The sequence below is a fragment of the Dyella koreensis genome (assembly GCF_044904565.1).
GTDB classification, from domain to species: Bacteria; Pseudomonadota; Gammaproteobacteria; order Xanthomonadales; family Rhodanobacteraceae; genus Dyella_D; species Dyella_D koreensis.
Window position 1 is genome coordinate 283,391 of sequence record NZ_JADIKD010000006.1, and the last position, 90,038, is coordinate 373,428.

Consider the following 90,038-nt stretch of genomic DNA (forward strand, 5'->3'; position numbering starts at 1 on the left):
TCACCACCCGGGCCCATTCCCATGAACAGCTTCCTCCCGACCGAACAGCGACTGGCGATCACCTGCCGGCAATACCCGGCCTTTCCGCGCGATCCGGCGGTGCTGGTGCGCCTGGTCAAGCACATCTACAAGCGCGTGCACGACGACGCCAACGCCATGCTCAAGCCCTGGGGCATCAACCACCCCGAGTACAACATTCTGATGATGCTGTACGGCACCGAGGGCTACACCCTCAACCCGTCGCAGCTGGCCGACGCGGCCGGCGAGAAGTCGGCCAACATCACGCGGCTTACTAATGAGCTATGCGATAAGCGCCTGATCGAGCGCACGGCCAGCGACGAAGATCGCCGCAAGGTCACGCTCACGCTGACGGCGGAGGGGTTGGCGATGATCGAAGGCTTCCTGCCCGATGTCTGCGCCCTGCTGGAGCGACAGGCCGGCGGCCTGCAGCCGCGCGAATCGGCGCAGCTCGAAAAACTGCTCAAGAAATTCCTCGATCACCTCGACCAGGCCTGAGTCGCATGTCCGCCGTGACGCAAGCATCTCCGGCATCCGCACCGCGCTGGCCATGGCTGGCGCCGTTCGTAGCGGAAGAGCGTGTCGCGTGGATCTTCGTCGCCAAGACCGTGCTGGCGATGTACGTCACGTGCTGGCTGGCGATGCTGTTCCAGCTCGAGCAGCCGGCCACAGCCATGATTACCGTCTCCATCGTCATGCATCCGCAGAGCGGCATGGTGCTGGCGAAGAGCTTCTATCGCGCCCTGGGCACGCTGGCCGGCAGCCTGTTCGGGCTGACGCTGATGAGCCTATTTCCGCAACAGCGCGAACTGTTCCTGCTCAGCCTGTCGCTGTGGGTGGCGCTGTGCGCCGGCGGCGCCACGCTGTATCGCAACTTTGCCGCGTATGGCTTCGTTCTCGCAGGCTATACGGCCGCCATCGTCACGCTGCCGGCGGTGAGCAATCCGCTGGCGGTGTTCGACTCGGCCGTGATGCGCGTGAGCGAAGTGCTGCTCGGCATCATCGTCTCCGGTGTGATCAGTGACGTCGTGCTGCCCGAACGGCTGCGCCTGTTACTGCGGCGGAGCGCGCGCGAACATTTCGCGCATTTCATCGACTTCGCCCGCGGCAGCACCGGCGGCAGCATTCCCCGTCGCGAGATGGAGCAGGCGCACATGCGCTTCGTGCGCGCCGCCGTACAGCTGGAAGACCTGCGTGCATCGGTGATCTTCGAAGATCCGGAAGCGCGCGCCCGCAGCAGTCGCATGCGCCTGCTCAACCAGCGCTATATGGCGGCGTCGACCAGCTTCCAGTCCGTGCATCACCTGATCAACCGCCTGCAGCGCGGGGGGCACGACAACGTAGCCGCCGCGTTGATCGCGCTCTACGCGCCCATCGGCGAAGCGCTCTCGCCGGAACCGGCGCTGCAACAGGACCCCGCCGCGCTTGCGCCGCGCTTGCAAGCTTGCGAAGAAGTGCTGCCCTCACTGGCGGCGAATCTGCGTGCGAATCTGCCGCAAAACACTTGGCTGGAATTCGACACTGGCGCCAACCTGTTGCGCCGCTTTGCCAGCGAAATGCGTGATTTCACCTCGCTCGAAGGCTCGCTGCGCGCTGGCAATCTGAGTGGCAGCGTGGAGACGGTGCATTTCCGTCGCGGCAACGACTATCTGGGCGCCGGCGTCAGCGTCCTGCGCACCTTCCTCACCATGGCCGCGCTAAGCGTGTTCTGGCTGATGAGCGGCTGGCCATTCGGCTCCAGCGCGATGCTGCTGGCGACCATCTTCAGCGGCCTGTTCGGCGCGTCGGCGCATCCGATGACAGGCATCGTCAACACCTTGATCGGCTATGCCTCCGGCATGCTCGCGGGTTACGTCGTCACCTTCTGGCTGCTGCCCGGCGGCGACGGCTTCGTCATGCTGATCATCGCCACGCTGCCGTTCTTGCTGATCGGCCCTTATCTCACCACGCGCAACACGCTGCCGGGCGTGGGGGCGGGTTACACGCTGGGTTACGTGTACATCCTCGCCTTGAAGAACCCGATGGTGTACGACCCCACCCATTTCCTCAATGACGCGATTGCGCAGGTCGTGGGTCTCGGCCTGACCGCCGTGGCGTTTGTGTTCGTGCCGGCGGTGACTGGCTCCGGCTGGCAGCGCCGCCGTCAGCTGGTGCAATTGCGCCGGCAGGTGGTGCAGGCCGCCACCGCGCCGCTGGAAGGTTTGCTCTATCGCTTCGAGAGCGTCAATCGTGACATCTTCCAGCAGGTGGTCGCCTATACCCGCCCGGACAGCGACGAGTCGCGCAGTCTGCTGGCATGGGCTCTCTCGGTGCACGAATGCGGTCGCGCGGTCATCGAGCTGCGCCAGGATATGGCCCACACGAATCTGCCAGCGGCCGTTGGCCTGGCGGTGGGCGACGCCGTACAGGCCATTGCGCGGCTGTATCAGCAGCCCGGTGCGGAAGCCTGGCAGCGCGCCGATGCCGCGGTTGATCGCGCCATCGCCAGCACGACACAACACCTCGAACAGGCGCGCGGCAGTTGCCAGTCGACGCTGGCGCATCTGCACCTGCTGCGCAGCGCGCTGCGCGATGACGAATCGGCCATGGCGCCTTACATCCAGCCCATTGCGGAGCCCATCCATGCCTCGTGAAATCGCCCTTGCTGACGCCCTGGTGCCTGGCCTGCTGCTGGTGTTCGCGGCCTGTCTGCTGCTGCTGTGGGTGGTGGATACCGTTGTCGGCCGCTTCGGCCTCTATCGCTTCGTATGGCATCCGCCGCTGTTCCGGCTTGCCTTGTTTGTCTGCATGTTCGGCGCCGCCGGACTATGGCTGTTCCATTGAATTACGCCCCACTGAGCCGCGCTCACTGAGTCACGATCATGAAGATCCAATCACTGCTCCGTTTTATCGTCACCGCCGTTGTCGTCGTAGCTGCGCTGTTGCTCGGCCACGCGCTATGGCGTCACTACATGTACTCGCCGTGGACCCGCGACGGCCGCGTGCGCGCCGAAGTCGTGCGCATTGCGCCGGATGTATCCGGCCTGGTTACCCGCGTCGCGGTGGTCGATAACCAGCTGGTCAAGAAGGGCGATCTGCTGTTCGCCATCGACCAGGAACGTTTCCAGAACGCCGTCGCCCAGGCGGAGGCCAATCTCTCTGCCTCCGAGGCGAGTGCGCGTGCCGCCGGCGCCAACATCAATGCCGCGCTGGCCAGCGCCGCAGCGCGCAAGGCCGACTACGACATGCTCGCCCAGCAGGCACAGCGCCGCCAGAAACTCGGCGACGTGGTGTCGATGGAAGTGCGCACCGATGCGATGTCCTCGGCCAATGCCGCTCGCGCCACCTGGCAGCAGGCCCAGGCCGGCGGCAATCAGGCCAGTGCCTCGAAGCAGCAGGCCGAAGCCGCAGTGGAACAGGCGCAGGTTGCGCTCGATCGCGCCAAGCTTGATCTGCAACGCACGGAAGTGCGTGCGCCGGTCGACGGCTACGTCACCAATCTCGATGTGCGCGTGGGCGACTACGCCGCCACCGGCAGCCCGCGTCTCGCGCTGATCGACAGCCACAGCTACTACATCTACGGCTACTTCGAAGAGACCAAGCTGCCGCACCTGCGCGTGGGCGATCCGGTAACGATCCGCCTGATGGCGGGTGGCGTACACCTCAAAGGCCAGATCACCGGCGTCGCACGCGGCATTACCGACCGCGACAACCCCACCGGCAGCGACCTGCTCGCCGACGTCAATCCCACCTTCAATTGGGTGCGTTTGGCGCAGCGCGTACCGGTGCGTATAGCCATCGATACGTCCGATCTGCCGGCCGACGTCGTGCTGGCGGCCGGCATGACGGCGTCGATCGAAGTGCAGCCGCGCGACGACGGCCGCAAACAAGTGAATTGATGCACTGGTAGGAGCGCACCCTGTGCGCGAAGCGACCCGTCAGGGTCGCGGTTCTCCAATGGCGGCCCTGCTAACGCAGGGCTTTCGCGCACAGGGTGCGCTCCTACAGGTTTGTGCTACAGCGCGCGATCAGTCCGACTGTCGCAACGCGCCGAGGCGCTCCAGGCGCATCCCCAGCCAGCGCGATACATCCGGCCACTCCCCGGCAAGGATGCTGTAGCACACCGTGTCACGCAGCGTGCCATCGGGGCGGCGCTTGTGGGCGCGCAATACGCCGTCCTTGATCGCGCCGAGGCGCTCGATGGCGCGCTGCGAATCCTGATTGCGGCCGTCGGTGTGGAACTCCACCGCCACGCAATCCAGTGCCTCGAAGGCGTGCCCGAGCAGCAGGCGCTTGCAGGCGGTATTGAGATGGCTCTTCTGCCAACGCCTGGCGTACCAGGTGTAGCCGATGGCGATGCGCGGCAGCTCCGGCGCGAAGTCGTAATAGCGCGTAGTGCCGACGATCTCGCCACTGGATTTCTCGCGCACCGCGAATGGCAGCATCGCGCCTTTGGCCTGGCCCTCCAGCGCCGCCTCGATATAGGCGGCGGCCTTGCCGGGCGCCGGGGCGCTGGTGAACCACAGGTTCCATAGCTCGCCGTCGGCGGCCGCCGCTTCCAGGGCGAGAGCGTGCTCGGGGCGCAGGGGTTCCAGGGAGACGTAGCCGTCTTCCAGGCGGGTCGGAGCAAGAGCGGGCATGGGGAGTCCGGGGCGGGGACGCGTCAGGCGTCCAGATCGGGGATCAACCTGCTTTCGAGGCGCGCGATGGCGTCCTTAAGCAGCAATTTGCGTTTCTTCATGCGGGTGAGCTGCAGCTCATCGCGGCCCATGGCATGGGCCAGATGTTCGATGGCCACGTCCAGGTCGCGGTGCTCGACGCGCAGTTCGGACAGCAGATGGGCAATCTCGGCGGGATCCTGGACCTGCATGGGCGACGGCGACTGAGGGGGACAGGCCATGAGTGTAACTCCGCCGGCCCCGGGGATGCTCTGAACGGCCGGCCCGTTACAATGGATGGCCTTTCAGCACGATTCATGCCCCCATGTCCGCCCAGCCCGACCCCGCCCGCAAGCAGCAGTACGAAGCCGGCAAGCTGGCCAAACGCCTGCGTCACCAGGTGGGCCAGGCCATCGCCGACTTCAACATGATCGAGGACGGCGACAAGGTGATGGTGTGCCTGTCCGGCGGCAAGGATTCCTACACCTTGCTGGACATGCTGCTCTCGCTGCAGGCCAAGGCGCCGGTGCGCTTCGAGCTGATCGCGGTGAATCTGGACCAGAAGCAGCCGGGCTTTCCCGAGCATGTGCTGCCCGAATACCTGACCGCGCGCGGCGTGCCGTTCCACATCATCGAGCAGGATACGTACAGCACCGTCACCCGGGTCATCCCCGAGGGCAAGACCATGTGCAGCCTGTGCTCGCGCCTGCGGCGCGGTGCGCTGTATCAGTGGGCGGCGGAAAACGGCGTCATCAAGATCGCGCTGGGGCATCACCGCGAGGACATCCTCGGCACCTTTTTTCTCAACCTGTTCTATCAGGCGCAACTCAAGGCGATGCCGCCCAAGCTGCGTTCGGACGATGGCCGCCATGTAGTGATTCGTCCGTTGGCGTATTGCAAGGAAAGCGATATAGCCGTCTATGCCGAGCAGCGCCAATTTCCCATCATTCCCTGCAACCTGTGCGGCTCGCAGGAAAACCTGCAGCGCAAGGCGGTCAAGCGCATGCTGGAGGATTGGGAGAAACAGCAGCCGGGCCGCAGTGAAAATATCTTCCGCGCGCTCGGATCTGTGGCACCCTCACAGCTCGCCGATCGCAAACTGTTCGACTTCGTTTCGCTCGGCGCGCGCGAAGGCGCCACTCGCGCCGACGCACACGACTGGCTCGCTGGCGCGCCGGACGAATCGTAACCACTCACTTGCTACTCCACCTTCCACTAACCCCAACGAGTAACGCCGTGTCTCACTTTGCATCCGTTGAAATGACCCCGGGCGATCCGATCCTGGGACTCACCGAGGCCTATCTGGCCGATACGCGTCCGGGCAAGGTCAACCTGGGCGTGGGCATCTACTACGACGAACAGGGCCGCATCCCGCTGTTGCGCGCTGTGCGCGAAGTGGAGCAGGCGCTGGCACTGGAAGCCAAACCGCGCGGCTATCTGCCGATCGACGGCCTGCCGGCTTACACCCAGGCCACCCAGAAGCTGGTGTTCGGCGCCGACTCGCCGCTGCTCGCGGCCGGCCGCGTCGCCACCTCGCAGACCATCGGCGGCAGCGGTGCGCTGCGCATCGGCGCCGACCTGCTGAAGAAAGTGCTGCCCAAGGCCAAGATCGCCATCAGCAACCCGAGCTGGGAAAACCATCGCGTGGTGTTCAGTGCGGCCGGTTTCGACGTGGTCGATTACGCCTACTACGACGCCGCCACGCACGGTCTGGATTTCGCCGGCATGCTCGCCGACCTTGGCAAGCTGGAGCCGGGCACCGTGGTGCTGCTGCATGCCTGCTGCCATAACCCGACCGGCGTGGATCTCACCGCTGAGCAGTGGAAGCAGGTGGTCGCACTGGTGAAGGACCACAACCTGCTGCCCTTCGTCGACATGGCCTATCAGGGCTTTGACAAGGGCATCGACACGGACGCGACGGCGGTGCGCCTGTTCGCCGAATCGGGCATCGAGTCGTTCGTGGTGGCCAACTCCTACTCCAAGTCGTTCTCGCTGTATGGCGAGCGCGTGGGCGCACTGTCCGTAGTGGGTGCCAGCCGTGAGGAAGCGCTGCGCGTGCAGTCGCTGGTCAAGCGCACCATCCGCTCCAACTACTCCAGCCCTTCCACGCACGGCGGTGCGCTGGTGGCCGGTGTGCTCAACAGTGTCGAGCTGCGCGCCATGTGGGAGCAGGAGCTCACCGAGATGCGCGAACGCATCCATGCGATGCGCGCCGGCATGGTGCAGAAGCTGGCCGCGAGCGGATCGCCGCAGTTCGGTTTTATCCAGCAGCAGGCGGGCATGTTCTCGTATTCGGGTCTGAGCAAGGCGCAGGTGGACAAGCTGCGCGAGGACTATGCGATCTACGCCATCGGCACCGGCCGCATCTGCGTAGCCGCGCTGAATCACGCCAACCTCGATACGGTGGTCTCTGCCGTAGCGGCGGTCAGCAAAGCCTGATCGGTTGCGATAAGCGTCAAGAAAAAGGGCGGCCATGGGCCGCCCTTTTTTATTTTGACAGGTAGCCACAAGGGCTTACCCCTCCCCAACCCTCCCCTGCAAGCAGGGGAGGGGGCACGGTATAGCAAGCTCTTAGCTCCTCCCCCTGCTTGCAGGGGGAGGTTGGGAGGGGGTGAGCCCTTGAGACACGCTCTCCCAATCGTAGATCTCAGTAGTCGTAACTCACACTCAAGCGCACATACCGCGGCAGCTGCCGCGACGTCGGCGTTCCATACAGCGGATTAGCCTTGTTCGGCGACGACTCCGCGTTCGGGAAAATCCCGATCACGCGCTGCTCGTTGAGCACGTTGAACACGTTCGCGTTGATAGCCAATCGGCTCGCGGCGAATGCCGGGCGATAGCTCACACCCAGGTCGACCTGCCGGACCCACGGCAGGCGGCCGTGGCTGCCGGGCGGCGACGGTTCGCCAAGGCAGTAGTGATAGCTGTTGCCGTAGCCGGCTGGGTCGGCGTGAGTGGGACCGTAGTAGCCCAGGCAGGGTTTGGGGGCGCCGGAGATCAGGCTGAGGTTGGCCGAGGCCAGCCACTCGGGTGTGATCTGGTAGTAACCGAACAACTTAATCTGATGTTTGTGGTCGTTGTTCTGCACACCATTGGTGTATTCCATGATGTACGAGTTGTCCCAGTCCTGCGTGGTCGACACCGCGGTCTGGCCGGTGCCGCGCGACTCGCGATACAGGTCCGAACGCAGCTGGCCTTCGGTGTTGCCGTAACTGCGCGAGAACACGTAGGTGAGCTTGCCGTACCAGCGGCCATCGAACGGGTGCTCGATGAAGCTCTCCAGGCTGTAGTAACGGCGCTTCAGCTGCTCGAAGCCGAATTCCTTGTTGTTGAGCGGCACGTTGACGTAGTGCCCCGAGGTATCCACCAGCGTGAAGGTGTTGGCCTTGCCGGGGTTGAACAGCCAGCAACTCACTGGATTGCTGTCGGTGGTGACGTTGTAGCCAAGCGCTTTTGACTTCGCCAGCACCAGATCGATGTCGCAGTAATCGTCGATCGCATTGCGCAGGATGCGCTGGGTCAGCTTGGCGCCGTAGACCCAGTTCGGACCAGCGGTCTTGGTAAAGCCGAGGATGAACTCGTCCTGGTACTCGGATTTGAGATTCTGCGCCGACACGGTTTTCGGATCAGGCAGGACACCGAAGGCATTGTTGGCCGAGACCGGCCCGGACATCTGGCTGAGTCCGGTCGGCGTGCCGTCTGCCGCGATGCCGCTATAGGTGTAGTACTGCGAGGTGCTGACATAGGCGCCCGCGGCGTTGAGCGACGGGTTCAGCGGCAGGCCCAGGTAGTAGCGGCCAGCATTGCCATACACCTTGAAGCTGGAGTCGCCGTTCACGTCCCACGCAAAGCCCAGGCGCGGCGCCCACTGCGGCTTGTGCTGGGTGATGTAAGCCTTGCCATCGCTGTTGAAATTCTTGAACTGGTCGTTGCGCAGACCGATCGAGACCAGCCAGCGATCGCTCACCTGCCACTTGTCCTCGATGTACTGCGCGCGCTGGCTGGAGCGCACGGTGGCCAGACTGGTGGCGACGTTCTTCACCACGTAGTAGCCCTGCGCGCCGTTCGGGAAGCCGATGGTCGCCGGCACGCCCAGGCCCGTGGAGATCGGCGTGTTCGGATCACCCTGGCCGTAGCTCCAGGAATAACCCGGACCCGACGTAGCCGAACCCTGGTTGATCGCCTTCGTCATCTGGTTGTCGATACCCGCGCTGAGCGTGTGGTTGCCCAGCTTGTAGGTCAGATCGATGCGGGTGCTGTTGGTGCGGTTACTGCGCCCCGGATCGAACAGCGACACGATGGTCTGGCTGTTGCCGCGACCCACGCCGCCGTTGAGCGCGGGGTTCTGGTTGGTCAGCCCGTCCACGTAGGTGAGGCTGGGGTCGTAGCCACCAGGTACGTCGTAAGCGGAGGTCTTCATCTTGCCGTACTGCGCGGTCAGGGTCAGCGCGTCGGTGAGATAGCCGGTGTACTTCGCGGAGTAGGCGTCGCCACCGTTCTTGACGTTGTCATCGGCTCCGATGAATGCGCCTTGCGTGCGATGTGCGTAGTTGTAGCGATAGATCGAACCCGACGTCTTGGCTTTGTCGGAAAGCCCGGTCAGTTCGAGGATGTGATTGTCCGTGATGTTCCAATCCAGCTTGCTGTACCAGCGCGGATCGTTCTGGCGATACTGCACGTAAGGCTTGCCGGAGAGGAAGCCGCTCACCGGATTGACGGTGTTGCCTTCCTGGCGCTCGTACTCGCCGGCGACGAAGAAGAACAACTTGTCCTTGATCAGCGGGCCGCCCGCATAAGCGCTGACTGTCGTGGTCCATTGGCGATCCGCGCTGTCCGGCGCATACAGGTTGCCCGCGGTGGGCGTGGCGGGCAGGCCGTTGGCATAGATGCGGTCGCGTTGGCGCGCGCGGGCGAAGGCTGGCTCCCACAACACCTGCGTGCCGAAGTGCCATTCATTGGTACCGCGCTTGCCAACGACGTTGATCACGCCGCCATCGGAGCGGCCATACATAGCGCTATAGCCGCCGGTGTAGACCTCCTGCTGATCGATCGCACCGTAGGGCAGGCTGAGGCCGCCGAAACCGCGCAACGGATCGGTCGTGTTGAAGCCGTTGACGTAATACGCGTTCTCGCTCGCCGACGAGCCGCCGAAACTCACCAGCGAATTGCCGGTGGGGCCGGTGAAGCTGCCGCCGTTGTTGACCACGCCGGGTGCGAGCAGCGCGATGGCTTCTGAGCTGCGGCCCAGCGGCACCTTAGCCAGCTGGTCGGCGGTAATCACGGTGCGCGAATCCACGCTGGACACGTCGATCGCCGGCAACGCATTGGCGGTGACACTGACACCGGTGAGGTTCTTTGCCGCCTCCGCACTCAGGAAGGACACCTCGGTGCCCGCGCCCAGCTTGATGCTGATGTTGTCGCGCGTTTCCACCGGCTGGCCGCCGCGTTGCAGGCTGACGGTGTAAGTGCCTAGCGGCAATTGCGCGATGCTGTAGCGGCCTTTGTCGTCGAGCGGCACTTCGCGGCTGAGGCCGGTGCTGCTCTTGATCAACACGCTGTCGCCCTGGCCGGAAGCGACCTGGCCGAAGATGCTGCCGGTAGTGGACTGTGCCAGCGCCGTACTCCCCAGGCTCAGCGCGACAGCGAATGCCAGGCTATGCCTGACCCATGTGCTGCGGTTCTTCATGTGATCTTGTTCTCCCCGTGATGGCTCGCCGAAGGGGCTGACGCGGACAGTGACGCACCGCGGCATATCCTGCGGTTTGCGCAAGTGCCTATAAGAGTCGTCAGATGCTTCGTGGAGTCGTCGGAGCGCTACCGTAGGGCCTTTAATGGCACGGTGCGCTCGCAGGAGCATGTCACCGCAACTCGCTCCCTGCGATGCTGCAATGCGGCATGCAAGTCCGTTATAGCGAAATCTTTTTTGGATGTATAGATGTCCAAAACAGTTTCTTGCGAAACGCTTGGATCGCCCGGCACGCCTCCATGCCGGGCGGACGGGGCGGCAATAGCGCGCCCAGGGCATCGCCACTCGCGGTCCGGGGAGGGGCGGGGCATCCGGTATGATGGTCGTTCCGCCGTGCCCGCCCTGCGGACATGGATCGACGTGGACCCGGATAAAAACCATCTATGTTTTTTCGCAATTTGACGCTGTTCCGCTTTTCCCCTGCCGTTGCCGAAGATCTGAACCGTCTCGATGAAGCCCTGGGCGAACACCGCCTGCGGCCGTGCGGCCCGTTGGAGATGGGCACCAAGGGTTTCGTGCCCCCGGTGGGTCGCGGCGAAGAGGCCGCGCTGACGCACGCCGTCAAGGCATGCACCCTGGTCACCGTGGGCAGCGAGGACAAGCTGCTGCCCGCCGCCGTGGTCAACGACGAGCTGCAGCGCAAGGTGCAGAAGATCGCCGAGGAAGAAGGCCGCAAGGTCGGCGGTCGTGAGCGCAAGCGCATCAAGGAAGACCTGCTCACCGAACTGCTGCCACGCGCCTTTGTGCGCAGCTCGCGCCTGTCAGGCTACGTGGACAAGCGCCACGGCTGGCTGGTGCTGGACAGCTCCAGCCGCAAGTCGGCCGAAAACGCCCTGACCCAGATGCGCGAAGCCCTGGGCAGCTTCCCCGCCGTGCCGCTGGCGCCGGAGGAAGGTCCGCGCGTGCTGATGACCGACTGGCTCGCCACCGGCAACCTGCCGGCCGGCCTGGCCCTGGGCGACGAGTGCGAACTGCGCGATCCCGCTACGGCCACCGGCGCCATCGCCCGTTGCCGCCGGCAGGAGCTGGATAGCGAGGAGGTCAAGGAACACTTGCGCAATGGCAAGCAGGTGTTCCAGTTGGGCCTCACCTTCGACGACCGCATGAGCTTCGTGCTGGGCGAGGATCTGGTGGTGCGCAAGCTCAAGTTCCTCGACGTGGTGCTGGACGAAATGGGCGACAGCCACCAGGACGCCGCCGCCGAAATGGACGCCCGCTTCGCCCTGCTGACGCTGGAACTGGAGCGCCTGCTGGGCAAGCTGGAAGAGTGGTTCGGTCTGCCGCGCCCCGCCGACGCCTGATCCGCACCCTGTAGGAGCCCACCCCCGGATCAAGTCCGGGGCAGGCTCTGTGGGCGACCCGGCTCGAGATAGTGCCGGGCTTTGTCCCCGGGCTCGCGCACAGGGTGCGCTCCTACCGGTACCCGGGTGTAATTACCCTTGAGCCGCCTGAACGACACCTCGAAAACGTCGAGGTGTCGCCCGCCAGCCCCCGTCGCTGCTGGTGTGCCGTCCCGCAGCCCGCGCCGCGCCTGATCCGGCCGCGCCAAAGCCAGTCCGCAGGCGGCCTGCCGCGGAAATCCCTATTTTTAAGGCCTTTGGCGATCGCCGCGTCACCGGAAAGTCTTGCTAAGCCTGCATGCTCTCCCCACATTGGCAGGGGGAGAATGGCTGCAGGAAGCACGGGCAGAACCGGCGGACAGCACACGGAAGCACACGGAAGCACACGGATAAGAGCAGGCAGGCAGACAAGCAGTAGCAGTAGGGCGGAATCATGGCGCAGCACCTCGAAGGCGATTGGCTGGAATTGGCGACAGCGAGCGGTAGCACTATTCGTGTGCTGAAGTCCGCGCATCCGCGTGCGCGCCGCTTGCGACTCACCGTGACGCCGAAAGGTGCGCGCGTGTCGTATCCGCATGGCACGCATCCCGCGCAAGTCAGTGCATTCCTGCGCAGTCATGTGGATTGGCTAGAGAAGAAGCTCGACGAACTCAACCTCATCAGCAAACCGCTGCCGCCGTTGCGCGTGGGCTTCGCCACCGAGTTTCCCTTGCGCGGCGAAATCACTTTGCTCGACTGGGCCGAAGGTCCGTATCCCAAAGTCGAGCACTACGACGGCGGTATCACTCTGGTGATCCCGCGTCCGCACACGCGCGCCTTGCCGGTAGCGCGTGGTTTGCTCGCATCGCATTTCGAATCGCTGATGCGTCGCGATGTCTCGCGCTGGATGGCGACCTACGTGCCGCAACTCGGTCTTGCGCCCACCGCGCTCAAGATCCGTCCCATGAAAAGTCTGTGGGGCAGTCTCGATACGCGTGACCGTATCAATCTCGATCTCGCCCTTGCCCTCGCACCACCCGCTGCGCTGCGTTACGTACTGGCGCACGAGCTGTGTCATCTGCGCGTGCGCAGTCATGCGCCGCGTTTCTGGGCGCAAGTCGAAATGCTATTTCCCGATTGGCGCGAGCAGCGCGACTGGTTGCGACAGAACGGCGCGATCTTGAAAGCGGAGCTCGATCGGCTGGTGGCTGACGTCGCGGATTGATCATCGCGCGTCGTTCTTTCGGCGATTGAGACAGCTGGTTCAGGGTGGCAGGGCCAAAAGCAGTCATACTGCCCTGTGAATAGCCTCCCCGATCCCTACGCCGAGCGCGTAGACCCTTCCGTCCATTGCGATCGTTGCGAGGCAGTTTGCTGTCGTCTCACTGTCGTGCTGATGCCCGACGACAACGTCCCCGACTGGTTGATCGACCGCCACACCCACGGCATGGAAACGCTCGCCAAAGGTGACGATGGCTGGTGTGTCGCCGTCGACCGCAACACCTTCCGCTGCACCATCTACGATCAGCGTCCCGCCATCTGCCGCAAGTTCACCATGGGCAGCCCCGGTTGCCGGCACGAGCGCGAGCAATGGTTCGACCGCCCCGCGCCGGCTCTCAAAAGAACATAGCGGGCAACCGCACCCAGGCATCGTCTGTATCTTTTCTCCCTTTGACGAAGTCGGCGCGACACGCATACTCGCCCGACTTCATCCAAGGAGAATTCGATGCGTCCTGTTCTGCTCGCCGTCTTGATCGCCCTCGCGCTGCCCGTCGTTGCGAATGCCCAGACTTCAAAGCCCACGGCATCCAGTGCGATCGCCACCGCCTTGAACGATCCGGCCCGCAAAGCCGATGCCGCCAACGACGAGCGACGCAAGGCAGCCGACATCATCGCCTTCACCGAGATCAAGGCGGGAAGCCGCGTGCTGGATCTGATTCCCGGCGGCGGCTACTTCAGTCGCGCCTTCAGTGCGGTGGTGGGTCCGCAAGGTCACGTCTATGCGGTCTTCCCCGAGGCCTACGAGAAAGCGGAACCGGGCTTTGCCGACAAACTGCGCGAAGTCGCCAAGCAGCCGCACTACGCAAACATCGAAGTCCTGCTGCAGCCCGCCAACCGACTCTCGGTGCCCGCACCGGTCGACATGGTCTTCACCTCGCAGAACTACCACGACTACCCGGACAAGTTCATGGGCAACGTGGATCCGGCCGTGCTCAACAAGCAGGTGTTCGATGCGTTGCGTCCGGGCGGCCTGTTCGTGATCATCGATCACGCTGCCGAGGCAGGTTCGGGCATGCGCGATACCGACACGCTGCATCGCATCGATCCGGCCATCGTCAAAAAGCAGGTTGAAGCGGCCGGGTTCGTGTTCGACGGCGAGTCCAACGTGCTGCGCCATCCTGCCGATACCCGCACGAAGACGGTCTTCGACAAATCCATCCGCGGCCAGACCGACCAGTTCATCTATCGCTTCCGCAAGCCAGCAGCCTGACCGTGCTCCCGTAGACCATCGGCATCGCGCATCCCCAAGGCCGCGCGATGCTTTTTTGTAGGAGCCCACCCTGTGGGCGACCAAACATCAGAACCGCCGTTTTTGCACAGCGAAGCTGCTCCACGGCGAAGGCCGCGGATGGTCCGAATGAAACGGCCCGCAAGAGCCGCCTCAGCGCGAGCCTACGGACGCCCGCCATCCTTGCCCGATCGTCGGGCACAGGATGCGCTCCTACGGGTATCTGCGCAGGCGTAGGATCAAGCAAATCCATGTTGTCCAAATCCCGGGCGCTCGCGCGTCATTGGATTGGCGGCGCATCATGCCCGCCGAAACTCTATGGAGGAGAAGGCACATGCAATACCTATTGATGACCTACGTGAATGAGGGCGGTTGGGCCAAGCTCACACCCGCCGAGCAGGAGCAGGGTGTCGCGTCTTACCGGGCGTATTCCGATGCGCTGGTCGAGGCAAAAGTGCTGGTCGGCGCCAATCGTCTGCAACGCACCTCTTCGGCGACGACGGTCCGCGCGGCGAACGGCAAGGCGCAGGTGCTGGATGGCCCGTATGCGGATTCCAAGGAACAGCTGGGCGGCTACTTTCTGATCGATGTGCCCGACCTCGATGCGGCGATCTCGTGGGCGGCGCGCTGCCCGGCCACACACCATGGCGTTGTCGAAGTGCGCCCCATCTGGGAAAACTGTGACCCGTCCAGGACGTGACGGCGTAAGACCATGAGGAGTCCGCGCGAAAACGACGCGCAGCGGACAGCGGACGCGGTAGCGCGGCGCAGCTATGGCAAGCTCGTCGCCTACCTCGCCGCGCGCACCCGCGACGTCACCGCTGCCGAGGACGCGCTCTCGGAAGCGTTTGCCTCGGCGCTTGCCGTGTGGCCACGGAGTGGATGTCCGGCGAATCCGGAAGCGTGGCTGATGACGGTGGCGCGCCGGAAGCTGATCGATGTCGCCCGGCATCAGCGCAGCGGCGAAGCGGTGGCCACGCAGCTGCGGATTCTGGTCGAAGCGCCGGAGGGGCCGGTCGATACGGCGATCCCCGACATGCGCCTGGCCTTGATGTTTGCCTGCGCGCATCCGGCGATCGAGGAAGGCATCCACGCGCCGCTGATTTTGCAGGCGGTACTCGGGCTCGATGCCAAGGCCATTGCCTCGGCTTTCCTCACCTCTCCGGCCGCGATGAGCAAGCGCCTGGTCCGGGCCAAGGACAAGATCCGCCAGGCCGGCATACCTTTCGCCATCCCGGAGCGCGAAGAGCTGCCCGCGCGTCTCGCCAGCGTGCTCGACGCCATCTACGCCGCGTTCGCCGAAGGCTGGAGCGATCCCGGAGGCATGGATGCGACACGCAGGGATCTCAGCGAAGAAGTGCTGTTTCTTGCCAGGCTCGTCGCCGAGCTCTTGCCCGAGGAAGCGGAAGCCCTGGGCCTGCTCGCACTCATGCTGCACGCCGAAGCACGCCGTCGCGCCAGGCGCTCGGCATCGGGCGCCTACATATCGTTCGCCGTGCAGGATCTGGCGCTATGGGATGCGGCGATGATTGAAGAAGCCGAATCGCTGCTCCGGCGCGCGAGTACGTTGCGTGCCATCGGTCGTTATCAACTGGAAGCCGCCTTGCAGTCGGCGCACGTCCACCGCCGCCGCACGGGTCACGGCAATTGGGAAGACGTGGTGCGGCTATACGATGCCCTGCTGACCCTTGCGCCGTCGCCCGTCGTCGCCGTCAATCGCGCATTGGCCATCGCGGAACTGCACGGCGTGAAAGCCGGGCTCGATGCGCTTGACGCCATCGCGGCGGACGCGCGTCTCGCCGAGTACCAGCCTTATTGGGCGACACGCGCGGAACTCATGGCGAGGAACGGCGCCTACAGCGAGGCGCGCCATGCCTATGAAATGGCAGTGGGACTCGAGCGCGATCCCGCCGTCCGTCAATTCTTGTTGCAACGTTGCGCAGCGCTGCCAGCCTGACCGAACAACAAGCCGTTCGATATCAGGCCATGGCGGCCATGCGCCTGGCCTTGCGGCGGCGCAGGAAACGGCGCAGGCCATAGATCACGCCACCAACGATCGCGACCGCAGCCGCCAGCAAGGTAAGCAGTACGCGGTTCTGGTTCATCATCACGAACATGCCATGCGTGCTGTAGAAGCCGTTGAAGTCCGCGACGGTGTCGGGCAGGTCGAGCAGATCCTGCTTGCTCATGGGCAAGGCGCGTTCATCGGGATGGTAGGACGTGCCCAGGCCGCTCAGCGCACCGTTCTTGTCGAGTTCGATATGGCCACCCAGCACATAACTCACCGGGCGATCCTTGAAGAAGTCCGCGACGCGACGGGCGCTGGCGAGGTCCGCTGTGCGATCTTCGATCAGCAGACGACCTGGCAATAGAAAGTCGCCGGAGAAAACCAGCCCGGTCATGCGGTCGTAGTAGAGAACGTGCGACGCGTAGTGGCCCGGTGTGGGCAGCACATCGATCACGCGGCCGCCGAGGTCCAGCTGAGCGACGCCGTTGGGCCAGTCAGTAAAGCCGAAGAATGACTTGACGTGATCGAGATCGGTGCCCACGACTTGAGTGTTGGGCCGCTGCGCGAACTGGCTGTCGCCGGTGCGATGATCCAGATGCCCATGGGTGTGCACCACGATCAGGGGCAGCGTTGAACCGTTTGTCTGCGGCAACAGCGACATCACGGTGCTACCCAATGGCACCCGGTTCGGTTCGGCCACATCACCGGTGTCGATCAGCAAGGCCTTGTCCGTGCCGACCAGCAGATACATGAAGGGCGCTTCGACGGTTTCGCACAGGCTTTCGCGCAGTACGAAGGTTGTGGCGTTGTATCGGTGCACCTGGATCGGTGGCGGCGCCTTGGCTTCGCAATGCGCGTTGGCCGTGCTCCATTGGACGTCCATCGAGCCTGGCGCAAGCTGAGCGCGGGCCGGCAACATGAAACACAGCGTGCTGATAGCCAGCCAGGCGCAAAGCAGTGGCTTCATACGGAGCTCTCCCGATCGGTAGGTGATGTCGCGCATTCGGATGCGCGGATCATGGAGAGGGTATAGCGTTCCGGCGAAGTGCAAGTAGTACTGGATCAAGGCGCCAACACATCGGCGTAGAACGCCGCCGATGTGCGATGCCGGCAAGTTCTTGCGCGCAAGGGGAAGTGATGCCTTCCCCGATAATCAATGCGACAGCGCGAAACTCATCAGGATGCGCGCGGTTTCTTCCGGCTTCTCCACGATCGGCATGTGATTGCAGCCGTTGAGGACGGTGGAGCTGATCGCGCTGGCGTGAGCCAGGCCATTGCGCAGGCTATCGAGTGCAGAGACGTCGATGATCTTGTCGTCGTGGCACCACATGCCCATCACCGGCATGTCGAGCTTGTCGAGGCGATTCTGCAGCGAGAGATACTGCGAGGGATCGCGCAGCTCGTTGAAGGTGCCGTTGATGAAGGCGCGGTCCTTCTGATTCTTCTTCACCAGCACGTCGATAAAACGCCCCGGAATCGGCGGAACCTTTTCGAAAGCCAGTGCGGTGGCGCGGGCGAAACCGGCGCGATCGTCGAAGGTGAAGGGATTCTTGCCAGCCAGTGCGCTACGCGCAAAGTCGTTTTCGTTGGCCTTGAGGCCGAAGGAGTCGATCAGCACCAGCTCGGCTACGTGCTCCGGATGCTCCGCGGCGTAGACGCCGGCGATGGCACCGCCCATGGAGTGACCGATCAGCACCACGCGCTGCAGGCGCAGCGCGGCGATGAAACCCTGCAGGCGAGCCACTTGGGCATCAATGTTGTAGCTGGCGCCTTCCACGCGGGTGGAGTCGCCCCAGCCCGGCAGATCGGGCGCGATCACGTGGAACTGCGGCGTCAGCAGCTTGGCCTGCTCCAGCCACACGTTCTTGTCGGCGGCGAAGCCGTGCAGCAGCAACAGCGTGGGGCCCTGGCCACCTTCGTAGTACGACCAGGTGGTGTCGCCAACCGTCACCGAATGCTTTTCCACGTGCGCGCTCATCGCCTGCCGCGCGATTTCCGCATGCAGAAGCCATTGCGGCGCGAACAAGTAGCTGCCGCCCAGCGCTCCGCCGATGACCGCCGCGACGATGGCGAGGAACTTGAGGCGTCGGATCAGCAGGCGCTGCCACAACGGGCGGGCGTTCGGGGCGGTAGGTGTAGCCATCGGGAGGATTCGCTCTGAAATGAGTTGAGCATGTCGGGTCGGCCGCGGCTCCGATCAAGGTCGGAGCCGCGGCCGTACGCGCTTACTTCTTAGCTTTCTTGGCCTTGGCAAAGATGCCCTCAACGGCATCCTGGGTCATCGGGTGGTAACCCGATTTGGCCTTGGCATAGACCTGCTCGGCGTAGGCCAGGCCTTCCGGCGTCTTGGCGAAGGCCTTGTACAGTGGCGTGGTGAGGTAGAGGCGGCCGATGCGCGTCATGTGCTCGGCGGCGGCGCTCCACACGTCTTTATCGCCAGCGGCGATGGCGTGGCTGTACCAGCGCATGCCAATTTCGGCGTTCGGCGTACCGGTGAGATGCCAGGCCGCATCGAGCTGCTTGAGTTTGTCGAGCGGCGCCACGTCCGGCATGCCGTCCAGGAAGTACATCCATTCCTGCGTGTTCCAGCCCTTGGCATCGAGCTTGTCGCCGGCCAGTGTGCCGCCGAGGAACGCGGTGCGCTCCTTGTCGATGGCGTCGAAGCGCGGAGAATCCGGCAGCGGGGCATCCTTCGGCACGCCGGGCTGGTACACCCAGGCTTTCACTTCGTCCCAGTTCATCTTGCCGGGGTTCTTGTCGAACAGATTGGCTTTCAGATAGTCGAGCATCTGCTCGGTGGTGATGCTCTGGAAAGCGAAATGGGCAAAGTAGCCTTTGAGATACGCATCGAAGGTTTCGCGGCCGAAGCGCTGTTCCAGCGTGCGCAGGAACCACGAGCCCTTGTCGTAGGCGACGCTGGACAGCGCATCGTCGGCGTCGATGCCGCGCGGTTCCGGCGCGAGACGCTGCGCGTTGGGCGACATGGTGCCGATCTCTTTCTGCAGCGCACGCGCGGAAAGCAGCGCTTCTTCGTCAGCCAGCGCCTTGCCGTACACAGCTTCAGTGATGCGGCCCTGCACGTAGGTGGTGAAGCCTTCGTTGAGCCAGATGTCGCGCCACGCCGCGCTGGTCACCAGGTTGCCCGACCACGAATGCGCCAGCTCATGCGACACCAGCGAGACGAGACTCTTGTCGCCCACCAGCACCGTCGGCGTGGCGAAGGTCATGTTGGGATTTTCCATGCCGCCGAACGGGAACGACGGCGGCAGTACCAGCAGGTCGTAGCGATCCCATGCATACGGGCCGTACAACTTCTCGGTCGCCTCGATCAGCTTCTCGGTGTCCTCAAACTCATGCGCGGCTTTGCCGGCCACGCTGGGTTCGGCATAGACGGCCGAACGCGGGCCGGTTTCCTTCACCGCCAGATCGCCGGCGGCGATGGCGAGCAGATACGACGGAATCGGATGCGGCTGGTTGAAGCTGAAGTCGCCATCCAGCGGATGCTTGGCGTCGTTGATGGCGCTCATCGTCACGCGCACATCCTTCGGCGCTGTGACGTGTGCGTTGTAGGTGAAGCGGATCGCCGGCGAATCCTGCAGTGGCACCCAGGAGCGGGCGTGGATGGATTCGGACTGCGAGAACATGAAGGGCAGTTTCTTGTCCGCCGTCTGCTCCGGCGTCAGCCACTGCAGGCCGGAAGCGGTCGGCGCGGTGGTGTAGACGATGCGCACCTGCGCCGGGTGTTGCGGCGTGGCGATGGTGAGCTTGCTGCCGAGCTGCTTGTCGCGCGGCGCCAGCGCGTATTTCAGTGCAGACGCTTTGCCGTTTGCGTCGAGCGCTTCGACCTTGGCGATTTTCAGGTCGCGCGTATCCAGCACCAGCGACTGCGCCTTGGGGTTTTTCCAGTCCAGCTTCAGCGTGGCCTGGCCATCGAGCTGCTTGTGCGGGAAATCGACCTTCAGATCCAGATCAAGATGCGTCACGCGCACCTGGTCGGGCTGGGCGTAGGAATGCGGGTCGGCGGCGAACGCGGTCAGCGGCAGCGTGAACGCGCCGAGGGCAAGGGCGGAGAGCAGGCGCATGAGGAAGCGACTCCAGAAACGGGAACGCCGAGTATGCCATCGGCATTGCCGGGGAGGCTTGTGGCGGTGGTCACTGGGGCGCTTGCTGCGAGCTGCCTCCGTGAGAGGCTGCGCTACTGGATTCCGGCCTACGCCGGAATGACGGGCCAAAGCGCTAGTTGCCCCTACCTATCGTCATTCCGGCGCAGGCCGGAATCCAGTAGCGAAAGCCTGCACTTGTGTGAGGTGCTTCAGCGCAGTTCCTTGCTCGCATACGGATCGATCGAGTACGCATACATGGTTGCCAGAAACCCCGGCTGCCCCTCCACCCGCGCGATCCACGCACGAAACTGCGGATAGGGCTCCAGCGCAAAGCCAGCTTCCTCCGCGCGACTGGCATAGGCGAACATGGCGATGTCCGCGATGGTGTAGCTGTCGCCGGCCAGGAACGGCCGTGTCGCCAGCTCGGATTCCAGGATGCCCAGCGCACGCTGCCCCTGCCGGCGTTTCAGGTCGATCAACGCCTGCGGCCGGTTCGGTAGCTTGCCGGTGAGGGTCCAGAAGCGCAGCGAGCCAATCACCGACTCCACCCGTTCCTGCTCAAAACATAACCACTGCAGGACCTTGGCGCGTCCGAACGCATCGGCGGGCAGGTAGGGTGTGCCTTCGGCCAGGTAGGCAAGGATCGCGTTGGACTCGCCCAGCACGCGGCCATCCTCCAGCCGGATTGCGGGCACGGTGCCGGTGGGGTTGATGCGCAGATAGTCCGCGGTCTGCCCCTCGCCCTCGAAGATGCTGATTTGCACACTGTGGTAGGGCGTGCCGAGGTGCTGCAGCAACTGGCGCACCTTCCAGCCGTTCTGTGAGGGCAGATAGTCATACAGGGTCAGCATCGCGGGCTCCGCTTGAAGGAATGCGACGAGTTTGACGAAGACGCATGCCTTCCGCTCTCCGTTTCTTGCGACCTGGTGTCAACCGGATCGTGCGCGGCGCGTCATCTTCTAGACATCCGTTTGCACGACACCTCCATGCCGCCACGCTCTGTCGCTATTCTGAAATCCTGCCTCGGCCTGGCCGTGTTCCTGATGCTGCTCGGCGCGTGGCTGGCTTCCACCGCGCATGCGCAAACGGCGCCGGCGGCCGACTACAGCGGTGCCTGGCGTCTGGATGACCGCAACAGCGATAGCGCCGATGCCGTCACCAGCCTGATGCGCGATGCAGCACGCAAGGAGGCGCCGCCGTCGACGGACACGCCGTCGGCCGATCACCCGCAGGGCGGCCACCGCGGCGGCGGTGCCGGCATGGGCCATGGCGGGATGGGCGGCGGTGGCCATGGCATGCGCGGCGGCAAGGGTGGGAAATCCGCGTCGACGGACGACAGCAGCGGTGAAAGCTTTCACAAGGACTATCCGCTGCCGCCGCTGCTGAAGACCGATTCGGTGCTACTGGTGCAGCAGGACGCCAAAGCCATCCAGCTGCGCCTCAATGATGGCCAGATGCTGGATGTGAAGCTGGACGGCCAGGCGCGCCAGGCTTTGAACGGCAACGCCATGGTCAGCGGCCGCCGCGAGGGCGGCCAGTTGCAGATTTCGTTCCGTTTCGCGGACGGCTCGCAACTCAACCAGCGTTGGGTCATGTCGCCGGACGGCAAGCAGCTCACCGTGTCCGCCGAGTGGCGCGTGCCGGATCTGCAGCCGGTGAACTTCAAGCGCAGCTACGTCGTGTTGCGCTGAGCTCGTCTTGTAGGAGCGCACCCTGTGCGCGAAAGCCCTGCGTAGCAGGGCCGCTTTTCTCTCCTCATATGGCAAAAGCAGCCCTGCTACGCAGGGCTTTCGCGCACAGGGTGCGCTCCTACCGTCATTGCTTCAGCTATAGCGGTCCGCCAGCCGGTCGGTTGCCTGCACTAGCACATCGACGATAGCCGGCTCCGATGCCGCATGCCCGGCCAGCACCACATGGAAATCCGCCTCCGGCCACACTTCCGCAAGGTCGTAGGCATTTTTTACCGGGCAGATCAGGTCGTAGCGCCCATGCACGATGGTGGCGGGGATGTGGCGCAGCTTCGCCGCGTCGCGCAGCAACTGATCCGGTTCGAGGAAAGCGCCATGGCGGAAGTAGTGCACTTCGGCGCGCGCTTTGCTGATCGCTGATGCCTGCGTATCGGGCTCTGCGGTGTCGTAAGGCGTGTCTTCCAGCGCAATGCAACTGCTCTCCCACGCATCCCAGGCCAGGGCGGCGGCGAGGCGTACCTGCACGTCCTTGCTATCGAGGCGCCGCCAATAAGCCTCCACCATGTCGCCGCGTTCTGCTTCGGGGATGTGCGCTACATAGCGCTGCCATTCGGCCGGCCGGATTTGCGCGGCGCCGGCCCCGAGCTCGTTGAACCACAGGGTTTCTTCCGGGCGCGCCAGATAGATGCCGCGCAACACCAGACCCAGCACGCGCTCCGGATGCGCCTGCGCGTAAGCCAGCGCCAGCGTGGATCCCCACGACCCGCCGAACACAACCCAGCGCTCGATGCCCAGCGCTTCGCGGATGGTTTCGATATCGGCCACCAGGTGCCAGGTGGTGTTGTCGCGCAGTTCGGCGAACGGTGTGGAGCGGCCCGCGCCGCGCTGATCGAACAGCACGATGCGATAGCGCTGCGGGTCGAAGAAACGGCGGTGATAGGTGGAGATGCCCGCACCAGGGCCGCCATGCAGGAAGATCACGGGGAGGCCGTGCGGATTGCCGCATTCCTCCACGTGCAAGGTATGCAATGCATCGACGGCGATGCGTTGAGTGCGGTAAGGCTCGATCTCGGGATATAGCTCGCGCATGCTCGAACTCCATAGGGCATGCGTGAGCATAGCAACGCATGGTGCGATCAGGCGCCGGGCGACACGCGATGCCACACCGAGATCGCCGTGTCGGGATTGCCCGGTGTCGGCGGTACCTGGTAGCTGAGATCGTCGCCGTTGATGGTGTAAGGCCGCGTCTGCACCGTGCCGTTCCAGTTCGGTGTGTAGTTGCCGCTCTCGTTCCAGTGTGGCGAGTACGCCGCATCGATGCTGAAGGTGAGCAGGTGCTTTTGCGTATCCAGCGAGATGCGGCCGTAGTGCGCGCTGACCAGCTGCGCGGCCTTGAACACCTTCGCCGGCTGTTCCTTGTCGGCAGGTTCGGCGCTACCACGATAGATCTGCAGGGTGTAGCGACCCTGCGCGTCCACGATCAGCCGTCCCTCAGCATTCGGGCCGAAGGCGGGCACCTGCTTGCCGTCACTGGTGATCGACCCGGCGGCGGTGAGTGTCCAGGTGCCTTGCAGTGGGGATGCTTCCGCCGCGAGTGCGGGATGTGCAGTAACAAAGCTCAAGAGCAGGGCGGACGCGGTGACTGACAGACGCATGGGGGAGTTCCTCGGTGGCGTGGGGACCGGGAACATCTAGCCAGGATTGAGCACGCGTCGACAGGCCGCGGATCGAATATCAGTGATGACAAAAAGCCATCATGCGCGGGCGATGGGCAGGGCTATCGCCCCGCCACCGCCGCATTCCGCATCGCCAGTGTCAGCGGCCGGTTCTCGTGCGAGGTCTGCAACACGATCAGGGTCGTGGTGCTGATGCTTGAGTGGATCTTGAGCAGGCGGTCGAGCACCGTTTCCAGATGCGGAATGGACATCGCCACCACGCGCAGCAGGGCCGAGTCCTCGCCAGCCAGGCGGCGGCAATCCAGCACTTCGGGCACGTCCGCCACCAGCGCGCCGACGCGGGCGCAGGTGCCGCCGTCGCAGCGCAGGCGGATCATCGCCTCGATCTCGTAGCCGAGCCGGCGCGGATCGATAGCGGCGCGGTAGCCGGTGATCACGCCGGCTTCTTCCAGGCGCTTGACCCGCTCGGCCACGGCCGGCGCGGAGAGGCGCACTTTGCGGCCCAGCTCGGCGTAACCCTGGCGGGCGTCCTGCTGCAGGGCCTCCAGCAGCTGCCAGTCCTTATTGTCCCAGATGGGTTTCGATTCAAAGGTCAGGGCGTTCATTTCATCCTTCGATCGTTAGCGAAACATGCCCATCCTACGCTGATTCAATATTCCTGCGTACGCCGGCCAGGGCTACGATTTCGCTCGTTTCCTCCCTATGGAATCCGTCCCCATGCAGACCCCGGAACGCCTCGACGGGCGTGCCCTTGCCTATATCGGCATCGCCCTGCTTACCTGGTCGTCGGCCTATGCCGCGATCGCCTACTCGTTGGCCTCGTTCACCCCGGGCGAGGTGGCGCTGGCGCGCCTTTCCATCGGCACGCTGTGCTTCGCCATCCTGCTGACCGTGAAGCGGGTGTCGCTGCCGGCCCGGCGTGATTGGCCGCAGCTGATCGTGCTCGGTGTGATTGGCCTGACCACCTACCACCTGTGCCTCAACATCGCCGAAACCCGCGTGGCCAGCGGCACGGCGGCCATCCTGATTTCGCTGGTGCCGGCGGCTACCGCGGCGGTGTCGGCGATCTGGGTGCGCGAGCGTCTTTCTGCGCGCACCCTCACCGGCCTGGGCGTGGCACTGGTGGGCGTGGTGATGGTAGTGCTGGCCAGCGGCAAGGACGTGAAGTTCGAGCCGATGGCGGCGCTGGTGCTGGTGAGCGTGATGGCCTCGGCGATCTTCTTTGTCGGCCAGAAGCCGCTGTTTGCGCGCAACAGCATGCTGGGTGTTACCGGCTTCACCTTCCTTGCCGGCACGCTGGGTGCGCTGCCGTTCGGGCTGGGCCTGCCGCATGCGCTGATGGCGGCGCCGGCCTCGCATATCGGTGCGTTGCTGTGGCTGGGCATCGCGCCCACCTTTATCGGTTACATCGCATGGAACGCCGCGCTGCAGCGCGCTACCGCCTCGCAGGTGAGCAGCTTCATCTACTTCTCGCCGCCGATCGCGGTGCTGATCGGCTGGGTGTGGCTGGGCGAGCGGCCGACCGTGTTGACTCTGATCGGTGGCGCGATCACCGTGGGTGGCGTGGTGCTGGCCAATGCGCGCCGTCGTCCTTCGGCGCCGGCCGCAACCGTGGTCGCTACGCCCGTCAAGCAAAGCTGAGTCATGGCGTTGATCCGTTTGGGCGAAGCGGCGGCGGCGCTGCCGCAAGCCTGGTCATCCAGCGTGCTGGCGCAGTTCGGCGAGGGGCGCCTCAAGCTGCTGCGCATGGACGCGCAGGCCTACCCGGAGGAGTGCCACGACTACGCCGAGGGCTTGCTGGTGCTGGACGGCGAGATGGTGCTGGAGATCGAGGGTCGCACCCTGCGTGTCGGTGCCGGCGAGATCTATCTGGTACCGGCTGGCGTATCGCACAGCGTGGGTGAGGGCAGCTACGGTACGGTGTTGATCCTCGACACCTGACCGTGGCGGAGCCCGCCGATGTACACGCTCTACATCGCCAACAAAAACTACTCGTCGTGGTCCATGCGGCCCTGGGTGCTGATGAGCGAATTGGGCATTCCGTTCGAGGAACGCCTGGTGCCGTTCGGGCAGGGCGGCAACTGGGAAAGCTTTCGCGCGTTCTCGCCCAACGGCAAAGTGCCGTGCCTGCATGACGGCGACACGGTGGTATGGGATTCCCTCGCCATCACCGAGTATCTCGCTGAGCGTCATCCCGGTGTCTGGCCGGCCGATGCGGCCGCACGCGCCTGGGCGCGTTGCGCGGCAGCGGAAATGCATTCGGGTTTCGGTGCATTGCGCCAGCATGCGTCGATGAACTGCGGCGTGCGCGTGCGTTTGCATCACCTCGACGAAGCCTTCCGCACGGAACTGGCGCGCCTCGGTGAGCTATGGAGTGAAGGCTTGCAGCGGTTCGGCGGCCCTTATCTTGCCGGTGCTGCGTTCACCGCCGTCGATGCGTTCTACGTGCCGGTGGCGTACCGCATCCAGACCTATGGCTTGCCGGTATCGCCGTTTGCCGCCGAGTTCGCGCAACACTTGCGTGATCTGTCATCCGCGCGCCGCTGGTACGCCGACGCCCTGCGCGAAACCTGGCGCGACTGCGCACACGAAGACGAAGCCCATCTCGCCGGCGAATGGCTGGAAGACCTGCGCAAATCGTAGGAGCGCACCCTGTGCGCGAAACGGCCCGATAGGGCCGCATGGCGCACACTCGAAAGCACGGCCCTATCGGGCCGTTTCGCGCACAGGGTGCGCTCCTACTTGGTCACCCGTGCCAGCGTGGCCATCGCCTGCACTGGTGCATCCGGCGATACGGCGGTAGTCAACGTAAACACCAGCTTGGTGCTGTCGCCCGGACGCGCCCACGCATAGCTCAGCGTATGGATGGGGCCGGTCGGCGCCATGCCGTGATCATCCTGCTCGCGTGATGATGTGAGTGGCGCAGGACTGGTAGCGACAAGCGCAGTGAATTGCTGCTCCACATTGATGGTGTCGGCGTACTGCGCGAACACCGCGCAGACGCCATCGTCGCGCAGCGACACCACGAACTTGCCCTCACCCGGCCCGCGTTGCGGCCAGGCCTTGCCGGGCATGCCGCCGAGGAAAGCGCGCGCGGTGTCGTCCGGCAAGGTGGGTGTCTTCGCCGCCGTGAATTCCGCGCTCAGCGCTTCCGGCTTGGCGTAGTGCTTCATGCAGGTGGTGGTGTAGAGCTTCATGAAAAACGCGGAGGCTTCCGCGTCCTGGGCCCCGGCGTTGACCGACGCCAGGAGCAGAGCGACAACAGGCAGCAGCAAATGGACACGCATGGCGATTTCCGTGAGTGGCGATGGCCGCGCTGCATTTTGCCGCAAGCCCATGACGAGGCGCTTCTAGTCGGGCGATTCAGGCGGGCTGCGCGACGACCCGCCGCGCCTGCCAGCGACCCAGGCCCACCAGCACCAGCGCCACCGCGATAAAGAACAGCAACACCATCAAGGCGTCGCCCACCACGCTGACATAGCCTAGTGCGGTCACGTCGAGAAACGGGTAGGGATACCAGCCGTTGAGCGCACCGCGCACCAGCACATAAGCGAAATAGCCCGCCGGATACGCCTGCCATACCAGCACCTGCGACCAGCGCAGCGATTGCTTGGGCACCGCCAGCCACCAGTACAACAAGAAGATCAGAGGCATCGCATCATGCAGCGTCATGTCGGCGAACAGCTGCCAACCTTCCGGATGCCACAGCTTGCGCAGCAGCACGTTATAGATAACGCCTACTACAGCGATGCTCATCGCAATGGCCGTGTTGACGCCGGGCCGGCCAAAGAAGCGCGTAATCGTTCCGCGCGGCCCGATGGCGCCCGCCGTGAGCGCCAGAGCGACCAGGATGTTGGTGAGCACCGTATAGAAGCCGAAATAAGTCCACACCCCGGCCAGCGCGCCTTGGCCATTGGATTGGGTCAGCTGGATCGACAACAGCAACTGCAGTGCGAGCGCAAACCAGCCTAGCGCGGCGGTACAGGTGGCGAACCAGCGATAACGCGTAGGCATATCAGCTCCGGGGCATTCCGGCGTTGCCGCGCGCCACCTGCAAACGCAGCGCATGACGCCGGCCCGCCGCAGCATACAGCCGCACCATCACCGGAATACCGAGAAACAGGAAATCGCTGAAGCCCGGCGCGAACCACGCCGCAATCAGAGCGAGCGCCGCCGTGGTCGGCATGCCCCAGGCACGACAGCGCGTAGCCGCGATTTCTTCCGGCGGCACGTCTCCGCGCACGTAAGGCGCACGCAGCGCCACCGAAAACAGCCAGCGCTGCAACAGCCCTGCCAGCAGCAGACTGCCCGCGTAGAAAAGCTGCGGCACACGCGCCAGCGGATTCGAACTCATCAGTGCCGTAACGAACGGCATGAACGCCACCACCATCAACAGCAGCATGTTCGGCCACATGATCTTCTGGCTGTAATCCGCCAGCATCCCGAACACCCGGTGATGCGCCATCCACAGCGCGCCGATCACCAGAAAGCTCAGCATGAAACCCATGAAGTTCGGCTGCAGCTCACGCAACGCCTGCCAGTAGGCCGCATCGTCCCGCGTACCCACATGCGGCACATGCACCTCGATGATCAGCAAGGTGATGGCGATGGCGAAGACGGCGTCGGAGAAGAAGGTGAGGCGTTCGAGTTGTGAGGCGTTGGTGCTCATTGAGATAGGTGGCTCCCCTGGGTCCAGCGCGGGATGCTGGGGGAGCGAAAAGAGGTTGTCCAGCAGCTGAGATACGCGCCGATAGGCGGAATAGACGGCTGATTGCTGCATTTCGCAAGAAATTATTTGTACAGCAATAACTTGCGCGTTGCGGCCATGTTTCCGAGCCGCTAGCTTTTCGGCGCACTCACGCGCAATGCGTGGGTTAGGGGAATCAGGGGAAATGATCGGTCGCACGCGTTGGTTCGTGGAGTGGCGGTCTTGTCTGGGCGATACCCGGACACGTGGCCTATGGAAGGCCGCTCCACGTCGTGCGCAACTCACAGGGGAAGTTGCTTATGACGCTGGGAAATGGGCGTGGGATGCGCCTTGGGCTGCTGGCTGCGATGTACTTGTTCGCCACCTCGGCGGCATGGTCTCAGTCGGCGGCGCCGGTATCGCCGGAGAGTGAGTATCAGAAGCGCATCAAGGTCAGCGAGGACATCCAGCCGCTAGGAGAAAATCCCTTCGGCGAGCAGATCAGCCTGTACAACGGCGCGCTGTCTTTCGAGCAGACTGATGTAAGCGCGGCGGGTATTGGCCCGTTGTTGCAGCTCACGCGCGAGTTTCATCTGCCGGATGTCAGTCCGGTAACCGTCTATCACACCTTCCTCAACAACGCGTTCGTCGACTGGTCGCTGGAAGTGCCGCGACTGGAGACGATGTCGGCGGCGAACGGCTCGGGAAATCTCGAGCCGGCGGATACCGCGCAATGGTTCTTCACCAGCAGCGCGCAGCGTTGCAGTTCGTTCGCCAGCGGTCCCGATATGTTTGTCGCCTTCAAGGGAACGCAGATCGACTACATGCCGCAGCAATGGTGGCATGGCTATCAGCTGATCATTCCCGGAGCAGGCAGCCAGGACGTGTTGATGCGTGATGCGTCGAACACGCTGTCGCCGCAGATGACGGTTAATGGAACGTCCGAGTCGTTTCCTCTGGTTACCAAGCAGCACTGGTCGATCGGGTGCTTGCCGCAGACGTCCAATGGCGCAGCGGGGGAGGGCTTCCTCGCCGTTTCTCCGGATGGCACCAGCTATTGGCTCGATGCGTTGGTCTACAAGAAGGCTGATCAAGTAGCCTTCGGTGGTGGTGGTGCGCTGTATCGCCGCGTGGCCATGATGCTCGCGTCGAAAGTAGTGGATCGCTTCGGCAACACGCTGACTTTCAGCTACGACGGCAATGGCAACCTCACGGGCATACAGGCGAGCGATGGCCGGCAGGTGTCGTTGACGTGGGAGAGTTGGCAGAGCCAGCAGAAAGACACGTTCGGAAACTACGTCAATCCTGTTTCTTATCGCGTCCATTCGGTCACGTTGCAGCCTGCAAGCGGCGCACCAAGAACCTGGACCTACAGCTACACCAGTGATCCCTATCTGCCGCGACTGACAAGCGTGCAGCAGCCGGACGGCAGCGCGTGGTCCTTCAATCTTGGAAACTTCGCGCCGCTGCCCAGCGACGGCTATCTGATCGACGATAGCAACGTATGCGCCTTGGTTCCGAAGCCGCAGGACGCCGTTACGTCGTCGGGAAGCATTACGCACCCTTCGGGTTTGACCGGTACATTCACCGTGCAAAGCACCGTTCGCGGCCGCTCCAATGTGCCGTATTACTGCCCCAACCTGGGCAACGGCTACGACCTGCGCTTTCCCAATATCTACAAGCAGAACTCAATCACCCAGAAACAGTTCACGGGCGCCGGTCTGCCCACCTATACGTGGGCCTACAGCTATTCCGGATTCAACTACAGCTGGACGACCGATTGCACTTCGGGGTGCGCATCCACAGTCGTGACCGACGTGGTGGATCCGGCGGGCCATGACGTCAAATACACCTTCAGCAACAAGTTCGATGCCAGCGAAAGCATGCTGTTGCAGACGGACTATTACGCAGGCGCCTCCGGCACCGCCGTGGTGCGCTCCGAGATCAATAGCTATGCCAATCCCACCGGCGGCCCGTGGCCGACGACGCAGGGTACTTCGCCGCAAATTGTCGTGAACCAGGCCCAGGCGGGTCAGTTGATCCCGGTCAATCAGCGCACCCTGCAGCAGGATGGCGATACCTACGTTTGGCTCGTCGAAGCCTTCGATGCCTATGCGCATCCCACCAAGGTGAAGCGCTACAACAGCATCGCCGGACAAAGCGCGATCGAGGAACAGACCAGCTACCTCAACGATCTGCCGCACTGGGTGCTCGGACTGCCTCAGGAGACCGATAACCTCACCACCGGCGAGCAAGAGAGCGTCTACACCTACAACCTGTCCAACGTGACGCTGCAGTCGCGCTCCAAGTTCGGTCAGACGCTGATGAACTACAGCTATGACGGCCAAGGCCAGCTCGCCAGCTTCACCGACCCCAACAATCACACCACCACGTTGAGCAACTACAAGCGGGGTATCCCGCAATCGATCGGCTACCCGGATAACACGTCGCAGAGTCTGGTGGTCGACGACTTCGGTCAGATCAGCAGCCTCACCGATCAAGCAGGAAGCACCACCAGCTATAGCTACGACAGCATCGGCCGCATCACCGGCATCACCTATCCGGCCGGCGACGAAGTGGCCTGGTATCCCAAGAGCTTCAGCTACACCCCCGTAACGAGTGCCGAGCGCGGCATCAGTGGCATGCATTGGCGTCGCACGACCACCAAGGGTAATGCGGTCACCACCACGTACTTCGATGCGATGCTGCGTCCGGTGTTGAGCGACACCTCCATCAATGGGGTATCGACTTCCGATATCAGCACACGCATCGATTACGACTGGAAGGGACAGAAGACCTTTGTGTCGTATCCCGTCAGCGGTGCGCCGGACCTGGGCTCCATCGGCAGCGGCACCACCAGCGTCTATGACGCGCTGGGTCGTTTGACCCAGACCCAGCAAACCTCCGAGTTGGGCACGCTAACCACGACAACGGCGTATCTCTCCGGTGCGCGCAAGCAGGTCACCGATCCCAAGAGTTACGTCACCACCACCAGCTACCAGGTCTTCGATCAGCCCTCGTACGACGCGGTGATCCAGGTGCAGGCACCGGAAGGCATTGCCCAGGCGATCAGTCGTGATCTCTACGGCAACCCGTTGTCGATCACCCAGTCGGGCCTCTACGGCACCGAGAGCGATAGCGTCACCAAGACACTGACCTACGACAGCTACCACCGCCTGTGCCGCACCACCGAGCCGGAAAGCGGTAGCGAAGTGACGGCCTACGATGCGGCCAACAACGTGGCCTGGACCGCCTCGGGCCTGTCCATCACCGGAACGGGTTGCGGTCAGGATCAGGTGGCCGCGGCCGCGCAGACCACGCGTGGCTACGATGCGATGAACCGCGTGCTGACCCTGGCCCCACCGGCGGGGACGCAGAGCACGACGTATACCTACGATCCGCTCGGTAACGTCGCCACGACCAACTCTGGTCTGACGTACTGGACCGGCTATCGCAACAAGCTGGGCCAGCTGACCGGTGAATCGCTGCAGGTCAGCGGCCAGGATCAATGGCGCATGGGTTATGCCCACGATGCCTATGGCTCCATCAGCACCATCCAGTATCCGAATGGCGAGGCGGTGGGCTATGCACCGGATGCGCTCGGCCGCGCCACGCAAGTGGGTAGCTACGCCAGCGGTGTGGGTTACTTCCCCGACGGCGACCTGGCGCAGTTCACGTATGGCAATGGCGACAGTTATGCCGTGCAAAAGAATGCACGCCTACTGCTCAGCAACTTCAGCTACGGCAACGGCAGCACCCTGAAGCTCAGTGAGGATTACAGCTACGATGCCAACGGCAACATCGGCACGATCAACGATCTGGCCGGCGGTCCGCGCAGCAAGGTGCTTAGGTACGACACCTTGAATCGCTTGACTCAAGCGCAGGCTAACGGCCTGTGGGGTACCGAAACCTACAGCTACGACCCGCTCAACAACATCCGTAGCCGGGTCAGCGGCGGTCAGACCTTTACCTATAACTACGACGCCACCAATCGCCTGGGCAGCATCACCCAGGGCGCCACTTCGGTGGTGACGCTGCAGTACGACAACCGTGGCAACGTCAACAACCGCAATGGCGCCGCGCTGAACTTCGACCAGAAGAACCAGCTCACCAGCGTGCAGGGCTACGACAGCTACGCCTATGACGCGGCGGGCCGTCGTGTGATGAAGGCGCCGGCCAGCGGGGCAGGGGCGAGCTACTACTTCTATACCCAGGCGGGTCAGCTGGTGTATGCCTTCGATGCCAGTGCGTCCAAGGCCACCAACTACATCTACCTCGGCAAGAAGCTGATCGCGCGCAACGAGTCGTTACAGTTGTCCGCGCCGGCCAGCATCAGCTTCAGCGCCAATCCCAACAACGGCAACTACACGGTCAGCTGGACCGCCGTGCCGGGCGCGACGGGCTATAACCTCAACGAGAGCACCGACGGTGGTGCGACCTGGGCCGCAGTGGGTGGCGGCACCCTCACCACCAACAGTCTGGCGCTGATCAACAAGAGCGGCGGCAGCTACACCTATGAAGTACAGGCCTGCGCCTCGGCCGGCTGCACCGCGTGGACCGTATCTTCCGCGCTCGGCGTGACGCCGGTGCAACCTACGATCACGGTGCCCACTAGCATCACCAACGGCAATTACTCGGTGAGCTGGAGTGCGTCAGCGTCGGCGACGAGCTATGACGTGCAGGAAGCGGTGAACAACGGCGCGTGGACCATCATCGCCTCCGGCACCACGGCCACCTCGATCAGCCGCCCGGGCACCACCAGCGGTAGCTACACCTATCAGGTGCAAGCCAAGAACGCCTACGGTACGCGTGGCTGGGTCACTTCCTCGGCGGTGACGGTGGATACCACCTATGGCGTGGTGCCTCCGGCACCGACCAGTGTCAGCGTGCCGGCCAGCAGCGCGGACGGCACCGCGACGGTGAGCTGGGCTGCAGTGACGCAGGTGACGCATTACATCGCGCAGCAGAGCAGTGATGGCGGCACCAACTGGACGCAGATCTACAACGGCGCCGCGCTCAGTACCGCTGTCAGCGGGCTGGCGAACGGCAACTACGTGTATCGCGTGGAAGCCTGCAACGCCTACAACTGCAGTGCATGGGCGACCAGCGGCACCTTAGTGGTGACGCATCCGCCCACCGGCGTACCGACAGTGTCGGCACCGGGCAACAGCACCAATGGCAGCTACACAATCAGCTGGACGGCGGTAAGCACCGCCACCAGTTACACGCTGCAGGAAAGCATCAACGGCGGTGGCTGGACCACGGTGCAGGCCAACGGCAACACCAGCTGGGCGACCAGTGGTCGTGGCAACGGCGGCTATGGCTATCGCGCGCAGGCGTGCAACGTGGGTGGCTGTGGGGGCTGGAGCAGTACCGGAACAACGACGGTGCTATTGCCGCCACCCGCGCCGGGCAGCATCAGCGTACCGGGCACCAGCAATGGACCGGTGTCGATCAGCTGGGCGGCCAGCAGTACGGCGACGAGCTACAACCTGTACCAGAGCTTCAATGGTGGTGGCTGGACCGGCGTGTATGGCGGCGGTGCGACCAGTGCTTCCACCACCGAAGGTGCCACCGGCAGCGTGATCTTCTATGTGCAGGCGTGCAATGCCAGCGGGTGCAGCGGCTTCATCGGCAGTAGCACCGTCACCGTCACCATCCCGCCGAGTAGCGCGCCGACTGTATCCGCCCCAGGCAATAATTCGACAGGTAGTTACACCGTTACATGGACAGCTGTTGCCGGAGCCACTCGCTATGACTTGGCGGAACAGGTCAATGGCGGCGCTTGGAATACCGTGCAGAGTGGCGGCTCCACTAGCTGGAGCACGAGCGGTCGCGGCACTGGCACTTATGCCTACGCCGCGATTGCATGCAATGCCGGTGGCTGCGGACCTTGGGGTAGTGCAGTTAGCGTCTCCGTTCTGCTACCGCCTCCTGTACCAACCGGCATGACGTTGACTACCACCAATCCATGGACCAAACCGGTTGTGCATCTGAGTTGGAATGCGGCGGCTACGGCGACGACCTACACGGTGCAATACAGAGACCCCTACAACAATCTGTCGACGTTCTATAGCGGCTCCAGTACGTCCTACCAACAGCTTCTGCAGGTCAACGGCACGGTGAGTTTCCGCGTGCAGGCATGCAATGGCAGTGGTTGTTCTGACTTTGGCGCGTGGGTCACCACATCGCTCGCCTCGGGCGGTACCGGCGGCTAACCAAGGAGATGGTCATGACGATGCTGAAGAATTTTGTTGCCGTGGTCAGTCTCTGGATGTTGGTGTGTGCGACGGCCAGTGCGGGCAATGTGACTTATATCTATACCGATCCGCAGGGGACGCCGCTGGCGGAAGCGGATGTGAGTGGTAATGTCACAGCGACGTTTGACTATAAGCCGTATGGCTCACAGGCCCTTGGTAATCCACCTTCTGGTCCAGGTTACACGGGGCACGTGAGTGATCAGGATACTGATCTCGTCTATATGCAGGCTCGATACTACGACCCCATAAGCATGCGGTTCTTAAGTACCGACCCGGTTCATCCTGTATCTGGAAATCAAGTTTCCTTTAATCGGTTCAATTACGCTAATAACAATCCAGTGCTGTTTATTGATCCGGACGGGAGAGAGGCTGATCAACAAGAGCAGCAAGGGCAACCGCAGCAACCCCCGCCTCCGCCACAGCCGCCACAGCCGCCACAGCCGCCACAGCCGCCACAGCCACCACAGCAGCAATTGCAGTACAAAAAAAATGTGCCGCAAGCTACTGGCCGACTTGCGGATCTCTTAAGTTGTGTGCAGCAACAGTGCCCAGCAGAGAGAATAACTGTGACGTCAACGGATGAGGTCATTCCGCAGCACCCGAGCGATAGTGCACACGGCAGAGGTGAGGCTGCAGATCTTAGGGTTACACCTGGCCATGAGCAGCAGGTCTTGCAATGCGCGGCTAATTGCGGGGCCGGATATGGCCAAAACGAAAGAGCGAATCCTTCTGCTCATGCTACTGGCCCCCACGACCATATTCAGCTTGGGCATGGTACTAACGGTGGTCGAGGCGATTTACCACTCCCTGAAGTGGGTCATTGAGGACACATTAAATGAAGATTTTAGGCTCTTTCATTGTTCTGCTGCTTTGTTCATCAATGGTGCCGCTCAGAGCCAGTACCCCTTGCCTTCCAGATAATGTGCGGTCGAAGCTGTCCATTAAATTTCCTGGATGGCATGTGGTCGAGTTAAAAGATCTGCGGGAAGAAGATCAGGATTTATTGCGTGAACATTCCGGATCGGATTGTCCGGGCGTGGCGGCGGGCAATTTTGATGGACGTCGACAAAAATCCTATGCCGTAACTCTTTTCAAGAATGAAGTTGGTCTCAAGCAAATGTTGATTGTGATTCACCCGGAGACGGACGAGTCTAAGAAGGCCATCACTGTCCTTGACGAACCAAAAGATGTTTCTTATCTGTCAGTGGTTTGGCGGGTTGATCCGGGTGTTAATTCAGATGTGAATGGGAAAAAGTTCAAAATAAGTCAGGATTCGATATCGTACGAGGCAATTGAGGCTGGCTCCATTCTTTATTATTTTTCTAAGGGCGGTTATCAGCATATTCAATTAACTGAGTAGTTCAATGCGGTCTGAGGCGAAAAGGGGTCTGGGCGAAAAGGGGGCAGAGTGAGATGACCCGAGTTTGACGGACACCTTTGAAGGTGTCAGATAGTCAAGCGTGAACGATTCGCCGCGGAATTCAAGCGTGAGGCAGTCTCGCTGCTCAGGCATCGTGCCAATGATTGTCGATAGGTCAGTTCAACGTCTTCGAAGAGGGCTCGCTCCATACATTGGAGAGGTGAGCTTATTGCTCTTGATCTCCTTTGGAGCACTGTTTGTTTCGATGAAGAGGCATGAGTGGGGGATCGCCATCGCCGTCTGCGTCATCTGGCTGCTCGCATTCGCGTACTTCTCTTTCGGGTTCAAGTACAAGATATTTTGGACAAATGAAGAGATCCGCCAGGAGGCCAGCGGCGGCAACGTGTGTGTAAGGTATGAGGCAATCACCAAAGTTCAGCTAGAGGTGGCCAACTCGGCCGAGTTTGTGTCGCCTTCGAGGCCTTTTCGAAGAATTGCGATCTATGCCGAGAGGCCTTCAGGTGACGCTGACTTCATTGATATCTCGCTAAAGCACTTTTACTTAGCGGATGTACGGAAAATGCTGAAATCCATTCATCTTCATCGTCCAGATTTGGTGCTCCCAAAGCTTTGAGCTCACGCCGGTTCATGGCGAGAGCATGGTGCCAGTGACTCTTGGGTGCCAAGCCCCGGCGGGTGCATGATGCCGCCAGGAGGACCGACAAATGCGTGGGATACCTCGTGTCAGGCTGGCTCTCGGCAAATTCGTGGCGATCTACCGCGCCGCCACCGTAGGCATGCTGTGGCTGGTTTGCACAGCACCGGTCATCCATGCGCAGTCGGCCGAAACGTGGCGGGCACAACAGACGTCCGCGATGGAAAAGGCAGGCGACATTTTGGCCCAGGCTCGTCGCCACAAGGGCTTGCTGGCACAGTACATGGTGATGCGCAAGGCTTCCGCGAGCGATGACTCGCCAGCGTTCCGCCTGATCTTTGGGCAGTATTTGAGTTGGTATCAGAGCTTTTTGGGCGATTACCCGGCTGCCGTAAGGAGCTTCTCGATCGCGCAGATTCCGCAGGCGGATGACTTGCCTTCGCCGCTGGCTGAAGGCGGCTATGTGGCGCGTCCGGCGCTGGACGCTATTCCCGAGCTGGCCAGGAATTACCAGATCGTGCTTCTCAACGAAGCGCACAACGTGGCGCTCACACGCAGCCTGTCCGTGCAACTGCTCAGTCGCCTGTATGCGGAGGGCTTTCGCTATTTCGCCGCCGAAACGCTGATGCAAAGCGATACCGGTTTGCAGGCGCGCGGCTACCCCACGACAGACAGTGGCTTCTACACCGAAGAACCCATCTACGGGGAAATGGTGCGCACGGCGCTGAAACTCGGTTTCAAAGTGATCGCCTATGAAACGACCTCGGATGCCGGCAGTGCCGATGCGCGCGAAGCCGAGCAAGCACGTCTCCTATACGAGAGCGTGTTCGCGCACGATCCGCACGCACGGCTGGTTGTGCAGGCGGGCTACGACCATATCGTGAAATCGGGCCGTTACCTCGGCGGCCAATCCATGGCGGAGCATCTCCACAAGCTCACGACCGCGCCGATGCTATCGGTCAATCAGACCGCGATGTATCCGCGCCCCAAGAGCAAGAACGATCATCCCTATTACACGGCAGTGATGAAGCAACTGCAGCCCGGTGTTCCTATTGTTTTCGTCGATGCGAACAATAAGCCGTGGTCGCTCAGCCCCCCTTATGACGTCACCGTGTTCTTTCCGCCGGAAAAGCTGCAACATGGGCGCCCCACCTGGCTGAGCCTGGGCGGTCTGCGCCGCACGCATCAGGTAAATGCCAACGCTTGCCACGGGCATTACCCCTGCCTGGTCGAAGCGCGTTACGCCGATGAAGGACCGGATGCGATACCTGCTGACCGTCTGTTGTTGGACTTGTCGCGGGTCGCGCTGTCCATCGGCCCGATGGATGTGTATGGCAGCACGCAGGAGGCGCCTTCCGGCGAGCTCTATCTCCGCCCCGGCAGCTATGAGTTGAGCTTCATTGTCGATCAGGACAAGACGCCGCAGCGGGAAACCATCGTGGTGCGGGATGCATCGCCAAGGGAGCCTGTGCAGCGTTAGCGTCGCTCCACGTCGCGCAGGAGAGTAAAAATTCCACTCGCCTAAGCGCACAGATACGCATCACAACGCGGCATATACCTACAGACGCGCCGGCGCACTTTCGCTACGTTCGGCTAGTCACCCACGCTGTCTTTAACGAGTCTACGTGGGTGACCATGGCAGCGATGCTGTGAAGAAGCGCGGATCGCGTGAGTTGCACCTCACACGACCCGCTAACCAAACCAACTGCTAAGGAGTTGATCGTGGCTAAGCCAGATCATACGGCACCTGCTCGCCTGTCGGATCCCCCCGGCGAGAAGCCCAAGCCTTCAACCAGCCGCCCGCGCATTCGCGCAGGGGCGAGTAGATCGGCGCGGCAGCGTCGATCCATCAAGCTCACCGGTATTGCCATTGCTGTGGATGCACTCCACTGCGTGCTCGCGCGCGACGATGCGCTTCCCAGCACGCAGGGTGACGCCATGGCGCCAACGTCAGCCGTTGATCCGCTGACGCTGGAGTGCAGGGGTGGTTTGCTCGTTGCGGTTCACTTTCTTCGGCAATACGCGAGGAAGTTGAAGCAAGGGAAACTGGCGGACGACTAGCGCTCTATGATCACCCGCGGCACATCGCGTTATGAGCACGGTGTGCCGCACCTGGGCGACTGATGGGTTATGCGTTGTTGCTTGGTGCTGTCGCCGCGACAGCGGAGCGCGATGTGCTTAGAGCTTGTAGGCCCGATGGATCGCCACGATGCCATTGGTGAGGTTGCGCACTTCCACCTTGCCGAAGCCGGCGCGTTCCATCATCCCTTTCAACGTTTCCTGATCCGGATGCTTGCGGATGGATTCGGCGAGGTATTGGTAGCTGTCGGCGTCGCCTGCGAAGAGCTGGCCGAGTTTCGGCAGCACTTTGAAGGAGTGGAAGTCGTAGAGCTTGCTGAAGAGGTCGCTCTGCACCTTGGAGAATTCCAGCACGAGGGCACGACCGCCGGGCTTGAGTACGCGGCAGATGTCGGCGAGTGCCTTGTCTTTGTCGGTTACGTTGCGCAGACCGAAGGCCATGGTGACGGCATCGAAGCTGTTGTCGGGGAAGGGCAGGACTTCGGCGTTGAGCTGGGCCCAACGCAGGCTGGAGACGAGGCCGCGGTCGGTGAGGCGGTCACGGCCGACGCCGAGCATGGCGGCGTTGATGTCGCCGACGACGACTTCACCTTCTGCGCCCACAACGGGCTTGAGCAGTGCGGCGATGTCGCCGGTGCCGCCGGCGAGGTCGAGTACGCGGTCGCCTTTGCGCACGCCGCTGATGGCGACGAAGTGGCGCTTCCAAAGGCGATGCACGCCGAACGACATCAGGTCGTTCATCAGGTCGTAGCTGCGCGCCACCGAGGTGAACACCTGGCCGACCAGTTTTTGCTTGTCGCCGACGGGGACGTCGCGGAAACCGAAATGGGTGGTTTTGGGTTGCTGTTCGCTCATGCGTACATGCTACAGGATGGCTGTTCTCGACACCCTTGCTGGGTGCTGATTAGCTCAGGTATGGGAGCTCTTAGCTCCCTCCCCTGCTTGCGACGCGAAGCTAGTCCCCGTGGGACAGGGGAGGGTTGGGAAGGGGTGAGTATTTGAGAGAGCGTTTCGGGAGAGGTTTTCTCAAGGGCTTACCCCCTCCCAGCCTCCCCCTGCGAGCAGGGGGAGGGGCAAAGCGCGCGACCTGAGATTCCATGCCAGTCGGAGGCGTGGACACCTTATTCCGCTACCGCCTCGCCGCCTTGCTTGTAGATGACCCCGTCTTTCATGACGAAGCTCACCCGCTGCATGGCGGTGATGTCGTCCAGGGGGTTGCCGGGCACGGCGATCACGTCGGCACGGCGGCCGGGGGCGATCTCGCCCAGCTCGTTCGACTTGTGCAGTAGTTCGGCGGCATGGGTGGTGGCGGCTTGCAGCGCGACCATGGGCGGGATGCCTGCCTCAACCATGTATTGGAATTCGCGCGCGTTCTGGCCGTGGGGGTACACCGCGGCATCCGTACCGAAGGCGATTTTCACGCCGGCCTTGTAGGCCTTGCCGGCGGTGGCCTGGATGATGGGGCCGACCTGCCTGGCCTTGGCGGCTACCTGGGGCGGGTAGTAGCCGGGCTTTTCGGCCATCTGTTGCACGTATTTGCCGGCGACGATGGTGGGCACGTACCAGGTGCCGTGCTCCTTCATCAGCTTCATGTCTTCGTCGCTCATGAAGGTGCCGTGCTCGATCGAATCGACACCGGCGATCACCGCGCGGCGAATGGCTTCGGCACCGTGCGCGTGGGCGGCCACGGTGTAGCCGTAGTCGTGCGCGGCGGTGACCACCGCTTTGATTTCCTCGATGGTCATCTGCGCATTGTCCACGCTGGCGCTTTCGTCAAGCACGCCGCCGGAGGGCATGATCTTCAGCAGATCCACACCTTCCTTGTAGTGCTGGCGCACGGTTTTGATCGCGTCTTCCGGACTGTTGATGATGCCGTCTTTGCTGTTGGGGTCGCCGGCGAGGTCCATGCGATAGCCGTCGGTGGGGTCGGCATGGCCGCCAGTGGAGCCGATAGCCTTGCCGGCGGTGTAGATGCGCGGGCCCGGCACGATGCCGGCATTGATCGCATTGCGCAGCGCGATGGATTCGTTCTGGTTGTCGCCGAGATTGCGCACCGTGGTAAAGCCGGCCAGCAAAGTGCGTTTTGCGTAGACGGTGGAGCGGATGGCGTAGTCGGCGGTGTTCCAGCGGAACTGGTCGGTGTAACCGGTGGGGCTGGTTTCCGAGGTGAGGTGCGTATGCGAGTCGATCAGGCCGGGCAGGCAAGTGGCGTTGGTGAAGTTGACATAGGCGAAGTGGCCACCCGTGGCGCCCTGTCGATAGGACTCGGGATCGACGGCACCTGCACGGACTTCCTTGATGCGATCGCCCTCAACGATCACGGTAGATTCGCCCAGCATTTTTCCGGCGGCAGGGTCGAACAGGCGCGCGCAACGCAGCACGCTGATGCTGTGGCTGCCCGGGGCATCGGCGCCCGTCGCGGCGATGGGCAAAACAGCGGCGACGACGAGTGCAATGGCGAGACGTGCGGACATGGCGACCCCCTTGGCGGAAGCCGCATCCTAGGCAGACTTTTTGGTGGCCGTCACCCGTGACGAAAGTCAGGCCGCAGAAAATGGCGCAGACGCGCCGGGCTCAGGGCCCGGGCGTCTCGCTGTCTTTGGATTCGGCGGCGGCCGTATGGTGGGCATGCGCCTCGTGCTCGGCGCGCACGTGGCGTTCGTGCAGGGCTTCGCTGGAGACGTCCGCCGGCAAGTGATCGGCCTCGGGGGCAGGTGCCGGCGCTTCCTTCTCGCCATCGCCACCCGGCGTGATCTTGAGGATCGAGTGGCGTACTTCGCGGGCCAGGATCACGCGCGCATCGCGCACCATCACTTCCAGCGCGGTGTCGTAGTCGAGCTTGCCGGCTTCGTCGGTCCATACGATGCGGCTTTCGCGTAGCTTCTGGATGAAACCGCGGAACAATGCCTTGTCGAAGAACTCCGGTGCCGACAGTTCATTGAGCAGGGCCAGGCGCTGCGCGGTAAGCGTGCATGCGTTTTCCAGCTCGGCGGCGGTGAGCGTATGCGGGCCGTTCTTCACCAGTGCGGCGATGGTGATGTAGTAGCGCTCGAAGGCCTGGATCAGGCTGCGTGCGATCACCTTGAGCTGGTAAGCCGCATCGTCCTGGCCGGGGCCGCGTTCCAGCAGACGGCCTTCGCCGTTGGATTCGAGCAGGCCGCGGCGCACGAAGAAATCGATGGTGGCTTGCAGCTGCGCGCAGAAACCATCCGCATCCCAAGGCAGGAACAGTTCGCCCTGGATAAAGGGGTAGATGATCTTGCCCAGGCGCAGCACCGAGGCGCGCGACATGCGGCGGTTGTTGAGGAAGCAGCACGCCACCCACGCCGCCGTGGCGGTGAGATGCAGCACGTTGTTGCGGAAGTAGCTGAGCAGCACCGCCTGCTCGCCTTCGGTCACCAGCACGTCGCCAAGCGGATGGCGCACGCGGCGGATCCAGCCCATTTGTTCGCCGTAGGCGATCACGCTGGCGGGGTCCATCGGCGTGAGCGTCATGCGGTCGGAGTAGGGCAGCTCTTCCAGCAGCGCCTTCATGAGCTCGATCTGCGCGAGCAGGTCGTTCTCCGCCATCGCGTGCTTGGGCGTGGCGAGCAGGGCCAGCGCAATCAGGTTGATGGGGTTTACGTCAGCGGCGCGGTTGATGTTGATCTGGATCTTGTCGGCCAGATCGTCCACCACGCGGCCGAGCCATTCGGGCTTCGCGTCCGGATCGGTGGTGGCGGCGCGCCAGTCGGCGCTGGCCGCATCGAGCAGCGGGTTCAGTTCGATCGGTTCGCCGAAGTTGAGCGCGACGTGGCCGTAGCGCTGGCGCAGCACCTTCAGGCCGCGCAGCAGGCCGATCAGCGATTCCTTTTCCTTCGGCTTGCCGGAGAGCTCGCCCGCGTAGCTCTTGCCCTCCATCAGCTTTTCGTAGCCGATGTACACCGGCTGGAACAGCACCGGGCGGCGCGGCGCGCGCAGGAAGGCACGCACGGTCATCGCCAGCATGCCGGCCCGCGGCGCCAGCAGACGGCCGGTACGCGAACGGCCGCCTTCGATGAAGTATTCGATCGGCACGCCGCGGTCGATCAGCTGCGCGAGGTATTCGTTGAACACCACCGAGTACAGCGCATTGCCCTTGAAGCTGCGACGCAGGAAGAACGCGCCACCGCGACGCAGGATCGGGCCGATGCCGGGCAGATTGAGGTTCACGCCAGCGGCAATGTGCGGCACCACCACACCGGCCTGATGCAGCTGGTAGCTCAGCAGCAGATAGTCGGCATGGCTGCGATGGCATGGCACATAGACCACTTCATGACCCGGCGCCGCGGCGCGGGCCTTGTCGAAGTGATGCATGGCGATGCCGTCGTACAGCTTGTTCCAGAAGTTGGAGAGCAGGAACGACACCGAACGCACTACCGGGTGCGAGTAGTCGGCGGCGATTTCCATCACCAGGCCCTGCGCCTTGCGCCAGGCCTTGGCGTGGCTGATGTTTTCCTTCGCCGCGGTGGCGGCGATGGCGTCGCGCACGGGCTCGGCATTGAGTACGGCATCGACCATGGTGCGACGATGCGACAGATCGGGGCCGATCACCGCCGCGCGAATGCGCCGGAAGTGCGTACGCAACACGCGGGCGATCTTGCGCGCGAAACGCTCGGGACGGATGTCGCCGGCTTCGTTCAACACCGTGCGCAGCGACACCGGAGCGGAGAAATGCACCACGGTGTCGCGGCCGTTGAGCAACATGGCGAGCATGCGGCGGAAGCGGCCCACCATCACCCAGTTTTCGGAGAACAGCACGCTGAACCAGCCGGACTCGCGATTGGGCGCGCGACCGACATAGATGGAGACCGGCACGATCTGGATATCGCGCTCCGGATCGCCTTCCAGCGAACGCACCAGTTGACCCAGCGGTTCGTTGGGCGTGCGCTTGCGGTTGCGGCCGAACAGCCAGCCGTCGCGGCGGGCCAGGGCGAACACCGAGCGCTTGCGGCGCGTGCCCGACAGCGGTTGCATCGGGCTGGGCAAGCCGGCTTCGCGGCAGGCACGTTCCAGGATCAGTGCATCGGAAAAACCATCGCGCTCGATCACGTAGCAAACCGGCGCGCCCGGCTGCAGCAGGGTCGCGGGTTCGGCCGGGTCGCGCCGGATGCGCACCCAGGGCTCAAGCAATTGCCCGGCCAGGTTGAACCACCAGGGCGCGCGGCTGCGGGCGGAAGATTCCGCGGTCGACATATTCAGCATCCGCGCATTGTACTGGGTGGGCTTAGTGCTTCGTTGGTTTGGCCGTGCTGCTGGCGGCGGCTGGCGCCTGGGCGATTACATGTGTGCTGCTGGCGGGAGCGGGCGCGCTGCCGGCGGAGGCCGGGGCCATCAGCCGCGCATGGGCGTCGCGCACGTTCTGCAGCATGTCCTCGCTGTACCAGCGGCCGTCCTGCTGCACCAGGGTGGATTCGGTGGTGACCGGCTTGCCCAGCAGGGTGTAGTCGATCTTCACGCGGGCGTGGCCGTTGGCGTTTTCGAGGGTGCTGACCTTGACCGAGTTCAGGGTGTCGTCCACTGACAGGCCATAGAGGTTCAGCATGTCTTTCAGGCCGAGGTAGCCGACGTTGTATTTCTGCATGGCGGTGTCGAAATCCATCGCGCGCAGCTGGTCGGCGTTCTTGAGGTCGAGCTTGCGGGTGGTGGCCACGAAGATGCCGATCGACTGCTTGGCCTTGGCCTGGTCGAACCATGGCACCTGCTGCGCCCAGGGCGCGACGATATTGAGGATGTCGGTGGCCTGTTTCTTCTGCGTGGCGCTCATGTCCTTGCCCTGCTCGATGCTGGCGCGGGCGATGCCCTGCATGATGCCGATCATCACCGGCAGCTGGTCGCTGTATTGCTGCTGCAACTGGGTCAGCTTGACCTTGGCCTGGGCGTACAGCTTGTCTTCGGCGCCCGGCTCGGTGAATTCCTTGAGCTTGGCGGCGAAGTCGGCGCGGTCCTCGTCGCTCAGTGGCGGCTGGTCGGGGCGCTCGCGCGGCCAATCGGTGCGCAAGGCGGCGTAATCGGTCGGCGGCAGCGCGTGCTTCCAGAAGCCGGCGAAGTCGCCGGCCTTGATCAGGGCCACCGACTGTTGCACGGCGGCTTCCGGTGTTTCGCCGCCGGGCAGCGCGGCTTGCTGTTCCTTGTCCTTGTTCTGACAGGCGGCCAGGGTCAGCAGGGCGAGCAGCACGTACAAGGTGCGGCGGAAGAACGTGGGACGCATTGGGGCGGATCTCGCGATTAGGTGGCGGCAGACGCCAGGCGGGATAGGCGTGCGGTGAGCGGCGGAGCGTAAGCGGGGCGGCTGATGAGAGACAAGGGCCGCGCATCCGGGGTTCGACCGGTGCCGCAGAAAAAAGAAAACCCCGCGGGCGTTTGGCCTCGCGGGGTAATCCGGCAGAGCCGGAAGGGAAATGGCCTTGCCCGCAGAATTTTGAAGGTCAGCAGGTGTTGGCGGGGTCGATCTTAACCGCACCCACAAAGCTAAGGCAATACTTTATATTCTATTGTCTAACTCATTGATTTGTATAAATCACAAGTTTCAGTCGAAGCGTAAGGCATTGACCTTCAAGCGATGACGCTCCTGGCGCGGCGCGCTCCAGTCGTTGTTGAACATGGCCGGCTCCCACGAGCCGTAAGTAGCGTTGGGCAGCACGAACCAGCGGCTGCCGACCCACGGGAGATAGGGGGCCATGGCCTTCTGGCGGCCTTCCGCGTTATTGGCCAATACGGTCACAAAATCGCCGATCTGGTCACCAAATTGCATCAAGACGCGATATTTGCGGCTGACGAGCTGGCGGCGGCAGCCCTTTTCGGTGCCGATCTGTTCGCAGTCCTGCACAAAGGTGCCCAGGCCCAGGAAGGCTTCGGGACCGGAGACCGGCAGGCCGGCTTTGCGCAGGTTGCCCAGGGTGGCTTCGTCCAGATCCTTGGCACGGTTGGAGATGTAGATGACGGCAATGCCGTGCTTGGCGGCGAACTGGGTGAACTCGACCACGCCGGGCAGCGCGCGGGCATTCTGTTCCTTGCACCAGGCGGCCCAGTCGGCCTCGTTGAATTCGCCGCCGCTCTTGATCAGGCGGGCTTGATAGGGCGAGTTGTCCAGCACGGTCTCGTCGATATCCAGCACTACGGCGGGCTTGAGGCCCTTGGCCGGAACGGCGCGGTCGTCCTTGGGCAGGGCATCCCAGTCCTTGTCTTTCATCGCGGCCAGCAGGCGGGCCTGGGCATCGCGATAGGTCTGCAGGTAGATCAGGTCATGCTCGAGCGCGGTCTGGCTCCAGGCCACGGCATTGAGGTTGTCGTCCGCCGCGGGCGTGGCGGGTGCCGCCGCGCTGGTCTCAGGAGTGGCGGCCGGCTTGACCGGGGCGGTGGCCGAACAGGCGGCAAGCAGGGTGAAGGCGAGCAGCGTCGCCGGCAGACGTAGATGCATGAGAGTCCCTGTAGGTACGTGCAAACAAACAGAATCGTGGAAGTTTACGACAGCGGCGTGTCCGGGTTGCCCGTGCATGAACGCGATGTCGGCGGGGGTGGCGGCTGCCACACGCTGCTGACAGACTGCGGGCTCCCCGGGCTGCCGCAAGATTTCATGGAATCGTCGTCCATCCTGCCTACCAAGCCCAATCCAGTCATTCGCGCCGTGACCTATGTGCTGATGGCGCTAGCGCTATTGCTGGTGTTGCTGCTGCATCTGCTGCCGGCGCTGCTGGCCGGCTTGCTGGTGTACGAACTGGTGCAATCCACCGCGCCGCTGCTCGGCAAGCGCGTGCCCGGCGACCGCGCGCGCCTGCTGGTGGTGGCATTGCTCACCGCGATTGTGGTGAGCCTGCTGACCTTGTTGATCCTTGGCGCCATCAGTTTTTTCCGCAGCGAGCTCGGCAATCCCGAGCTGTTGTGGCAACAGCAGCTGATGCCGCTGGTGGAAAAGGCGCGGCAGCAGCTTCCGCCCGCCGTGGTGGGCTGGCTGCCGGACAGCGTGGACGAGCTGCGCGTGATGGCGATGGAGCTGACCCGCAAGCATTCGGTTAGCCTGCAATCGATCGGCAAGGAAACCGCACGCGTGCTGGTGCACATCATTATCGGCATGGTGCTCGGTGCGATCGTGGCACTCAGCCGGGCCCGTCCGGTGCATCAGCTGGGGCCGCTCGCGGCCGCACTCAGCCAGCGTTGCCAGCGTCTGGCCGAGGCGTTCCACAACATCGTGTTCGCGCAGATCAAGATCTCGCTGATCAATACGGTGTTCACCGCGATCTTCCTGCTCGGCGTGCTGCCGCTGATGGGCATCCACATTCCGCTGGCCAAGACGCTGGTGGTGATCACCTTCATCGTCGGCCTGCTGCCGGTGATCGGCAACCTGATCTCCAACACCGCCATCACCATCGCCGGCCTCTCCGTGTCGCTGGGCGTGGGCGTGGCGGCGCTGGGTTTCCTGATCCTGATCCACAAGCTCGAGTACTTCCTCAATGCGCGCATCGTCGGCACGCAGATCAAGTCGCGCGCGTGGGAATTGCTGATCGCGATGCTGCTGATGGAAGCCGCCTTCGGCCTGCCCGGCCTGGTGGCGGCGCCGATCTACTACGCGTATCTGAAGAGCGAGCTGGAAGCGGAGAATCTGCTGTAGGTCTTCAGCCGGCCGCGCCTTGTGCCTTTGCGGGGACCATGCGGGCGGCACCATCGCGACGCACGCCGCGGTAGAGGACATGGATCCACAGGCCATAGCAGCCAATGATGCTGGCGAGCAGCAGCATCGCGCACAGCGTTGCGGCCACGCCCGCGGATAGATCGAACTGAGGCCTCAAAAAATCCGAAGTCAGCACGATGCTGCCATAGGACAACAGGCCGGCAGACACTATCGCCGCCAACGAGGCGCCCAACAGGCGCCCGCCGTGCACGGCATGCACGCCTCCACGCAAGCCAAGCAGCGCGCCTACGAACGCGAGGACCACGGGAAGCGTCGCGCTGCCCCAGTAAACAAGCAGGCCCAGGCGGGCATCGGAGACGGCAAGCATAAGGGTCGGCAGTGCCAACGGTGTGAGGCTGAGCAAGACGGCAGCCAGGCTCAGTGCGGCGAGACCGGCGACGCGCGGGGCCATGTTCGGCTGCACCAGCGATGGAAGCACATCGTTGCGCAGCAGTCGCGTAGCGGTCCACCAGGCCAGCCAGATCCCGAGCGTGCTCAGCAGCGGGGACAACAAGGTCATCGCGGCGTTCATCAGATCGATCCTGACGCCGGACTGGTGCAGGGCTGCAAAAGCGAGCTGGTAAAGCAGGGTGGTCAGCGCTATCCACACCAGCAGTCCGACGGCAAAGGCGAGCATGAGGAGGGCGGGCCGGCGAAAGGCCAGCTCACCACGCCGTTCGCCTCTCCATTGGGCGATCAGAAAGGTGACCCAGCCTTTAAACAGCAGGCCGCTGCCGAACGTTTCCAGCGTGATCCACAACACCGCGGGATCCTGGCCTTCAGCGTTCCGTGCCAGCATGAATTTCAAGGTGAACAGGAACGGGAGCATCGCGACCACCACGGCGGTGGCGGCGGCGAGCCATGGCAGGTTGGTGCGCTGGGCTTGTGGGCGATTCATTGGACTTCCTTGTATGGATGAGTCGCCAGTGTCACATCGAGGTGGCGATGCGATCAGGGCGGTGCATCTGCGATGGCGTCGATCAGTGGGGCGTCCTGCAGGGGCTCACCCCAGCGATTGCCGTGCATCAAGCTATCCAGGGGCAGGCGCGAGCGCCATCCCGCTGTTTCGAGTTCGGGGCGCGGCAGGAACTCCGTAACGTAACCGATGCAGAGATACGCCACCGGGACGACGTTCGCGGGCAGGCCAAGCAAATCGGCCAGCCGCGACGGCGAAAGAATGCTGACCCAGCCCACGCCGATGCCTTCAGCCCGTGCGGCGAGCCACAGGTTCTGCACCGCCAGGCAGGTGCTGAACAGGTCGGCATCGAGCACCGTGTCGCGCCCCAGTACATGCGGGCCGCCACGCGTGCGATCACAGGTGATGCAGAGGTTGATCGGGCTGTCGACGATGCCTTCGAGCTTGAGGCGTCGATACAGCGCGGCGCGCTCACCCTCATAATGGCCGGCGGCCTCCGCGTTGGCGCCGTCGTACAGCGCCTTGACCGCCTGCCTGGTCTCAGGGCTGTCGATCACGATGAAGTCCCACGGCTGCATGAAGCCGACGGAAGGTGCGTGATGCGCCGCGCGCAGCAGGCGCGCAAGTACGTCGGGCGGGACGGGGTCGGGCAGGAACTGCGAACGCACGTCGCGGCGTTCGTGGATGGCGCGGTAAAGCCCTTCGCGTTGCGGTTCGGGAAGGGCGTGCTTGCTCATGTGGCGTCCTTGCCCATGACTCAACCGCCCGCCAGCATCGCGGCGATCTTCGCCATGTGCGATTCGGCGGTTTCGCGCACCACTTCCTTGTCCGCTTCGGGGTCCTTGCCCTGCCAGTGCAGATCATCCTGCGGCAGTTCGTGCAGGAAGCGGCTGGGCTGGTTGCTGTGCACTTCGCCGTAGCGCTTGGTCTTGGACGACCACGACAGGGTGAGCATTTCCTTGGCGCGGGTGATGCCCACGTACATCAGGCGGCGCTCTTCATCGATACGGCCTTCGTCGATGGCGCCTTCGTGGGGCAAGGTGCCTTCTTCGCAGCCCACGATGAAAACGAAGCGGAATTCCAGGCCCTTGGCCGCATGCATGGTCATCATGCGCACGGCGTTGCCGGGTTCGTCGCGGTCGGCATGGCTGAGCAGGGCCAATTGCGCAGCGAGGTCGCCGGCGCTGTTGTTGCCCTTCTGCATCGCGCGGAACCACTCGGCCAGCTCGCGCAGGTTGCCCAGGCGGCGTTCGCGCATCGCCGGGTCGGTGGTGCTGGCAGCGATCTGCGCGGCGTAGCCGGTGCGCTTGAGCACGGTCTCCACCAGGTCAGCGGCGTTCTCGTGCAGCGAGGCGCTGCGCAGTTCGTCGAGCAAGGTGGTGAAGGAGGCGAGCGCGGCGGCAGGGCGCGGCGTGAGCTGGCGCAACACGGCGTCGCTGCGCGCGGCTTCGAGCAGAGAGGCATTGCGCGTCTGCGCGATCTGGCCGAGCTTTTCCAGCGTCGTGGCGCCGATCTCGCGCTTGGGCACGTTCACCACGCGCAGAAATGCGGCGTCATCGCTCGGGTTGGTGAGCAGGCGCAGATAGCACAGCAGATCCTTCACCTCGGCACGATCGAGAAAGCTGAGTGCGCCGGTGAGGTGATAAGGAATACGCGCCAGACGCAGCGCTTTCTCCAGCGGTCGTGCCTGGAAGTTGCCGCGATACAGGATGGCGATGTCGTGCCAGCGCGCCTTGTGCTTTTCCGCGAGCGTGGTGGCGATGGCGGCGACGCGCTCGGCCTCGTGCTCATTTTCCTTGCACTCCAGCACGCGGATCTGCGGGCCTTCCGGGTGCTCGCTCCACAGTTTCTTTTCGTGCAGATGCGGGTTATTGGCAATCAACTTGTTGGCGGCGCGCAGGATGCGCTTGCCGCAGCGGTAGTTCTGCTCCAGCTTGATCACGCGCAGCGTCGGCCAGTCCTTGCCGAGCTGGTCGATGTTCTCCGGATTGGCGCCGCGCCAGGCATAGATGGACTGGTCGTCGTCGCCCACGCAGGTAAAGCCGCCGCGCTCGCCGGCCAGAACCTTGAGCAGGCGGTACTGCGCGTCGTTGGTGTCCTGATATTCGTCCACCAGGAGATAGCGCAGGCGTTCGCGCCAGGCGGTGCGGCACTCTTCGTCGGTTTCCAGGATGCGCAGCGGCAGGCGGATCAGGTCGTCGAAATCCACCGCGTTGAACGCGGCCAGGCGCGCCTGGTAGAGCTGGTAGATCATCGCCGCATCTATCTCGCGCGGACTTCGCGCGGCGGCCATCGCTTCTTCCGGGGATAGTCCGGCGTTCTTGGCGCGACTGAGCAGGTTGCGGATGCCGAACAGCACATCCGGCTTGGCCCCCTTGGGGGCCAGCTCTTTGACGATGCCTTCGCTGTCGTCCGCGTCCAGCACAGAGAAGCCTTTGCGAAGCCCCGCGCGTGCATGCTCCATCTGCAGGAACTTCAGCCCCAGGGCGTGGAAGGTGGACACCGTGAGCGCGGCAGCATCCTCCGAGCTGATCAGCTTGGCCACGCGCTCGCGCATTTCCTTCGCCGCCTTGTTGGTGAAGGTGATCGCGGCGATCTTGGACGGCGACAGCTTCCTGCGCTGGATCAGGTGCGCGATTTTCTGCGTGATCACGCTGGTCTTGCCGGAACCGGCGCCGGCCAGCACAAGCAGGGGGCTGTCGCAGTGCTCGACTGCGGCCAATTGTTGGGGGTTGAGCATGGAGCGTGCGTACGGTGGAGTGCGGTGCACGATGGTAGCAGGGCCGGCTCTGACATAATCCGGCCGGGGAACGCTTCAGGCTCGACCACTTGACGGGGAAAGATATGACGGAACATACGGCCCAAGTCGCACAGGAATGCGACGTGGTGGTGATTGGTGGTGGCCCGGCCGGCAGCACGGCGGCGGCCATGCTGGCGCGCAAGGGCTACAAGGTGATCGCGCTGGAGAAAGACCGGCACCCGCGGTTTCACATCGGCGAATCGCTGCTGCCGATGAATCTGCCGCTGTTCGAGCGGCTGGGTGTGATGGAGAAAGTCCGTGCGATCGGCGTGTTCAAGCCCGGCGCGGATTTCGAAGCGGACAACGAGCGCGGCTACAACACCTATGCCTTCGCGCGCGCCATCGGCAACAGCCCGCCGCATGCCTATCAGGTATGGCGGCAGGATTTCGACAAGATGCTCTACGACCACGCCCGCGAATGTGGCGCGGATGCGCGCGAAGGGCATGAAGTGAAGCAGGTCACCCAGCTCGGCCCGCGCGAATCGCAGATCGACGTGAATACCGATGCCGGCGAGCGCTATCGCATCCACGCACGCTATGTGGTCGACGCCAGTGGCCGTGATGCTTTCCTGTCGTCGAAGAAGAAACTCAAGCGCAAGAACGACGAACACCAGAGCGCGGCGATCTTCGGTCACTTCCGCGGCGCTGAGCTTCGCCCGGGCGAGGACGCCGGCAACATCAGCATCTACCGCTTCGAGCATGGCTGGATGTGGATGATCCCGCTGCCCTCCGGGATGATGAGTGTGGGAGCGGTATGTCGTCCCGAATATCTCAAGCAACGCAAAGGCCGCACCGTCGAATTCCTGCTCGATACGCTGCGTAAGAATCCCGAATTGTGGAAGCGCATTGACCAGGCCGAGCTGATCGACAACGAAGTGCGTGTCACCGGCAACTACTCTTACGACTCCAGCTGCATGGGCGGACCGGGATGGGTGTTGATCGGCGATGCGTTCGCGTTTCTCGATCCGGTCTTTTCCTCGGGTGTGTATCTGGCCATGAGTGGCGCCGAGCAGGCGGTGGCCGTGGTGGACGAGTCGTTGTGCGAACCGCGCCGCGAAGCGGGCCTGCTGCGCCGGCTGGAGCGTCGCCAGCGTCGCGGCATGCGCCGTTTCGCCTTCTTCATCTACCGCTTTAACGGCCCGGTGATGAGCCAAATGTTCCGCTCGCCGCGCAATACCTGGCAGATCGAGCAGGGAGTGATCTCCATGCTGGCCGGTGACGTGTTCGACTCGTTCAAGGTGTGGAGCCGCATTCAGGCGTTCCGGTTGGTGTATGCGGTATGCGCGCTGCGCGACTGGCGGCGCTGGTGGAACGAGCGGCGGTACCGGCTGGGCCAGGCGCGAGCCCAGTTCACCGGTGGCAATACCCCGCTGGATCGCGTCTGAGGCGTTGAGCGGGGTGACCGGGTAACATCGTCGCCCCGCCGAGAGAACGACCATGGCCAAGCTCTATTTCTATTACTCGGCAATGAATGCCGGCAAGACCACCACGCTCTTGCAGAGCGCGTACAACTATCACGAGCGCGGCATGCGCACGGTGATTCTCACGCCAGCGCTGGATAACCGCTTTGGTGACGGCGTGGTGGCGTCCCGCATCGGCCTGAAGGCGAATGCGCGGCGCTTCGCCGGCGAGGAGAACCTGTTTGCGATGGTCGAGGCCGACATCGCTGCGCGGGGCCCGCTGCATTGCGTGTTCGTGGACGAGGCGCAGTTTCTGACCAAGGCCCAGGTGTGGCAGATCAGCGATGTGGTCGACCGGCTGAATATCCCGGTGCTCGCCTTCGGCCTGCGCACGGACTTCCGCGGCGAGCTGTTCGAGGGCAGCAAGTACCTGCTGGCCTGGGCCGATAATCTGGAAGAGATCAAGACCATCTGCCACACCGGTCGCAAGGCCACCATGGTGGTGCGCGTGGATGAACAGGGGCGGGCCGTGACCGAGGGCCCGCAGGTTGAGATCGGCGGCAACGACCGCTATGTCTCCGTGAGCCGGGCCGAGTTCAAGAAAATCACCGAAGGGCGCGGCCGGATCGAACTGCAGCAATCTATTCTGCCGCTGGGCGAACACTGAGCCGCAGCGGAGGCGGCATGGCCGCTTCCGCGCCGCCCAAGCACATCACAAGGAAACCCCCGCATGGCCAATCCGATCACCATTCCCGCCTGGCAGCGCCCGCATTGGCAGCCCAGCGATGAAGAGATCGTCCTGCAGTTCTATGTATTCGGTCAGTTCGAGGCGGTACGCGTGCCTTCGGCCGATTACGGCAGCGACGGCCTGCCGGAGGGCGTGGAGCTGACCAGCCACCACCACGCGGCCCTGCGCCAGTGGGAGGGCTATCCGCTCAAGGGCCAGATCGGCGACATGTTCAAGGAAGACGCGCCCGAGGCCTATCAGGCTGCGCTGGGCGCGCCGCAGGTGCTGGTGGTGCGCGGGCGCATCAAGGATGTCGGCGACGTCGGCTACCTGCGCGACACGCTGGGCGTGCTGGCTGGCCTGCTCGATATTGGTGGCGTCGCCATTCTCGATCCGCAGATCCTGACTTTGTTCGACGCGGCCACCTGGCGCCGTCACTATCTGGTGCGCGACGGTGCGCCGATCCGCAACCATGTGCTGATCCTGCGCGATGCGGACGAGGCGGAAGGCCGCAACTGGATCCACACGCGCGGCATGCGCAAGTTCGGCCGCCCTGACGTGAGCATCCGCAACGTGCCGGATCGCGATACCGATCGTGCCGGCATCCTGGGCGAGCGATTGGTGGAGCTGTTGGCGCTGGGCTCGCATTTCAACGACGGCCAGCAGCTGGATGCGGAAGGCGTGCTGGGCGGGCTGACCGCGAAACTCGGCGGCGGCGAGGCCGATCCGGAGTTCAACAATACGTATGTCGAGTTCCGCTGGCCGGATTGAATCCGGACAGGGAGCGCAGGCAAGAGTGAAACGCGTGCTGGTACCTGACACCAGCGCGCGTTTCCATTTGTGGCGCTCCTATTTCTGGCACGTCGGGCACCAGAACGTCGAGCGCTGCCCAAGCACCACCTGCCGTATCGCGGTGCCACAGACCTTGCACGGCTCGCCTTCGCGGCCATACACCATCAGCTCGCGGTAGAAATAGCCGGGCAAGCCATCCGGCTTGATGAAGTCGCGCAGCGTGGTGCCGCCGCGCTCGATGGCCCAGGCCAGGATGCGTTTCACCTCCGCAGCCAGCCGTGCGTAGCGGGCGCGGGACACAGTGCCGGCCGGGCGGCGCGGATCGATGCCGGCGGCGAACAGCGCTTCGCTGGCGTAGATATTGCCCACCCCCACCACGATCGCGTTGTCCATCAGGAACAGCTTCACCGCGGCGGTACGGCTCCGCGAGGCGCGCCATAACAGGTCGCCATCGAAATCGTCGGTGAGCGGCTCCGGGCCGAGGTTTGCCAGCAATTCGTGCACTTCTCCCGGCGGTTGCCACAGCAGGCAACCGAAGCGGCGCGCATCGGTGAAGCGAAGCACTCGCGGGCCTTCGACATGGGTGGGTTCAAGTTCGATATCGACATGGTCGTGCTTGCCGACCAGTGCATCCGGCGGCAACACACGCAGCACGCCGGTCATGCCCAGGTGCAACAGCGCGCTGCCGACCTGCGTATGCAGCAGCAGATACTTGGCGCGGCGCTCGACCTCGTCGATGCGCTGGCCTGGCAGCAGCTCGCTCACTTCTGGCGGAATCGGCCAGCGCAGATCCTTCCGGCGCAGCGTGACACCGGTGATGCGGCGGCCGATCAGATGCGGAGCGATGCCACGGCGGGTGGTTTCGACTTCGGGGAGTTCAGGCACGAAGCATCGGCTCCTTACGCCCACTCCGCGTGGAAGCTGCCCGGCTTGTCGACGCGCTCGAACGTATGCGCGCCGAAATAGTCGCGCTGCGCCTGCACCAGATTCGCGGGCAGCTGTTCCGCGCGATAGCTGTCGAAATACGCGATGGCTGAAGCAAAGCCCGGTACCGGCACGCCGGCTTGCACCGCCGCCGATACCACGTCACGCAGCGCCTGCTGATATTGCGTGGCGATATCGCGGAAGTACGGATCGAGCAACAGATTGGCCAGGGCCGCATCGCGTGCATAGGCATCGGTGATCTTCTGCAGGAAGCGCGCACGAATGATGCAGCCCGCGCGGAAGATCTTGGCGATGGTGCCGTAGGGCAGATTCCAGTGGTACTCGTTGGAAGCAGCGCGTAGCTGCGCGAAGCCCTGCGCGTAAGAGACGATCTTGCTGAGGTACAGCGCACGCCGCACCGACTCGACGAATGCCGTGCGATCACCAGCGAAAGGCTTGCTGGCGGGGCCATTCAGTACTTTGCTTGCGGCGACACGCTCGTCCTTCAGTGCGGACAGCAGTCGTGCGAATACCGATTCCGTAATCAGCGGCAGCGGTACGCCAAGATCCAGCGCGCTCTGGCTGGTCCATTTGCCAGTGCCTTTCTGCGCGGCGCGGTCGAGGATGATGTCGACCATATCCTTGCCGGTTTCCGGATCCTTCTTGCCGAAGATGTCGGCGGTGATCGAGATCAGATAGCTGTCCAGCTCACCCTGGTTCCACTCCGCGTAGACCTGGGCCAGTTCGGCATTGGTAAGTCCCAGCACCTGCTTGAGCACGGCGTAGCTTTCGGAGATCAGTTGCATATCGCCGTATTCGATGCCGTTGTGCACCATCTTCACGTAATGGCCGGCGCCGTTCTCGCCCATGTAGGCCACGCAGGGCTCGCCGTCGGGTGCGCGTGCTGCGATTTCGGTGAGGATTGGCGCTACCAGGTCATACGCGTCACGCGGACCGCCCGGCATGATCGAAGGGCCATGCAGCGCACCTTCCTCGCCACCGGAGACGCCGGTGCCGATGAAATGCAGGCCGGCCGCGCTGAGTTCGCGCTCGCGGCGAATGGTGTCCTGGAAAAACGTATTGCCGCCGTCGATCAGGATGTCGCCTTTGTCGAGCAGTGGCTTGAGTTCGGCGATGGTGGCGTCGGTGGGTTCGCCGGCCTTGACCATCAGCAGGATGCGGCGTGGCTTCTGCAGGCTGTCGACGAACTCTTGCAGGGTGTATGCGGGCACCAGGCGCCGGTCAGGGTGTTCGGCGAGCACTTCGTCGGTCTTTTCGCGGCTGCGGTTGTAGATGGCCACGGTGTGGCCGCGGCTTTCGATGTTGAGCGCGAGGTTGCGGCCCATGACCGCCATGCCGACTACGCCAATGACAGGTTGCTCGACCGCTTGCTGGCTCATCGTGTTGCTCCGGGCGAAAAAGGGTTTCTTGAATATGGGGAGGCATGGGGTGCGCGCAAGGTGGCATCCAGCATCCACTGTAGGAGCCCACCCTGTGGGCGACCAGTGGCAGCGGCTGATGGAATCCGTATTTCCCCGTCGCGCACAGAGCCTGCCCCGGACTTGATCCGGGGGTGCGTTGCCACGGGCTTCAGGGTGCTTTGGTGGTATGGGTCTGAGCGGGGCGCGGTGTGTAGCGCACGGAAACCAATGCGATGCGTTGGCCAGCGCGAACGTAACGCTGCGGCCCGGTTACGGACGTTTCGCCGAACTCCAGGCGCTGTCCGTCGAGGGTCAGTACAGCGATGGGAGGGGCGAGGCCGATCTTGGCGGAGTCGAAATCGGTGGCTGGACGCCAGCTCAGCACTTTAGCGGCGGCAATGGCGGCCATATCGGCGAGGCGGCCATCGTCGGCAGGAGTGCCATCGAGGGTCTGCCAGTGACTGTTGTGTTTCGCGTAGTGCTCGGCCGGGGCGCCGGGGAGTTCGAGGTCGATGCGCTGGATCGCGGCTGGATCGAGTGCGAGCAACGGGTCGGGCTCGGCTTGGCGGTCGCTATGCCATTGCCAGCCGGCGAGCGCGGCCAGCGCGACAGCGCCACCAATCAGCCATGCACGCTGGCGCGCCGCACGCTTCATGCGCGGCGCCGACGCCACACGATCACGCCGCCGATCACCAGCAGCAACAACGGCAGGCCGACCAGGAAGCCGAGCGTGACGGCATTGAGCTGCCCTTGGCTGATGTGCAGCACGCGATCCGGTGCGCCGCGTGGCGGCAGGTTCACCAGTGCGTCGTCGCCGAGCAGCCAGTCAAAGATTCGTTCGCCCAGCGCGCGGTTGCCGCCGTTGCCGAGGAAGGTGTTGGAGAGGAAGTCGCCATCGCCGATCACTACCACGCGCTGCTCGCCCTTGTCGGGGCTCGGCGAAAGGCGGGTGAGGGCGAAACCGAAGTCGAGCGGGCCTTTCAGTTCGCCAGCGTCGGCGTCGTAGTGGATGGCGGAGCTGTGCGCGTTGTCGATGGATTGGAATTCGGTCCAGCTTTGCGGACCGGAGCGCAGGAAGGCGTTTACGTCCCACCCACTGCGGTTGATCTGGGCCAGCGCGGAAACCTGCGGAAACAGCGTGGTGAGATTGAAGCCGCGCGTGATGGCGTGCCCCGGGTAGCCGCCCAGCGCAATCATGCGCGGATCCTGCAGGCCCAGCGCGGCGCCCTGGCCATCCACCAGTACGCCTGGCAGGACGCGTACGCCGAGGGCATCGGCGAGCGGTTGCAGGCCGAGATCCTCATTGGCGGGCTCGGTGAGCCACAGCAGGTTGCCGCCGTTGGCGACGTAGTCGGTCAGTGCTTTCACGGCGCCGGGCGGCAGCGCCAGCGTGGGGCTGGCGAGTACGACGAGGTCGGTGTGCTGCGGTACGGCGGTGACCTGCGAGAACACCAGCGGTACGGCGCGCATGCCGCGCGCTTCCAGCTGCGTCATGAAGGTGCCGAGATCGGCATTGGCCTTGCCATCGGCGCGACGCTCGCCATCGCCACTGACGAAGGCGACGAGACGCTCGCCGCTGCGTGCGAGGCGTTCGAGTGCGTTGGTGAGGCTGCGCTCGGAGAGTTCATCCAGCCGCTGTTCGCGTTTCTGGTAATGCAGGATCAGGGCGCCGTCGACCGTGATGCCGAGCTCGCGCATGGCAGCCGGATCCTGCTGCGGATCGACGAAGCGCAGGGTGAGGTCGGGCTTCACCCGGCGATAGCGCTCGATAAAGCTGCTGACCGTCTGGCGCAGGTCGCCCTGCGGGTTGGCGTAGCTGACGATCTCGACCGGGCCGGTGAGCGTGGCGAGTACGGCCTGGCTTTCCGGCGAGAGGCTCGCGCGGCCGTCATGTGTCCAGTCGGCCACGTGATCGTGGCGCACGGTGAGATAGCCGATGGCGCCCGCGCCCACCAGCAAGGCCAGCGCGAACAGCCAGCCATCCAGACGTCTGAATCCGCGAGCCATCAGTCGCGCTCCTTGTCGCCCGCGAGACGGCGCGTGGCCAAAGTCAGTGCCACCACGATCACCAGCAGAAACCAGACCACATCGGCGCTGGAGACCAGTCCGCGCAGCAGGGCTTCCAGGTGGGTACTCAGCGCCAGTTCGTTGATCAGGCCGTTATCGACGCCGGCCTTCTGCGCGGCAAGGTTCACGGTGAACAAGGCCAGCCCCACCGTCAGCGCGGCGGTGGCGGCAATGGCCGGCAGCGAGGCGAAGGCGGAGCAGGCGATGCCGATGGCACCCAGCGCGGCCAGCGTCAGTATCAGGCCGAGCATGGCGGCGGCGAACTTGCCCCAGTCCAGATGCGTGCCGTGCACCAGGCTCAACGGCATGGCCACGGTGAGTAGCAGCCAGAGCATCAGCCACAGCAGCACGGCGAGGTATTTGCCGAGCACGATCTTCGAGGGCGCCAGGCCACTGGCATACAGCAGTGGCAAGGTGCCGTTGGCGCGGTCGCTGGCCAGCGACGACATGGTCAGCAGCGGTACGACCAGCAGCGCCAGTTCGGTCAGGCCGAACGGCAGGATGCCGACGGTAAGCGCGCTGCTCAGCAAGGGCACGCCGACCAGATCGGTATAGCCCGGGCCGCCCGGCAAGGCGGCGAGCTTGATCTGGTTATCCAGGAAGTTGCCGAGCAGCAGCACGAAACGCCACGCAAGCTGGGCCAGGGTCAGTGCGGCGAGCACCCAGGCGAGAGGGCGGACAAACAGCCGGCGCAGCTCCAGCCGGGTCACCGCGAACATCGAACTCATGCGGCCTGGTTCCTTCCTTCATTCATGGCGCCGCTGTTCATGGCGATGTCGAAGAAGGTGCGTTCGAGTGTCTTGTGATCGGTGTCGGTCACGGCGGCATCGTGGTGCAGGCTGCCCTCGTGCAGGATCGCCACGCGATCGCACACAGCGGTGACCTCGGCCAGCAGATGCGTGGAAAGAATCACCGCGGTGCCGGCGGCGGCTTCCTCGCGGATCACGTTGCGCAGCGAGGCGACCTGCACCGGGTCGAGTGCGTTCGCCGGCTCGTCCAGCACCAGCAGCGCCGGGCGATGCAGCAGCGCGCAGGCCAGGCCTAGGCGCTGGCGCTGGCCTTGCGACAGCACGCCGGCGAGGCGCAGCAGCAGTGGGGTCAGTTCCAGGCGCTGGACGATGGCGTCGCAGGCCTGCTTGAGCGCTGCGCCGCGCAGGCCATGCAGGCGTCCGTGTGTCGCCAGGTGTTCGTGGACCGTCAGTTCTGGCCACAGTGGGGCACGTTCGGGCAGCCAGCCGATCAGGCGGGCCAGCTCAGGATGCTCCAGAAAATCTTCGCCATTCAGCTGGATGCTGCCGCTGTCGGGACGCAGCGCACCGGCGATCATCGACAAAGTGGTGGACTTGCCAGCCCCGTTGACGCCAAGCAGGCCAAGGATCTGGCCCTTGTCCAGCGTCAGGCTGAGACGCTCCACGGCGGGCCGGCCGGCGCGGTGCCGGCGAAGCTGATCAAGCTTTAACAGGGGTTGTGGCAAAGTCATTGCTTGATTGTCACGGCGCCCCCATGGTTAAACAACCGGTGGCGGCTGTTCTTGCGCGCGAAAACACGTTCCGTTTGATCGCGCGCGGGGTTGGTGCGGCCGTGCTGGTGGGTATGGAAACCCTCGTTTAGACTCGCTTTCAACCTATCTGAGTGTTTCTCATGCTCGACACAGTGCTGAACTTCCTGTCCAACGGCCTGACCGGTGCCAGTTGGGTCACCATGCTGGTCTATCTGCTGGTGATGACGCAGATCACCATCTTCACGGTGACGCTGTACCTGCACCGCAGCCAGACCCATCGCGGCGTGGATTTCCACCCGGCGCTGGCCAACTTTTTCCGCTTCTGGGGCTGGCTCACCACGGGCATGGTCACCAAGGAGTGGGTGGCGATCCATCGCAAGCACCACGCCAAGGTGGAGACCGAGGAAGATCCGCACAGCCCGCAGATCTTCGGCATCAAGAAGGTGTTCTGGGACGGCGTGTCGCTCTATCGCGAGGCCAGCTACAACAAGGCCGACATGGAGAAGTACGGCCGCGGTACGCCGGAAGACTGGTTCGAGCGCAAGCTGTTCAGCGGTCACCCGTACTGGGGCCCGACCCTGATGCTGCTGATCAACCTCGCCCTGTTCGGCGTGATCGGCGCGGCCATCTGGGCCGTGCAGATGATCTGGATCCCGTTCTGGGCCGCCGGCTTCGTCAATGGCATCGGCCACTGGTGGGGCTACCGCAACTTCGAGAGTGCTGACACCGCGCGCAATCTGGCGCCGTGGGGCGTGTGGATTGGCGGCGAAGAGCTGCACAACAACCACCATGCTTTCCCGAGCTCGGCCAAGTTCGCCCTGCGCAAGTGGGAGTTCGATATCGGCTGGGCTGCCATCTGCGCGCTGCGTGCCGTGGGTCTGGCGAAGGTGTTGCGCGTCGCGCCGACGCTCGATGTGCGCCCGAACGTGCACCTGCCGGACGCCGAAACGCTGAAGGCCGTGCTCACCCATCGCTTCCAGGCGATGACCGACTACTACCGCGGCGTGATCATGCCGACCCTGCGCGATGAAGCGCAGCATGCTGGCGAGAACATCAAGTCGATGCCGCGTCGCCTGCGTCGCTCGCTCGCCGACGGTGGCCGTTGGCTCGACAGCGAAGGCCGCGATCGCATGCAGGCTGTGCTGGCCAAGCGTCCCAACCTGCGCGTCGTGTGCGATTTCCGCACTCGCCTTGCCGAGTTGATGGAGCAGCGTGGTGCCGATCAGGCGCTGAAGGGGCTGCAGCAGTGGATCGCCGAAGCCGAGCAGAGCGGTATCCGCGCCCTGCAGGACTTCGCCAAGCGCTTGAAGACCTACGCGGTCAGCGGCGCCGGCGCCGCCTGATTCAAGATGACATCCGTACGAATGAAAAGCCCGCCTTCATGGCGGGCTTTTTCTTTTGGTGGCGTGCTCAGTGGTGCTCATCAGTGATCTCCAGCCAGCCGCGATAAGCGATCAGTTGACCGAGCAAGGGCAGCCGGGCATCGATATGAAAGACATAGCGGCCTTGCCCCGCGGTACTGCGCGAAAGCACCTTGCCAAGCAGCGCCCGCGGTACCGGCAGGCCAAGAAGGCGCCCTTGCTGCAATTGCCAGTCGATCGCTTCGCCGTCCCGGCGCAGCGTGAAATACAGCGCCATCGGTCCCAGCTGTTCGCGCAGGTTTGTGCCGTCGGCGGTGCGCTCGAGCGTGGAGCGCATGCGCCCGTGTTTGAAATGCCGCGTCCAGATTTCAGATGGCCCGTCGCGTTCGATCGTCAGTGCGAGCGGCTGGTCTTCTCCGGGTTCGGGAAGTCCCAACACTCGCCGCAATATGCGTGCGGGCCAGTGGTTCGCGCCTTCGACTTTGGCGACGCCCTTGGCGTGAAGCGAAGGCGTATCGCCATGCATGCGCCGCACGGCAGGTGCGAGGTGGCGCCAGTCGGCCGCACCGATCAGGGCAGGGAACAGCGCATGGGGTCGCATGAGGCGATCATGCGTGGCCGGCCTAGTCGGGGCAAGCCAGATTCCCGGCCATAAAAAAACCCGCCACAAGGGCGGGTTTCTCGGTAAGGCATGGATCCCGGCTTTCGCCGGGATGACCCGCTAGATGCGGGTCACTTGATCTTGCCTTCCTTGTAGATCACGTGCTTGCGGACGACCGGGTCGTACTTCTTGAACTCGAACTTTTCCGGCGTGTTCTTCTTGTTCTTCTGCGTGGTGTAGAAGTGGCCGGTACCGGCCGACGAGATCAGGCGGATCTTGTCTTGCTTGCTGTTAGCCATGACTTACTCCTTAGACCTTTTCGCCGCGGGCACGCAGGTCGGCGATCACGGCCTCGATGCCCTTCTTGTCGATGGTGCGCAGCGCCTGGTTGGAGACGCGCAGTTTCACCCAGCGGTTTTCGCTGGCGACCCAGAAGCGACGCTCATGCAGGTTGGGCAACCAGCGGCGACGGGTCTTGTTGTTTGCGTGCGAGACGTTGTTGCCGGTCTGCACACCTTTTCCGGTGACTTGGCATACACGGGCCATGATGACCTCCGTAGATTCGTTTACCGCCCGTTGGCCAGGGCGACATCGGCCCAGCGGCGCCTTGCGCCACGCGATGCTGGAGGTTGGTGCTTTCGGGGGCTGCCGTGAGGTCCGCATCGCGTCGCGAACGTGCCCGAAGAGTCGGGCCGGCATGGCCGAGCCGTGCATTCTCCCAGAGAAACAGGGCTGTGCGCAAGATTTGACCAACCTACCGGCCCCCGGCCGGGGATTTCGCCGCATGGCGGCTGGCAGGGATGTATGGAACAATCGGCCTCTTTGTCGTTTCCGCATACATAAGATAGCGAGGGGTTTCCGATGGCAGACGTCACCGCCAATGGCCAGGCTGGCCAGCCGCAGCTGGTGCTGCAGAAGATCTACGTGAGGGATGTGTCGTTCGAGGCGCCCAACGCGCCGCAGATCTTCCAGGAGATTGGCGAGACCGACCAGCAGCCGCAGGTACAGCTGAACCTGGGCCAGAAGGCCACCGATCTCGGCAACGATATGTACGAGGTGGTGCTGAGCCTCACTCTGACCTGCACCCTGGGCGAGCGCACCGCTTACCTGGCTGAAGTGCAGCAGGCTGGTGTGTTCGGCGTGTCCGGTTTCAACGAAGCCGACCATGCCGGCATCATCGGCAGCTACTGCCCGAACCTGCTGTTCCCGTATGCCCGTCAGGTGATCTCCGCGCTGGTGATGGAGGGTGGCTTCCCGCCGTTCCTGCTGCAGCCGATCAACTTCGACGCTCTCTACGCCGAGCAGGCACGCCGCCTGACCGACGGCGGCGAGACTCCGGTGCTCAACAGCTAAGTCTCCGATATGGCTGCATATCCGACTCTGGCGGTGCTGGGAGCCGGTTCGTGGGGCACAGCGCTGGCTGCGCTGGCCTCACGCAATGGCGTAATGACCCGTCTATGGGGACGCGACGCCAAGGCGTTGGCGGCGATGGCCGAGACCCGCGAGAACCAGCGCTATCTGCCGGAAATCCAACTGCCGGTAGAGCTGCAATATCAGGGCGATCTCGCCGCCGCCGTGCGCGGCGCCGGGATTGTGCTGCTGGTCGTGCCCAGCCACGCCTTCGCCAGCATGCTGGACGAGATCGCGCCGCTGCTCGATCCCGGCACCAACATCGCCTGGGCCACGAAGGGCTTCGAGCCGGGTACTGGCCGCTTCCTGCATGAACTGGTCGCGGAAAAGCTGCCGGGCCGTGCCGCGGCGGTGGTCACCGGGCCGTCCTTTGCCAAAGAAGTCGCCATGGGCCTGCCCAGCGCGGTCACCGTGCATTCGGACGACGATGCCTTCGCGCATCAGCTCGCCCTGATGCTGCATGCACCGAACTTCCGTGCGTATTCCGGCAGTGATGTGCTGGGTGCCGAACTGGGTGGCGCCATGAAGAACGTGCTGGCGGTCGCCACCGGCGTTGCCGACGGCATGAATCTGGGACTCAACGCCCGTGCCGGCCTGATCACCCGCGGCATGAACGAGATGCTGCGTCTGGGCGTGGCCTTGGGTGCGCGCCCGGAAACGCTGATGGGCCTGTCCGGCCTGGGCGATCTGGTGTTGACCTGTACCGGCGACTTGTCGCGCAACCGCCGGCTTGGCCTGGCGCTGGGGCGCGGCGTTGCTATCGACGAAGCCGTGCGCCAGATCGGCCAGGTGGTGGAAAGCGTAGTAACCGCCGATGAAGTGGCGCGGTTGGCCGCCAAACACGGCCTGGATCTGCCGATCAGCAACGGTGTGCGCGCCGTGCTGCACGGCGAAGTCACGCCGGTCGAGGGCCTGAAAGCGTTGATGGCGCGCGAGCAGAAGCCGGAATATCCAGAAGGCCTGTTCGGCCCGTTCTGAACCATCCCGATGCCAACTTGCTACCCGGTGTGAAAAACCGGGCGGCAAGACGCGCATCTGCGCATGGGCCTTGCTAAGCTCGGTCTTTTGGTCGCCCCGGCGGACCACACGCGCATGCAGCAACCCGACGAGAAACAGCTCGGCGATCCCATACCGCAGCGTCGCGACGATAGCGGCGAGCCGCTGCCGCCCGTGTGGCGCAAGCTGCTGGCCGAAACCGCGCTCGCTACGGCGCACGAGCGCGGCGTGCTCGGCTTTTTCCTCGACGTGATCCCGGAAGAGGGCGTGCCCTTCGTGCGCATCGATGTGGCGCCGGTACTGCTGGCCGTGGCCGAGCAGGGCCGCTTCGTGCGGCCGGCGCCGCTGGACAGCCGTCATCTCGCGCAACTGCCGCTGGAGCCGCACGAGCAGCGTCTTGCCGCCACCGTGCTCGGCCTGCCGCAGTCCGTGCGCAAGAGCCGCAGTTATGCGCGGCTTGCCGGCCATGTCGGCGATACCTTGCTGGCGGAAATTCTCGACACTGCGCCATGTTTTCTTGGTGGCCTCGCGGGCCTGCGCCTGTCGCGCGGCAAATCGCATCAGCTCAACTGGCATTGGCAACTGGAAAAGGACGGTAGCCAGCGTCTGCTGCCGTCGCTGCCGCAAAACCAGCGTCTGCTGCGCATCGATGCCCTGTGGTACCTCGACCCCGAGCGCGCCGAATTGGGTCATCTCGAAGCGCCGGCAGAAGAAACGCACTGGCTGGATCTGCCGCCACTGAAGCATGAGCATGGCCGCCGCCTGCGCGACGCATTGCCGGGTAGTCGCCTGTCGCAACGCATCCCGCTGCCTCAGGTCTTTGCCGAATTGCGCCGCGCCGAACTGGCGCCCAAGCCGATACTCACCCTGCATGCGCTGACCCGCCACGCGCGCCTCGCCGCGGGTACGCCGCCGCTTGCCTATGCGCGCCTCGCCTTCGACTACGCCGGCGAACGCTTGCCCGGTCGTGGCGGCGAGCCGCTGGTGCGCCGCGTACGCAACGGCAGCCTGGTGGAAATCGCGCGCCGTCGTGCGGAAGAACTCACCGCGATGGAGCAGCTCGAACGCGCCGGCCTCACGCCCGGCGTGGATACCGAAGGCTTGCCTTGGGATCTCGCCGACACCTTGCCTGAAGACGCCTGGCTGTTCCCAGGCAAGGGCTACGCCGGTGCGCTGGAAGTGAACACCCCGGCGCGCTGGCTTTCGCTGCGGCCGAAGCTTGAAGTCGAAGGTTTCCAGCTCGAATACGCACCCAGCTTTCCGTTCGAAGTGCTGGAAGGCCCGGTGCGCTGGTACGGCAATGCAGTGGAAGACGCCGACGATCATGCCTTCGATCTTGAGATCGGCATCGAACTCGAAGGCAAGCGCCACAACCTGTTGCCGGCAGTGGCGCAGGCGCTGGCCGAGCATCAGCTCAACCTCAGCCCCGCGCCGAACGAGCCGGAAGACGCGGTGTGGTACGCGCCGGTGGACGAGCGCCGCCGTGTGCCGGTGCGCCTGAAAGAGTTGCGCGGTCTGCTGGCGCCGCTGGCGGAATACCTGGAAAAACCCAGGAAGAAACTGCATCTGCCGCGCGTACAGGCTGGCCGTCTCGAAGAAATCGTCGAAGCGCTGCCTGCCGGCGGCGCGCTGGAAGCGCCAGAACAACTGCGCGGCTTCACCGCGCGCCTGCGCGATGCCGCGGAGCGCGCAAGCGATGCGGTCCCGGACGGGCTCACGGTGGAGCTGCGGCCGTATCAACGCGAAGGTCTGCGCTGGTTGAACGCGCTCGCCGAAGCCGGTGTTGGCGGTGTGCTCGCCGACGACATGGGCCTGGGCAAAACGCTGCAGCTGATCACGCACTTGCTTGCGTTGAAGGACCGAGGCGCGCTGACGCGTCCGGCCCTGATCGTCGTGCCGACCAGCCTGATCCCGAACTGGCAGGCCGAAGTCGCGCGTTTTGCGCCTTCGCTGAAAGTGCTGGCCCTGCACGGTCCGCAGCGCGGCGGCGATTTCTCGCAGCTCGGCGCGCAAGACATTGTGCTCACCAGCTACGCATTGTTGCCGCGCGACGTGGTGACGTTGCGCAAGCAAGCGTTCGAACTGATCGTGCTGGACGAGGCGCAGCAGGTGAAGAACCCGCGCACCCAGGCCCGCCGTGCAGTACTGAGTCTACGTGCCCCGCGTTGCGTCTGCCTCACCGGCACGCCGCTGGAAAATCATCTCGGCGAGCTGTGGTCGCAGGTCGATCTGGCTGTACCCGGCCTGCTCGGTGATGAAGGCGCGTTCCGCCGCCACTATCGTGTGCCGATCGAGAAGCAGCGCGATACCGACTGCCAGGACCGCCTCAACCACCGCCTTGCACCGTTCATCCTGCGCCGCACGAAAGCCCAGGTTGCTTCCGAGCTGCCGCCAAAAACCGAGATCACGCGCCGTGTGGTGCTGGAAGGACGCCAGCGCGAACTCTACGAAGGCCTGCGCCTGTCGCTGGCCGAAGAGTTGCGCGAGGTGATCTCCCAGCGCGGTATTTCGCATAGCGGCATCGTCGTGCTCGATGCCTTGCTCAAGTTGCGCCAGGTCTGCTGCGACCCACGCCTGGTGAAACTGGAGGCCGCGCGCGGCGTGCGCGATTCCGCCAAGTTCGAACTGCTGATGGACATGCTGCCCGCGCTGCTGGCGGAAGGGCGCAAGGTGCTGCTGTTCTCGCAGTTCACCGAAATGCTCAAGCTGATTGCGCACGAACTTGATCGCCAGCGCATTCCCTACGTCACCCTCACCGGCGAAACACGCGATCGCGCCGAACCGGTGCGCCAGTTCCAGGAAGGCGATGTGCCGCTGTTCCTGCTGTCGCTCAAGGCGGGCGGCGTGGGCCTCAACCTTACCGCCGCCGATACCGTGATCCACTACGACCCGTGGTGGAACCCGGCCGCCGAGGCGCAGGCCAGCGATCGCGCGCATCGTATCGGCCAGGACAAGCCGGTGTTCGTATTCCGCCTGATCACCTCGGGCACGGTGGAAGAGCGCATCGAAGAACTGAAGGCGCGCAAGGCCGAGCTGGCCGAAGCCGTGCTGGAAGGTGGCGGCACGCGCGAACGGCTGAGCTTCGATCAGGAAGACCTCGACGCGCTGCTAGCCCCAAGTTGAGATGGCACCGTAGGAGTGCACCCTGTGCGCGAAAGCCCTGCGCAAGCAGGGCCACCTTGTCATGGTCATGAATACGGTAGAAAACAGCCCTGCTATGCAGGGCTTTCGCGCACAGGGTGCGCTCCTACCGCAACATCGGGATGCGCGTATCCTTCATGGCGTATCCCGCAGGCAAGCATCATGAGCGACATCACCCGCAAACAGCATTGGGAGCACGCCTACGAAACCAAGGCGTCTGATGCGGTGAGCTGGTATCAGCGCCGGCCCGATGTTTCGTTGACGATGATCCACGACGCCGGCCTGCCGCTGGAAGCGCCGCTCATCGATGTCGGTGGCGGCGCGTCCACCCTGATCGACGCTTTGCTGGATGAAGGCCACAGCGATCTGTCGGTACTGGATATCTCATCCGCCGCGCTGAGCAAGGCGCAGGAGCGTCTGGGGCCAATGGCATCCCACGTCGACTGGATCGTGGCCGACGTGCTCGACTTCACTCCCTCGAAACGCTACGCCTTGTGGCACGACCGCGCGGTCTTCCATTTCCTGGTCGACGCACACGATCGTGCGCGTTATCTGGAGACGTTGCAGCGCAGCCTGCTGCCGGAAGGCCAAATGGTTATCGCGACTTTCGCGGAAGACGGTCCCGAGCATTGCAGCGGATTGCCGGTGGCGCGCTACAGCGTGGCCAGTCTGCAGGCGGTACTCGGTGCCGCCTTCGAGCTGGTGGAGAGCACCAGAGAAACGCATCTCACGCCCGGCGGCGCGGAACAGCACTTTACTTATGCGAGGCTGCGGCGGGTCTGAGTCCGCTCAGTGCGATTCGACGCGTGTGCGCAGCAAGGCATCCACCGCCTGCTGCCATTCCGGCGAACCCGGCTTCGATTGCGGCGCTTCCTGGCCCAGCTTGTGCTGCACGGCGAGGTTCCATTCGTCGGAGCCGAAGTCCGGGCCATGCGCTTGGTCGTCGTTGATGCCTAGGCGCTGATCGACCCATTGGTACCACTCGTGCGAGCCCAGCGTGGCGTTGGCTGGCGTGGCAGCCGTGGCCTGCGGCTTCGGTGGATTGTCCGGTTGCGGTGGCTGCGGCGACGAACAGGCGGCGAGGATCGCGGCAAGCGGAAGACTGATAAGAGCGAGTCGGCGCATGATGCGGCTCCAGCCATCGGGTGGGGCCTTCGAGACTAGCGCGAGCACGTGGTCTCGCGCTGAATCGCACCTGACACCGGTATGTTTGTCAGGCCCTCATAAAGGCCAGGTTATGTCCGCGATTCACGTCAAGGCGTCGGCCACCACGGTGCCTTGGTGATACAGGATCTTCCAACCATCGGCGGAGCGGCGCCAGAGAGTCGCGCGGCGAGTGAGTCGCGCCTCCTGCTGCAGTGTATAGGTCAGCAAATAGTGATCGGGAGCGATTTCGAGACAATGGAAATCGTGTGCGTCGAAGTGCTCGACGATCTCGCCGCGATACCGCTCTTCAAGCACGTCGAGCACGTAATCACGACTGTAGCATCGCCCCGACGCGCCTATCTCGCGGAAATTCGCATCCATCATCCGATCGAAGTCGGCACGTGTAGTGCCGAACTCCGGGCGATGGAAGATCGGTTCGCGCCGCCTTAGTTCCTCGAGAATGTCGAGCAGTCGGGGTTCGGTCGTCAAGGTTGGTTCCATCGGGCAAGCCTCGCGGTACGAAATGACAAATGCCGTCAGGGTCGAGCCGCCACTTCATCGATATGCCGCAGTAGATCCGCTGGATCGTCGTATACGCGGAATGCGCCGGAACGCTCCAGCTCATCCTCGCCATAGCCGCCGGAAAGCAGGCCGACCCCCAGCGCGCGTGCACGTTGCGCGGCGAGCATGTCCCAGATGCTGTCGCCGATCACCAGCGATTGCTGGATATCCACGCCGAGCCGTTCGGCGGCGGCGAGGAACAGATCGGGATCGGGTTTGGCATGCTTCACCTGATCGCGCGTCACCACCGGCACCTTCGACGGATCGACGCCGAGCGCGGCGACATTGTGCGCGGCGGTTTCCATGCGGCCGCTGGTGGCGATGGCCCAGGGATAACCCTGCTCGGTGAGGTGGGCTAGCAGTTCGCGCGCACCAGGCAACGGCCGCACCAGACCTTGCGTGTGCTGCCGGTTGAATGCTTCAGCGTGCCGTTGGTGCAGGCGCTTCAATCGATCCTCGGTGATCTCGAGGCCGGTCTCGCGCAACAGAATGTTGGTGAACAACCCACCGCTCATGCCGATCTTGCGATGGATGCGCCACACCGACAGCTCCACACCCTCCGCGTCCAGCGCTTCTTTCCAGGCCAATACATGTTGGTAGACGCTGTCGACCAAAGTGCCGTCGAGGTCGAACAGGAAAGCGGTGCGGCTGCGAGCCATGGGGAGTCTCCGGGGTCAGGCGAGTACGAAGTGTCGCGCATCCCGCGTGACGGTGGCGACCCTATCGTGAACTAAGCTGGTAGGAGTGCACCCTGTGCGCGACAAAGTGCAGGTCGCCCACAGGGTGGGCTCCTACAGGACGCCAGTTAGGAAGCGATAACCAACACCTGGCTCGGTCTTCAACCATCGCGGCGTCGCTGGATCATCGCCCAGCTTCTGCCTCAGCTTGCCTAGCACGATGCGCAGGTAATGCGTGTCCTGCACGTGCGTGGCGCCCCAGATTTCGCGCAGCAATTGCTGTTGCGTCACCACGCGGCCGGCATGACGGAACAGCATGGCCAGCACGGCGTACTCCTTGCGGGTAAGCGCCAGCGGCTGGCCGTCGAGATGCACTTCGCGCCGCGCCAGGTCGATGGCGAGATGGCCATCGTCGTAGCGTTGCTGTATCGGCTCCGGCTCGCCGGGGCGATTGCGCAACAGGGCGCGCAGTCGCGCCATCAATTCCTGAATGCCGAATGGCTTGGTGACGTAGTCGTTCGCGCCGGCATCGAGCGCGCGCACCTTTTCGCTCTCTGAATCGCGCACCGACAGCATCAGCACCGGCACCTGACTCCATTGGCGCAGTTCGGCCAGCACCTCATGGCCTTCGCGATCGGGCAGGCCGATATCCAGGATCACCACGTCAGGCGTGCGCGTGGCGGCCTTGGCCAGACCTTCGGATGCGTTCGCCGCAAGCACCACCTCGTAGCCTTCGGCACGCAAACCGATATCCAGGAATTTGCGGATCTGCGCTTCGTCGTCGATCACCAACACGCAGGGGGCGGCGGCAGTCATGGGGTCTCTTCAGGGGGCGGGGGCAGGGGCAGGGTGATGCGAATGGTGGTGCCGATGCCATCCCCAGGCAAGGCCTCCACGCTGCCCCCGTGCGCGCCGATCATGCCGCGGCAGATCGCCAACCCCAGTCCGGTGCCCTGTGGCGCGCGGTCGCCGCGCGCCACCGAATAGAACATGTCGAAGATGCGCGCCCGCTCGTCTTCCGGGATGCCGGGGCCGCGGTCGATCACATCGATCTGGAGTTTCTCCGGCGCGCTGCGCACGATCACCCGCACTGCCTCGCCTGGCGGCGAGAAACGCGCAGCGTTTTCCAGAATGTTGAACAGCGCCTGCTCGATCAGCGCGGGATGCACATATAGCAATAGCGTGCCCGGTGGCAGCATCGTGTCCACCTTCAGTTCCGGGAACAGTTTGTGCAGCCGCGTGACGGCGGCGGCGACGATTTCCGCCACGTCGGTCCAGTCGCGGTTGAGCTTGAGTGTGCCGTGGCCCAGCTTGGTCATGTCGAGCAGGTTCTGGATATAGCGATCCAGCCGCTGCCCTTCGCCGAGAATCGCTTCAAGCAACTCTTTTCGCTCACCCGCGGGCAGTTGATCGCCATAGCTGGCCAGCGTGCCGGCGGAGCCGATCATCGACGCGAGGGGAGAGCGCAGATCGTGCGATACCGATGAAAGCAGCGCGTTGCGCAAGCGCTCGGTCTCGCCCTGCACGCGCGCGCCTTCCAGTTCGTCGGTGAGGCGCGCGCGTTCCAGCGCCTGCCCGATGTCCTGCACCATCGCCAGCGCCAGGCTGCGCTGGTCCGGCGACAGGTCGTGCGCGTCGGAGGCAAAACGCAGCGCGGCGACGCCGAGCCGGTGGTTGTCGCCGCCGAGCGGCAGCATCCAGCAGGGCGCGGCATTCAAGGTGTCGGTGTAGCGGCCCGCGGGTTCGGCGTGCTGCTCGCACCAGTCGGCGGCGGCCAGATCCTGTGGCGTCAGTCGCACATCGCGCGGCGACGTGGCAACAGCGTGCAACACGCGGCTCGGGTCGCGCATCAGCACGGCCACGTCGCAACGCAGGGCCTGGGCCAGCGCACCGGCGCCAACATCGCGGATACCTGCCGCATCGGTACTGGTCGCCAGCCGCTGTCCCAGCGCGAGCAGGGCGCGCGCATGCGCGTGCGCCGCGCGCATCGACTCCACCTGACTCGATAGCTGTGTCGCCAGCCGGCTGCACACCAGCGCGGCGACAAAGAACAGGCACACCGCCAGCACGTCGTCGAAGTTGGCGATCATCAACGTGTAGCGGGGCGGCGCAAAGAAGAAGTTGTAGCCCAAGAAACAGAGGGAGGCCGTGTACACCGCCACCGCCATGCGCGTGCGCACCGCCACCACCAGCACCGCGGTGAGGAAAATCAGCGACAGGTTGGCTACCGACAGATAGCGGTCAGCGATAAAGGAAAGCCCGAAGGCCACCAGCGTAGCGAGCGTGGCATAGATGTATTCGCTGCGTCGCCCGCGTCCACCCGGCATGCGCAGACGCCGCCGCGATTGCGCGCGCTCGGCCGGCGTGGCGATGATGGTGAGTTCCAGGTGCGCGCCACGGCGCAACAGCAACTGCGTCAGCGAACGACCCAACATGCGTGCCAGTGGCCGCTCGCGGGTGCGTCCCAGGATGATCTGGCCGATGCCTTCGCGATCCGCGTGCGCAATCAGCTCATCGGCGATGGCGTGGCCGCGCAACACGATGGTGTCGCCGCCCAGACGCCGCGCCAGCCGCATCGCCGCGTCGAGCTGTTCGCGCCGAGTCTTGTCCAGGGCGGCGCCAGTATCGACAAAGGCCACGCTCCATGGCGCGCCGCGTCGCTCGGCAATGCGGCGCGCGACGCGCACCAGGTATTCGCTCTGGCTGTGGCCGTCGATGGCGGCGAGTACGCGCCGCCGTACCGGCATCGCACTGCCGCGCGCCAGCATGTGGTCGCGCAGATCGCTGTCGACATGGCCGGCCACCGTATCCACCGCCAGCTCGCGCAAAGCGGCCAGGTTGGTGGGTGAGAAGAATGCATCGAGCGCCGCGGCCGCCGTTTCCGGCACATAGACCTTGCCCTGCTTCAGGCGCTGGATCAGCTCGCGCGGCGGCAGGTCGACCAGCACGATGTCGCGCGCGCGATCGAGGAAGGCATCCGGCACGGTTTCGCGCACGGTGACGTTGGTGATGCGCCGCACCTGATCGTTGAGGCTTTCCAGGTGCTGCACATTGAGCGCGCTGTACACCTCGATGCCGGCGTCGAGCAGCTCGGCGATGTCCTGCCAGCGGCGCTCATGGCGACCGCCGGGAAGATTGCGGTGCGCCAGTTCGTCGACCAGGATCACGGCGGGGCGTCGTTCCAGCGCCGCGTCCAGGTCGAACTCGGTGAAGTCGCGCCCGCGGTAGTTCACCTGCCGGCGCGGCAATACTTCCAGCCCTTCCAGCAGCGCCGAGGTTTCAGCGCGGCCGTGCGTTTCCACGAGGCCTACCACCACATCCACGCCTTGCCGCTTCAACTCGCGCGCGGCCGAGAGCATGGCGAAGGTCTTGCCTACCCCGGGTGCCGCGCCGAGAAAAATTTTGAGGCGGCGGTGACGCTCGTCCTGCACGGTGTCGAGCAGGGCGTCGGCGCGTGCTTCCCGGTTAACGTCGGACATGCTTCATTGCCTGTAGAGAGCTTGCGTACTATCCCTGAGTCCCATGCGAGGAACCAGTGTAGGAGCCCATCCTATGGGCGAAAGCCCTGCGTAGCAGGGCCGCTTTTGCCACAGGAGGAGAAAAGAGCAGCCCTGCTACGCAGGGCTTTCGCGCACAGGGTGCGCTCCTACAGGGCGTCCAATGCCAGGTTGAGTTTCAGCACGTTGACGCGTGGCTCGCCCAGTACGCCGAGCTGGCGGCCGGACGTGGCCTGCGTCACCAGTTGCTGCACCTGGGCCACGTTGAGTCCGCGCGCCTTGGCGACACGAACCACCTGGTACTGCGCGGCGGCCGGACTGATTTCCGGATCTAGGCCACTGCCCGACGCGGTCACCAGATCGACCGGCACCGGCGCGTTGTTGCCGGAATCGGCTGCCCGCAGTGCGTCGATGCGCACCTTTGCCGCGTCCGTCAGTGCCGGGTTGGTCGGCCCCTGGTTGGAGCCGGTGGACGAGGCGCCGTTATTGGCCATCGGCATTGTCGCCGACGGCCGGCCCCAGAAGTACTTGGGTTCGGTGAACGACTGGCCGATCAGGCTGGATCCGACCGGTTTGCCATCCTTGGCGATCAGGCTGCCGTTGGCCTGCGCGGGGAACAGCACCTGTGCCAGGCCCGTCGCTACCAGTGGATACAACAGGCCGGTGATGACCGTCATCAGCACCAGCATGACCAACGCGGGACGAATCAATTTGCTCATGGCCATTTCCTTAGTAATGCAGGATCGCGTCGAGGAGCGCGATCATCTGGTAGTTCTTCTTGCCGGCGTCGTAGACGGGCTGATCGTACGAATGCTCGTAGCGAATCTCAGGGCGGATCTCCAGGTCCGGCGTCACCCAGCGTGTCAGGCCCAGCGTGTGGCTGGTGTAGCGGGTGGCGTAGCCGGTGCGCTCGCCTTTCATGTCCTTATAGAACTCGTTGCGGAACGTCATGTACGTCTTCGCATTCAGCTCGAAGTTGAGGTAGTTGACGACACCGAACTCGCCGGCCGTCCCTGGCAGCGGCGACGATCCCGCCACACCCGGCGTGCCGCCGGGGCCGAAGCCCGGAGCGTTGCGGGAATACATGCGGTAGGCCTCGGTCTGCATATGCACGCGCTGATTGAAGCGGTGGCCCCAGGTCATGACGTACATCTGGACGTTGTTGTAGTTCTTGTCCGACTTGTTCCAGTTGTTGATGCAGGGATAAAGCATGTCGTTGTTGTCGGCGGACACCCAGCGCACGCAGGTCTGCAGCGAGGGGCGTGCCGATTTGTTCCAGGGCGCAACGTCATTGCCTGCATTGATGCCGATCTGGAACGTCCACTGCTTGTTGAGGCGAGTGGAGGTCATGATGCCCGTCTGGGTATACGGGTCGACCGTGTACAGAATCGAATGGGTCAGCAGATAGTTCTGCGGTGCGAACTGAGCCTCGATATCCGGCACCGAAAGCTCACGGCCGACACGGATGATCATGCCCTCGGCGATCGATGGAATATAGAAGTCGAAATAGAACAGCATCGGATCGACGCCGTAGATCTTGCCGTTCAACGCGCTATGCGCCTTGGGATGGTTCAGTAGCTGGTTGCTGAAAACGCCCTTGGTCACGGTGTAGTGGTAGTCGTAGCCATACAGCGTGGAGATGTTGAAGCCCCAATCCATATGGTCGGTCTGCACCGTGTCTTCGACACGCGAGATATTGACGACCAGTTGATTGAAATCCATCCGGTTGGGACGCGTGGCATAAGACAGCGGATAGTTGGTGAAGCTCGACGAGCTCACATTGACCGAGGGATTGACCCAGCCGTTGATCTCGATGCGGTTGCGCTCCATCCAGTGGCCGAGCGACGTGCACGACAGAGCCTTCTGGAGTGGGTACTGACCATAGGCGTAGGGCACGCCGATCGGTGCGGGCACGCCACCCATCTGCCATTCCGAATTCGGAAACGGCGGTGAATCGAGTGGTGCGTCCAGACCGCGGCGGGCCGGCGCAGGTGCGTTTGGATCAGCCGGCTGCGCGTCCTGGCGATAAGCCGCGGCCAGGCGCGAGAACAAACCAGCGGAGCAGTCGCCACCGGCGGCCGGCGCATCCGGCGTTACGGTGACATCGTCGGCCATGGCCTTGGTCATCGGCGCCAGCGCCAGCAGGCAGGCGATAGCGAGAGTCTTCCTGAGTTGCATAGTTGCCTCTTTGTGACGGGCTCTTCCGGCCCGTCGATGGTGACTGAATTCGGTTAGAACGCGCCCTGCAGCATCACGAAGCCGCGGGTGCCGCCGGCATGGCGATACTCCTCGGCCACGATGAAGCTGGACGTGCGTCGATAGAAATCGGAGTTGGTGGCGTGCGTGACGCCCGCGCTGACGGTCCAGCGATCGGCGACCTTGTACTTCAACGTGGCGCCGTAGTCGCTATAGCTCGGGTTGCGCACGCCGCTCGGCAATGGCTGCACCAGCGTGCTCTGGTAGCGCGTGTGGCCGGCGTGAAGATCCACGCTCCAGCGTTCGCTCAGCGGCAATGACGCATCGAGCTGCAGATAGCCGGTGCCGCGCGAGTCACGGCGATAGCCCTGCTCGCGATCCACGCCGAAATAGTCGGTGAGCGCATGGTTGTACTTCAGCGTGAGCTGCTTCCAGGTGATGGCCGCATGGGCTTCCACGGTGTTGAACGAGCGCGAGGCCAGTCCGGCCTTGTCGAGATTCGCGCCGGGATAGAGATAGCCATAGATGCCCGCGCGCCAGGACCAGTCATCGTTGATCGCACGGCCGTAGCTGGCATACAGGTCCAGCTCCATCGAGCCACCCGGGTAGCTGTGCTCGCTGATGCTGGAGCCCCATACGCCCGCGGTGAAGCCGTTCTTCATCGCCAGCTCGGCGCCGCCCTGCATGGCGGGGCGGCCCCAGGTCTGGGTGAGGCCGCGAAAGATGTAGTCCGAAGTTACCGCGGCATTGCCGGTGATGCTGCTGGCTGGCTCTTCTTCGGCACGCACATCGTCAGCGCGCACGTCGTCGAAACAGAACGGCGCGATAAGGACAGCGGCGGTGGCCAGGATGTGACGCTTCATGAGAGGAACTCCGATATCGCTCCGGATCCGTCGGAAGCGATACCCACAAGGGAACGAAATGGCAGGTGACTCAGATACCCGCGTAGCCGCCGAGGACGTAGTCGTCGTGTTCGCGGTCCGGCGCTTCGGCATCACGCGGCACAGTGGTCCATGGTGCCGAACGGTCTGCCGAAGCAGGCAGTGAGATGACCACGTCGCAGGTCGAATCGTTGGCCGACAGACGAAGCTGCATATCGGAATGCGTAGCGTCGGGCAGTGATACGGATACTTTCAGCGTTTGCATGACAAGCAACCTCCAGGGAATTAAGGCTGTTCCCCCTCCCCTGCGTGCAGCAGGGGAAGGCCGGGGTGGGGTCAAGCCCTTCAAGTGTGCGAGTGCGTCGCAAGGGTCTACCCCCTCCCAACCTCCCCCTGTGAACAGGGGGAGGGGCTAAAAGCGTTCAAGCCAGACCGATCAGCACCAGCAACATGTCGATCACCTTGATGCCTATGAAGGGCACCGCGATGCCGCCCAGTCCGTACACCAGCAGATTGCGCCGCAGCAGCGCGCCTGCACCGAGAGCGCGGTACTTCACGCCTTTCAGCGCCAGCGGAATCAAGAAGATGATGATCAGCGCGTTGAAGATCACCGCCGACAGGATCGCGCTCTGCGGGGTGGCGAGCTTCATCACGTTGAGTGTGTTGAGCGCGGGATAGGTGGTAGCGAACGCGGCCGGGATGATCGCGAAGTACTTGGCGATATCGTTGGCGATGGAGAAGGTGGTCAGCGAGCCGCGCGTGATCAGCATCTGCTTGCCGATCTCCACCACCTCGATCAGCTTGGTCGGGTTGGAATCGAGATCGACCATGTTGCCGGCTTCTTTCGCCGCCTGCGTGCCCGTGTTCATCGCCACCGCCACGTCGGCCTGAGCCAGCGCGGGCGCATCGTTGGTGCCATCGCCGCACATCGCCACCAGGCGGTTCTCGGCCTGGATGCTGCGGATCAGCTTGAGCTTAGCCTCCGGGGTGGCTTCGGCAAGGAAGTCATCCACGCCCGCTTCGGCGGCGATGGCGGCGGCGGTGAGGGGGTTGTCGCCGGTGATCATCACCGTCTTGATGCCCATGCGGCGCATTTCGGCAAAGCGCTCGCGGATGCCGCCCTTCACGATGTCCTTCAGCTCGATCACGCCCAGCGCGGTCGTGCCTTCGGTGACGATCAGCGGCGTCGCGCCACGGCGGGCGACGTCCTCGGCCATGCGCTTCACGAGGGGCGGCAGATGGCTTCCACCGCTTTCGAGATAACGCTCGACGGCATCCAGCGCACCCTTGCGGATCTGGCGGTCGCCGATGTTCACGCCACTCATGCGGGTCTGCGCGGTGAACGGCACGAATTCCGCGTGGCCTTCTTCCAGCTGACGCTCGCGCAGGCCGAAGCGTTCCTTCGCCAGGATCACCACGCTACGGCCTTCCGGCGTTTCGTCGGAAAGCGAGGCGAGCTGCGCGGCGTCGGCGAGGATGGATTCCTCCACGCCTGGCGCCGGCATGAACGCGACGGCCTGGCGATTGCCCAGCGTGATGGTGCCGGTCTTGTCGAGCAGCAGCACGTCCACGTCGCCGGCGGCTTCGACCGCACGGCCGGAAGTGGCGATCACGTTAGCGCGGATCATGCGATCCATGCCAGCAATGCCGATGGCCGAAAGCAGGGCGCCGATGGTGGTGGGAATCAGGCACACCAGCAATGCGACCAGCACCGTCAGCGTGATCGGGCTGCCGTGGCCAGTGGCCTGCACGCTGTAGATCGAATACGGCAGCAGGGTGGCGCAGGCCAGCAGGAAGATCAGCGTGAATTTGGCCAGCATGATGGTCAGCGCGATCTCGTTCGGCGTCTTGCGCCGCGCGGCGCCTTCCACCATCGCGATCATGCGGTCCAGGAAGCTTTCGCCCGGATTGGCGGTGACGCGCACCACCAGCCAGTCCGACAGCACGCGGGTGCCGCCGGTGACGGCGCTGCGGTCACCGCCGGACTCACGGATCACCGGTGCGGATTCGCCGGTGATGGCGCTCTCGTCGACGCTGGCGGCGCCGATTACGACTTCGCCATCACCCGGCAACTGTTCGCCGGCTTCGACCAGCACAAAATCACCGGTGCGCAGTTCGCTGGAAGGTGTGAAGGTGATGGCCGCGTGGCGATCAGCCTCGGCCAGCTTCTTGGCGATCACGTCCTTGCGCGAGCTGCGCAGCGCGGCAGCCTGCGCCTTGCCGCGGCCTTCGGCCAATGCTTCGGCGAAGTTGGCGAACAGCAGGGTGAACCACAGCCACAACGTGACCCAGAAGATGAAGGCAGTGGGCGCTTCGCCGTGGCCGGCCAATGCCTGGCCCCACAGCAGCGTGGTGAGCACGCTGCATACGAACACCACGAACATCACCGGGTTGCGGAACTGCTGGCGCGGCGACAGCTTGCGGAACGAGTCCGCGATGGCCTTGAGGATCAGTTCGCGGTCGAAACTGCGAACGGCATGCGTATGAGAAGTCATGAACCTGTGTCCCGAATGATTCAGTGGGCCGACATCAGAAATTCAGCGATGGGACCGAGTGCCAGCGCAGGCAGGAACGTCAGCGCGCCAACCACAATCACCACGCAGGCCAGCAAGGTCACGAACAGCGGCGTATGCGTGGGCAGCGTGCCGGCGGAAGGCGGCACATGGCGCTTGGCGGCCAGCGAACCGGCCATGGCGAGCATGGCGATGGCAAGCAGGAAGCGCGCGAAGAACATGCACACGCCCAGCAGCACGTTCCAGAACGGGGTGTTGGCCGAGAGTCCGCCGAACGCGCTGCCGTTGTTGTTCGACGCCGACGACACCGCGTAAAGGATCTCGCTGAAGCCATGCGCCCCCGGATTGGCGACGCCCGCCACACCCGCCGGCGCCATCACGGCGATGGCGGTGCACACCACCACCAGCGCGCAGGGCACCAGCACGGCCAGGCTGGCCATCTTCATCTCGTGCGCTTCGATCTTCTTGCCGAGGTATTCGGGTGTGCGGCCCACCATCAGGCCGGCGATAAATACCGCGACCACCGCGAAGGCGAGCATGCCGTACAGGCCGGAGCCGACACCGCCGAAGATCACTTCACCGAGCTGCATCAGCCACATCGGCACCAGGCCGCCGAGCGGGGTCAGCGAGTCGTGCATGTTGTTCACCGCGCCGCAGGAGGCGGCGGTGGTGATGGCGGTGAACAGGCCGCTGGCAGCGATGCCGAAGCGCGTTTCCTTGCCTTCCATATTGCCGCCGGCCTGCAGGGCGCTGGCTTGCTGGTCGATCGATAGCCCATGCAGTGCCGGGTTGCCGGCCTGCTCCGCGGCGACAGCGCCGATGGTGAGCGGGATAAAGATCAGCAGCATGGTGGCGAGGATCGCCCAGCCCTGCCGCCGGTCGCCCACCATGCTGCCGAAGGTGTAACAGAGACCGCCAGGGATCAGGAAGATCGCCAGCATCTCCAGAAAATTGCTGAAGGGTGTGGGGTTCTCGTACGGATGCGCGGAGTTCGCATTGAAGAAGCCGCCGCCGTTGGTGCCGAGCTGCTTGATCGCGATCTGCGATGCGGCCGGACCCATCGGCAAGGTTTGCGTCTCGACCGGGCTTTCCTTGGTGACGTCGTGGCCCTGGGCATCCTTCAGCACATTGCCCGCGGCATCCTTCACCTGCTCGACCTGGGTGATGTGCTGCGTGAGCGGCACATCCACATATGCCTTGAAGTTCTGCACCACACCCTGCGACACCAGCAGCAGCGCAAGCAGCAGTGAGAACGGCAGCAGGATGTAGAGCGTGCTGCGCGTCATGTCGACCCAGAAGTTACCGATCGACAGCGAGCTGCGGCGCGTGAAACCGCGCACCACGGCAATCAGCACCGCGATGCCGGTGGCGGCCGACAGGAAGTTCTGCACGGCTAGGCCCAGCATCTGGGTCAGGTAGCTCATGGTGCTTTCGCCGCCGTAGCCCTGCCAGTTGGTGTTGGAAACAAAGCTGATGGCGGTGTTGATCGCCGAATCCGGCGTTACCGCGCCGAAGTGCTGGGGATTCAGCGGCAGCCATTGCTGCACACGCTGCAGCGCGTACACCGCCAGCAGGCCGGCCATGTTGAACAGCAGCATGGCCAGCGCGTAGCGGCGCCATGTCATGTCCTCATCCTGACGCACGCCGGACAGGCGGTAGAGCGTGCGCTCGATACCGCCACCGAAACGCGTCACGCGGTTCGGTTTGTCGGAGAACACGAGCGCCATGTAGCTGCCGACCGGCTTGATCAGCAGCAACAGCACGACAAGGTAGATCGCTACCTGCAGAAAATCATTGGTGGTCATTCGAACCACTCCGGCTTGAGCAGGGCCACGCACAGGTAGCCCAGCAGGGCCACCGCGATGACGGCAGCCACGGCGTAGAAAATGTTCATGGTGAGATTCCCGCGAAACGCGTGATCGGAAGAGGGCCGCCGCAGTGCGCGGCAGCGGTCGTCAGGGGCGTCGGCCGAGGCGGTCGCAGATCATCAGAAAGCCGATCGACGCCCCGCAAAGCACAAACGAGAAGAGTAGGTAGATGACATCCATAGGTCGCGGAACACCCTCATTGCAACGATGCGTATTGTCGAAACCGGCCTATAAGAAAGGGGTAGCGAATTGGGGTGGGGGCGTATAGAACGCGTAAATTTTGTGACTCCCTCGTAGGAGCCCACCCTGTGGACGACCATTCCGGCAGGGCGCCACGCAAGGCGGGTCGCGCACAGGGTGCGCTCCTACGGGCGCATCCCTAAGCTATGGCGATGACGAGCCTTTCCCGCCAGGACATCGACAAGACGCATCTCCGCCGGGCTTACGAGGTCTTTCTCATCTTTCTCCGCCTTGGCCTCACCTCCTTCGGTGGCCCCATCGCCCATCTCGGCTATTTCCGCCGCACCTTCGTCGAGCAGCGCCGCTGGCTGGATGACACGCGGTATGCGCAGTTGCTGGCGCTGTGTCAGTTCCTGCCGGGACCGGCGAGCAGCCAGCTCGGTTTCACGCTGGGCTTGCAGCGCGCCGGGTGGCTTGGTGGCCTGGCGGCCTTTATCGGCTTCACGTTGCCGTCGGCCTTGTTGATGTTCGCCTTCGCGGCATGGGCGCCTTACTTGCAGGGACGTATCGGCGAAGCAGTGCTGCATGGTCTCAAGTTGGTCGCTGTCGTGGTTGTGGCACAGGGCGTGCTGGGCATGTGGCGAACGCTCGCGCCGGACGCACCGCGTCGCGTCATGGCGATCGCCACCGCCGCCCTGTTGTTATGGCAACCGCAGGCGTGGCTGCAGTGGCTGGCCGTGGCCGCGGCGGCACTGGCGGGGCAGTGGTTGTGTCGTGGCGTATCGACGGTGCGTGCCGGCGATGTTGGCGTCACATATGGACGTCGTACGGGCGCCTGGCTATTGCTGGCTTATGCATTAGTGCTGGTGATGGCGATGCTGGTCGGTACGGGCTGGTCGCCGCTGGCGCGTACTGTCGCGGCCCTGGCACGCGCGGGTGCGCTCGTGTTCGGTGGTGGGCATGTGGTGCTTCCGCTGCTCAAGCAGTCGCTGGTGACGCCCGGCCTGGTGGATGAGAGCAGCTTTCTTGCCGGCTATGGCGCAGCGCAGGCGCTGCCGGGGCCGATGTTTTCGCTGGCAGCCTTTCTCGGCGCGCATGTGAGTGGTGCTTTGGGCGCGGTGGCCGGACTTGTCGCGATATTTCTGCCGGGCCTGCTGCTGGTCGCTGGTGTGCTGCCGTGGTGGCAGACGCTGGCTGCGCGTGAAGGCGCCGTGCGCACGATTGCCGGTATCAATGCCGCCGTGGTGGGTCTGTTGGCGGCGGCCTTCTGGGATCCGGTGTGGCGTGGCGCCGTGCATGCGCCGCTGGATATCGCCATCGTCGCGCTCGGCTTGCTGGTGGTGATGCGGGCGCGCTGGCCGGCCTGGGCCATCGTCGTGTACTGCGTGGCTGCGGCGGTATGTGCTGCTGCGTTTAAGTGAAGTTCTGTAAGAATCTTGAACCTTTCATGCCAAGCTTGGGTCCGAGACCGGTCTCCCAAGCTGCGCCACCCGGAGCTTCTCCCATGAGTCTTTCCCATGCCGTTACGCGGACTGTCTTATGGCTGGCCCTTTGCGCCGCCGCGCCGGTGTTTGCGCAGACCGCGCCAGCGCCGGCCGCCTCGGTCACCAATCTCGAATCGGTGGTGGTCAGCGGCGTGCAACCAGGACCCGGCCTGTGGAAGGTGAGCAAGGGCGATCACGTTATGTGGGTGCTCGGCACCTTGTCGCCGTTGCCGGATCACATGCAGTGGAAGACCGATGAGGTCGAGCAGACCATCGCCGCCTCGCAGGAGGTGCTGAGCGCACCGTCGATCAGCATCAAGCCCAAGGCAGGTTTCTTCGGGCGCATGTTTCTGTTGCCATCGCTGATCGGCGCGCGCAAGAACCCCGATGGCGTGACCTTGCAGCAGGCCTTGCCGGCGGAGGAATACGCGCGCTGGGAGACGCTCAAGCAGAAGTACATTGGCAGCGATCGTGGCATCGAAAGCTGGCGCCCGCTGTTTGCCGCGGTGGAGCTCTACGAGAAGGCGGTGAAGCGCAGCGGCATGAATGCGTCGGGCGGTGTGAAGGACGCGGTGCGCGAGCTCGCCAAGAAGCACGGCGTCAAAGTCACTTCGGCCAGATACGAAATGCTGATCGAGGAACCGCGCGCCGCGGTGAAGACCTTCAAGTCCTCGACCATGGAAGACAAGGAATGCTTCAGCCAGACCCTCAACACCGTTGAGCATGGCCTGGGTCAGGTTGCCGCGCGCGCGAATGCGTGGGCGGTCGGCGACATCGAGGCGCTGCGCAGCCTGCCGATGGGCGATCAGCGCGAGGCGTGCATCCAGGCGATTACAGGTGCGGGTTTTGCGGAGAAGCTGGGCTTCAAGGATGTGCCGCAGAAGGTGGAGGCGATCTGGATGAAAGCGGTGGATCGCGCGATGGCGAGCAATGCGCAGACGTTTGCGTTGTTGCCGATGGAAGAAGTGTTGTCGGGGAAGGGGTATTTGGCGAAGTTGAAGGCTAAGGGGTATGTGGTGCAGTCGCCTGAGGAGCAGGATGCGGCGGCGCCTTGAGTTTTGGTTTTTCTCTTTCTCCTTTCAGGAGGGGGCATTCCCGCCTACTCGTCACCCCTGCGCAGGCAGGGGTCCAGTGGCGTTATCGCCCGATTGTTGCGACAGCGTGCTCTGGCCGCTTATGCAGCGGGCATTTCGGACGCCTGCCGGCGCCCGAGTTACTTTCTCTTTGCTGGCCCACGCACCCGCAGGAGCGGGTGCGAACAGCGCAGCTGGCCCGACGGGCGCAGGGCATGGATGCCCGGAGTAAAGAGAAAGTAACCAAAGAGAAATGGCCGCAGAGCAGGCGGTGTGCTTCGTAGCCGCGCTTTTTCCAGTGCCAGACTGTGGGATGGTTTTCCTTCGAGTCTGATAGGCCACTCCTCAGCACGGCACAACATCTCCCTCTCCCCTTTGGGGAGAGGGTTGGGGGTGAGGGGCGGGTGCTCGGGATAACCTCGCTATGGAATATCGGTAGGAGCGCACCCTGTGCGCGATGCTCTTAGTGCGGGTCGCGCACAGGGTGCGCTCCTACAGGCATGGCTCGTCAGGCGCTTGCCTGATCCAGCTTCGTAATGTCATCTCGCGTCAGTTGCAGTTTCACTGCACCGAACAGGTCGCCTAGTTGTTCGACGCTGGTTGCGCTGGCAATGGGTGCGGTGATGCTGGGGCGGGCGACGAGCCAGGCCAGGGCGACTTGTGCGGGTGTGGCGTGGTGTGCGGTGGCGACGTCGTCGAGTGCGGCGAGGACGCCTAGTCCCCGGGGGTTGAGGTATTTCTTTACGGAGCCGCTGCGCGCGGCGCTTTTGCCGAGGTCGGCTTCGCTGCGGTATTTGCCCGTGAGGAAGCCGCTGGCGAGGGCGTAGTAGTTGATGACGCCGATGTTTTCCGCGGTGACTAAGGGTTCGAGGTTGTTCTCGTAGTCGCTGCGGTTCACCAGGTTGTAGTCGGGCTGCAGGGTTTCGTAGCGCGGCAGGCGGTGTTTGGCGGAGACCTGGAGGGCTTCGGCGAAGCGGTCGGCGTTGTAGTTGGAGGCGCCGATGATGCGCACCTTGCCTTGCTCGATCAGGCGGCTGAAGGCGCCGAGGGTTTCTTCCAGCGGTACGGAGGCGTCGTCTTCGTGCGCCTGGTAGAGGTCGATGTAGTCGGTCTGCAGGCGTTTGAGCGAGGCGTCGACGGCTTGCAGGATGTTGACGGGGGAAAGGCCGGGATGTTCGGCCCATTTCGCCACTTTGGTCGCCAGCACCACCTTGTCGCGCTTGCCGCTCTGCTTCAGCCATTTGCCGATGATGGTTTCGGATTCGCCGCCACGGTTGCGGGGGACCCAGGCGGAGTAGACGTCAGCGGTGTCGACCAGGTTGAAGCCGGCGTCGACGAAGGCGTCGAGCAATTCGTGTGAGCGCTTTTCATCGGCGCTCCAGCCGAAGACGTTGCCGCCGAAAGCGAGCGGGGCGACGGAGAGGGATGACTTGCCGAGTTGGCGCAGTTGCATGAAGTGGTTCCTTACAGATGGATCAATAAGTCGAATCAAACCGGGTCGGCGACGCGCACCAGCAGCTTGCCGAAGTTGCGGCCCTTGAGCAGGCCGATAAAGGCCTCGGGCGCGTGTTCAAGGCCGTCGACGATATCTTCGCGATAGAGCACCTGGCCATGATGCAGCCAGTCGCCCATCTCGCGCAGGAATTCCGGATAGTGCTGCACGAACTCACGCTGGATGAAGCCGCGCAGGGTAAGGCTGCGAGTGAGCACACTGCGCATCAGTGCGGGCAATCGATCGGCGGCGACAGGCAGTTCGCCGTTGAAGCCGCTGCGATAGCTGTCGTCGTTGTAGTGCGCAATCAGGCCGCAGACGGGTACGCGCGCGTATTCGTTGAGCAGGGGCCACACGGCTTCCCAGACGGCGCCACCGACATTCTCGAAATACACATCGATACCGTTGGCGCAAGCGGCCTTGAGCTGTTCGGCGAAGTCGGGTGCGCGATGGTCGATGGCGGCGTCGAAGCCGAGTTCATCGCGCAGGTAGGCGCATTTCTCCGTGCCACCCGCGATGCCTACGGCGCGAGCGCCGCGCAGCCGCGCGATCTGCCCCACGGCAGAGCCGACCGCGCCGCTGGCGGCAGCAACTACAAGCGTTTCCCCGGGCTTGGGTTTGCCGATTTCACGCAAGCCAGCCCAGGCGGTGAAGCCCGGCATTCCGTAGACACCCAGCGCGGTGCTGAGCGGTGCGATGGCGGGATCGAGCCGGCGCAGGATCTGTTTCGGCGTCACCACGGCATGGGTCTGCCAGCCGGAGTGGCTCAGCACGAACTCGCCCGCGCGGTAGTCCGGATGATTCGAACGCAGCACCTGGGCAACGGTGCCGCCTTCCATCACTGCGCCTAATTCCACCGGCGCGGCGTACGACTTGGTCGCACTCATGCGGCCACGCATGTACGGGTCCAGCGACAGATACAGCACGCCCAACAGAATTTCGCCCTCGCCGGGCTTTGGCACGTGCGCCGACTCGAGACGAAAGTTTTCCGGTGTCGGCTCGCCTTGCGGGCGCGCCGTCAGCACCCAACGCTGCGCGGTGATCTCGGTCATCCGATTCCTTGCCTGCTATAGGCCGCTGCGAGGGTGGCAGCGGTGCCGTCAATCCGACGTGGTAGCAGGCGGGGACAGAATCAAGCCGGCGCGCAGGCTTTCCCGCAAGGTGTGATTTGCGCTTGCACACTGCTGGCAGCGTGGACTTTGAGCGGGGTGCCGATGCGCTCCCGGCTGCCGCGCGGCTTGTCTTGCGGCGTCGGTACGTCGGCCAGCCGACGCGCCAGTTCGGGGCTGGCGATGTGGCCATGCAGGAACAGCAAGTCGGTCCAGAGCGAACTCATGACACCCTCCCAGTAGTGCCTGCCATCTGGCAGGTGGCTCAAGATAAGAGCCTTGGCAGGCGCCAAAAAGCGATATATTCGCAAGTCAGACTTGAGGAATATTCAAGATGGCTCGGATCTCCCTGGACCTGCTTCAACAGTTTGTCGCGGCGGCGCGCCTGGGCAATCTGTCGCGCGCGGCGGAGCAGGCCAACCTCACGGTGAGTGCGCTCAGCCACCAGATCCGGCAGCTCGAGCAGCGGGTGGAGCGCAAGCTGTTCGACCGCGGTCCGCGCGGTGTGCAGCTGACCGCCGAAGGTCGGCGCTTGCTGGAGGCGGTGGGTCATCACTTCGAGGGTATCGACCGCGCGATGTCCAGCTATCGCTGTCGCCGCGAAGAGGCGCTGACGCTCAGCGCGAGTCCGGGCGTGATGTCGAGCTGGCTGGTGCCGCGCCTTGCGCGCCTGGTGGCGGCGCACCCGGAGCTCGAACTGAATCTGCAGTCCAGCGTGACGCTGGTCGATTTCGAGCGCGATCCGGTCGACGCCGCCGTGCGTTACGGGCGCGGAGTATGGAGTGGCGTGGAAACCGAGCAGCTGTTTGGCGAATGGATCGCGCCGGTGATTTCCACCGCCCTGCTTGAACGCATGCGCGATGCCGATCCCGGCGACCTGGGCAGCTGGCCGTTGCTTGGCGACCCGGGCAACCGCTGGCGCGACTGGTTCGAGACTTTTGGTGGCACGCCACCGCGCCGCTACGTGGCGCAGTTCGATACCACCGATGCCTTGCAGCGCGCAGCGCTGGAGGGCATGGGCGTGGCGCTGGGCCGCATGGTCACGGCGCGGCCTCTGGTCGAGGCGGGACTGCTGCATGTGCTGGGCGAGCGCTACATGCATATCCCGGAGGCGTATTACCTGGTGTATCCGCCGCGCTCGCGGGATCACGCTGGGCTGCGCGTGTTCCGCGACTGGATACGCTGCGAGGCAGAGGCTTATGCGCAGAGCATGGCGTACGCGGCGGGACAGCGTGGCTGATTTCGAAGCGTCGGTTTCGGATCAATAGTACGGGCGTATGCCGTAAAATCCGCGGGCTGGCCACCTATGGGCCGGCGTTTCCGCGTACATCGATCCGCACGACTATAAGGATTTCCTATGTCCAGTACCGCCATCCTGGTCGACGGCGCGTTTTTTCTTGCCCGCTATCGCAAGGTTTGGGGTGAACGCGACGCCAATGACGCACGCACGGTCGCCAAGACCGTCTTCGGCATGGCGCTGGAGCATCTCAAGGCGCTGGATCGTCCGCGCGAGGCGCTTTACCGCATCTTCTTCTACGACTGCCCGCCGCTGGAAAAAAGTTTTATCCGGCCGGTGAGCGGCGATACCTTCGATTTCTCGCGCACCGGTGCGGCAACTTTCCGGCGCGAGCTGCACGACCAGCTGCGCCGCCAACGCAAGATGGCACTGCGCCTGGGCCGCCTCGCCGAGCGCGGCGAGTGGAAGCTGAAGTACCACGCCTATCAGCAGCTGCGCGATGGCTCGCTGCAATGGGACGCGCTGGGCGACGAACACTTCGAGCCGGACATGCGCCAGACCCAGGTGGACATGAAGATCGGCATCGACATCGCCGCGCTCACTTATAAGAAGCTGGTCGACCAGATCATCCTGGTGGCGGGCGACGCCGATTTCATTCCGGCCGCCAAGCTGGCCCGCTACGAAGGCATCGACTTCATCCTCGATCCGATGTGGCAGGGCATCGCGCCGGATCTGCACGAACATATCGACGGCCTGCAATCGGTGTGCCCGCGGCCGTTCTGATCCTCGCTGGACTGTCTATCCACCAAACGTATACATGGCAGGCACAAAACTGCGTGTTAGCCTGCACGGGCATAGCTAGGGAAGATCTTTGTCGATGAAATGCCAACTCCCCCTTGGGCTGGCCGCCGTTTTGTTGCTGGCCGCCTGCAGCGGTAACTCGATTCCCGCCAGCGCGCTTGCCGCGCAAGACCAGCCTGCCGGTGGCCTGGTGCCGCCCACCAGCGCCAGCGATTTCACCTCCAGCCAGCTCGACAGCGTGCTTGCCGGCGGCTGGCGTTCTGAGAAGAACCGCGCGCGCGATGTGTACCGTCATCCCAAGGCGACGCTGCAGTTCTTCGGCGTGCGCCCCGACCTCACGGTGATCGAGATCACCCCGGGCGGCGGCTGGTACAGCGAGATCCTGGCGCCGCTGCTGCAAGACAACGGCGCGTATATCGCCGCCATCCAAAAGCCCGCCGACGGTGGTGAGGCGCGTCAGGACGCCAGCGGCCTGCATGCCAAGTTCGCCGCCGATCCGGCGCATTACGGCAAGGCGCAGATCGTGGAGTTCGACCCTAAGGCGCCGGTATTCGGCAAGCCCGGCGCGGCCGATATGGTGCTGACCTTCCGCAACGTGCATAACTGGGTGATGGCGGATACCGCGCCAGCGATGTTCAAGGCGTTCTACGCCGCACTGCGCCCCGGCGGCGTGCTGGGTGTGGTCGATCACCGCGCCGATGAGGGCGTCAAGCTCGATGCCATCAAGGAAAGCGGCTACCTGCCCACCAGTTACGTGGTGAAGCTCGCCACCGATGCCGGTTTCAAGCTGGAAGGCCAAAGCGACATCAATGCCAACCCGAAGGACACCAAGGACTATCCCAAGGGTGTCTGGACCTTGCCGCCCACGCTGACCCTGGGTGATCAGGACAAGGCGAAATACCAGGCCATCGGTGAGTCCGATCGCATGACGCTGCGCTTCGTGAAGCCGGAGACATCGGCCGCGGCCGCGCATTGAGCGGCCCGCGCCGCGCATGCTGATCGCGCTCAACAAACCCTTCAACGTGCTGTGCCAGTTCACCGCCGAAGGCGGCAAGCGCACGCTGGCGGAATTCGTCTCGCACAAGAATGTGTATCCGGCCGGCCGGCTGGATTACGACAGCGAGGGCTTGCTGTTGCTGACCGACGACGGGCGGCTCGCGCACAAGCTCACCGATCCGCGGCACAAGCAACCGAAGACGTATCTGGTGCAGGTGGACGGCGCGGTTACCGATGAAGCGGTGGCGGCATTGCGCCGCGGCGTGGTGTTGAACGATGGGCCGACGTTGCCTGCCGGCGTCGAGCATGCAGCGGAGCCGGAGTGGTTGTGGCCGCGCGATCCGCCCGTGCGCTTTCGCAAAAACATTCCTACCAGCTGGTTGAGTGTCACCTTGCGCGAGGGGCGCAATCGGCAGGTGCGGAGAATGACGGCGGCGGTGGGGTTTCCTACGTTGCGGTTGATTCGGGTGAGGGTGGGGGGGTATGGGTTGGAGGGGCTGGCGCCTGGGGATATACGGGTGCTTTTGCCTTGATCTTTCGCCCTCCTCCTTTTGGAAAAAGGTCGAGGTGAGGGCTCGACTCTTGCGACACCGCTTCTACTTCGTCATCCCTGCGTAGGCAGGGATCCAGTAGTGGTGCGCTCGATTGTCGCGTTTGCGTGCCCTGGTCGCTTATGCAGCGGGCATTTCGGACGCCTGCCGGCGCCCGAGTTACTTTCTCTTTGCTGGCCTGTATGGACCGGAGACATAGGTAACAGATGTGCCAGGACATGGGTTACACCCGCCCGATCCCCATCGATCTGGCGAGGTGTCGTCATTCATGCCCTGGAAGGAAGTCAC

82 protein-coding genes are annotated in these 90,038 nt (G+C 63.9%); 37 read left to right on the forward strand and 45 right to left on the reverse strand.

Annotated features, from left to right (window positions below):
* Positions 1-21: 21 nt before the first annotated feature.
* Genes ISS97_RS03270 through ISS97_RS03285 form a run of 4 tightly spaced genes read left to right on the forward strand, consistent with a single transcriptional unit; the run spans position 22 to position 3,896 of the window.
* Entirely contained in the window at positions 22-516 is a 495-nt protein-coding gene (locus ISS97_RS03270) for a MarR family transcriptional regulator (protein WP_379984921.1), read from the forward strand.
* Positions 517-521: 5 nt separating this feature from the next.
* Positions 522-2,651: an FUSC family protein gene (locus ISS97_RS03275; protein ID WP_379984923.1), complete on the forward strand. Its 2,130-nt coding sequence runs from the start codon at positions 522-524 to the stop codon at positions 2,649-2,651.
* Positions 2,641-2,841, forward strand: coding sequence for a DUF1656 domain-containing protein (locus ISS97_RS03280; protein WP_379984924.1), 201 nt, complete (start codon positions 2,641-2,643; stop codon positions 2,839-2,841). Before ISS97_RS03275 ends, ISS97_RS03280 begins: the two co-directional genes overlap by 11 nt.
* Positions 2,842-2,879: 38 nt before the next feature.
* Positions 2,880-3,896 (forward strand): biotin/lipoyl-binding protein, encoded by a 1,017-nt coding sequence (locus ISS97_RS03285; protein WP_379984925.1) that lies wholly within the window; start codon positions 2,880-2,882, stop codon positions 3,894-3,896.
* Between the two features lie 129 nt (positions 3,897-4,025).
* On the opposite strand, the gene ISS97_RS03290 is transcribed toward ISS97_RS03285, so the two are convergent.
* On the reverse strand, positions 4,026-4,637 hold the full coding sequence (locus ISS97_RS03290) for a GNAT family N-acetyltransferase (protein ID WP_379984926.1): 612 nt from the start codon (positions 4,635-4,637) through the stop codon (positions 4,026-4,028).
* Between the two features lie 23 nt (positions 4,638-4,660).
* Positions 4,661-4,867: a YdcH family protein gene (locus ISS97_RS03295; protein WP_379985012.1), complete on the reverse strand. Its 207-nt coding sequence runs from the start codon at positions 4,865-4,867 to the stop codon at positions 4,661-4,663.
* A gap of 113 nt (positions 4,868-4,980) precedes the next feature.
* On the opposite strand from ISS97_RS03295, the gene ttcA reads away from it, so the two are divergent.
* Complete coding sequence (gene ttcA, locus ISS97_RS03300; RefSeq protein ID WP_379984927.1) at positions 4,981-5,844, forward strand: tRNA 2-thiocytidine(32) synthetase TtcA; 864 nt, start codon at positions 4,981-4,983, stop codon at positions 5,842-5,844.
* A 47-nt stretch (positions 5,845-5,891) separates the two neighbouring features.
* Entirely contained in the window at positions 5,892-7,094 is a 1,203-nt protein-coding gene (locus tag ISS97_RS03305) for an amino acid aminotransferase (protein ID WP_379984928.1), read from the forward strand.
* Between the two features lie 208 nt (positions 7,095-7,302).
* On the opposite strand, the gene ISS97_RS03310 is transcribed toward ISS97_RS03305, so the two are convergent.
* On the reverse strand, positions 7,303-10,341 hold the full coding sequence (locus tag ISS97_RS03310; RefSeq protein WP_379984929.1) for a TonB-dependent receptor: 3,039 nt from the start codon (positions 10,339-10,341) through the stop codon (positions 7,303-7,305).
* Positions 10,342-10,784: 443 nt separating this feature from the next.
* Between ISS97_RS03310 and ISS97_RS03315 the strand changes: the two genes are divergently transcribed.
* The 6 genes from ISS97_RS03315 to ISS97_RS03340 all read left to right on the forward strand — a co-directional run bounded on the left by ISS97_RS03315 (position 10,785) and on the right by ISS97_RS03340 (position 16,186).
* A complete protein-coding gene (locus tag ISS97_RS03315; protein WP_379984930.1) occupies positions 10,785-11,702 on the forward strand; it encodes a recombination-associated protein RdgC in 918 nt (305 codons plus the stop codon).
* 472 nt (positions 11,703-12,174) lie between these two features.
* Positions 12,175-12,945, forward strand: a complete 771-nt coding sequence (locus ISS97_RS03320; protein ID WP_379984931.1) for a M48 family metallopeptidase — start codon at positions 12,175-12,177, stop codon at positions 12,943-12,945.
* A 75-nt stretch (positions 12,946-13,020) separates the two neighbouring features.
* Positions 13,021-13,350: a YkgJ family cysteine cluster protein gene (locus tag ISS97_RS03325; RefSeq protein WP_379984932.1), complete on the forward strand. Its 330-nt coding sequence runs from the start codon at positions 13,021-13,023 to the stop codon at positions 13,348-13,350.
* Between the two features lie 96 nt (positions 13,351-13,446).
* On the forward strand, positions 13,447-14,211 hold the full coding sequence (locus ISS97_RS03330) for a class I SAM-dependent methyltransferase (protein WP_379984933.1): 765 nt from the start codon (positions 13,447-13,449) through the stop codon (positions 14,209-14,211).
* Between the two features lie 352 nt (positions 14,212-14,563).
* Positions 14,564-14,929 carry a YciI family protein gene (locus ISS97_RS03335; RefSeq protein ID WP_379984934.1) on the forward strand — a complete coding sequence of 122 codons (366 nt, stop codon included), beginning with the start codon at positions 14,564-14,566 and terminating at the stop codon, positions 14,927-14,929.
* Positions 14,930-14,941: 12 nt separating this feature from the next.
* Positions 14,942-16,186 carry an RNA polymerase sigma factor gene (locus ISS97_RS03340; RefSeq protein ID WP_379984935.1) on the forward strand — a complete coding sequence of 415 codons (1,245 nt, stop codon included), beginning with the start codon at positions 14,942-14,944 and terminating at the stop codon, positions 16,184-16,186.
* Between the two features lie 22 nt (positions 16,187-16,208).
* Here ISS97_RS03340 and ISS97_RS03345 read toward each other — a convergent pair whose 3' ends face one another.
* The 4 genes from ISS97_RS03345 to ISS97_RS03360 all read right to left on the reverse strand — a co-directional run bounded on the left by ISS97_RS03345 (position 16,209) and on the right by ISS97_RS03360 (position 21,191).
* Complete coding sequence (locus ISS97_RS03345; RefSeq protein ID WP_379984936.1) at positions 16,209-17,204, reverse strand: MBL fold metallo-hydrolase; 996 nt, start codon at positions 17,202-17,204, stop codon at positions 16,209-16,211.
* Between the two features lie 186 nt (positions 17,205-17,390).
* Positions 17,391-18,380 (reverse strand): alpha/beta fold hydrolase, encoded by a 990-nt coding sequence (locus tag ISS97_RS03350; RefSeq protein ID WP_379984937.1) that lies wholly within the window; start codon positions 18,378-18,380, stop codon positions 17,391-17,393.
* An 82-nt stretch (positions 18,381-18,462) separates the two neighbouring features.
* Positions 18,463-20,319: a M1 family metallopeptidase gene (locus ISS97_RS03355; protein WP_379984938.1), complete on the reverse strand. Its 1,857-nt coding sequence runs from the start codon at positions 20,317-20,319 to the stop codon at positions 18,463-18,465.
* A 230-nt stretch (positions 20,320-20,549) separates the two neighbouring features.
* Entirely contained in the window at positions 20,550-21,191 is a 642-nt protein-coding gene (locus tag ISS97_RS03360; RefSeq protein WP_379984939.1) for a glutathione S-transferase family protein, read from the reverse strand.
* Positions 21,192-21,326: 135 nt separating this feature from the next.
* On the opposite strand from ISS97_RS03360, the gene ISS97_RS03365 reads away from it, so the two are divergent.
* Complete coding sequence (locus ISS97_RS03365; RefSeq protein WP_379984940.1) at positions 21,327-22,031, forward strand: hypothetical protein; 705 nt, start codon at positions 21,327-21,329, stop codon at positions 22,029-22,031.
* A 132-nt stretch (positions 22,032-22,163) separates the two neighbouring features.
* On the opposite strand, the gene pip is transcribed toward ISS97_RS03365, so the two are convergent.
* From pip to ISS97_RS03380, 3 genes are all read right to left on the reverse strand, one after another.
* Complete coding sequence (gene pip / locus ISS97_RS03370; protein ID WP_379984941.1) at positions 22,164-23,117, reverse strand: prolyl aminopeptidase; 954 nt, start codon at positions 23,115-23,117, stop codon at positions 22,164-22,166.
* A 47-nt stretch (positions 23,118-23,164) separates the two neighbouring features.
* Positions 23,165-23,683, reverse strand: coding sequence for a lipocalin-like domain-containing protein (locus tag ISS97_RS03375; RefSeq protein ID WP_379984942.1), 519 nt, complete (start codon positions 23,681-23,683; stop codon positions 23,165-23,167).
* 122 nt (positions 23,684-23,805) lie between these two features.
* On the reverse strand, positions 23,806-24,309 hold the full coding sequence (locus ISS97_RS03380; RefSeq protein ID WP_090449562.1) for an Lrp/AsnC family transcriptional regulator: 504 nt from the start codon (positions 24,307-24,309) through the stop codon (positions 23,806-23,808).
* Positions 24,310-24,421: 112 nt separating this feature from the next.
* Between ISS97_RS03380 and ISS97_RS03385 the strand changes: the two genes are divergently transcribed.
* From ISS97_RS03385 to ISS97_RS03395, 3 genes are read left to right on the forward strand one after another with little or no spacing between them, the layout of a single operon-like run.
* Complete coding sequence (locus ISS97_RS03385) at positions 24,422-25,345, forward strand: DMT family transporter (protein WP_379984943.1); 924 nt, start codon at positions 24,422-24,424, stop codon at positions 25,343-25,345.
* A gap of 3 nt (positions 25,346-25,348) precedes the next feature.
* Positions 25,349-25,645, forward strand: coding sequence for a cupin domain-containing protein (locus ISS97_RS03390; protein WP_379984944.1), 297 nt, complete (start codon positions 25,349-25,351; stop codon positions 25,643-25,645).
* Positions 25,646-25,663: 18 nt separating this feature from the next.
* Complete coding sequence (locus ISS97_RS03395) at positions 25,664-26,347, forward strand: glutathione S-transferase N-terminal domain-containing protein (RefSeq protein WP_379984945.1); 684 nt, start codon at positions 25,664-25,666, stop codon at positions 26,345-26,347.
* 95 nt (positions 26,348-26,442) lie between these two features.
* Here the strand turns inward: ISS97_RS03395 and ISS97_RS03400 are convergent, their stop codons facing one another.
* The 3 genes from ISS97_RS03400 to ISS97_RS03410 form a co-directional block, all read right to left on the reverse strand.
* Positions 26,443-26,991: an NMCC_0638 family (lipo)protein gene (locus tag ISS97_RS03400; protein ID WP_379984946.1), complete on the reverse strand. Its 549-nt coding sequence runs from the start codon at positions 26,989-26,991 to the stop codon at positions 26,443-26,445.
* Positions 26,992-27,067: 76 nt separating this feature from the next.
* A complete protein-coding gene (locus tag ISS97_RS03405; protein WP_379984947.1) occupies positions 27,068-27,718 on the reverse strand; it encodes a Pr6Pr family membrane protein in 651 nt (216 codons plus the stop codon).
* Position 27,719: 1 nt separating this feature from the next.
* Positions 27,720-28,373, reverse strand: coding sequence for a TMEM175 family protein (locus ISS97_RS03410; protein ID WP_379984948.1), 654 nt, complete (start codon positions 28,371-28,373; stop codon positions 27,720-27,722).
* A 338-nt stretch (positions 28,374-28,711) separates the two neighbouring features.
* On the opposite strand from ISS97_RS03410, the gene ISS97_RS03415 reads away from it, so the two are divergent.
* The 6 genes from ISS97_RS03415 (at position 28,712) to ISS97_RS03440 (ending at position 38,727) form a co-directional block, all read left to right on the forward strand.
* The gene (locus tag ISS97_RS03415) at positions 28,712-34,609 is read left to right on the forward strand and encodes a hypothetical protein (RefSeq protein WP_379984949.1); all 5,898 of its coding nucleotides are present in this window, start codon (positions 28,712-28,714) and stop codon (positions 34,607-34,609) included.
* A 14-nt stretch (positions 34,610-34,623) separates the two neighbouring features.
* Complete coding sequence (locus ISS97_RS03420; protein ID WP_379984950.1) at positions 34,624-35,475, forward strand: RHS repeat-associated core domain-containing protein; 852 nt, start codon at positions 34,624-34,626, stop codon at positions 35,473-35,475.
* An 11-nt stretch (positions 35,476-35,486) separates the two neighbouring features.
* Positions 35,487-36,011: a hypothetical protein gene (locus ISS97_RS03425; protein ID WP_379984951.1), complete on the forward strand. Its 525-nt coding sequence runs from the start codon at positions 35,487-35,489 to the stop codon at positions 36,009-36,011.
* A gap of 229 nt (positions 36,012-36,240) precedes the next feature.
* A complete protein-coding gene (locus ISS97_RS03430; RefSeq protein WP_379984952.1) occupies positions 36,241-36,645 on the forward strand; it encodes a hypothetical protein in 405 nt (134 codons plus the stop codon).
* Between the two features lie 91 nt (positions 36,646-36,736).
* Positions 36,737-38,146 carry a hypothetical protein gene (locus ISS97_RS03435; RefSeq protein WP_379984953.1) on the forward strand — a complete coding sequence of 470 codons (1,410 nt, stop codon included), beginning with the start codon at positions 36,737-36,739 and terminating at the stop codon, positions 38,144-38,146.
* A gap of 242 nt (positions 38,147-38,388) precedes the next feature.
* Positions 38,389-38,727 carry a hypothetical protein gene (locus ISS97_RS03440; protein WP_379984954.1) on the forward strand — a complete coding sequence of 113 codons (339 nt, stop codon included), beginning with the start codon at positions 38,389-38,391 and terminating at the stop codon, positions 38,725-38,727.
* Positions 38,728-38,844: 117 nt separating this feature from the next.
* Here the strand turns inward: ISS97_RS03440 and ubiE are convergent, their stop codons facing one another.
* The 5 genes from ubiE to ISS97_RS03465 all read right to left on the reverse strand — a co-directional run bounded on the left by ubiE (position 38,845) and on the right by ISS97_RS03465 (position 46,183).
* Positions 38,845-39,600, reverse strand: a complete 756-nt coding sequence (gene ubiE, locus ISS97_RS03445) for a bifunctional demethylmenaquinone methyltransferase/2-methoxy-6-polyprenyl-1,4-benzoquinol methylase UbiE (RefSeq protein WP_379984955.1) — start codon at positions 39,598-39,600, stop codon at positions 38,845-38,847.
* 266 nt (positions 39,601-39,866) lie between these two features.
* Positions 39,867-41,219, reverse strand: a complete 1,353-nt coding sequence (locus ISS97_RS03450; RefSeq protein WP_379984956.1) for a metal-dependent hydrolase family protein — start codon at positions 41,217-41,219, stop codon at positions 39,867-39,869.
* Between the two features lie 100 nt (positions 41,220-41,319).
* Positions 41,320-43,968 (reverse strand): glycerol-3-phosphate 1-O-acyltransferase PlsB, encoded by a 2,649-nt coding sequence (gene plsB / locus ISS97_RS03455; RefSeq protein WP_379984957.1) that lies wholly within the window; start codon positions 43,966-43,968, stop codon positions 41,320-41,322.
* A gap of 22 nt (positions 43,969-43,990) precedes the next feature.
* The gene (locus ISS97_RS03460; RefSeq protein ID WP_379984958.1) at positions 43,991-44,974 is read right to left on the reverse strand and encodes a hypothetical protein; all 984 of its coding nucleotides are present in this window, start codon (positions 44,972-44,974) and stop codon (positions 43,991-43,993) included.
* A gap of 318 nt (positions 44,975-45,292) precedes the next feature.
* The gene (locus tag ISS97_RS03465; protein ID WP_379984959.1) at positions 45,293-46,183 is read right to left on the reverse strand and encodes a 5'-nucleotidase, lipoprotein e(P4) family; all 891 of its coding nucleotides are present in this window, start codon (positions 46,181-46,183) and stop codon (positions 45,293-45,295) included.
* Positions 46,184-46,339: 156 nt separating this feature from the next.
* On the opposite strand from ISS97_RS03465, the gene ISS97_RS03470 reads away from it, so the two are divergent.
* Complete coding sequence (locus ISS97_RS03470) at positions 46,340-47,371, forward strand: AI-2E family transporter (protein ID WP_379984960.1); 1,032 nt, start codon at positions 46,340-46,342, stop codon at positions 47,369-47,371.
* 4 nt (positions 47,372-47,375) lie between these two features.
* On the opposite strand, the gene ISS97_RS03475 is transcribed toward ISS97_RS03470, so the two are convergent.
* The 3 genes from ISS97_RS03475 to ISS97_RS03485 are packed head-to-tail and all read right to left on the reverse strand — an operon-like array spanning position 47,376 to position 51,087.
* On the reverse strand, positions 47,376-48,329 hold the full coding sequence (locus tag ISS97_RS03475; protein ID WP_379984961.1) for a hypothetical protein: 954 nt from the start codon (positions 48,327-48,329) through the stop codon (positions 47,376-47,378).
* A 53-nt stretch (positions 48,330-48,382) separates the two neighbouring features.
* On the reverse strand, positions 48,383-49,084 hold the full coding sequence (bluB, locus tag ISS97_RS03480) for a 5,6-dimethylbenzimidazole synthase (protein WP_379984962.1): 702 nt from the start codon (positions 49,082-49,084) through the stop codon (positions 48,383-48,385).
* 20 nt (positions 49,085-49,104) lie between these two features.
* A complete protein-coding gene (locus ISS97_RS03485; RefSeq protein ID WP_379984963.1) occupies positions 49,105-51,087 on the reverse strand; it encodes a UvrD-helicase domain-containing protein in 1,983 nt (660 codons plus the stop codon).
* A gap of 104 nt (positions 51,088-51,191) precedes the next feature.
* Here ISS97_RS03485 and ISS97_RS03490 point away from each other — a divergent pair, with 104 nt between their 5' ends.
* From ISS97_RS03490 to ISS97_RS03500, 3 genes are all read left to right on the forward strand, one after another.
* Complete coding sequence (locus ISS97_RS03490) at positions 51,192-52,532, forward strand: NAD(P)/FAD-dependent oxidoreductase (protein ID WP_379984964.1); 1,341 nt, start codon at positions 51,192-51,194, stop codon at positions 52,530-52,532.
* A 52-nt stretch (positions 52,533-52,584) separates the two neighbouring features.
* The gene (locus ISS97_RS03495; protein WP_379984965.1) at positions 52,585-53,214 is read left to right on the forward strand and encodes a thymidine kinase; all 630 of its coding nucleotides are present in this window, start codon (positions 52,585-52,587) and stop codon (positions 53,212-53,214) included.
* A gap of 63 nt (positions 53,215-53,277) precedes the next feature.
* A complete protein-coding gene (locus tag ISS97_RS03500) occupies positions 53,278-54,045 on the forward strand; it encodes a hypothetical protein (protein ID WP_379984966.1) in 768 nt (255 codons plus the stop codon).
* Between the two features lie 78 nt (positions 54,046-54,123).
* Here the strand turns inward: ISS97_RS03500 and mutM are convergent, their stop codons facing one another.
* The 6 genes from mutM to ISS97_RS03530 all read right to left on the reverse strand — a co-directional run bounded on the left by mutM (position 54,124) and on the right by ISS97_RS03530 (position 59,958).
* Positions 54,124-54,951: a bifunctional DNA-formamidopyrimidine glycosylase/DNA-(apurinic or apyrimidinic site) lyase gene (gene mutM / locus ISS97_RS03505; RefSeq protein ID WP_379984967.1), complete on the reverse strand. Its 828-nt coding sequence runs from the start codon at positions 54,949-54,951 to the stop codon at positions 54,124-54,126.
* 14 nt (positions 54,952-54,965) lie between these two features.
* Positions 54,966-56,390 carry an NADP-dependent phosphogluconate dehydrogenase gene (gene gndA / locus ISS97_RS03510; RefSeq protein ID WP_379984968.1) on the reverse strand — a complete coding sequence of 475 codons (1,425 nt, stop codon included), beginning with the start codon at positions 56,388-56,390 and terminating at the stop codon, positions 54,966-54,968.
* Between the two features lie 190 nt (positions 56,391-56,580).
* Positions 56,581-57,066 (reverse strand): hypothetical protein, encoded by a 486-nt coding sequence (locus ISS97_RS03515; RefSeq protein WP_379984969.1) that lies wholly within the window; start codon positions 57,064-57,066, stop codon positions 56,581-56,583.
* Positions 57,063-58,418 carry a GldG family protein gene (locus tag ISS97_RS03520; RefSeq protein WP_379984970.1) on the reverse strand — a complete coding sequence of 452 codons (1,356 nt, stop codon included), beginning with the start codon at positions 58,416-58,418 and terminating at the stop codon, positions 57,063-57,065. The genes ISS97_RS03515 and ISS97_RS03520 overlap by 4 nt, the downstream gene beginning before the upstream one ends.
* Positions 58,418-59,206, reverse strand: a complete 789-nt coding sequence (locus tag ISS97_RS03525) for an ABC transporter permease (protein ID WP_379984971.1) — start codon at positions 59,204-59,206, stop codon at positions 58,418-58,420. The genes ISS97_RS03520 and ISS97_RS03525 overlap by 1 nt, the downstream gene beginning before the upstream one ends.
* A complete protein-coding gene (locus ISS97_RS03530; protein ID WP_379984972.1) occupies positions 59,203-59,958 on the reverse strand; it encodes an ABC transporter ATP-binding protein in 756 nt (251 codons plus the stop codon). The genes ISS97_RS03525 and ISS97_RS03530 overlap by 4 nt, the downstream gene beginning before the upstream one ends.
* Before the next feature lie 161 nt (positions 59,959-60,119).
* On the opposite strand from ISS97_RS03530, the gene ISS97_RS03535 reads away from it, so the two are divergent.
* Positions 60,120-61,322, forward strand: a complete 1,203-nt coding sequence (locus ISS97_RS03535; protein ID WP_379984973.1) for a DesA family fatty acid desaturase — start codon at positions 60,120-60,122, stop codon at positions 61,320-61,322.
* 67 nt (positions 61,323-61,389) lie between these two features.
* Here ISS97_RS03535 and ISS97_RS03540 read toward each other — a convergent pair whose 3' ends face one another.
* The 3 genes from ISS97_RS03540 to rpmB form a co-directional block, all read right to left on the reverse strand.
* Positions 61,390-61,941 (reverse strand): DUF4166 domain-containing protein, encoded by a 552-nt coding sequence (locus ISS97_RS03540; RefSeq protein ID WP_379984974.1) that lies wholly within the window; start codon positions 61,939-61,941, stop codon positions 61,390-61,392.
* A 131-nt stretch (positions 61,942-62,072) separates the two neighbouring features.
* On the reverse strand, positions 62,073-62,240 hold the full coding sequence (gene rpmG / locus ISS97_RS03545; RefSeq protein ID WP_008211962.1) for a 50S ribosomal protein L33: 168 nt from the start codon (positions 62,238-62,240) through the stop codon (positions 62,073-62,075).
* 10 nt (positions 62,241-62,250) lie between these two features.
* Positions 62,251-62,487, reverse strand: a complete 237-nt coding sequence (rpmB, locus tag ISS97_RS03550; protein WP_090449535.1) for a 50S ribosomal protein L28 — start codon at positions 62,485-62,487, stop codon at positions 62,251-62,253.
* A 315-nt stretch (positions 62,488-62,802) separates the two neighbouring features.
* On the opposite strand from rpmB, the gene secB reads away from it, so the two are divergent.
* The 4 genes from secB (at position 62,803) to ISS97_RS03570 (ending at position 68,271) form a co-directional block, all read left to right on the forward strand.
* Entirely contained in the window at positions 62,803-63,294 is a 492-nt protein-coding gene (gene secB / locus ISS97_RS03555; RefSeq protein ID WP_379984975.1) for a protein-export chaperone SecB, read from the forward strand.
* 9 nt (positions 63,295-63,303) lie between these two features.
* Positions 63,304-64,329: an NAD(P)H-dependent glycerol-3-phosphate dehydrogenase gene (locus ISS97_RS03560; RefSeq protein ID WP_379984976.1), complete on the forward strand. Its 1,026-nt coding sequence runs from the start codon at positions 63,304-63,306 to the stop codon at positions 64,327-64,329.
* 114 nt (positions 64,330-64,443) lie between these two features.
* Positions 64,444-67,470 carry a DEAD/DEAH box helicase gene (locus tag ISS97_RS03565; protein ID WP_379984977.1) on the forward strand — a complete coding sequence of 1,009 codons (3,027 nt, stop codon included), beginning with the start codon at positions 64,444-64,446 and terminating at the stop codon, positions 67,468-67,470.
* 180 nt (positions 67,471-67,650) lie between these two features.
* Positions 67,651-68,271, forward strand: a complete 621-nt coding sequence (locus tag ISS97_RS03570; RefSeq protein ID WP_379984978.1) for a class I SAM-dependent methyltransferase — start codon at positions 67,651-67,653, stop codon at positions 68,269-68,271.
* Positions 68,272-68,277: 6 nt separating this feature from the next.
* Here ISS97_RS03570 and ISS97_RS03575 read toward each other — a convergent pair whose 3' ends face one another.
* From ISS97_RS03575 to kdpF, 12 genes are all read right to left on the reverse strand, one after another.
* Positions 68,278-68,613 carry a hypothetical protein gene (locus ISS97_RS03575; protein ID WP_379984979.1) on the reverse strand — a complete coding sequence of 112 codons (336 nt, stop codon included), beginning with the start codon at positions 68,611-68,613 and terminating at the stop codon, positions 68,278-68,280.
* A gap of 123 nt (positions 68,614-68,736) precedes the next feature.
* The gene (locus ISS97_RS03580) at positions 68,737-69,123 is read right to left on the reverse strand and encodes a nuclear transport factor 2 family protein (RefSeq protein ID WP_379984980.1); all 387 of its coding nucleotides are present in this window, start codon (positions 69,121-69,123) and stop codon (positions 68,737-68,739) included.
* Positions 69,124-69,170: 47 nt separating this feature from the next.
* On the reverse strand, positions 69,171-69,854 hold the full coding sequence (locus ISS97_RS03585) for an HAD family hydrolase (protein WP_379984981.1): 684 nt from the start codon (positions 69,852-69,854) through the stop codon (positions 69,171-69,173).
* A 132-nt stretch (positions 69,855-69,986) separates the two neighbouring features.
* On the reverse strand, positions 69,987-70,688 hold the full coding sequence (locus tag ISS97_RS03590) for a response regulator (protein ID WP_379984983.1): 702 nt from the start codon (positions 70,686-70,688) through the stop codon (positions 69,987-69,989).
* Positions 70,685-73,351, reverse strand: a complete 2,667-nt coding sequence (locus ISS97_RS03595) for an ATP-binding protein (protein WP_379984984.1) — start codon at positions 73,349-73,351, stop codon at positions 70,685-70,687. The genes ISS97_RS03590 and ISS97_RS03595 overlap by 4 nt, the downstream gene beginning before the upstream one ends.
* A gap of 167 nt (positions 73,352-73,518) precedes the next feature.
* A complete protein-coding gene (gene kdpC, locus ISS97_RS03600; protein WP_379984985.1) occupies positions 73,519-74,088 on the reverse strand; it encodes a potassium-transporting ATPase subunit KdpC in 570 nt (189 codons plus the stop codon).
* A 10-nt stretch (positions 74,089-74,098) separates the two neighbouring features.
* Positions 74,099-75,547 (reverse strand): outer membrane beta-barrel protein, encoded by a 1,449-nt coding sequence (locus ISS97_RS03605; RefSeq protein ID WP_379984986.1) that lies wholly within the window; start codon positions 75,545-75,547, stop codon positions 74,099-74,101.
* Positions 75,548-75,600: 53 nt separating this feature from the next.
* The gene (locus tag ISS97_RS03610) at positions 75,601-76,428 is read right to left on the reverse strand and encodes a TorF family putative porin (protein WP_379984988.1); all 828 of its coding nucleotides are present in this window, start codon (positions 76,426-76,428) and stop codon (positions 75,601-75,603) included.
* Between the two features lie 70 nt (positions 76,429-76,498).
* The gene (locus ISS97_RS03615) at positions 76,499-76,711 is read right to left on the reverse strand and encodes a hypothetical protein (protein WP_379984989.1); all 213 of its coding nucleotides are present in this window, start codon (positions 76,709-76,711) and stop codon (positions 76,499-76,501) included.
* Between the two features lie 157 nt (positions 76,712-76,868).
* On the reverse strand, positions 76,869-78,941 hold the full coding sequence (gene kdpB / locus ISS97_RS03620; protein WP_379984990.1) for a potassium-transporting ATPase subunit KdpB: 2,073 nt from the start codon (positions 78,939-78,941) through the stop codon (positions 76,869-76,871).
* Between the two features lie 20 nt (positions 78,942-78,961).
* The gene (kdpA, locus tag ISS97_RS03625) at positions 78,962-80,764 is read right to left on the reverse strand and encodes a potassium-transporting ATPase subunit KdpA (RefSeq protein WP_379984991.1); all 1,803 of its coding nucleotides are present in this window, start codon (positions 80,762-80,764) and stop codon (positions 78,962-78,964) included.
* Positions 80,761-80,853 carry a K(+)-transporting ATPase subunit F gene (gene kdpF / locus ISS97_RS03630; RefSeq protein ID WP_090449523.1) on the reverse strand — a complete coding sequence of 31 codons (93 nt, stop codon included), beginning with the start codon at positions 80,851-80,853 and terminating at the stop codon, positions 80,761-80,763. The genes kdpA and kdpF overlap by 4 nt, the downstream gene beginning before the upstream one ends.
* 366 nt (positions 80,854-81,219) lie before the next feature.
* Here kdpF and chrA point away from each other — a divergent pair, with 366 nt between their 5' ends.
* Together chrA and ISS97_RS03640 are read left to right on the forward strand one after the other, a co-directional pair.
* A complete protein-coding gene (gene chrA / locus ISS97_RS03635) occupies positions 81,220-82,428 on the forward strand; it encodes a chromate efflux transporter (protein ID WP_379984993.1) in 1,209 nt (402 codons plus the stop codon).
* An 83-nt stretch (positions 82,429-82,511) separates the two neighbouring features.
* Positions 82,512-83,546, forward strand: a complete 1,035-nt coding sequence (locus ISS97_RS03640; RefSeq protein ID WP_379984995.1) for a TraB/GumN family protein — start codon at positions 82,512-82,514, stop codon at positions 83,544-83,546.
* A 526-nt stretch (positions 83,547-84,072) separates the two neighbouring features.
* Here the strand turns inward: ISS97_RS03640 and ISS97_RS03645 are convergent.
* From ISS97_RS03645 to ISS97_RS03655, 3 genes are all read right to left on the reverse strand, one after another.
* Positions 84,073-85,017: an aldo/keto reductase gene (locus ISS97_RS03645; RefSeq protein ID WP_379984996.1), complete on the reverse strand. Its 945-nt coding sequence runs from the start codon at positions 85,015-85,017 to the stop codon at positions 84,073-84,075.
* A 35-nt stretch (positions 85,018-85,052) separates the two neighbouring features.
* Complete coding sequence (locus tag ISS97_RS03650) at positions 85,053-86,108, reverse strand: NADP-dependent oxidoreductase (RefSeq protein ID WP_379984997.1); 1,056 nt, start codon at positions 86,106-86,108, stop codon at positions 85,053-85,055.
* 80 nt (positions 86,109-86,188) lie between these two features.
* The gene (locus ISS97_RS03655) at positions 86,189-86,392 is read right to left on the reverse strand and encodes a hypothetical protein (RefSeq protein ID WP_379984998.1); all 204 of its coding nucleotides are present in this window, start codon (positions 86,390-86,392) and stop codon (positions 86,189-86,191) included.
* A gap of 107 nt (positions 86,393-86,499) precedes the next feature.
* On the opposite strand from ISS97_RS03655, the gene ISS97_RS03660 reads away from it, so the two are divergent.
* The 4 genes from ISS97_RS03660 (at position 86,500) to ISS97_RS03675 (ending at position 89,732) form a co-directional block, all read left to right on the forward strand.
* Entirely contained in the window at positions 86,500-87,405 is a 906-nt protein-coding gene (locus tag ISS97_RS03660; protein WP_379984999.1) for a LysR substrate-binding domain-containing protein, read from the forward strand.
* Positions 87,406-87,522: 117 nt separating this feature from the next.
* Positions 87,523-88,185: an NYN domain-containing protein gene (locus tag ISS97_RS03665; protein WP_090449516.1), complete on the forward strand. Its 663-nt coding sequence runs from the start codon at positions 87,523-87,525 to the stop codon at positions 88,183-88,185.
* Between the two features lie 94 nt (positions 88,186-88,279).
* On the forward strand, positions 88,280-89,179 hold the full coding sequence (locus tag ISS97_RS03670; RefSeq protein ID WP_379985000.1) for a class I SAM-dependent methyltransferase: 900 nt from the start codon (positions 88,280-88,282) through the stop codon (positions 89,177-89,179).
* 16 nt (positions 89,180-89,195) lie between these two features.
* Complete coding sequence (locus ISS97_RS03675; protein WP_379985001.1) at positions 89,196-89,732, forward strand: pseudouridine synthase; 537 nt, start codon at positions 89,196-89,198, stop codon at positions 89,730-89,732.
* Positions 89,733-90,038 lie beyond the last annotated feature (306 nt).

Excerpts from the sequence above, each read along its gene's own strand:
- kdpC (WP_379984985.1), bottom strand. The coding sequence starts at position 74,088 with ATGAGCAAATTGATTCGTCCCGCGTTGGTCATGCTGGTGCTGATGACG.
- ISS97_RS03470 (WP_379984960.1), top strand. The coding sequence starts at position 46,340 with ATGGAATCGTCGTCCATCCTGCCTACCAAGCCCAATCCAGTCATTCGC.
- ISS97_RS03390 (WP_379984944.1), top strand. The coding sequence starts at position 25,349 with ATGGCGTTGATCCGTTTGGGCGAAGCGGCGGCGGCGCTGCCGCAAGCC.
- ISS97_RS03560 (WP_379984976.1), top strand. The coding sequence starts at position 63,304 with ATGGCTGCATATCCGACTCTGGCGGTGCTGGGAGCCGGTTCGTGGGGC.
- ISS97_RS03450 (WP_379984956.1), bottom strand. The coding sequence starts at position 41,219 with ATGTCCGCACGTCTCGCCATTGCACTCGTCGTCGCCGCTGTTTTGCCC.
- ISS97_RS03425 (WP_379984951.1), top strand. The coding sequence starts at position 35,487 with ATGAAGATTTTAGGCTCTTTCATTGTTCTGCTGCTTTGTTCATCAATG.
- ISS97_RS03475 (WP_379984961.1), bottom strand. The coding sequence starts at position 48,329 with ATGAATCGCCCACAAGCCCAGCGCACCAACCTGCCATGGCTCGCCGCC.
- ISS97_RS03320 (WP_379984931.1), top strand. The coding sequence starts at position 12,175 with ATGGCGCAGCACCTCGAAGGCGATTGGCTGGAATTGGCGACAGCGAGC.
- ISS97_RS03465 (WP_379984959.1), bottom strand. The coding sequence starts at position 46,183 with ATGCATCTACGTCTGCCGGCGACGCTGCTCGCCTTCACCCTGCTTGCC.
- ISS97_RS03525 (WP_379984971.1), bottom strand. The coding sequence starts at position 59,206 with ATGAGTTCGATGTTCGCGGTGACCCGGCTGGAGCTGCGCCGGCTGTTT.
- rpmG (WP_008211962.1), bottom strand. The coding sequence starts at position 62,240 with ATGGCTAACAGCAAGCAAGACAAGATCCGCCTGATCTCGTCGGCCGGT.
- ISS97_RS03500 (WP_379984966.1), top strand. The coding sequence starts at position 53,278 with ATGGCCAATCCGATCACCATTCCCGCCTGGCAGCGCCCGCATTGGCAG.
- chrA (WP_379984993.1), top strand. The coding sequence starts at position 81,220 with ATGACGAGCCTTTCCCGCCAGGACATCGACAAGACGCATCTCCGCCGG.
- ISS97_RS03400 (WP_379984946.1), bottom strand. The coding sequence starts at position 26,991 with ATGCGTGTCCATTTGCTGCTGCCTGTTGTCGCTCTGCTCCTGGCGTCG.
- ISS97_RS03420 (WP_379984950.1), top strand. The coding sequence starts at position 34,624 with ATGACGATGCTGAAGAATTTTGTTGCCGTGGTCAGTCTCTGGATGTTG.
- ISS97_RS03375 (WP_379984942.1), bottom strand. The coding sequence starts at position 23,683 with ATGCGTCTGTCAGTCACCGCGTCCGCCCTGCTCTTGAGCTTTGTTACT.
- ISS97_RS03665 (WP_090449516.1), top strand. The coding sequence starts at position 87,523 with ATGTCCAGTACCGCCATCCTGGTCGACGGCGCGTTTTTTCTTGCCCGC.
- ISS97_RS03575 (WP_379984979.1), bottom strand. The coding sequence starts at position 68,613 with ATGCGCCGACTCGCTCTTATCAGTCTTCCGCTTGCCGCGATCCTCGCC.
- ISS97_RS03645 (WP_379984996.1), bottom strand. The coding sequence starts at position 85,017 with ATGCAACTGCGCCAACTCGGCAAGTCATCCCTCTCCGTCGCCCCGCTC.
- ISS97_RS03290 (WP_379984926.1), bottom strand. The coding sequence starts at position 4,637 with ATGCCCGCTCTTGCTCCGACCCGCCTGGAAGACGGCTACGTCTCCCTG.
- ISS97_RS03345 (WP_379984936.1), bottom strand. The coding sequence starts at position 17,204 with ATGAAGCCACTGCTTTGCGCCTGGCTGGCTATCAGCACGCTGTGTTTC.
- ISS97_RS03280 (WP_379984924.1), top strand. The coding sequence starts at position 2,641 with ATGCCTCGTGAAATCGCCCTTGCTGACGCCCTGGTGCCTGGCCTGCTG.
- ISS97_RS03615 (WP_379984989.1), bottom strand. The coding sequence starts at position 76,711 with ATGCAAACGCTGAAAGTATCCGTATCACTGCCCGACGCTACGCATTCC.
- ttcA (WP_379984927.1), top strand. The coding sequence starts at position 4,981 with ATGTCCGCCCAGCCCGACCCCGCCCGCAAGCAGCAGTACGAAGCCGGC.
- ISS97_RS03570 (WP_379984978.1), top strand. The coding sequence starts at position 67,651 with ATGAGCGACATCACCCGCAAACAGCATTGGGAGCACGCCTACGAAACC.
- ISS97_RS03590 (WP_379984983.1), bottom strand. The coding sequence starts at position 70,688 with ATGACTGCCGCCGCCCCCTGCGTGTTGGTGATCGACGACGAAGCGCAG.
- ISS97_RS03335 (WP_379984934.1), top strand. The coding sequence starts at position 14,564 with ATGCAATACCTATTGATGACCTACGTGAATGAGGGCGGTTGGGCCAAG.
- ISS97_RS03585 (WP_379984981.1), bottom strand. The coding sequence starts at position 69,854 with ATGGCTCGCAGCCGCACCGCTTTCCTGTTCGACCTCGACGGCACTTTG.
- ISS97_RS03310 (WP_379984929.1), bottom strand. The coding sequence starts at position 10,341 with ATGAAGAACCGCAGCACATGGGTCAGGCATAGCCTGGCATTCGCTGTC.
- secB (WP_379984975.1), top strand. The coding sequence starts at position 62,803 with ATGGCAGACGTCACCGCCAATGGCCAGGCTGGCCAGCCGCAGCTGGTG.
- ISS97_RS03495 (WP_379984965.1), top strand. The coding sequence starts at position 52,585 with ATGGCCAAGCTCTATTTCTATTACTCGGCAATGAATGCCGGCAAGACC.
- ISS97_RS03350 (WP_379984937.1), bottom strand. The coding sequence starts at position 18,380 with ATGGCTACACCTACCGCCCCGAACGCCCGCCCGTTGTGGCAGCGCCTG.
- ubiE (WP_379984955.1), bottom strand. The coding sequence starts at position 39,600 with ATGAGCGAACAGCAACCCAAAACCACCCATTTCGGTTTCCGCGACGTC.
- ISS97_RS03520 (WP_379984970.1), bottom strand. The coding sequence starts at position 58,418 with ATGGCTCGCGGATTCAGACGTCTGGATGGCTGGCTGTTCGCGCTGGCC.
- ISS97_RS03485 (WP_379984963.1), bottom strand. The coding sequence starts at position 51,087 with ATGCTCAACCCCCAACAATTGGCCGCAGTCGAGCACTGCGACAGCCCC.
- ISS97_RS03595 (WP_379984984.1), bottom strand. The coding sequence starts at position 73,351 with ATGTCCGACGTTAACCGGGAAGCACGCGCCGACGCCCTGCTCGACACC.
- ISS97_RS03295 (WP_379985012.1), bottom strand. The coding sequence starts at position 4,867 with ATGCAGGTCCAGGATCCCGCCGAGATTGCCCATCTGCTGTCCGAACTG.
- ISS97_RS03435 (WP_379984953.1), top strand. The coding sequence starts at position 36,737 with ATGCGTGGGATACCTCGTGTCAGGCTGGCTCTCGGCAAATTCGTGGCG.
- ISS97_RS03270 (WP_379984921.1), top strand. The coding sequence starts at position 22 with ATGAACAGCTTCCTCCCGACCGAACAGCGACTGGCGATCACCTGCCGG.
- ISS97_RS03530 (WP_379984972.1), bottom strand. The coding sequence starts at position 59,958 with ATGACTTTGCCACAACCCCTGTTAAAGCTTGATCAGCTTCGCCGGCAC.
- ISS97_RS03650 (WP_379984997.1), bottom strand. The coding sequence starts at position 86,108 with ATGACCGAGATCACCGCGCAGCGTTGGGTGCTGACGGCGCGCCCGCAA.
- ISS97_RS03460 (WP_379984958.1), bottom strand. The coding sequence starts at position 44,974 with ATGCGTCCCACGTTCTTCCGCCGCACCTTGTACGTGCTGCTCGCCCTG.
- ISS97_RS03395 (WP_379984945.1), top strand. The coding sequence starts at position 25,664 with ATGTACACGCTCTACATCGCCAACAAAAACTACTCGTCGTGGTCCATG.
- ISS97_RS03515 (WP_379984969.1), bottom strand. The coding sequence starts at position 57,066 with ATGAAGCGTGCGGCGCGCCAGCGTGCATGGCTGATTGGTGGCGCTGTC.
- ISS97_RS03640 (WP_379984995.1), top strand. The coding sequence starts at position 82,512 with ATGAGTCTTTCCCATGCCGTTACGCGGACTGTCTTATGGCTGGCCCTT.
- ISS97_RS03610 (WP_379984988.1), bottom strand. The coding sequence starts at position 76,428 with ATGAAGCGTCACATCCTGGCCACCGCCGCTGTCCTTATCGCGCCGTTC.
- ISS97_RS03605 (WP_379984986.1), bottom strand. The coding sequence starts at position 75,547 with ATGCAACTCAGGAAGACTCTCGCTATCGCCTGCCTGCTGGCGCTGGCG.
- kdpF (WP_090449523.1), bottom strand. The coding sequence starts at position 80,853 with ATGAACATTTTCTACGCCGTGGCTGCCGTCATCGCGGTGGCCCTGCTG.
- ISS97_RS03340 (WP_379984935.1), top strand. The coding sequence starts at position 14,942 with ATGAGGAGTCCGCGCGAAAACGACGCGCAGCGGACAGCGGACGCGGTA.
- ISS97_RS03360 (WP_379984939.1), bottom strand. The coding sequence starts at position 21,191 with ATGCTGACCCTGTATGACTATCTGCCCTCACAGAACGGCTGGAAGGTG.
- ISS97_RS03565 (WP_379984977.1), top strand. The coding sequence starts at position 64,444 with ATGCAGCAACCCGACGAGAAACAGCTCGGCGATCCCATACCGCAGCGT.
- ISS97_RS03405 (WP_379984947.1), bottom strand. The coding sequence starts at position 27,718 with ATGCCTACGCGTTATCGCTGGTTCGCCACCTGTACCGCCGCGCTAGGC.
- ISS97_RS03380 (WP_090449562.1), bottom strand. The coding sequence starts at position 24,309 with ATGAACGCCCTGACCTTTGAATCGAAACCCATCTGGGACAATAAGGAC.
- ISS97_RS03675 (WP_379985001.1), top strand. The coding sequence starts at position 89,196 with ATGCTGATCGCGCTCAACAAACCCTTCAACGTGCTGTGCCAGTTCACC.
- ISS97_RS03365 (WP_379984940.1), top strand. The coding sequence starts at position 21,327 with ATGCCGCCACGCTCTGTCGCTATTCTGAAATCCTGCCTCGGCCTGGCC.
- ISS97_RS03410 (WP_379984948.1), bottom strand. The coding sequence starts at position 28,373 with ATGAGCACCAACGCCTCACAACTCGAACGCCTCACCTTCTTCTCCGAC.
- pip (WP_379984941.1), bottom strand. The coding sequence starts at position 23,117 with ATGCGCGAGCTATATCCCGAGATCGAGCCTTACCGCACTCAACGCATC.
- kdpA (WP_379984991.1), bottom strand. The coding sequence starts at position 80,764 with ATGACCACCAATGATTTTCTGCAGGTAGCGATCTACCTTGTCGTGCTG.
- gndA (WP_379984968.1), bottom strand. The coding sequence starts at position 56,390 with ATGAGCCAGCAAGCGGTCGAGCAACCTGTCATTGGCGTAGTCGGCATG.
- ISS97_RS03655 (WP_379984998.1), bottom strand. The coding sequence starts at position 86,392 with ATGAGTTCGCTCTGGACCGACTTGCTGTTCCTGCATGGCCACATCGCC.
- kdpB (WP_379984990.1), bottom strand. The coding sequence starts at position 78,941 with ATGACTTCTCATACGCATGCCGTTCGCAGTTTCGACCGCGAACTGATC.
- ISS97_RS03490 (WP_379984964.1), top strand. The coding sequence starts at position 51,192 with ATGACGGAACATACGGCCCAAGTCGCACAGGAATGCGACGTGGTGGTG.
- ISS97_RS03385 (WP_379984943.1), top strand. The coding sequence starts at position 24,422 with ATGCAGACCCCGGAACGCCTCGACGGGCGTGCCCTTGCCTATATCGGC.
- bluB (WP_379984962.1), bottom strand. The coding sequence starts at position 49,084 with ATGAGCAAGCACGCCCTTCCCGAACCGCAACGCGAAGGGCTTTACCGC.
- ISS97_RS03315 (WP_379984930.1), top strand. The coding sequence starts at position 10,785 with ATGTTTTTTCGCAATTTGACGCTGTTCCGCTTTTCCCCTGCCGTTGCC.
- ISS97_RS03275 (WP_379984923.1), top strand. The coding sequence starts at position 522 with ATGTCCGCCGTGACGCAAGCATCTCCGGCATCCGCACCGCGCTGGCCA.
- ISS97_RS03540 (WP_379984974.1), bottom strand. The coding sequence starts at position 61,941 with ATGCGACCCCATGCGCTGTTCCCTGCCCTGATCGGTGCGGCCGACTGG.
- ISS97_RS03415 (WP_379984949.1), top strand. The coding sequence starts at position 28,712 with ATGACGCTGGGAAATGGGCGTGGGATGCGCCTTGGGCTGCTGGCTGCG.
- ISS97_RS03330 (WP_379984933.1), top strand. The coding sequence starts at position 13,447 with ATGCGTCCTGTTCTGCTCGCCGTCTTGATCGCCCTCGCGCTGCCCGTC.
- ISS97_RS03535 (WP_379984973.1), top strand. The coding sequence starts at position 60,120 with ATGCTCGACACAGTGCTGAACTTCCTGTCCAACGGCCTGACCGGTGCC.
- plsB (WP_379984957.1), bottom strand. The coding sequence starts at position 43,968 with ATGCTGAATATGTCGACCGCGGAATCTTCCGCCCGCAGCCGCGCGCCC.
- ISS97_RS03355 (WP_379984938.1), bottom strand. The coding sequence starts at position 20,319 with ATGCGCCTGCTCTCCGCCCTTGCCCTCGGCGCGTTCACGCTGCCGCTG.
- ISS97_RS03285 (WP_379984925.1), top strand. The coding sequence starts at position 2,880 with ATGAAGATCCAATCACTGCTCCGTTTTATCGTCACCGCCGTTGTCGTC.
- ISS97_RS03660 (WP_379984999.1), top strand. The coding sequence starts at position 86,500 with ATGGCTCGGATCTCCCTGGACCTGCTTCAACAGTTTGTCGCGGCGGCG.
- rpmB (WP_090449535.1), bottom strand. The coding sequence starts at position 62,487 with ATGGCCCGTGTATGCCAAGTCACCGGAAAAGGTGTGCAGACCGGCAAC.
- ISS97_RS03670 (WP_379985000.1), top strand. The coding sequence starts at position 88,280 with ATGAAATGCCAACTCCCCCTTGGGCTGGCCGCCGTTTTGTTGCTGGCC.